The following is a 115,343-nucleotide window of genomic DNA, read 5'->3' as shown; positions in this document are numbered from 1 at the left end:
AAGCCAATTGATTTATTTGCTCCAATTGTGAAAGGCGGTATTAATGGGTTTGTTGCAAGGGCACAAGTCGGACAATTGGTCGTATTGGCGGAAATTACTCAAAACTTAAAAGGAAAAGGCTTTGAAACAATCTTGCTGACACCGGATCATGAAATCATAGGGTTGAGTGACATCGAAGGATTTGTGGACGCAAAGGTGCATTCAATTGAGGATGCATTCGCAGAAGTGTCTTTGAGAGAGGACAAAGAAAAGGTCATATTACAGGTTGACCGCTCATTTGTGGTTTCCGGAGATCTCTATGAATTGAGAGAACGGTTCGAAGCGGGGGGCTACCCTGATATTACAACGATATTATTCGATCCTAGCGGTACGGCAGTGGATGAAGATGATCCTTATGGCCCTCTTGAAACGATGTGCTATTTCGACATCGACTTGGCCAGCCGCGGCATCTATCCGGCTATCCACCCGGTTCAATCCACTTCAATATTAGTGGAAGAGGACAGCCTCGAAGTTCGTCATACTTCTGCGAATCGCAAAGCGAAAAAACTGCTCAGACGTTATAAAGAAATCCGGGTTCTATTAAACTCTCTCGGAAAAGATAAAATACCTGATGCAGATCTTGAACTTTACACCATCGGAGAAAGACTCGAAGCCTATCTCAGTCAGCCGTTTCATGTTGCAGAAGAATTCACACGCATTAAAGGAGAACAGGTTTCTGTACAGGACAGTATTAAAGACATTGAAAAAATCCTTTCAGGGGATTACAACCACCTAAAGCCAGTAGACTTAAAGTTTAAAGGGCGAGTCATGTGAAAGAACTCTGTTGATATTTGACAAATCATTTAAATAGGAGTGAATTTGAAGTGAAAATTCATACTATAAAACCAGAGCGATCTACCTTACATGGCTCATTTTCGAAAGATTTTGAACCGATTATTACCATTGAGTCTGGCGAAACACTTCACATTTCAACACTTGAAGCAGCATGGGGATTAGAGCCGCATCGTAAAGACCGTCAGCGTAAACGGTTCGAACCCCGAGAAAATCCGATAGACCAAGGGCATGCCATGATTGGTCCTATCTCGATTAATGGTGCCGAACCAGGGATGGCGTTGGAGATACAAATTAACGATATTCGCCCTGGAAGCTGGGGGTGGACATCTGCGGGAGGTTTCCCTTCTGAAAATAATAATAGATTAGGACTGGCTGAAGGGGAAGAATACCACCTTAACTGGCAGTTGGATACGGAACAAATGGTTGGTACAAGCAATAAAGGTCATCAAGTAACTATGTCGCCATTTATGGGGATTATGGGGATGCCCCCAGATGAATCAGGAATTCACTCTACATCTCCCCCTAGATATTGCGGTGGAAATATTGATTGTAAAGAATTAGTTGCAGGGAGTACGCTTTATTTGCCGATTTCGGTTTCAGGTGGTTTATTCTCTGTTGGTGACGGACACGCGGTGCAAGGTGATGGAGAAGTAGCTTCACCAGCATTGGAATGCCCCATGGAGCACGTAAGTTTGACGCTCAGTGTTCGCGATGATGTGAAAATTGATTTCCCCAGGGCCAAAACCCCTACTGGCTGGGTTACCATGGGTTTTGATGAAGATTTGAATGAAGCGACTATGATTGCTCTAGATGGGATGCTCTCATTAATGATGGAGCTGTTAGAAATGGAACGAAAGGAAGCGATGGCTTTAGCAAGCTTAGTTGTCAATCTCCGTATCACCCAAACTGTTAATGGTGTTAAAGGGGTCCATGCACACTTGCCGCATGGGGCAATAAGAAAATAAAAGCCATTTTTCTTTTTTATTACCTTAAAAGAGGGACTATTCTTGTGATAAGGATAGTTCTTTTTTGATTGTGGAAACTGGGTGAATGCCTACAATTTAATTACTCCATTTACCGTACATATGTTCCATGATAGGATAGAAGAAATGAATGATGAATCCAAGGGTGCAGGCGACGATGACAGTCCCGATGCCGACTGCTCCATGTACCAGTATGGCAAGGGTGATGGCGATCGCTTCGTTTAGGAGCCGTGCATTGCGAAGGTTGAGGCCGAAGCGCTTGTGAATCGCGATCATAAACATATCCATTGGGCTGGAAGGAAGCTTCGCCTGCATATAGATAGCTATGCCGATGCCGAGAATCAATATCCCTGTGATCACAAAAGAAAGCTTTTGGATAAAGCTGAAAGGCTCGATGTGCGATAGGCCGGTTTCTATCCAAAAGTCCACCAGCATCCCGATGATAAATATAGAAATCGCTGCGAGCCATTGTATCCTTTCTTTTAATAAAAGCGCATTGAGGACGATAAGGATGCAGCCGTTGAGAAATATGCATGTCCCGATACTGAGATGCAATAAGTAAGACTCCCCCACGGCCAGTGCATCCCATGGAGCTGCTCCCAGGTTTCCTTTAATGATGAGAGAGACTCCGAAAGAAAGACAAATGAGTCCGAAGCAGTAAAAGGCGAATCTTACTTTCATTCTATTTCCTCCGTCCAATTCCAAAATTAAAATACTATTCCACTGTATGAGTTGTCCCGGTAAGTTAGAAGTCTTTATAAAAAGAAAGCGAGGTGAGGCATTTGGAAAAGGTGAAGGTGTCAGTCCGGGAGCTGGTCGAATTCGTTTATAAAGAAGGCAGCATCGATTTGAAATTTCAAGCCCGTTCTTCTATGACGATCGGAACGAAACTGCATCAGCTATTACAGAAAGGCTATAGAGAAGGCGATGAAAAAGAGGTATTCCTGAAGGGTGAAATCATTTCAGATGAGATTTCTTACGTACTGGAAGGCCGCTGCGACGGTATTTTATATGATGAAGATAAAGTGAAAATCGATGAAATCAAATCCACTGCTAAAAAACTGTCTGATATAGAAAACGGTGCCCGCGTTCACTGGGCTCAGGCCGAGTGCTACGCCTATCTGCTGGCTAAAGAAAAAAATCTCGAACTCATCGATGTGCAGCTGACTTATATTCAAATAGACACAGAACAAGTCAAAATCCTGGAAAGGACATATACCATTTCAGATCTGGAAGACATCGTCCGGCACACACTTCTTGCTTTTACCCCATTTGCAAAGGTGATTTTGAATAATCGAAAAAAGTATCAAAATAGCATTTCTGAGGTTTCTTTCCCGTATCCGGCATTCAGAAAAGGACAAAAGCAGCTTGCCGGGGCGGTTTATAAATCCATCAGCGAAGAAAAATCTCTTTATGCAAATGCTCCGACTGGCACCGGAAAGACCATTTCCACACTTTTTCCGGCAATTAAAGCAATGAGCGGTCAAGGACCGGAGAGGTGGTTCTACTTAACGGCAAAAACGATTACGCGAACGGTGGCCGAGGATACACTGTCCCTGCTTGAAGAACAAGGGCTTCATTCTACTGCTGTCACGATTACGGCAAAGGACAAAATCTGCTTTAAAGAAGAAACCAAATGCCAAAAAGACTATTGTGAATTTGCAGATGGGTATTACGACCGGATTAACGGTGCCCTCATTGACATCCTCAGTCATGAAACGGTTATGACCCGGGAGGTTATCGAGCAATATTCAGTGAAACATAAGGTCTGTCCGTTCGAGTTCTCGATTGACCTTTCTTATTTAGTCGACGGAGTGATTTGCGATTATAACTATGTCTTTGACCCGAAAGTATCCTTGAAGAGATTAAGCGAGGAAAGCAAGAAAAAGACTGTACTTTTGATTGATGAATCGCATAATCTGGTCAACAGGGGAAGGGAAATGTTTTCGGCTTCTATAACCAAATCCTCTTTTCTTGAGGTGAAGAATCTTCATAGCGGACACGATGCTTTAAAGAAGAGCATTAACGCTGTAAACAAGCATTTTCTTTCATTGAATAAAGAAATGAAAGGCGAGGGGGAATGGAAAACTGAGAGTGATCAAGAGCTTACACCGGAAATTGAAGCTTTTGTAGAAACTGCAGAGAAGTGTTTAGGAGAGCAGGGGAATGAATGGTCACAGAGTTTCTTGCAGCTTTATTTTGATGCCTTGCATTTTGTGCGTATCTCCAGGCTTTACTCAGGTGAACACCGTTTTGTCCTTGATTCTTCCGGTAATGATTTGAAAGTGAAACTCTTTTGCATCGATCCTTCCAGATTGATAGCAGGAGTGACAAAACCCTATCATTCCTCTATCTTCTTTTCAGCTACCCTTCATCCATTTTCGTATTATTATCAGCAGCTGGGAGGAAGGGATGAAGACTATCGCTTCCTGATTCCCTCACCTTTTGAAAAAGAACAATGGAAGGTGGAAATCCATCCGGTTTCCACGCGATACAAGGACAGAAACCGAACCATGCCGCGAATCGCCCAATCGATTGCAGATGCTTTTGTAAATAACAAAGGGAATTTCCTTGTGTTCTTTTCTTCTTATGCCTATATGAGGGAAGCGTATGAGGAATTGAAGAAGCATTCACTGGAAGCAGATTATCTCCTTCAGGAAACGAATATGAATGAAGAGGAAAGAGAAGCATTCCTTCAATGTTTTCAACCCGATACGGAAAGACGCGTGATGGGACTGGCTGTGTTGGGAGGTATCTTCTCAGAAGGAATCGATTTGAAAGGGGACCGCTTGAATGGAGTTGTCATCGTCGGTGTCGGACTCCCGCAGCCTGGATTGGAACAGGAAATTATGAAACAGTTTTTCGGGGAGCAAGGCAAAGATGGGTTTGATAACGCCTTCGTATATCCCGGTTTGAACAAAGTGTTCCAATCAGGGGGGCGGCTGATTCGATCAGAGAAAGACTATGGGGTGCTGCGATTGATTGATGACAGGTATTTAACACCAAAGTATAGAGCGCTTCTGCCTGATGAATGGACACCTTATGAGATCATAAAATAAAACACAAAAAAGACCGCGCCATGGCGGTCTTTTTTTAAAATTAGTTGAAAGAAGGATCCATTAACAGACGGTCGAACTCTTCAAGGTGATGGGTTTCATCGGCGATCATGTCCTCGAGCTTGATGACAAGCTCAGTCAATCCTAATTCTTCAGCCTGCTCCTTACGCTTTTTATAGCGTTCGATTGTATCGGCTTCCGCTTTGCGGCCTTCTTCAAGCATTTCCTTCACATCGTCTGTCTGCTTAACTGGGGCAGGAGTCGTTGTAGGGTCTCCGCCTAATGTTTTGATCTTTTCTGCTAAGTATAATGCATGCCCTTGCTCATCAGGAATTTCCTCTTCAAAGAAAGGCTTTAAGGTCTGGCGATATAAGCCGCTGACTACAGCAGCGTAGTTTGTGTAAAGAATGACTGCCGCATATTCATTTGCTAAATCTTCATTTAATCCATCAATTAATTCTTTTTTCTTTGCATCCATTATGTTACCACCCTTTTGTTAATTGTTTATATAGACTATTTACCCACGTGAGTTTGCAAGTAAACATATTCCAATAAAATTGAACTCCCTTAATTATTTTGTCTATAATGTGCGTTTTTAAACATATATGGTTATTATCTTAGACCGTTCCTTTGCGCTACAGGCATTTGCTTTCCTCGGGGAGGAAGTCGAGCCTCCTCGTTGCGCTCCTGCGGGGTCTCGACCTTTCCTCAATTTCCCGCCGGAGTCAAATGCCTTCCGCTCCAATCCACTCTGGGTTTCAATTAGTGTTTAAGATCAATAAACCATTGTTCGATTTTTCATGAAAAAACAATAGGTATGACCCCAATGGACTTGCAGAAGATAAAAAAACCAGGTTATCAGTGGTTGGGAATTTTCAGCTGTTGATTGGAGTACAAGACGAAGACTCCTGCGGGAAGAGTAGCTTTTATGTGAGACTTGTCCAGTTCTGGGGCTTAGAGGCACATGTCATAAGTCAAACCGTCCAAGAAGGCAAAGAACGCCTTCGTGGCCGCTTCGCTTTATGCCACCCGCCTCTGAACAAAGCCCCTCCGCTTTTCTTCCCGCAGGGAGGTACGACCGAGGAGGCTCACGGGCTACCCGCGGAAAGCGAAGTCTTGTACGGAAATCAACAGCGGTAATAACTGTGCAAAAACTTCATAAGTTTGATGAATATCTTTTTCACGGAAGGAAAATCCTAATGTTAGAAATATGAAAGCGGAGGCGGGTGGCCGCCGGAGCTTGATAAAAATTGGAGGTAACAGATATGGCAAGAAGAATTGGTGTTGAGGAATCTTTACAAAATGTTGTGCAGGCCTTGCGTGAAAAAGGGCATGATGTGGTAGAACTTAAACAGGAATCAGATGCACAAGGCTGCGACTGCTGCGTTGTAACGGGTGGCGACTCTAACGTTATGGGCATTCAGAACGCAGTTACACAAGGATCCGTGATTGAAGCAAGCGGACTAAGTGCCGATGAAGTATGTCAGCAGGTTGAAAGCAGACTTCAATAATTTAACGAAAAACGACAATGCTTAATACAACCAGGACCGCCAACCGGCGGTCCTGGTTTTGGGTTTAAGGAGACGTTACTCGAAGATTGTCCAGCTGCAGGGCTTAGAGGCACATGTCATAAGCCAAACCGGCCAAGAAGGCAAAGAAAGCCTTCTTGGCCAATTCGTCTTATGCCACCCGCCTCTGGGCAAAGCCCTTCCGCTTTTCTATTGGCCAGCTCCGGCGGCTAGCCCCTCGAGACGTTTCGGTCCGCCAATGAAGTCAAAAAGCGACTTCACCGGTCGGCCCTCCAACGCTTGTCGGTGCTGAGCGGGCCGCCTCCGCTTTTCTTATCCAATATGTGCCAAAGGCTGATTACGTATATGTTCCTTTAAAAGATCAGGCGCTGTCAGGTACAACAGTCCGTTTCCTTCCAGTGTTTTTGGAAAGTTTAACGGCACTGTCCGTTTTATGAGCTGCGCGTATATTTCTGTTTCGGATAAGGTCCGTGCAAAGGATGCCTGCTCAAACTGTTTGATGAGGGCCAGGGCACCGGACACGTGCGGCGCAGCCATCGATGTCCCGCTGAGCTTGGCGTATTTGTCACCCGGTATCGTGGATAATATCTTTTCACCTGGTGCAACCAAGTCTACTTCGTTATTCGAATTGGTGAAGTAGGAAGAATTACGTTGAAGGTCGATCGAACCGACTGAGATGACTTCATTATAAGAGGCAGGATAAGAGAATTCGTCTGTAGTGCTGTTGGAATCTCCTTCATTTCCAGCTGCACATACAACTAAGATGTTGGCATCGACAGCTCTTTGAATCACTTCATGAAGAGGATCATAATCGGAAGGGCCTCCGAGTGACATGGAGATGACATCGGCACCTTGGTCGATTGCATACTGGATGCCGTTTACAATCCAGTCATATTTTCCGCTGCCGCGGCTTCCAGCAAGTACTTTTATGACAAGTAAATCAGCGAGTGGAGCGACACCGATCACGCCTTGGCCATCTTCATTCGCGGCAATCGTACCTGCGACATGGGTCCCGTGACCGCTATAGTCTGTCACATTATCCTCGGCACCATCGTCATCGTCCGTGAAATTGCGATAGCCTTTCACTTTTCCTTTCAGGTCCGGATGGTTTACATCACAGCCCGTATCAAGAACCGCAACCGTTATTCCATTTCCTTTATAACCATTTTTCCATAAGCTTGGAGCTTGGATTAAATCAACGCCTTTAGGAATTTCGTTTGCATCAGCCACCATTTCATCCATGAAATATGGAATTAACCTGATTTCACATTGCATAGCAATCCCTCCTGAAAATGGTATTTTACATTGAGGAAAAATCTGAAGTTTCAGAAAATATAACATTTTTCGGACGAGATTGCCAGTGTATTTTGTAATAGGAAAATTAAGCCATTTTATTTTTGGATGGGAAGGCAGCCGGGAGCTGGAAAAGTCTTACCTGTCTCGCTTTTCCCGCAGGAGTCTTCGTCTTGCACTCCAACCAAGAGCTGGAACCGGTTAAAAACAACAATAAACTTTAACACAGCCAAAGATTTAAACAAACGTTTGATTAATTCCAGAATGATTGATAGCAATGCGATTTTAAAGTTTAAACAAACGTTTGATTAAAAAACGAGCACCTCCATCATGGAAGTACTCGTTTTCTTTCTATAGGATTCCCAACACATCAAGCATGACAGCAATGATCAGGATCGGGGCGATAAAACGGATAAGGAAATACCATGTTTCGAATAATCCTTTTTTCAATCCGCTTCCGCGCTTTAACTCTTCATACAGGGCCGTCTTTTTCATCTTGATTGGAATGAACAAGGCGATGAGCAGGGCCCCAATCGGCAGCAGTACATTGCTCACTGTATAGTCAGCCAAATCGAAAATCGTTTTGCCGAAAATAATGACATCGCTTAGTACGCCATAGGATAACGCTGACGGGACGCCGAATGCAAAAATCGCAAGCCCGATAATCCAAGACCATTTTTTGCGAAGCGCCGGATCACCTTTGGAAATGACCGAAACGATAATTTCGAGCATGGAAAAGGCGGACGTCAGTGCAGCAAAAAGGAATAATACCAGAAACGCGATGAAGAACAGCATTCCGAAAGGCAGTTGATTAAAGATGGTCGGCAGTACGTTAAATAACAGGACAGGCCCTGCTCCAGGCTCAAGACCAAATGAGAACACTGCCGGAAAAACAGCCAATCCTGCCAGAAGGACAATAAAGATGTTCATCGCTACAATGGAACCGGCTGAGCGGGGAAGGCTTTGATCCTTCGGCAAGTAGGAGCTGTAGGTCACCATTACTGACACCCCGACGCTCAAGGTGAAGAAGGATTGTCCCATCGCTTCCAGTATCGTTTGTGATGTTACTTTAGAAAAATCAGGCTGAAGCAGGAATGTGATCCCCTCCATGGCGCCATCCAGCGTGACTGCCCGTATGACAAGGATGATGAATAACACAAAAAGTGCCGGCATCATGATTTTACTTGCACGTTCGATTCCATTCTGAACCCCTTTGGCGACGACAAGGATCGTCATCAGGATAAAGAGGAATTGAACAAATACGCTTAACCCCGGGTTAGAAATCGTGGCTCCGAAAAGCTCGCCGTATTGCTCGGAAGTGAGCCCATTCATCCCGCCTGTCACCGCTTTGTATAAATAAACGACGATCCATCCTCCGACAACACTGTAGAAGGATAAAAGAATGAAGGATGTAATCATCCCGAGGATGCCAACCCAGTGCCATTTGGTGCCGGGGGCGATTTTTTTGTACGAATCAACCGCATTGCTTTGTGCTGACCGCCCGATTGAGAACTCTGCAAGCAGTAAAGGAAGGCCGAGTAGTAATGTGAATAGTATGAAGATCAGGAAAAAAGCTCCGCCTCCGTTTTGACCTGCAGTGTAAGGGAATTTCCAGATGGCCCCCAGACCGATTGCAGATCCGGCTGCCGCCAGGATAAATCCAAGCTTTGATGACCATTGTTCACGCTGACTCATGTTCAATCTCCTTTCCGTTAAGAAATATTTTTTAGTATTCCGCTTTGAAAACAAAAAAATCGCCCCTACTGATTGTAGGGACGATTGGATATCGCGGTACCACCCTAGTTATGAGAAAATGTTCTCACCACTCGAATAAAATAACGGCTGTGCCGTCTTTTGATCTCGTCAAAAGAAGCTCCAGAATCGAAATTCGCAAAAGCATTTATGTACCGATTCACACCAGCCACCGGCTCTCTTAAACAGGGAAATGTTCGCTACTAGTTTCCTTCAAAGCTTGTTTAATATTAGGTTATTCAATTTTTATCATGAAACGAAACAACTTGTCAATAAATTTCGAAAATACAAATATTGTATTCTTCTTGTGAAACGGTTACATAACCAACATACTACTTACATTGTTTCCGGCTTATATCTCTTGTAAAATAACTAACAGAATCGATCAGAAAATATGAACGGAAAAGGTGTTTGAAAATGAAAAGAATCATTGTTATCGGCGCTGGAATCCTTGGCGCATCCACTGCCTACCACCTCAGCAAAAAAGGTGCGCAGGTCACGCTCATAGACCGGCAGGATCCCGGCCAGGCAACAGACGCGGCAGCAGGCATCGTTTGTCCGTGGCTGTCTCAAAGGCGTAATAAGGTGTGGTACCGGCTGGTAAAAAGCGGAGCGAAGTACTATCCGCAATTGATAAAAGAACTGGAAGCCTCAGGTGAAACCGAGACCGGTTATAAGCGAGTAGGAGCAATCAGCCTTCACAACGACGATAAGAAGCTCGACAAGATGATTGAACGAGCAGTTAAACGGCGCGGGGATGCACCTGAAATCGGGGACATCCGGAAATTGACTGCAGCGGAAACGAAAGAAAGATTTCCGCTGCTGGCAGAAGATTTTGCTTCCGTATATGTAAGCGGGGCGGCAAGGGTGGACGGAAGGGCACTTCGTCATGCGTTGATACGGGCTGCTGAAAAAAATGGCGCCGACTTCCGTTCCGGAGATGCCAAAATTCTGCTGTCAAACGGCTGTGCAGCAGGTGTGAAAATTGGTCAAGAAACCATTGAAGCTGACTCAGTCATCGTAACAGCAGGAGTTTGGGCGAAAGAATTATTCAGTGAGGTCGGCATTGACTTTCAGGTGTCTTCCCAAAAAGCACAGATTCTTCATTTGCAAGCACCGCAGGCTGACACGAGTCATTGGCCGGTTGTCATGCCGCCCGGCAGTCAATATCTTCTTGGTTTTCCGGAAGGCAAAGTGGTTGCAGGAGCCACTCATGAAGATGAAGCCGGATTTGACTGCAGAGTGACAGCCGGGGGGATGCATGAAGTGCTGTCCAAAGCAATCGAGTCCGCCCCGGGGATCCATGACTGCACGGTAGTCGAAACCAGGGTCGGATTCCGTCCATTCACCCCTGGGTTTCTGCCTGTATTCGGTGCTGTCCCTGGCCTGGATGGGGCATTCACTGCCAACGGCCTGGGGGCTTCCGGTTTAACGGCAGGGCCGTACCTTGGCTCGGAACTTGCCAAGCTGGTGATGGGGGAAGAAACTGAACTTGATCCTGCAGATTACCGTGTAGCGGATGCCATCGGATGATCTGTAAACACATTCTGTAAGTAACGATTTTCCTCTATCTTCTAAGGCTTAGGACCTTTATAATAGAGGGAGTGTGTATTTTTGAAAAAACCATTAGTTTATAAAGAAAAGGTGTAATCATATATGAGTTTATTATCTGTTAAGAATTTAACCCACGGTTTCGGTGACCGTGCGATTTTTAATGATGTATCTTTCCGGTTGTTAAAAGGGGAACACATCGGGTTGATCGGGGCAAATGGAGAAGGTAAATCAACCTTCATGAATATCATCACAGGGAAGCTTGAGCCAGACGAGGGAAAAGTAGAATGGGCAAAGCGCATCCGAATCGGCTATCTCGATCAGCATGCCCAGCTGAAACAGGGTATGTCAATACGCGATGTATTGAAGACAGCTTTCCAGTACCTTTTTGATATGGAAGCGGAAATGAACGAGCTGTTCGGGAAAATGGGGGATGCATCACCTGAAGAGCTTGAAGAATTGCTCGAAGAAACCGGCACCCTTCAAGATGCACTGACGAATAATGACTTCTACATCATTGATGCAAAAGTAGAAGAAATCGGCCGTGGTTTAGGGCTTGATGATATCGGTCTGGATAAAGATGTCCACGACCTGAGCGGAGGACAAAGAACAAAGGTCCTGCTGGCCAAGCTTTTACTTGAGAAACCGGACATTTTACTGCTGGATGAGCCGACCAACTATCTCGATGAGCAGCATATCGAGTGGTTAAAGAGATATCTGCAGGAATATGAAAATGCGTTTATCCTGATTTCCCATGATATCCCGTTTTTGAATAGCGTCATAAACTTGATCTACCATATGGAAAATCAAGAATTGAATCGCTACGCCGGGGATTATCACGAATTCAAGAAAGTTCACGAAATGAAGAAGCAGCAGCTTGAAGCCGCCTATAAAAAGCAGCAGCAGGAAATGAAGGATTTGAAGGACTTCGTTGCACGTAACAAAGCCCGTGTATCAACGCGTAATATGGCGATGTCACGTCAGAAAAAGCTTGATAAAATGGACGTCATCGAATTGGCCGCTGAAAAGCCTAAGCCTGAATTCAACTTCAAGCTGGCAAGAACGGCCGGCCGAGTCATTTTTGAAACGAAGGACCTTGTCATCGGATATGATACTCCGCTGTCAAAACCGCTTAATCTGAAAATGGAGCGCGGGCAGAAGATTGCTTTAGCCGGTGCGAACGGAATCGGTAAGACGACTTTACTAAGAAGTATTTTAGGAGAAATCCGTCCGATCTCGGGTTCTGTCGAACTCGGGGACTACCTGCATATCGGCTACTTTGAACAGGAAATCAAAACGCAAAACTATAACACATGTATTGAAGAAGTGTGGAACGAGTTCCCGTCCTTCAATCAGGCTGAAGTGCGTGCGGCGCTTGCGAAATGCGGATTGACAACGAAGCATATTGAAAGTAAGGTCGAAGTACTGAGCGGAGGGGAAAAAGCGAAAGTCCGCCTATGTAAGCTGATGAACAAAGAAAGCAACGTGCTCGTCTTTGACGAACCGACCAACCATTTGGACGTCGAAGCGAAAGAAGAGCTGAAGCGTGCTTTGAAAGAATATAAAGGCACCGTCCTCCTGATCAGTCACGAACCAGAATTTTATAATGATGTGGCGACTGAAGTGTGGAACTGTGAATCCTGGACGACAAAATTGTTTTAATTAGATAGACAAGAGCCTGGGACAAAAGTGTTTTAGTCTAAGTAAAACCCGAACTAATTTGCATTCTAGGAAGCAAATTAGTTCGGGTTTTTAATTTGTTCAAATGTATATCTAGATTTAGCTCTTCCCAGCGGTTGACTGGAGTGCAAGACGAAGACTCCTGCGGGAAGAGTAGCTTATTAGAAAAGCGGAAGGGCTTTGCTCAGAGGCGGGTGGCATAAGACGAATCGGCCACGAAGGCGCTCTTTGCCTTCTTGGTCGGTTTGGCTTATGACATGTGCCTCTAAGCCCTGCAGCTAGACAAGTGAGACCCCGCAGGCGAGGAGGCTCACGGGCTACCCGCGGAAAGCGAAGTCTTGCACGGAAATCATTAGCGGGATTAAGAGTGCCATCCTCTTATTATTTCCGATGCATGAAGTCGCCCTCTTTGTGTTTTAATTTTCTGAAAATATATTGACAATTCCCAGTAAAGACGTTATCTTTTGAGTAGTTACATATAACACATATTCTAATAAACGAATAAATAACGTTATATAAATATAGATTTATATAATGGCGATGTAAAAGGGAGGCGTAGATATTGATTTTGCATGAGATTGAAACCGCCGGTCGAGATCAAATGGAAAGCCTTCAGCTAGAGCGACTTCAAAAAACAGCCAGCGCAGTTTACCACTCCGTACCTTTTTACCGACATCACTTCGAACAAAGAAACCTGCACCCGGATGATATCCAATCTTTAGAGGACATAAAAATGTTACCGCTTACAACGAAGAGGGACTTGCGTGATCACTATCCTTTCGGCATGTTCGCAGTCAAGCAGGAAGAGATGGTGAGAGTCCATGCTTCATCCGGAACGAGTGGAAAGCCGACGGTTGTCGGCTATACCCAAAATGACATTGATATGTGGGGAAGTATTGTAGCCAGGGCGATTGCGATGGCTGGAGGAAAGCCGGGGAGCGTGCTGCACAATGCATATGGATATGGATTGTTCACGGGGGGTCTGGGCCTTCACTACGGAAGTGAAAAGCTGGGGATGATTACAGTGCCTGTCTCAGGCGGCAATATCGATAGACAAATCACCTTGATTGAGGATTTTAAGCCTTCTGTCATATGCGGAACGCCTTCTTATGTTCTGAACCTGGCAGAGACGGTCGAGGCTAAAGGAAAAGATCCGGCGTCACTTTCACTGGAGGTTGGAATATTCGGGGCTGAGCCGTGGTCAGATAAAATGAGGGATACGCTTGAAGGAATCCTTGGAATCAAAGCCTGTGATATCTACGGACTTAGTGAAGTGATCGGTCCCGGCGTTGCGATGGAATGCCCTGAGGCACAGGACGGCCTTCATATTGCAGAGGATCATTTCCTGGTTGAAGTCATCCACCCTGAAACCTTAGAGCCAATGCCTGAAGGAGAAACAGGTGAACTGGTCTTTACTAGTCTTACGAAAGAAGCGTTCCCGATCGTCCGGTACCGGACAGGTGACATTGCTTCAATTCGGCATGGAAAATGCTTATGCGGAAGAACGACAGTCAAGATGTCGAGAGTGAAAGGGCGGGTAGATGACATGCTGATTATCAGGGGGGTAAATGTCTTTCCTTCTGAAATGGAGCATCACCTCCTTGAATTAAAGGAACTCTCCCCGCATTATCAGCTCCACTTAAAGAAAAAGGGTGCACTTGATACAGTTGAGCTTCATGTTGAAATCAGCAGGGATTATTATGCCGGCATTTCTGAAAACATCCGTCATGACAAAATAGAAGAGTTGACATCAATAGTAAAAAGAGTGATGAAGAACGGATGCCTTGTATCCATGGACGTGATAGTGAGGGCGCCTAAAGAAATACCGCGTTCGGAAGGAAAAGCGATCAGGATTGTTGATCTCCGGAAAGAAACGGTACTTCCATAAATTTTTTTGTCCGACAATCCTATGACATGATAATGAATAAACGTTAAAACAGTGTGATAAAGGAGGCAGTGCAATGAGTCTGCAGATGACAGAAGAAGAACATATGGCACGCTTTATGAAAAAGATCGAAAACGATGAAAAGATCGAGGCTGATGACTGGATGCCCGATGAATATCGGAATGCCTTGATTAAATTGATTTCCATGCACGGTATCAGTGAAATCATGGGAGCCCTTCCTGAGAAGGAATGGGTGCCGAAAGCCCCGTCCCTCCGCAGGAAACTCGGGATCATGGCCAAGGTCCAGGATGAAATGGGTCATGGCCAGCTCCTGCTCCGCGTGGCTGAAGATTTGATGAAGCCTTACGGAAAAACAAGGGAGCATATCATGAGGGACTTATTTTCAGGAGATTTGAAGTTTCATAATGTCTTCCACATGGAAGCTCCGACTTGGGGAGATGCAGGACTGATCGGCTGGCTCGTCGATGGTGCCGCCATTATTTCTCAGACCAATATGCTCGGGGCTTCGTATGGTCCATATGCACGTGCATTGAAGAGGATCTGCGCAGAAGAAGTCTTCCACGCACAGCATGGTGAAGCAATCATCATGGCACTTGCAGAGGGAACAGACGAGCAAAAAGCTCTCGTACAGGATGCAGTGAACCGCTGGTGGGAAGCACTTCTGATGTTTTTCGGGCCGGCTGATGCAAAAACAACCGGTTCTTCAAAACAGGATATCACCATTAAATATAAAATCAGAACCAAAACAAATGAACAGCTCCGTCAGGATTTCTTTACAAAATACGTGCCAAGGATGCTGTCTTTGGGACTTACGCTTCCTGATGAAACGATGTATTACGATGAAGAGCAGAAGCTATGGGTTTACAAGCAGCCTGATTGGAGCAGGTTCAAAGAAATCATCCGCAATAATGGACCGAAATCGAAGGAACGCCTTCGTCTGAGGGAGTTATCCTATGACAATAATGCCTGGGTACGCGAAGCACTGAGTCCAAGCGGGAGAGTCGGTTAGAAAGGAATGAGGGAGATGTCTGACAAGGGGCAGAATTTTTATCAGGAATTTGAAGTGTTCAGCAAACGTTCAGACGGGGCACCGATGCAGCATCAATTTAGTCTGCTTGCCCCTAATCATGAATTGGCGATGGTGATGGCGCAGGAGAATTTCATGAGAAGGGAACCGGTAGCGGACATTTGGGTCGTGAAACGGTCGGATCTCAGAATGATGACGCCTGAAGAAAGAGAAAGTGTCAAGCGCCTGGATAACAAGGATTACCGGAATGCGAAAGGATACGGATACCTTAAGAAGAAGTGGCGGCAATATGAACAGGAAATGCTGGATGAGAAAGAAATCATGTCCTGGGGAGAGTTGGTGAAGAAGAAATGAATGTGAAAAGTCCGGATGAAATCCCGAATAAAGAATATAAAGAGGCACTGCTGAGTCTGCTCTATCAACTTGCTGACGATGACTTCATCCTCGCATACCGCGGTTCGGAGTGGCTTGGTCTTGCGCCTCATATCGAAGAAGATGTGGCATTCTCTTCGATCAACCAAGATACGATGGGCCACGCGACCATGTATTATCAGATGCTTGAAGAGCTTGGAGAAGGCAGCCAGGATTCACTGGCTCATGCGCGTCCTTCGCATGAAAGAAGAAACGCCATCTTGTTGGAGGAAGTGAACGGACAGGGGAATTACTTGGAGGAACCACGATACGATTGGGCATTCACTGTGGTCAGGCATTATTTTTACAGTGTGGCAAAAAAGGTCCGGATCGATTCACTGAAAAATTCATCATATGAACCGTTGGCCCAGCTCGCCATCAAAATCAACACAGAATTATACTATCATCTGCTTCACTGGAAGACATGGTTCATGCAGCTGGTGAACGCTGGCGGAGAGGCGTCAGTGAAAATGAGGGAAGCAGTGAAGAGGGTGATGGATGAATTCCAGGGTGTCCTTACGCTGGGGCCGACAGGCAAAGAAATGGCCGTCATGGGACTGATTGAGGATGAAGAAAATCTCAAGAAACGCTGGGAACTTTCCCTGCAGCCTGTTTTTCAGTCTACGAATCTAGCATTCCCGCCGACCACAGCGATGAAAAAAGGCAATGGCCGCAAAGGGGAACATACAGCTGACCTGGATCAAGCATTGTCTACCCTAAGCGAAGTATATAACTCAGATCCTGCAGCAACCTGGTAAAGGGTGATCAGAAATGACGGAAATGATTTGGAATGTCCTTCACACGGTGAAGGATCCGGAAATTGATTCAATCAGTATTGTGGATTTGGGAATGGTGAACAGGGTCAGCGTGGAAGGGGACATGATTTCAATCGAATTGCTTCCCACCTTCATGGGCTGTCCCGCACTGGATATTATAAAAGCCAATGTGTTGAAAGCATGCAAAGAACAGCTGGGAACGGAAGCGGTGAATGTTGCATTCGTTTATGATCCCCCATGGACCTCCAGTCGATTGACGGAGGAAGGCCGCGAAAGCCTGAAAGAATTCGGCATCGCACCTCCTCCGAAGGATTTCACAGGAGTAGAAGACTGGAAGATTCATTGTCCATATTGTGATTCTCCCTATACATCCATGGAGAACCTCTTCGGACCCACCGCCTGCAGAAGCATCCTCTACTGCAAGCAATGCAAAAACCCGTTCGAAGCCATGAAACCCATTTCGACCATGATGTGACTAGAAAAGCGGAGGCGGCTCGCCCTGGGACGACAAGCATAAGGCGAGCCTGCCGGGAAGGCGTCTTTTGCCTTCATGGCTGGATGACTTATGACCTCGAGTCCCAAGCCGCCGGAGCTGAACGGATAGAAAAGCGGAGGCGCAAGTTTGTTCAAGTTCACCATGTAAGAGGTTTGGTAAACCAAAATGTTTAACCGGTTCCAGCAGTTGATTGGAGTGGGAGACGAAGACTCCTGCGGGAAAAGCGAGACAGGTGAGACCCCACAGGAGCGCAGCGACGAGGAGGCTCACCGTCCGCCCGCGGAAAGCGAAGTCTCCCACGGAAATCAACTGCGGTATTGAAAGTCCAAAAAAACAATATTTAAGGAGAGATTTACAATGGTAAAACTAATCGCACTATACAAACACCCTGAAAACAAGGAACAATTCGACGAGCACTACTTCAACACACATGCCCCAATCACAGCCAAAATCCCAGGCTTAAAAGAAATGAAAGTTACAAGAATCACAGGATCACCCATGGGCGGGGAAGGCAAGTACTACTTAATGTGTGAAATGTACTATGAAAGCCACGAAGCACTGAAAGCAGGATTAAAATCAGACGAAGGAAAAGCTTCAGGAAAAGACCTGATGGGCTTCGCTGCTGAACTGGTCACGCTCATGATCGGTGAAGAAGTGGATGAGTAAGCACGAATACATTGCAGTCAGTGAAAGGGGCGGGCTCGGGTTCATCGAGCTGAACCGTCCCAAGGTGCTGAACGCCATCAACCGTCCCATGGTTTCAGAGATTGTTGAAGCTTTTGAGGAGTTTGACAGGAACGACGATGTTAAAGTGATCATCTTATCCGGTAAAGGGAGGGCCTTCGCCGCAGGTGCGGATATTGATGAAATGTCTGAAGACGGGGCCATCGATCTTGAATTACTCAATCAGTTCACTGAATGGGACCGTCTCGCATGGATCAAAAAGCCGATTATCGGCGCTGTTCAGGGCTTTGCGCTTGGCGGAGGCTTCGAACTCGCATTATGTTGTGACATGTTGTTTGCAGCAGAAGATGCAAGCTTCGGATTCCCGGAAGTGACTCTTGGGGTCATGCCCGGCGCCGGCGGAACTCAGCGCTTAACAAAGCTTATCGGGAAATCAAGGGCGATGGAATGGCTCCTGTCAGGCGACCGTTTCACTGCGGCACAGGCACTTGAATGGGGTGTCATCAACCGTGCGACCGCCCCGGAACTATTAATGGAAGAAACAGAGAAATTTGCGAAGAAACTGGCATCGAACCCGCCGCTCTCCATGCGTTTGATTAAAGAATCCGTCCATAAAGCGGTTGATTATTCTCTTTACGAAGGAATGCAGTATGAACGGAAGAATTTCTATCTTCTTTTTGCCTCAGAAGATCAAAAAGAAGGAATGAAAGCGTTCATAGAGAAACGCAAACCCCATTTCAAAGGAAAGTAAGGAGGCTGCAGCATGTACGAAACCATCAAATACGAAGTGAAAAACCATGTAGCCTGGATCACCTTGAACCGTCCGGATAAATTGAATGCATTCATCCGCCAGCTCAACCTTGAAGTCGGTAAAGCGGTAAAAGAATCTTCCCGTAACCAGGATGTAAGGGCAATCGTCATCACAGGGGAAGGCCGTGCATTTTGCTCAGGTCAGGATTTAGGTGAAGTCGATGAATCGATGGATCACGGTGAAGTATTGAGAAATAACTATGGACCGATGGTGAAGGAAATCGAAAGTTGTGAGAAGCCTGTCATAGCGGCGGTAAACGGGGTGGCGGCAGGAGCAGGCTTTTCCCTGGCGCTTGCATGTGACTTCAGGCTTGTATCGGAAAAAGCAAGCTTCGTTCAGGCATTCGTCCACGTCGGATTGGTCCCTGATTCAGGCAACCTCTACTACTTAACACAGCTGGTAGGCTATGCAAAAGCACTTGAACTCGCCGTTTTTGGTGAAAAGATTTCAGCAGATCAAGCTGAAAAGCTAGGACTGGTGACGAAACTGGTTCCGGTTGACAGCTGGCAGGAAGAAACAACCGCATTTGCTGAACGAATCGCTTCCATGCCGACAAAAGCCATCGGACTGATGAAGAGGCTGCTGAAAGGAAGCCATGATCTATCTTTCAATGAATATTTGGAAAAAGAAGCATACGCCCAGCGGATCGCCGGCCAGACCGAAGACCACCGCGAAGGCGTCACCGCTTTTATGGAGAAAAGAAGACCGGCCTTTTACGGTAAATAGATTATTGTGATTTTTGGCTGTATCCAGCTGTTAATTGAAGTGCAAGACGAAGACTCCTGCGGGAGAAGTGACTAATGTGAGACTTGTCCAGCTCCGGCGGCTAGCCCCTCGAGGTCATAAGCTAAATGGGCCAAGAAGGAAAAGACGCCTTCCCGGCCCATTCACCTTATGCTTGTCGGGGCTGAGCGAGCCGCCTCCGCTTTTCTTTCCGCAGGAGCGGAGCGACGAGGAGGCTCACGGGTCACCCTCGGAAAGCGAAGTCTTGCACGGAAATCAACAGCGGCGTTTAACACAGTAAAACGAAAAAGGAGATGGAACTATGTCTACAGTAAAAGAACAAAGCTTTGAAGTACTTGAGATGAAAAGAGAGCACTATTCATTGGTGATAAACGGACAGCGGATGGAAAGTGAATCCGGGGAAACGTTCACGACTTATAATCCTGCTACAGGTGAACCGATCGCAACGGTTTCGCTTGCTTCCACAGAAGATGCAGAAAAAGCCGTACAGGCTGCCAGGAATGCATTTGATTATGGAAAGTGGAAGAAGTTCCCCATCAACAAACGATCCCGAGTGCTGAACAAGATTGCCGGTATCATGCGTTCACGCTTTAACGAGCTGGTTTCACTAGAGATCATGGACAGCGGAAAATCTTTATCTGCAGCTCAAGGCCAGGTCATGCAGGCAATCGAAGACTTCGAATTCTATGCGGGTGCGATTGTCGGTCACCGCGGCACGGTGAACAATGTACCAGGGCAATTCACGAATACGGCAGAAAAAGAGCCTGTCGGTGTATGTGCCCAGATCATCCCTTGGAACTACCCATTGATGATGGCAGCCTGGAAGATCGCCCCTGCGATTGCGGCAGGATGCTCTGTAGTCGTAAAACCAGCCACACTGACTCCGCTGACAGCCATCGTACTGGGTGAAATCTGTATCGAAGCGGGAGTTCCGGAAGGTGTGGTCAATATCGTACCGGGAGCCGGTTCTTCTGTCGGGAACTATCTGGTTGAGCATGAAAAGGTAGACAAAGTGGCCTTCACAGGTTCGACCCCGATCGGTAAGAACATTATGGAAAAAGCTTCACAGACATTGAAGCGAGTAACGTTGGAGCTCGGAGGCAAGTCACCGAACATCGTATTTGATGATGCGGATGTAGACGCTGCAGTGGACGGTTCGCTGTTCGGAATCTTCTATAATACGGGTCAGTCCTGTGAAGCACGTTCAAGACTTTATGTGCATGAAGATATCTATGATGAGTTCATGGAAAAATTCACAGCGAAAACCAAGAAGCTTTCCCTTGGCGATCCGCATGATAAAGGAACTCATATCGGTGCCATCATTAATCAGGGACAGGTGGATACGATCCACAGCTATGTTGAGTCAGCCAAAGAGGATGGAGCCACAATCGTGACCGGAGGAAAGCCGGCAAAAGTAGAAGGTTTTGAAAAAGGATACTGGTATGAGCCGACGATCATTACGGATGTCAATCATGATATGAAGGCTGTAAAGGAAGAAATCTTTGGACCTGTTGTCGTTGTGATGAAGTTCAAGGATGAAAAAGAAGTCATCAAGATGGCGAACGACAGTGAATACGGACTTGGCTCAGCTGTGTGGACGCAGAACCACGGTCGTGCTACAAGAGTGTCCAAAGCGATTCAAGCAGGTATCGTCATGGTGAATTGTCCATTCTCCGCATTCCCGGGAACACCTTTTGGAGGCTACAAGCAGTCCGGTTTTGGCCGTGAACTATGCGTGGAAACACTGGACTTATACACAGAAACGAAGAGTATCATTTCATACTTTGGTAATCGCCCGCTGAATCCATTCGGCGTATAAACATAACAGCTTGATACAGGGGTTGTCCTTTTACGGGTCAACCCCTTATTGCTATAAGGAGGAATCGACATGACACAGCATATTGTTGTCGTAGGATCAGGAGTAATGGGACGGGGCATCGCCTATGTAAGTGCAGTGGGCGGCTTCAGAACCACTTTGGTGGATATTAAACAGGAACAGCTGGATCAGGCCAAAGAAGATATTCAGCGCATTTTTGAAAAAGGCGTGGAAAGAGGGAAGGTTACGAATCAGGAGTATATCGAAGCACGCGAACGACTTTCGTATTCTACTAATCTATCCATAACGGTCCGTGATGCGGAGGTCGTCATCGAAGCTGTTCCGGAAAAAACGGATATCAAACGCGGTGTGTTCGAGGTGCTGGATGCGCATGCTCCTGATTACTGCTATCTGGCAACCAATACTTCGACGATGAGTCCGACAGAAATCGGTTCTTTCACGAAGCGTCCGGACAAAGTCATAGCGATGCACTTTTTCAATCCCGTACATAAAATGCCTCTCGTCGAAATCGTACGTGGACTGGAAACAAGCGATGAAACGGCGGAAGTAATTGCACAGGTCGCCCGTTTAATGGGAAAAGAAACAGTGGTGATCAATGAATTCCCAGGGTTTGTGACAAGCAGGATCAGCGCGCTCGTCGGAAACGAAGCCTTTTATATGCTGCAAGAAGGCCTCGGGACCCCGGAAGAAATTGATAAAGCGATCAAGCTCGGCCTGAATTATCCGATGGGCCCATTTGAACTTGGGGATCTGGTAGGGCTCGATACACGCCTGAATAACCTGAAATATCTGCATGAAAAGCTTGGGGAGAAATACCGCCCTGCTCCTCTTTTAGAACAGTATGTAAAAGCCGGAAGACTTGGCAGAAAGTCAGGCAAGGGTGTTTATGACTACTCCGAAACGAAGGAAAAGGAGAGCCGCCCATGAAGGAAGTCGTCATTGTTGATGCAGTGCGGACACCGATCGGAAAGTATAAAGGAGCCTTAAAAGACGTGCGTCCGGATGATCTTGGAGCGCTTGTTATCAAAGCGCTTGTCGAACGGAACAGTGAAATGCCTGTTGAAGCGATTGAAGAGGTCGTCCTAGGCAATGCCAATGGGGCAGGGGAAGACAACCGGAATGTAGCGCGTATGTCCACCCTCTTAGCCGGTCTCCCTGTTGAGGTCGGTGCAACCACGATCAACCGTTTATGCGGATCTGGACTGGATGCGGTGAACTATGCCGCCCGCGCGATCCTTGCCGGAGAAGGGGATATATTCATTGCAGGCGGAACCGAGAGTATGACGCGGGCTCCTTTCGTCATGGCAAAACCTGCGAAGGACTTCCCGAGAGGTAACATGGAAATGTTCGATACTACCATTGGATGGCGATTCGTCAATTCCCGGCTCAAGCAGAGATACGGAACGGACTCCATGCCCGAAACCGCTGAAAATGTTGCAAAGCAATATGAAATCACCAGGGAAGAACAGGACAGGTTTGCCCTTGAAAGTCAGATGAAAGCCAAGCGCGCGATGGAAGAAGGGCGGTTCAAAGAGGAAATCGTCCCTGTCGGAGTCAAGGATCGAAAAGGGAATGTCACCGCCGTGACAGTCGATGAACATCCTCGTCCCCAATCGAGCATGGAAAAGCTCGGCAAGCTGTCACCGTTATTTAATGAAGGAACTGTCACAGCAGGGAATGCTTCAGGAGTCAATGACGGTGCCTCCGCTCTGTTATTGATGACCAGGGAGAAAGCGGATGAACTTGGCCTGAAACCCCTGGCCAGATATGTTACTTCTGCAACTGCAGGGCTCGAGCCTTCCGTAATGGGACTTGGTCCGATTTATGCGACACGGAAAGCACTGAAGCGCGCCGGTCTCTCTCTCGATCAGATTGGATTGGTAGAGTTGAACGAAGCATTTGCAGCCCAATCGATTGCATGCATACGGGATCTTGGACTGAACTATGAAATCGTCAATGTCAACGGTGGAGCAATCGCCTTCGGTCATCCGCTTGGAGCAAGCGGTGCGAGGATCCTGACCACACTCGTCCACGAAATGAAAAAGCGCGGCACCCGATACGGTCTGTCAACTATGTGTATCGGAGTGGGCCAGGGGATTGCGACGCTTGTGGAAAATATAGATTAATAACGAAGAAAGAGGTGCTGAAAGCGGGACCTCTTTCTGTCATGCCTTTCTTTTTGTTCGTACAATAATAGATGTGTATTTTAATAATCCCCTTTGAGAGGAAATTTAGGAATAATATTTAATTCTCCAATGAGTTTGTGATAATATATTACTCAAACGTAAAATGAACGTCACAAAAAAGTTTTTTCACAAAAGTGATTGTGCAAAAGGAGAGGCATCGATGAATACCAGATCAATGATCTTTACACTATACGGAGATTACATACGACATTATGGAAATAAAATATGGATTGGCAGCCTCATCCGCCTGTTGAATGAATTTGGCCATAACGACCAGGCAGTGCGCGCGGCGATTTCCAGGATGAATAAACAGGGCTGGGTACAGGCGGAGAAGCAGGGGAATAAAAGCTATTATTCCTTGACCGAACCCGGCGTCGACCGTATGGAAGAAGCGGCAAACCGTATCTTCAAACTCAAGCCTCAGGAGTGGGACGGGAAATGGAGAATCTTCATGTACAGCATTCCTGAAGAAATCCGCAGCATCCGCGATGAGCTTCGCAAAGAATTGGTATGGAGCGGTTTTGGCACGCTTTCCACTTCTACTTGGATTTCTCCCAACAATTTAGAAAAACAGGTTCAGTCGCTGATCAAGAAATATGACATCAAGGAATATGTCGATTTCTTTATTGCAGAATATCAAGGACCGAATGAAAACCAGCGATTGGTCGAAAAGAGCTGGGATTTGAAAGAGATCAATGAACGATACCAGGAATTCATCGCTCACTACAGCCAGCAGTACATGATTGATAAAAACAAAATCAAAAAAGGCGACATGAGCGACGCGGAATGCTTCGTGGAGCGGACTAAGCTCGTACACGAATACCGTAAGTTCCTATTCGTGGATCCAGGCCTTCCTGAAGAACTTCTTCCTGAAAAGTGGCTCGGTGCACACGCAGCCTCCTTGTTTGCCGAATACTACAAAGAGCTTGCGGAACCGGCCTCCAGATTCTTCGAAAGTGTATTCGAAGACGGCAACGAACTGAAAAATAAGGATCGCAGTTACGACATCATGACACACCCTTTATTGCTTGATTGAGGAAACCCCCTGCTGAGATGGCAGGGGGTTTTTGATTGCGAAGATAGAATTTGCTCTGTTAGGATCCTGCTCAATCCCATTATCATTTTCCTGGCATAACGATAAATAGCACTTGTCTAAATTTTCTTGAACGTATAACATGAATTTAACGAAGGGGGATTTTAATGAATAACTTAACGGAGATACTCAATATTAAATATCCTATTCTTCAAGGGGGAATGGGGAACATCAGCAATGCTCCATTGACGGCTGCCGTGTCAGAAGCGGGTGCACTGGGCACCATCGGGGTCGGCACAATGACCGTAGAGGAAGTAGAAAATATGATCATAGAGACAAAGAATCGTACAGCGAAACCTTATGCAGTGAATATACCAATCGTGATCACTCCTCATTTGCAGGAGATGGTTCGTTTAGTGGTTAAACATAAGGTACCAGCCGTATCCTTGTCGGCAGGGAATCCGACGCCGCTCATTCCATATTTCCATGAACACGGCGTGAAAGTGATCTGTGTGACGGCTTCAAAGAAACAAGCCAAGAAAGCGGAAGAAGCAGGGGCGGATATTATTGTCGGAGAAGGATATGAAGCAGCGGGGATCAATTCCAATCTGGAAACGACTACGCTGGCACTGATTCCACAGCTAGTTGACACAGTAAGCATCCCGGTCGTGGCAGCTGGCGGAATCGGTGATGGCAGGGGACTAGCAAGCATGCTCGCACTCGGAGCGAGCGGGGTGCAAATGGGGACCCGTCTCATCGCAACGCAGGAAGCGCCGTTCCATGACAATTATAAAACGGCTCTTTTGGATGCGAAAGACGACAGCACCGTGATCGTAGGCCGTTCGGTCGGCAAAGTGAGAAGAGTCATGAAAACACCTTACTCGGGGAAATTGCTCCAAAAAGAGAAGGAAGGTGTTCCTGGTGAGGAATTCGGGCAGCTTACTTCGGAGGATTATCATCGCATAGGGGCACTGGAAGGAAAGCTGGATCAGGGATTCATCAACGGCGGGCAGATATCGGGATTGGTTTCGGATATCCCGACAGTGAAAGAGCTGCTTGAAAAAATGATGGGTGAAGCAGAAAGCATATTTGCGAGATTGTCGAAGAGCAGTGTGAAATGATAGAGAGAAGGCATGTTCCTTTAATGGGGGGCGTGCTTTTTTATTAGGATTTATTAGCGTGGAGGCTGTAGTGGTTAATCTTCTGTCCGGACTTTTGGGATATCTGCCATTTTATGATTTTATCTGCCAAAATTTCAATATATCTGCCATTCTTCACAAAACGACAAATTTCGCGCTCGCGTCAATTGAACAACACGACCATGAACCACACGACCATGAACCACACCACCACGAACACTACCACTCCTTATGGGGACCCCCGGTCTCACAAAAGTCTGCTGTCAAATGGCTCAACACCTCCCTAATCAGATTTCACTCACGAAAAACCGTAAAAACCTCTAGATATTCCTACCCAAACCGTCTATACTAGTATTAATTTTTAAATTTTCGGAATATTATTGACTATTTTGTGACGGTGATGATAATATAACGTTGTGTTAACGTTGGTCTATATTTTTATCATAAAAAGGGTTTAATAGTCTTTGAGACTACTAATCATAAAATTTTTCAAGAGAAAAAGGGGGATATCAATGAAGAAGAAGAGTTTTTTATACGGTGTCATGTCAATGCTCTTAGGTATGTCGGTGTTATCCGGGTGCGGAGGCAGCGAGCAGGGGTCGGCAGATAATGGTGACAAAAAATATGTCATTGGGGTCACCCAAATTGTTGAACACCCATCTTTGGATGCAGCTTTTGAAGGCTTCAAGAAGGCTTTAGAAGAAAATGGTTTTAAAGAAGGCGATAATGTCGAATATGATGTTCAGATTGCCCAAGGAGACCAAAGTAACTCCCAGACGGCAGCCAAGAACCTTGTAGGTGACGGCGTCGATCTCATCTTCGCAAACTCAACCCCAAGTGCTCAACATGCATTGAATGCGACAAAGGAAATTCCGATCGTGTTCACTTCAGTAACAGATCCCGTCGGTGCTGAATTGGTGAAATCATTCGATGAACCAGGTGAAAATATCACGGGTACTACGGATACTCATCCAGAAGCGATTTCTAAGACGCTTTCTTTCGTTACAGATGAAATGAAAGCGAAAACTATCGGTATCATTTATAACTCTGGTGAACAAAATGCTGTCGTTCAGGCAGAAGAAATTAATAAGATCGCTAAAGAAAAAGGCGTAAAGGTCGTAGAAGCCTCTGTTTCCACGTCAGCTGATGTAAAGCAGGCAGCTGAGTCACTTACCGGCCGTGTGGATGCCATTTATATACCAAAAGATAATACAGTGGTATCTGCACTCGAGTCTGTCATCGGGGTAGCGAACGATAAGGATATCCCTTTATTTGTGGGAGAACTGGATTCACTGAAAAAAGGTGCGATTGCAGCAAGCGGCTTCAGTTATGAAGATCTTGGTTACGAAACTGGCCTAATGGCAGTCAAAATATTAAAAGGTGAGAAGAAACCTTCTGAACTTCCTGTGCAAGCTCCACAAAACTTCGAATTGATGTTTAATAAAAAAGCCGCAGAAGAGCAAGGCGTGGAAGTGAAGGACGCATGGTCCGAAATGGGAGAGTTTATCGAAGCAGAATAAAGGGAGGATGATGATTCGTGCCAACAGCAATATTTGCATCTTTTGAATCTGGAATCATATACGCGATTATGGCCCTTGGAGTCTACTTGTCCTTTCGGATATTGGATTTTCCTGATTTAACGGTGGATGGCAGCTTCGTTACTGGGGCTGCTGTCGCTGCCACCATGATTGTCAGCGGCTACAATCCCGTTGTCGCTACACTCACTGCGATTGTGATTGGATTTGCAGCAGGATGTATAACCGGTTTGCTTCACACATTTGGAAAAATCAATGCATTGCTATCTGGAATTCTCATGATGATTGCGTTGTATTCGATCAATCTGAGGATCATGGGAAGGTCGAATGTACCATTATTGAATCAGGAAACGGCTTTTACAGGAATAGAAGGAATGTGGGTGCCACTTGGGATTGATACGGCATTGAACAATCTTTGGATGGCGGTGGGCTTTGGTGAACCGCTACCGGGGACATGGAGCATTTTATTCATCATGGTGATTATTACGCTTGCTATCAAATTCCTGACGGACGCCTTCCTGAAAACTGAAATCGGTTTGGCTTTGCGTGCCACTGGTGATAATCAGCGCATGATCCGAAGTTTCTCAGCCAATACCAACTTAATGATCATCCTTGGTCTGGGGATTTCAAATGGTATGGTTGCCTTATCAGGGGCATTGATTGCACAGTACAGCCGATTTGCCGATGTCGGGATGGGGATCGGGATGATCATCATCGGTCTTGCATCTGTCATCATCGGGGAAGCGTTATTCGGGACAAAGACGATTGCCCGCACAACGCTCGCTGTTATCGGAGGAGCAATCATCTACCGCCTGGTGGTCAGTATGGCGCTTCGTGTAGAATTCCTTGAAACAGGTGATATGAAGCTGATAACGGCCGTCATCGTTATTCTGGCATTGATCATGCCTAAGGTGATGGATCGATACAAAGATAAGAAACGTAAAGCACAGCGTATGACCGAGAGGCTGAACAAGGTTTCACTGACTACCGAAGGAAAGGGTGATAATGGTGCTGCAATTAAATCGAATTCATAAGGTGTTCAATGAAGGGACACCGGATGAAAAAATCGCCCTTGACGATATTCAGCTGACCATGAAGCCGGGAGATTTCGTCACGGTGATCGGAAGTAATGGCGCAGGGAAATCAACGTTGATGAACATCGTTTCGGGAGTGCTGCTGCCTGATGTCGGGAATGTGCTGATCGATGATCACGAGGTTTCAAAGGTATCTGAATACAAACGCTCGAAGCTGATCGGACGAGTCTTCCAGGATCCGATGGCAGGAACGGCCCCCTCCATGACGATCGAGGAAAATCTGGCCATGGCTTATTCGAGAAACCGGACAAGAACTTTCAGGCTCGGTGTGACGAAGAAGAGGAAAGAGTTTTTCAAAGAAGTACTGGAGTCCCTGCATTTAGGTTTGGAAAATCGACTGAATGCAAAAGTCGGGCTGCTGTCAGGGGGAGAAAGGCAGGCTCTTTCCTTATTGATGGCGACTTTCACGGAGCCATCGATACTTCTGCTCGATGAACATACCGCAGCACTTGATCCGGCCCGAGCCGATCTGATTACAAACCTGACAAAAGAAATCGTTGAGAAATATCATCTGACAACCCTTATGGTGACCCACAATATGCAGCAGGCATTGGACCTAGGTAACCGCCTGATTATGATGGACAAAGGCCAGATCATTCTTGAAGTCAATGAAGACGAAAAGACACACCTGACCGTCGAAGGGCTCCTTAATGAATTTCAACGAATCCGCGGAAGTAAACTCGCAAGCGACCGCGCACTATTATCCTAATAAAATTCTAGGTAAGCCCCGAGCTAATTTGCATTGTAGGAAGCAAGTTAGTTCGGGGTTTTTTGTTTTGTTTAAATGTAGTGGGATGTTTGCTCTTTCCAGCGGTTGATTGGAGTGCAAGACGAAGACTCCTGCGGGAAGAGTAGCTTATGTGAGACCCCGCAGGAGCGCAGCTCCTAGGAGGCTCACGGGCTACCCGCGGAAAGCGAAGTTTTGCACGGAAATCAATAGCGGTATTAAGAGTCTAAAATGAAATTGTAAATGCCAAGCCTCCAAGCAGGGTTTAAAAGAAGTTTAAATTTTAACAATATATTGACTATTTATAATACTGAATGTTATTATATCGTTAAATTAACGTTATATGAATATGTATAATGCGTTGATTTAAAGGGGGAAAGCAATGAAGTCCGGATTAGCTGAAGGGCATTCCGCCACAATCATGACGGAGGTGACCCCTGACATGCATGCCCAATTCGAAGGAGATGTGGTTCATCCCGTCTATTCAACGGTTTCGATGGTGTATCACATGGAATGGGCATCGAGAAAGATCATTCTGCCTTATCTTGAGGATGACGAAGAAGGGATGGGGGCCAACGTGACTGCACGGCATATGTCGCCCGCCGGGAACGGTTCCAGTCTTGAAATTAAAGCAACCGTCATAAAATATGAAAGAAACATCGTCCTGACGGAAGTCATCGTAAGAGATTATAAGAATGATAGGATAATCGGTAAGGGAGAGGTCAAACAGGTTGTCCTGCCCAAAGAGAAAATTAGAGAAAGAATAGAAAGTATATAGTTTTTTTTGTGTTCTAATCTGAAAGCGTTTACAAAAAGTCTGGGGGAAGAGAAATGGATATGTTTGAACAAATCAAGAACCATGAACAAGTAGTTTTTTGTAATGATGAAGATACAGGACTCAAAGCCATAATCGCCATACATAATACAACATTGGGCCCGGCTCTCGGCGGATGCCGGATGAGGCCTTATGCATCAGTGGACGAAGCGTTGAACGATGTACTGCGCCTCTCAAGGGGAATGACCTATAAGTGTGCGGCTGCGGATGTTGATTTTGGAGGCGGGAAGGCCGTCATCATCGGTGATCCCGCGAAAGATAAACATCCAGAGCTGTTCCGTGCTTTCGGACAGTTTGTGGAATCTCTGAACGGGCGCTTCTATACGGGTACAGACATGGGGACGGAACCTGAGGATTTCGTATATGCCCTTAAGGAGACTAATTGCATCGTCGGGGTGGATGAAGTTTACGGCGGAAGCGGAGATTCTTCGATTCCGACTGCGATGGGTGTCATTTACGGACTCCAGGCAACCAACCAGACCATCTGGGGTTCAAGGGACCTGCATGGGAAAAGTTATGCGATCCAGGGACTTGGGAAAGTCGGTTATAAAGTGGCGGAACGCTTGCTTGATGAAGGCGCAGATTTGTATGTGACGGACATCAATCAAAACTCCATCGATCAATTGGTTACGAAAGCAAAAAACATGGGGGCAGCCATTAAAGTGGTTTCAGGAGATGAAATTTACTCAGTGGATGCCGATGTTTTTGTGCCCTGTGCAATCGGCGGGATCATCAATGATGAGACGGTCGATCGTTTAAAGGTAAAAGCAGTCGCGGGTTCTGCCAATAACCAGTTATTAGACCTGTCCCACGGGTTGAAGCTCCATGAAAAAGGAATCCTCTACGCCCCTGACTACATCGTCAACGCCGGAGGGCTGATCCAGGTAGCGGATGAATTATACGAACCGAACAAAGAGCGTGTGCTGCAAAAAACAAGTGCCATTTATAACACCCTTCAGAATATCTATCTTCAAGCAGAGAACCAAAAGATGACCACAATGGAAGCAGCGGACCGGTTCTGCGAAGACCGCATCCACTCCCGCTCAAGACGAAACAGCTTCTTCTCACATATGAAACGCCCTAAGTGGGCAGTAAGGCAATAAGGAATGTGGAAGCGCCTCGATCAGCTCCGACAAGCATAAGATGAATGGGCCGGGAAGGCGTACTTTGCCTTCATGGACAATTTAGCTTATGACCTCGAGGAGCTAGGCGCTGGAACTGGACAATAAGAAAAGCGTAGGCGCCTCGATCAGCTCCGACAAGCATAAGATGAATGGGCCGGGAAGGCGCACTTTGCCTTCATGGACAATTTAGCTTATGACCTCGAGGAGCTAGGCGCTGGAACTGGACAATGAAAATGTGCAGCCACCGGAATAACGGTGACATTTTCGACTTAGTTTTCTCACACAGAAAAAACCAAATAAACCACCACACGAGGTGATGAAATGATCGAGGATTTTCCAATAATCCAGGTGATGGACAATCAGGGAGAACTTATTCGAAACGAGTATGAAAACGAGATTTCTGAAGAAATGACCCGTCATTTTTACAGGCATTTGATCAGGATCCGCACATTTGACCGCAAAGCGGTGAGCCTGCAGCGGCAAGGGCGGATCGGGACGTATGCACCTTTTGAAGGACAGGAGGCTTCCCAAGTGGGGACGGCCCTCGCCTTAGATGAAAAAGACTGGCTGTTCCCGACCTACCGCGACCACGGTGCGACCATGACATTCGGGCATTCTTTGCTGAATATCCTCCTTTTCTGGAAAGGAAGGAATGAAGGGTGTGTACCTCCGGAAGGGAAAAATATCTTCACTCCGGGAATCCCGATTGCCACTCAGCTGCCTCATGCAGTGGGGGCAGCTTATGCTGAAAAAAGGAAAGGCACAAAGAATGCGGCGATCGCTTACTTTGGAGACGGCGCGACTTCCGAAGGGGACTTCCATGAAGGCCTGAATCTTGCCAGTGTGTGGGAAGCGCCGGTTGTCTTTTTCAATCAGAACAATCATTACGCCATTTCAGTGCCGTTATCTAAACAAATGAAGACGAAAACCATTGCCCAGAAAGCACTGGCGTATGATATTCCAGGTGTAAGAATTGACGGCAATGATATTTTTGCTGTGTATTTTGAAACGAAAAAAGCTCTTGAGCGTGCGCGAAACGGGGAAGGTCCTACATTGATCGAGTCTGTTACATGGAGGTATGGAGCTCATACGACTGCAGATGATCCGACTAAATACCGCGATCAGCTCGAAAGTGATTCGAGGCGCAGGGACAATGACCCGGTAGACAGGCTTGTATCGTTCATGAAGAAAAAAGGCTGGATCGATGAAGACTGGGTGGAATCCGTTGAGAAAGAATGCGCGAAGGAAGTGGACCTCGCCGTTGAGGAACTGGAGGCATATCCTGCTGCAGACCCGAGTGTCATTTTTGACTATGTGTTTGAAACACCGACGTGGACGATCCAGGAACAAAAAGAAAAGCTCCTGAAAAGCTTAGGAGGAGTGAGCCGATGAACACGCTAACCAAGACAAAGATGCTGACTATGGTAGGAGCCATCACGGATGGCATGAGAGTGATGCTCGCAGAACACGATGATGTGCTGCTGATGGGGGAAGATATCGGCACCAACGGCGGTGTTTTCCGGGCAACTGACGGACTTCAGGCGGAATTTGGGGAAGACAGAGTCATGGACACTCCATTAAGTGAAGCGGGTTTTATCGGTGCGGCCATCGGATTGGCCGTGAACGGATTCAGGCCGGTGACGGAAATACAGTTCATGGGATTCATTTATCCAGCCTATGAGCAGATCATGACCCATGCCTCACGCCTGCGATCACGTACACTTGGGCATTACACATGCCCGATCGTGATCAGGGCTCCATACGGGGCAGGGGTAAGGGCGCCAGAAATCCATTCTGACAGTACTGAAGCGATCTTCACCCATATGCCTGGGATCAAGGTGGTCTGTCCTTCAAGTGCGTATGATGCGAAAGGACTCATGATTGCTGCGATTGAAGATCCCGACCCGGTCCTGTTCCTAGAGCCGATGAGGTGCTACCGTTCTTCCCGTGAAGAAGTCCCGGAAGAGAAATATACGGTCGAAATCGGAAAGGGAAAGGTAGTAAACGACGGTGAAGACGTCACGATCATTGCCTGGGGCGCCATGGTGAAAGTCGCAGAAGATGCCGCCAGGGAAGCTGCGGAGCAGGGCATTTCCTGTGAAGTGCTTGACCTGCGAACGCTTTATCCGCTCGATAAAGATCTTATTTCAAGCTCTGTCCAGAAGACGGGAAGAACGGTCGTGGTCCATGAAGCACACGCGACTGGCGGAGTCGGGAATGATGTACTCGCGATTATCAATGATACTTCTTTCTTATATCAAAAAGCACCCGTTGAACGTGTGACAGGGTTTGATACTCCTGTTCCGTATTTCGGTTTTGAAGATTTTTATCTGCCTGACCACAAGCGGGTCCTCGAGGCAGTGAAGAAAGTGGCAGAATACTAGATTAGCAGAGGGGGGAGTTTATGGAAGTCAAGCTACACGATATCGGAGAAGGCATGACGGAAGCAAATGTGAATCACTTTCTTGTGAAGGCAGGAGACACCGTCAAAGCGGATCAGCCGCTGGTGGAAGTTCAGACGGACAAGATGACCGCAGAAATCCCCGCTCCTTTTTCCGGAAGAATCAAAGAACTGACGGTCGGGGAAGGAGAAACGATTCCTGTCGGTACGACCGTGCTGCTGATGGAAAAGGAAGAAGGGGCGACGGAAGCAGTGTCAGCTCCTAAAAAGCCTCAGGGAATCCGGGCGAGAAGGGTGCTGGCTTCCCCGTATACAAGAAAAATTGCAAGAGAAAACGGAGTGGATCTGGATCAAATCACCGGCAGCGGGGCAGGCGGAAGAATAATGGATGAAGATGTGTATTCCTTCATTCAAGGAGAAAGTAAACAGGAATCGGCTGAGCCAACTGTAAGCACGAAAGCTGCCACTGAAGTCAGGGAGATGGACCGAGTGGTTTGCGTGAAGGATTCAACCACGATTCCATTCAGGGGAAGGCGCAAACAAATCGCTTCCAAGATGACCCATTCCCTCCGTACGATTGCACACTGCACTCATTTTGAAGAAATAGACGTTACGAATCTATTAGAGTGGAAAGAAACAGTGAGAGACAAAGGACAATCCATTTCGATGGGTGCTTATTTTATCAAGGTCATTTCGATTTGTTTAAAAGAGTTTCCGGTATTCAATGCTGTGCTGGACGAAAAGAAGGAGTGCGTCCACCTTAAACCGGATCACAATATCGGAATCGCGACAGATACAGAAGATGGGCTGATCGTGCCTGTTATCAGGAATGTTGAATCGAAATCGATGAAAGACATTCATGAGGAAATGAAGGAACTGACACTCAAAGCGCAGGAAAATAAGCTGGCTGTCAAAGATATGACCGGAGGCACATTCACGGTCAGCAACGTTGGACCTTTGAACGGATCAATCGGTGCGACACCGATTATCAATGAACCTGAAGTCGGCCTGCTTGCCTTCCATAAAACAAAGAAGCGTCCCATGGTGAATCATGAGGATGAAATCGTAATCCGTTCGATGATGAATGTGTCAATGTCATTCGATCACCGGGTTGTCGACGGCGGCACGGCCGTACGCTTTACCAATCGGCTCCGTGATCTCATCGAAGAGCCTCAAACCTTGCTTCTGGAGTTGATATAAATGGTAGTGGGAGAAATCACGGAAGACAAAGATGTAATCGTCATCGGCGGTGGACCCGGCGGTTATCATGCTGCCATCAGGGCTGCAAGCTTGGGCAGGAAGGTGACGCTCATCGAAAAAGAAGAGCTCGGGGGCACTTGTCTGAACAAGGGATGTATTCCTTCAAAGATCTTTACCCATTTTGCCCAGGAATATAAAAAGCTTGGTCATCTGTCTGATATGGGGATGGAGTTTGTGCAAACGGAGTTGAATATGACCACTCTTCAAGAGTATCGAGAAAAGAAAGTCTCGCAGCTGCGAAAAGGAGTGGAAGCGCTTTGTAAGGCAAATGAGGTCGAAGTTGTAAAAGGGACAGCATCCTTTCTATCTGAGACAAGAATCGGTGTGGAAAACGGTCATGATTTCTCGCTGTTTAATTTTAAACACGCAATAATCGCTGCCGGCGGGGAATTTCATTATCCGCAAGACATTGATTTTGACTCTGAAAGAATACTCAAAGAGCGGGAGATTTTCACGCTGGATGAATTGCCAAGTGAGCTCGCCGTTTATGGAACAGACTATGTTTCCCTTGAGATCGCCTCATCCTTTGCTGTGCTCGGTACTAAGGTGACGCTCATCTTACCGGAAGCGCTGCCGTTCGATTCTTCCATCACAAAAGAGGTCTTGAGGCTTTTCAAAAAACAAAAAGTAACGGTTTTGAAAGAGAGCAAGCTTCAAGAAGTCTCCCGTTCAGGGGACAGGGTGTTTACAGTCCTGAAAAATCAAAACGGTGAAATCATTTCAATTGAAAGCAGTCACTTTGCCATTAGCGGAAAAGTGAAGCCAAACTTAAAAGAACTTGGCCTCGATCGATTGGGGATGAAAGTTACAGAAGGTGGGTACATCCAAACGGATCGCAGGGGACAAACTTCCCTTGGAACACTGTGGGCCATAGGAGATGTGACTGAAGGTCCATCCCTGGCAGTGAAAGCGATCAAACAGGGGAAAGCAGCCGCGGAAGCGATCGCCGGCGGTCAGCCTGAAGTCGATCTCCGGCATATTCCGACTGTCATCCAGCTCACTCCACCCTTGGCATTTGCGGGGTTGAGCGAGGATGAAGCGAAAGAGGCAGGCTACTCGGTGTCTGTGAGCGAGTTCCCCGTTAGAGGGAACGGTTATGGAGGTGTGACGGGTTCTCCGGATGGGCTGGTTAAAATTGTCTGTGACAAGGAAACGGACTTGATTCTTGGAGTTCATATGATTGGGGCTGGAGCAGTAGAGTTGATTCAAACAGGGGTTCTCGGACTTGAAATGGCGGCAAGGGACGAGGATTTCAGCTTTCCGCTCCATGCCCATCCAGGCTTTGGGGAAAGCTTATTGGAAGCGGTGGAAGCGCTGAAAGGAGCAGCTGTTCATCTTCCTCCCCGAAATAAAGAGACGGCTGGGAGATAACATCCTTTATTGCAGAAAAGCGTTCCAGCTTTACCGGCCGCTCTTGAGAAGATAGCGGTAATTATTTACGATATATTCAGAATATACAAAAGATTATCTGGAGGGATTAGCATGCAAGAGAATACCGCAAAGAAAAGAGAAAAAGCAGAAGAACTATTTCCGGTAAGAGACGTTGACTATTTAGAGTACTATGCAGGAAATGCGAAGCAGACGGCTCACTTCTTCTGTACAGCATACGGCTTTAAAACAGTTGCATATTCCGGTCTTGAAACAGGAAATCGCGATACTGTGTCCTATGTATTGCAGCAAAATAAAGTGCGTCTTGTGATCACTGGAAGCCTGCATGAAGGAAGCCGTGTATCACAATTCATCCATAAGCATGGGGATGGAATCAAAGATATCGCCCTAATGGTGGATGATGTTGAAAAGGCTTACGCAGGGGCGGTGGAACGCGGAGCTATCGAAATCATGCCTCCAACTACGCTTGAAGACGATGAAGGCACTTTGAAAAAAGCAGTAATCGGTACATACGGAGATACGGTTCATACGCTGATCGAGCGAAAAGACTACAAAGGAATATTCATGCCGGGCTTTGAAAAATATGATTCTGCGTTAAGCAATGAGGATGCGGGAATCATTGCAGTCGACCACGTGGTTGGAAACGTTGAGAGAATGGAAGAATGGGTGGAATATTACGAGAAGGTCATGGGCTTCAAGGAGATGCGCCACTTTACTAACGAAGATATCACCACTGAATACTCTGCGTTAATGTCAAAGGTCATGCATAACGGAGGAAGAATCAAATTCCCGATCAATGAGCCGGCTGAAGGGAAACGCAAATCCCAAATCGAAGAATACCTTGAGTTCTACGGAGGGCCTGGTGTTCAGCATATCGCGATCCTGACAGAAGACATCGTGAAGACGGTCAGCATTTTAAAAGAAAACGGAGTCGAATTCTTGAATACACCAGACTCTTATTATGAAATGCTTTCTGAACGCGTGGGGGAAATAGATGAGGAAATATCAAAAATCAAAGAATTAAATATATTAGTAGACCGCGATGATGAAGGATACCTCCTTCAAATCTTCACCAAACCGATTGTCGACCGTCCGACGCTGTTCATCGAAGTCATCCAGCGCAAAGGTGCCAGAGGGTTCGGGGAAGGAAACTTCAAAGCACTATTCGAATCAATCGAACGTGAACAGGAACGCCGCGGGAATCTATAAAATAATCACAAATAGAGAGAGATAAAAAGATAAAAAAATAGAGAGATAAAGAGAATAGAGAGATATTGGGGTCAAAAGGGACCGGTCAGGGGGTTAACCCGTCAAGAGGAAAGCTATTACCTTATGAATATAAGCTAAAGGCTATATTCAGCAAGGAAAGGATCTTTCACTCGAAGCGGGTCGGCCCCCTTCATCCATGAGGAAGGCGAGGATCACGTATGGCACTTAAATTTAAAACGAGAGAAGCGGTGACGCATATTGCTCCCTATGTATTGGGGAAGACATTAGCCGATCTGCAAAAGGAGCACGGTTTGAGCACGATCCGAAAGCTCTCGGAAAATGAGAACATTTATGGCTGCTCACCGAATGTGAAGAAATGGTTCAGGGAACATGACGGAGATCTTTTTCTCTACCCGGACGGAGCTGCCATCGAGCTTTCGGACAAAGTAGCAGCTTTTCTGGGAGTGGAAAAGGAAAAGCTGGTATTCGGAAACGGGTCGGATGAGGTCATCAGGCTGCTGACAAGGGCATACTTGACCTGCGGGGACGAAGCAATCATGGCGGATGTGACGTTCCCTAGGTATCAGACGAACGTATTTCTCGAAGGAGGTTCTCCTGTGATCGTTCCGTTGGTTGACGGAACGCATGACCTGAAAGCTATGGCTGCAGCAATCACTTCCAATACAAAGCTCATCTTCGTCTGCAATCCGAACAATCCTACAGGAACCATCGTCGGAAAGAAAGAGCTCCTGGAATTCATCGAAAGCATCCCGTCGCACATATTGGTGGTCGTGGACGAAGCGTATATGGAATACGTCACTACCGATGATTATCTTGAAACACTGCCATTATTATCACAGTTTGATAACTTGATTGTCCTGAGAACCTTTTCGAAGATATACGGCCTCGCAGGACTGCGTGTCGGTTTCGGTGTAATGAACGAAGAAATCACCGAGCAGCTTAGAAAAGTAAAAGATGTATTCAACGTGAACATGATCGCACAGAGATCGGCCGTCATTGCACTTGAAGATCAATCCTTTATCCGCGAATGCACCCATAAAAATCAAAAAGGCCGTGAATACTTAGAAAAAGAGTTTCATCGATTGGGAGTAAGCTTTTTTCCATCACAGGCAAACTTCATCATGGTGGACACGGGGCTGAACGGTGAACTTGTGTCTTCTGAACTGGTGAAAAAAGGGATCGTCGTCCGATCCGGGACACTGCTCGGATATCCAACGACCGTGCGCGTCACCATCGGTACAGAGGAAGACAATAAATTGTTTGTTTCTTCGTTGGAACAAATTTTAAAAGCGAAAGGAGGAGAGTGAATGGATATCAAACCACACACCCTTCCTTGGCAGGATGCGTATAAATTAATGGTCGGCAGCATTTTGCCGCGGCCGATTGCCTTTGTCTCCACTTTAGACGAAGAAGGAAGGGCGAATCTTGCCCCTTTCAGTTTCTTTACAGCCATTTCTGCAGAACCGATGCTCGTCTGTTTCTCGCCGATGAGAAAAGGAAAAGACGGCAGCAAAAAAGATACTCTTTCAAATATTGAAGAGACAAATGAATTTGTCATCAATATTGTAAGTGAAGAGTTTGCAGAAGAAATGAATAACTGTGCGATCGAATTTGATCGGGGGATAGATGAGTTTGAGGAAACAGGCTTAACAAAGAAAGAATCAATCAGCGTAAAGCCGCCGGCTGTCGCAGAGAGCAAGGTGCAGCTCGAATGCACGCTGCATCAAGTACTACACTTCGGTGATCAGCCTGGTGCAGGAAGCCTTGTCATTGGAAAAGTTGGATGCGTAAGAATTGATGACGAGCTTTATTATGACGGGAAAATCGATACAAAGAAATTAAAACCTGTTGGAAGACTGGCAGGCCAGTCGTATACTAAGCCGCTTGCGGATGCTTTTGAAATGATTCGAAAAAGGTGAGCAAAGATGAAACTTGTAAGCTTTCATAATGGAAATGAAGTCAGAACCGGTCTGATACAAAATGATTTGGTAATAGATTTATATGAAGCAACGGCAGGAACATTTCCAAAGGATATGATTTCGCTGATTGGAAGAGGGGAAGAAGCGCTCGAGAAAATGGCGGAGCTCGGACATTTTTCCAAGGGTGACAAAGGAGTCCGTCCTCTAAGTGAAGTCACACTGAAATCTCCCATACCAAGACCTGTCAGTATCCGTGACTTTTATGCATTTGAAGAGCATGTCAAAACTGCCCGTAAAAAAAGGGGTCTGGATGTAGTGCCGGAATGGTATGACTTTCCTGTCTTCTACTTCACCAATCATCTTGCAGTGAAAGGCCCTGATGAAGAAATCCTCAAGCCGTCTGACTGCGAATGGCTCGATTACGAACTGGAAATTGCCTGTGTGATCGGAAAAGAAGGACGGAACATCTCCAGGGGAGATGCCGAAGATCATATTTATGGATACTTCATCATGAATGACTGGAGTGCAAGGGACATTCAGAAGCATGAAATGAAGGTCGGTCTCGGTCCTGCAAAAGGCAAGGATTTTGCTACATCTTTCGGACCGTATTTAGTGTCAAAGGATGAATTGGAAGCCAAGCGGACCGGGGACCGGTTTGATTTGATGATGACCGCTAAAGTGAACGGCAAGCTTCTTTCTAAAGGAAATTACAAAGATATATTTTATACGTTTGCAGATATGATCGAAAGGGCCTCTAAGGACGTTACCCTTTATCCGGGTGAAGTCATTGGTTCCGGGACGGTCGGGACCGGCTGCATCCTGGAGCTCGGTACGGAAACCCACCGCTGGCTGCAGGCGGGGGATGAAGTCGAATTGGAAATTGAAGGACTTGGCGTGCTGCGAAACAAGGTCGCGAGCACAAGAGAGGAGGAAAACCATGTATTACCGCAAAATGGGGGAAATCCCTCACAAACGTCACACCATGTTTAAGAAAGACGACGGCACCCTTTTCCGGGAACAGGTGATGGGGACGAAAGGGTTCTCCGGAACACAATCGATTCTCTATCATCACCATCTGCCGACAGCCGTCACGAAAACAGAATATCTTGGCAGCTATATGCCCCAATTTGAAGAAGAGGGTGCGGTGCGCCACCGTCACTTCATGACGGACGGGGTGGAAAAGAATGGCGATGCCCTTGAAAGCAGGGAATACCTGCTTGGCAACTCAGACCTCTTGATCGGCACTGCTTTTGTCACAAAAGAAATGAAAAGCTTTTACCGTAACGGAGATGGAGATGAAATGCTCTATATCCATTTCGGAAAAGGAAAAGTGGAAACGATGTTCGGCACGATCACGTATGGAAAAGGTGATTATGTCGTGATTCCGATCGGTACGATTTACCGCGTAGTACCTGAAGAAGACACAAAGATGCTGATTGTGGAATCCTTCAGCCAGATCACCACGCCTCGCCGCTACCGGAATGAATATGGCCAACTGCTCGAGCATAGTCCGTTTTGTGAACGTGATTTAAGAGGACCGGAAACACTGGAAACGCATGATGAAAAAGGAGAGTTCGAAGTCATTTTGAAATCAAGGGGCGCCCTGCATTCACATGTGCTGGATCATCATCCGCTTGATGTGGTCGGCTGGGACGGCTACTTATACCCTTGGGTCTTCAACATCGAGGATTTCGAACCGATCACCGGGCGTGTCCACCAGCCGCCGCCGGTCCATCAGACTTTCGAAGGGCATAATTATGTGGTGTGTTCATTCGTGCCGAGACTGTATGACTATCATCCGGAAGCAATCCCGGCCCCTTACAACCACAGCAATGTAAACAGCGATGAGCTGCTCTACTATGTGGAAGGGAACTTCATGAGCCGTAAAGGAATCAAAGAAGGATCCATCACACTCCACCCGAGCGGTATCCCGCACGGCCCGCACCCGGGAACAACCGAAGCAAGCATCGGCAAAAAAGAAACTCTCGAACTCGCCGTCATGATCGACACCTTCAAACCACTGAAAATCGTCAAAAAAGCAAAAGATGTCGAAGATGAGAAGTATATGTTTACTTGGACATAACCAAAAACCAATTTAAAGTGCTGTTGAAGCATTTTAGATTGGTTTTTTATTTGTAGAAATTTTAATTTGAGTTGGGTGAGTGGTGGGATTTTATTGAAATGTCTCCCCTAATTTAAACTTATTGTGTTCAAGGTCAAATATAAGTTTTGAATGAATCCAGCGGTTGATTGGAGTGTAAGGCGAAGACTCCTGCGGGAAGAGTAGCTAATAAGAAAAGCGGAAGGGCTTTGCTAAGAGGCGGGTGGCATAAGACTAATCGGCCACGAAGGCGTTCTTTGCCTTCTTGGTCGGTTTGGCTTATGACATGTGCCTCTAAGCCCTGCAGCTGGACAAGTGAGACCCCGGAGGCGAAGCCGAGGAGGCTCACGGGCTACCCGCGGAAAGCGAAGCCTTACACGGAAATCAATTGCGTGTTGAATGTCCGCAACTCATTCCTTATTATCAATTAATCTACTGAACTGAGAATCACCTAAATCATTATTCATAGGCCCAACTTCCTTCTGCAAAAAATTGACCATCAAAACCTGTCGAATCCCCCAAACCCCCCGCCAAACAACTGAATCATGACTCAATAAAAAAATTCCAAAAAAATTATTTCAAACAAACATGATAAGGACAAAGATGTAAGCGGTTACCATAAATCTGATAAATCTAAATAGTCAAAAAATTTACAAAAATACTGTTGACCTTCCTGGGAAACGGGCGTAATATTGTCCTCAATATAAATTTTCGAGCCGGAACAAACCGGTCATCGGCTGCTCCAAATACACAGTCGAGGCTACTAAAAAAAGGCTCCCATGCAGCATTCAAAAAAGCTGCAAACAAGCAAATATCTCTTAATCTATAAAAAAACAAACTCAACCGGGAAAGGAATGATTAACATGAACGAACAATGGATCTATTTGGACGGTCAATACGTTAAAAAGGAAGACGCAGTCGTATCTGTTTACGACCATGGTTTTCTTTATGGAGATGGAGTGTTCGAAGGGATTCGAATGTACGATGGGAATGTATTCCGCCTCGAAGAACATGTTGATCGCCTTTATGACTCAGCGAAAGCCATCATGCTCAATATCGAAGTATCAAAACAGGAGATGTGCGACATCATCGTAGACACTTTGAAGAAAAACCAGCTGGAAAATGCCTATATCAGAGTAGTCATTTCACGCGGTGTAGGTAACTTGGGGCTGGATCCATTTTCCTGTAAAAGGCCGCAGCTGATCGTCATTGCTGAACAGTTAGCTCTTTTCCCGAAAAAGTTATATGAAACAGGAATCGAGATTGTATCGGTAGCAAGCCGCCGGAATCGTGCCGACGTTCTTTCACCGAAAGTTAAATCACTGAATTACTTAAACAATATTCTGGTTAAAATCGAAGCCAATCTTGCAGGTGTAAGTGAAGCGCTCATGATGAATGATCAAGGCTATGTAGCGGAAGGCTCTGCCGATAATATCTTCATCGTGAAAAACGGAAAAATCCTCACGCCTCCAGGGTATGTCGGAGCTTTAGAAGGAATCACGCGGAATGCAATCATCGAGATTGCTGAGAAATTAGGCTTCAATATTAAAGAAGACGTGTTTACCCGTCACGACGTATATACAGCAGACGAAGTATTCTTAACGGGGACAGCAGCCGAAGTCATCGCGGTCGTCAAGGTGGACGGACGTGTCATCGGTGACGGCACACCAGGATCTTATACAAATCAATTATTGCAGGAATTCAGAAACACTGTCACGCAGGATGGAAGAAAAGTTTACAAACAAAATGCTCAAGTCGGATAAGTTGGAGGTGATAGTGTGCGCAGTGACATGATCAAAAAAGGAATCGACCGTGCCCCTCACCGCAGTTTACTTTATGCGACGGGGGTTAAGCTTGAAGATATGGAGAAACCATTTATCGGGGTCTGTAACTCTTACATCGATATTATTCCCGGCCATATGCACCTGAACGGTTTTGCCCAAGTAGTGAAAGAAGCCATTCGGGAAGCAGGTGGAATACCATTCGAATTCAATACAATCGGAGTAGACGACGGAATCGCGATGGGGCATATCGGAATGAGGTATTCATTACCCAGCCGTGAGCTGATTGCAGATTCTGCAGAAACCGTCATCAATGCCCATTGGTTTGACGGAGTCTTTTACATTCCGAACTGTGACAAGATCACGCCCGGCATGCTGATGGCATCAGTCAGGACGAATGTCCCTTCCGTATTTGTATCGGGAGGTCCGATGGAAGCGGGCGTATCAAGTGAAGGAGATCCATTATCACTTGTATCTGTCTTTGAAGGTGTCGGGGCTCACCAATCAGGAAGGATGACTGCCGAACAGCTTCTCGATATTGAACAGAATGCCTGTCCTACCTGCGGGTCATGTTCAGGGATGTTCACGGCGAATTCGATGAACTCCCTTATGGAAATGCTCGGAATGGCGCCTCCAGGAAACGGGACAATTGTTGCAACGTCAGCAGAACGCCATCAATTAATCAAGGACGCGGCAAAGCATCTGGTCGAAATGGTCAAGAAAGATATTAAACCGCGTGACATTATCACGGAAGATACAATTGATGATGCATTCGCTTTAGATATGGCGATGGGCGGCTCGACGAATACCGTCCTTCATACATTGGCCATCGCGAACGAAGCAGAAATCGATTATGACATTAACCGGATCAATAAGGTAGCAGAACGTGTTCCATATTTATCTAAAATAAGCCCGGCATCCGACTACTCCATGCAGGATGTCCATAATGCGGGCGGGGTCAGCGCCATTATCAAAGAGTTGTGCGAGATGGGTGCTGTCCATAATGACAGGATTACCGTTACAGGAAAATCTCTTTATGAAAATGTAAAAGAGGCTCACATCAAAAATGATGACGTCATTAGACGAAAAGATAAGGCGCACAGTCCAGTCGGGGGATTATCCGTCCTCTTCGGGAATATCGCTCCAAATGGAGGGGTCATCAAAGTTGGCGCCGTCGACCCTTCAATTAAAACCTTCATGGGAGAAGCCATTGTGTATGAATCCCAGGATGATGCACTTGCAGGCATCGAAAGCGGAGAAGTGAAGGAAGGTCATGTCGTGGTCATCCGCTATGAAGGTCCGAAAGGCGGTCCGGGAATGCCTGAGATGCTTGCCCCTACGGCAGCCATTGCAGGAAGAGGGCTTGAAAAGAAAGTCGCACTCATGACAGACGGCAGGTTCTCTGGAGCTTCACGGGGCATTTCAATTGGTCATGTCTCACCGGAAGCAGCCGAAGGGGGACCGATTGGAGTCATTGAAAACGGAGACCCGATTATGATTGATCTGACGAATCGGACCATTTCGTTAATGATCTCCGAAGAAGAGTTCAAGTTCAGGCAGCAGGAGTGGGTGCAGCCTCCTCCTAAAATCAGAAAAGGGTATCTCGCAAGATACGCAAAGCTTGTCACATCAGCAAGCACAGGCGGTATATTGAAAACGGAATAAACGTTAAAGCGTTGAAGAGGTTAAAGGATCGGGACTTGTATTTCCAGAGAGCTGGTGGTGCTGCAAACCAGTAATACAACCGATGCCGACATCCCCTCTGAGTATCGTTCTGAAACTCATTCAGTAGGAACGATCGAGTAGCTGTTACTCGTTACAAAAACAAAGGCTGATGCTCTTTAAGAATCAGCCTGCTGAGGGAGATGGCCCCGGGCCGTCTCTGAACTAGGGTGGTACCGTGGAAAGGAACAAAGCCTTTTCACCCCTGCGAAAGATCAAATTCTGTCGTAGTGGGTGGAAAGGCTTTTTTATATGGAAACTAACTGGAATAGGCTGAACATAACCGTAGTCAAGCGGCTGCAGAAATCAATTAAAAGGAGGAGATCAAAAATGAGAGCTAAGTTAGAGGCAGAACCGGTTTCGAAGCCCCAGGCAGAAAAAGTCAACGGTGCTGACATGCTCATGAAGGCGTTAAGGGAGGAAAAAGTTGATATTCTGTTTGGATATCCTGGTGGAGCCGTCCTGCCGATCTATGATGCTCTATATAAAGCCCCCATCAAACATGTTCTCGCTCGTCATGAACAAGGGGCGATCCACGCTGCTGAAGGATATGCCAGGGTTTCGGGGAAACCCGGCGTAGTCATTGCTACATCAGGCCCGGGTGCTACCAATCTTGTAACCGGGATAGCTGATGCGATGATGGATTCATTGCCGCTCGTTATTTTTACAGGGCAGGTCGCTTCAGGCGTCATCGGGACTGATGCATTTCAGGAGGCGGATGTAGTTGGAATTACGATGCCGATTACAAAGCATAATTATCAGGTGCGCGACATTAAAGACCTGCCGAGGGTTGTGAAAGAAGCATTCCATATCGCTTCAACAGGAAGGCCGGGCCCTGTGCTTGTGGATATTCCAAAGGATCTGACGGTACTGGATGCCCCTCCGGTAAAAGACGTAGAGATGGATCTGCCGGGCTATCAGCCTAATCTTCATCCAAATCCGCTTCAAATCAGGAAGCTGGTGGATGCGATTAAAGTTTCAAAGAAACCGGTTATCTTAGCCGGAGCAGGCGTATTGCACGGAAAAGCGTCAGAAGAATTAAAAAACTTAGCGGAACAGTTTGATCTTCCCGTTGTCCATACCCTTTTAGGACTGGGAGGCTTTCCGGCAGATCACCCGTTGTTTCTGGGGATGGCTGGCATGCATGGGTGTTATGCAAGTAATATGGCTCTCTATGAATGTGATCTCTTAATCAATATCGGAGCACGTTTCGATGACCGTCTAACCGGAAACCTGAAGACATTCGCTCCTAAGGCAAAAGTGGTCCATATCGACATCGACCCTGCCGAGATCGGAAAGAACGTCACCACTCATATTCCGATAGTGGCTGATTCAAAGGAAGCGCTGAAAAAAATTCTTGAGCATGAAGCGGTTAGAGGGGATACAGAAGAGTGGCACCGCCACCTGCAGGCTAATAAGCTTGAAAATCCTTACTGGTACAGCAAGACAAATGACGTGTTGTCTCCTCAGCTTCTCATCGAACAGGTCTACGAAATGACGAATGGAGAAGCCATTGTCACTACTGACGTAGGACAGCATCAAATGTGGGCGGCACAGTATTATTCCTTTAAAAAGCCGAACAACTGGGTGACTTCGGGAGGTCTCGGCACAATGGGCTTCGGTTTTCCGGCAGCGATAGGAGCACAGCTTGCGAATCCATCCAGTAAAGTGGTTGCCTTTGTAGGAGACGGCGGTTTCCAGATGACCCTGCAGGAGCTGATTCTTTTGAAAGAGCTCAACCTGCCGGTAAAAGTGGTGATGCTGAACAACAGCACACTTGGGATGGTGAGACAGTGGCAGGAAACCTTCTATGAAGAGAGATATTCTCAGTCACTATTCTCCCAGCAGCCTGATTTCGTAAAACTGGCTGAATCCTATGGCATCAAAGGGTATCAAGTGAAAACCCAGGAAGAAGCGGACACAGTTTTAAAAGAAGCTTTAACGAGTGATGAACCGGTTCTCATCGACTGCCTGGTGAATCCCAAGGAAAATGTATACCCGATGGTCGCTCCAGGAAAAGGACTACACGAAATGTTAGGGGTGAAACCATGAAACGGATTGTAACGGCTCTCGTTCATAACCGGAGTGGTGTACTGAACCGGGTAACGGGACTATTTACAAAGCGCCAGTTCAACATCGAAAGCATCTCCGTCGGATATACGGAGGTGGAAGGCATCTCAAGAATGACCTTCGTCGTCAACGTGGAAGACGATAGGAAAATTGAACAGCTGATGAAACAGCTTCATAAACAAATCGATGTGCTGAAGGTAACAGACATCACCGACCAAGGAGTCGTCGCACGTGAGCTGGCACTGATCAAAGTGTTGAGCACTGGACAGACAAGGTCAGAAATCAACGGCATCGTCGAACCATTCAGAGCTTCGATCATCGATGTAGCCAGGGACAGCGTGACAGTCCAGGTAACAGGTGAAACCTCCAAGATCGAAGCCATCATCGATCTATTAAGACCATACGGAATCAAAGAAATCGCCCGCACCGGCATCACCGCCTTTGCACGAGGCAATGGCAAACCGGTCACGGAATTGAAACAGTACTCAATCGTAAATTAACGGAAACATCGCTAAACGGCGAAAATTTTATAAAAAAGTGGAGAGGATGAGCGAAATGGTAAAGGTTTATTATAACGGAGATGTGAATGAAGAGGTTTTAAAAGGAAAGAAGGTAGCTGTTGTAGGATACGGTTCCCAAGGTCATGCCCATGCACAGAACTTGAAGGAAAGCGGATTTGATGTAGTAGTCGGACTAAGAAAAGGAAAGTCATGGGACCAGGCGGTAGAAGACGGATTGGACGTCTATTCTGTCCGCGAAGCTTGTGAACAGGCAGATGTGATCATGGTCCTTCTTCCGGATGAACATCAGCCTAAGGTGTATGAAGCAGAGATCAAGCCAGCACTGTCAGCCGGAAAGGCTTTAGCATTCGCTCACGGATTTAACATCCACTTCAGCCAGGTTGTTCCGCCAGAAGACGTCGATGTATTCCTTGTTGCCCCTAAAGGTCCTGGACACCTGGTACGCAGAACATTTGAAGAAGGAGCAGGTGTACCTGCACTATTCGGAGTTTACCAGGACGTATCAGGTCAGGCCCGTGAAGTCGCACTTGCCTACGCAAAAGGAGTCGGGGCAGGTCGTGCCGGTATCCTTGAGACTTCATTCCAGGAAGAAACAGAAACCGATCTTTTCGGAGAACAGGCGGTATTATGCGGGGGACTGACATCCTTAGTGAAAGCAGGATTCGAAACGCTCGTGGAAGCCGGCTACCAAAAAGAAGTTGCATATTTTGAATGTCTGCATGAACTGAAACTGATCGTTGATTTAATGTACGAACAAGGACTCGAAGGCATGCGCTACTCGATATCGGATACTGCACAATGGGGAGATTTCGTATCCGGCCCGCGTGTTGTGAACGAAGAAACGAAAGCCCGAATGAAGGAAGTCCTGTCAGACATTCAAACAGGAAAATTTGCAAAAGGATGGATCCTGGAAAATCAGGCAAACCGTCCGGAGTTCAATGCCATCAATCAGCGTGAAAGCAAGCATGAAATCGAAGTGGTAGGGAAAGAGCTTCGCAAAATGATGCCATTTGTACAGCCGAAAACCTCTAAAAAAGAGAAGGAAGTGGTAGCGAGTGCGAACCATTGATATTTTTGACACAACGCTTCGAGACGGAGAACAATCGGCCGGTGTAAATCTGAACACAGTTGAAAAAATAGAAGTGGCTAAGCAGCTCGAAAGGCTCGGGGTCGATGTCATTGAAGCTGGGTTTCCTGCAGCTTCAAAAGGCGACTTCGATGCAGTGAAACGGATTGGTGAAACGGTTAAAAACATTTCCGTAACCGGATTGGCGAGAGCAAGCATCCGTGATATCGATGCGGTTTGGGAATCACTCAAAACAACTGCCGAGCCGAGACTCCACGTCTTTATCGCCACATCCCCGATCCATATGACGCACAAGTTGAAAATGACACCGGATCAGGTGATTGAAAAAGCAGTGGAGACCGTGAAATACGCAAAGAAACTCTTCCCTGTCGTTCAGTGGTCAGCTGAAGATGCAGGCAGAACGGACTTGAACTTTCTTGTGAAAATCATGGAAAGGGTGATCGAAGCAGGAGCTTCGGTCATCAACCTTCCAGATACGGTCGGATATATGACGCCTCAGAAATACGGTGAAATGTTCCGGTTCGTAAGGGAAAACGTCCCGAATATTGACGGAGTGAAGCTGTCCGCCCACTGCCATGATGACCTTGGAATGGCGACAGCCAACTCTCTCGCTGCCATCGAAAATGGAGCCGATCAAATTGAAGGAACAATCAATGGGATCGGGGAACGGGCTGGAAATGCAGCACTTGAAGAAGTGGCGGTCGCCCTTCGGATCCGCGAAGATTTCTATGGAGCGTCCACCCGTCTGAAACTGGATGAAATCAAGAAAACGAGCGCACTCGTCAGCAAGCTGACTGGAATGAGGGTCCCCGCTAACAAAGCGGTTGTCGGAAACAACGCATTCGCCCATGAATCCGGAATCCATCAGGACGGCATGCTGAAAGAGAAAACGACGTATGAAATCATTACACCAGAACTCATCGGCGTAAACTCCACAAGACTCGTCCTAGGAAAGCATTCAGGACGTCATGCTTTTAAAAACAAAGCACTTGAACTTGGTTTCGATCTCAATGAAGAGAAGCTGAAAGAAGCATTCGATACATTTAAAGATTTAGCGGATAAAAAGAAAGAAATTGTCGATGACGACCTGTTCAGCATCCTGACGAACAAGCAAACCGAAATCGGAGAGGGTACCGGCTTCAATCTGGAGAGGATGCAGGTTCAATACGGCATGGATAATATCCCGACCGCAACCATCGAGCTCCGCGATGAAAATGGAGATCTGAAGCAGCTCGCTTCAACAGGATCGGGAAGCGTGGAAGCCATCTACAATACGATCGAATCTATGCTTCCATCGCCATCCAAGCTTCTTGACTACAAAATCAACTCAGTCGGCGGAGGCCGTGATGCCCTTGCTGAAGTTTACGTCCGCCTCGAATATGACGGAGATAACACAAGCGGCCGCGGCACCGCCCAAGATGTCCTCGAAGCATCTGCCCGTGCTTACCTGAACGCAGTGAACAGATTGCTGCAGCAGAAAGCGACGATGAAAGAGAAAGTGGCTGTGAAGGCTGGAGTATAGTTTTTTAAAAAAATAAAGGGAGGCGCCTGTCACCGGGCGGGTGCTTTATTCAAAGAAATGGTGATGGGAAAATCTAGCTGTTGGTTGGAGTGCAAGACGAAGACTCCTGCGGGAGAAGTGGCCATGTGAGACCCCGGAGGCGAAGCCGAGGAGGCTCACGGGTCACCCGCGGAAAGCGAAGTCTTGCACGGAAATCAACAGCGGTGTTGTAACAGATTTTATAAAAACAGGAGGTAGTTCTAATGAAGAAAAAAATCGCAGTTTTGCCTGGAGACGGTATCGGTCAAGAGATTATGGATGGTGCATTAGAAGTACTGAAAGCGGTGGGTGATTGGTTCGGCCATGAGTTCGAGGTGGAGAAAGGCTACATCGGCGGAGCAGCAGTCGACCGGTTCGGTACACCATTACCTCCTGAAACAGTCAAGCTTTGCAGGGATAGTGACGCCGTGCTGCTAGGTGCAGTCGGCGGCCCGAAGTGGGAGGACCTGCCAAAAGAGCAGCGCCCTGAAAAAGGACTTCTTTCCATCCGTAAAGAGTTTAATCTGTTTGCAAATTTAAGACCGATAAAAGCATTTGAAAGCTTACTGAATGCTTCTCCGTTGAAAAGAGAAATGGTTGAAGACGTCGATTTAGTGATCGTCCGTGAGTTGACGGGAGGCTTATATTTCGGTCAGCCATCAGGCCGCCAGGGGAAAAACGATGAGGTAGCAGTCGATACCCTGGTGTACGAACGAAGCGAAATCGAACGGATCGTCCGTAAAGCGTTTGTCCTGGCTCAGAAACGAAAGAAAAAGTTAACGTCCGTTGACAAGGCCAATGTGTTGGAAACGAGCCGAATGTGGCGTGAAGTCGTGAATGAAGTGGCGGTCGAATATCCGGATGTGGAAGTCGAGCACATGCTTGTCGACGTAGCGGCCATGAAGCTGATGTATCAGCCGAAGCAATTTGATGTACTGGTAACCGAGAATATGTTCGGGGATATCCTGAGCGATGAGGCTTCCATGATTACAGGTTCTCTGGGAATGCTGCCTTCTGCCAGTTTAAGAGAAGACTCGTTCGGACTCTATGAGCCGGTGCACGGCTCGGCTCCAGACATCGCCGGTAAAGGAAAAGCCAATCCGCTTGCTATGATTCTATCGGTTGCAATGATGCTTCGTCACTCTTTCGGACTGAAAGAAGAAGCAGAAATGATCGAAATGGGAGTGCAGGAAGTATTGAACGCCGGCTACCGCACAGGTGACCTGTGGACGGTGGGCCGCGGAACCGTTGTCGGAACAGGGGCGATGAGCCAGCTTGTGGTGGAACGCCTTGAAGCGGATCATGCGTTAAGCTCGATCTTGGCGGCTTACTTGTAAGAATGGAGGCGTCGACATGGTACGTGTCGAAATAATGCGTTTTGCGTCGGGAAATCGGTAGTTCGCACATATATTCAGGATTTCGCACATATATCGAATATTTCGCACATATATTCAGAGCTTCATAGTGAAACGCCAATTCGAGTTCAATTTGCCAGTACAAAAATGAGAGTTAATAAGACTGAAAGCTTCTTTTTAAATCAAAACAATTACGCAAAATCATCCTTTTAACTAAAACCGACAAACTTGGAGCTGCCCCTTAAATGAACAGCTAATCAATCCGGTAGCTCCAATATAGAAAATTACCAAACCAGGAGGGAGATCATGGCAGGGAAGAATATCATTGAAAAGATATGGAAGAAACATGTGGTACAAGAAGAAAAGGGAAAGCCGGATTTACTGTATATCGATTTGCACCTTGTACATGAGGTTACATCTCCCCAAGCCTTTGAGGGACTTCGTCTCAAGGGTAGAAAGGTTAGAAGGCCGGATTTGACCTATGCGACGATGGATCATAATGTTCCGACTCGGGAACGGCATATCGTCCGGGATGAGATTGCAAAACTTCAAATGGATACACTGAAGAAAAATTGCAAAGAGTTCAATGTGGAACTGTCTGACATCCATCATCCGGATCAGGGAATCGTTCATGTCATCGGGCCGGAGCTGGGTCTCACGCAGCCGGGTAAAACCATCGTTTGCGGCGACAGCCATACATCGACTCACGGAGCGTTCGGCGCCCTCGCTTTTGGTATCGGAACGAGTGAAGTGGAGCATGTAATGGCCACCCAGACCCTTTGGCAGTCCAAACCGAAAACACTGCAGGTGGAAGTGACCGGCGAACTTGGATTCGGAGTATCGGCAAAAGATGTCATCCTCCACATCATTTCCGCATACGGAGTCGGATTCGGTACTGGTTATGTCATAGAGTTCACCGGGGACGTCATCCGGAACCTCACAATGGAAGAACGGATGACGGTCTGCAATATGAGTATCGAGGCAGGAGCAAAGGCCGGATTGATCTCTCCTGATGAGGTGACGTTCGAGTATCTTGAAGGCAGGCAGCATCTTCCTAAAAACAAATCGTTTGAAGAACTTAAAACTGAATGGAGAGCACTTCAAAGCGATATCGATGCTGTATATGATGACCACCTCACCATCAAGGGGGAAGACATCGAACCTCATGTGACATGGGGAACGAATCCCGGAATGGGAGCAGGCATCTCAAACTCAGTCCCTCACCCGGGGGATTTCGCGGACCCCTCTGACCAAGAAGGTACGGAGAGAGCGCTCCGCTATATGGGGCTCGAAGCCGGAATGCCGATTGAAGACATCGAAGTCGATTATGTATTCATCGGTTCATGCACGAACTCAAGATTGAGTGATTTGAGAGCGGCAGCCGAAGTGGTAAAAGGCCATAAGGTGAAGGCGGAAGTAACCGCGCTGGTCGTCCCGGGTTCGTTCAAGGTCAAACAAGCGGCTGAAGCAGAAGGGCTTCACGACATTTTTAAAGAAGCAGGGTTTGAATGGAGAGAGGCAGGATGCAGCATGTGCCTTGCGATGAATGATGATATTGTTCCTCCAGGAAAACGCTGTGCATCCACTTCGAACCGGAATTTTGAAGGACGCCAGGGCAACGGATCGCGGACTCATCTTCTCAGCCCTGCGATGGCCGCTGCAGCTGCGGTTACCGGAAAGCTGACAGACGTAAGAAAACTAAAAGCAGCGACAGTATCCTAAGGAGGTGGCTACATGGCAATCAATCATTTGGAGGGAAAGGTATTCCCTCTTCACCGCGACAATGTCGATACAGATCAAATCATTCCGAAGCAATTTTTAAAAAGAATTGAGCGCAAAGGATTCGGTCAGTACCTATTTTATCACTGGCGTTTCGAAGACGATGGAAAAACTCTGAGAGAAGATTTTCAACTGGATACTCCTAAATATAATGACTCGGAAATCCTTCTCGGGGGTAAAAATTTCGGATGCGGTTCATCAAGGGAGCATGCCCCGTGGTCACTTCAGGACTTTGGATTCAAGGTGATCATCGCCAAAAGTTTTGCGGATATTTTTTATAATAACTGCTTGAAAAACGGGATACTGCCGATTTCATTGACTGAAGATACAGTTGATGCCCTATTTAAAAATGAACGAAAGGCAGACGTCTACAAAATTGAGGTTTCACTGGAGTCTCAGATGCTTTGTGATTCTGAAGGGCTCATTGCACCCTTCGAGGTAGATCCATATTGGAAAACGATGCTGATGGAAGGACTCGATGAAATAGATCTGACAATGCATTATGGTGAAAAAATCGAGCAATACGAAAAACAAAATGAGGTGAGTGTCTTGGGAATTTAATGAATAGTGCTGAAGTTGTAGAAGCGATGGAAAGAATCTGTGGTCAAGTGCATCGGACACCGTTGAAACAATCCTCCACATTGAACGCGTTCACGGGTGGAAACATTTTTATGAAAATGGAAAATATGCAGCGGACCGGCTCTTTTAAGGTAAGAGGGGCAATGAATAAGGTGATGTCATTGTCCGAGGAGGAAGCTGCGAGAGGCATCATCTGCGCCTCTGCAGGCAATCACGCCCAGGGAGTAGCACTTGCAGCATCCCAGCGTCAGGCAGCTTCGAAAATCTTTATGCCGAAGCGGACGCCTTCTGCAAAAGTGGAGGCGACAAAGCATTACGGAGCGAACATCGTATTAAAAGGAGAAACCTATCAAGAAGCTTATAGTGCTGCAGTCGGAGAAATGAAGGAAAAAGGCTCGACATTCGTTCATGCATTTGATGACCCGAAAGTGATGGCGGGGCAGGGAACCGTCGCGCTTGAAATGCTTCAGCAGCTCAGCGACCTGGACACGATCCTCGTCCCTGTCGGAGGCGGAGGGCTGCTTGCCGGCATGGCACTTGCAGTTAAATCCTTTAATCCAAAGGTGAACATTATCGGAGTGCAGGCACTCGGAGCGCCGGCAACCTATAATTTTTTTACAGGCAAAAACAAAGGATCACTCAATCATGTGCATACAATCGCAGATGGCATCCTTGTCAAGAAGCCGGGTGAACTGACCTTCCCGATCATCCGCAAATACGTGGACGATATGGTCACCGTGACCGATGAAGAAATCGCGTATGCGATGATGTTCATGCTGCAGAGGGAAAAGACACTGGTCGAAGGGGCAGGTGCTGCATCACTCGCGGCTGCCATGTGCCATAAAGTGAAGGTGCACGGCAAGAAAGTCGGATGTGTCATCTCCGGGGGCAATGCCGACCCAAGCAAAATCCCTGTCTACCGTGATCTATCCAAAATGGTACGTCAGCTTCATTATATCGGATAAAGAAGGACGGCTCCTGATCTTCGATGAGACCAGGGGCGGTCCTCTGTTATTAAAATGGGGATTTTTAAGATGGAGTTGTTTCATTGAATGGAGAAGGTCCTTAGTACGAACGGGAATGGTTATGTTTAGATAATCGTTTATAGTAACCTATCCAGCTTTTGATTGGAGTGGAAGACGAAGACTCCTGCGGGAGAAGTGGCCAATGTGAGACATGTCCAGCTGCGGGGCTTAGAGGCACATGTCATAAGTCAAATCGGCCAAGAAGGCAAAGAACGCCTTCGTGGCCGATTCGCCTTATGCCACAAGCCTCTGAGCAAAGCCCTTCCGCATTTCTAACCCGCAGGAGCGCAGCGACGAGGAGGCTCACGGGTCACCCGCGGAAAGCGAAGTCTTCCACGGAAATCAAAAGCGGTATTCAACAGGACATTTTTTATTCCCAATCTACCAACAAAGAAAGCTCTTACATTCAGAAAATACGAAATTAGGTATTGTAATAGGAAATTATTTCTACTATAATGTCCTCTATATAAACACAAATGTACACCAGAAATAAACAATTGGAGGTTTTCGACTTATGGAATCAATATCAATCGGACTTTTGGGACTCGGAACAGTGGGAGCCGGAGTAGTGAAGATCATCGAGAATCATCAGGATAAACTGTCGCATCAAATCGGCTGTCCTGTGAAAGTGAAAAAAGCCCTTGTTCAGGACTTGGAGAAAGATAGAGGACTTACAATCGGGGATGGGGTATTGACCTTGCATCCAGAAGACGTCCTGACCGACCCTGAAATTGATATTGTGGTCGAAGTAATGGGGGGAATCGAAGCAACGAAGGAGCATCTCCTCCAAGCGTTGAATAATAAGAAGCATGTCGTGACGGCAAACAAAGATCTGATGGCTGTTCACGGACCGGAGCTGTTGAAGGCTGCTTCCGCAAATGAATGTGATTTATTTTACGAAGCAAGTGTGGCAGGCGGTATCCCGATTTTAAGAAGTTTAGTAGACGGGCTTGCATCCGACCGTATCACAAAAATGATGGGAATCGTCAATGGAACGACCAACTTCATCCTTACGAAGATGACGAAAGAAGGACGATCCTTTGAGGATGTACTAAAAGAGGCGCAGGACTTAGGGTTTGCGGAAGCGGATCCCACAGCGGATGTAGGCGGGCTCGATGCGGCGAGAAAGATGGCGATCATGTCAACATTAGGCTTTTCGATGAATGTCGATCTCGCAGATGTGAAGGTAAAGGGAATCACCGAAGTGACGGCAGATGACATTGAATATGCCGAGCAATTCGGTTATACAATGAAGCTTATCGGGTACGCACACCGCGAAGGAGAAAAGGTTGAAGTGAGTGTGGAGCCGACATTATTGTTGAATGACCACCCGCTTTCTTCCGTAAATGACGAGTACAATGCAGTTTATGTATACGGCGAGGCAGTCGGTGAAACGATGTTTTACGGTCCGGGTGCCGGAAGCCTTCCTACAGCTACGGCCGTCGTTTCAGATATGGTCGGTATCATGAAGAATATGAGACTGGGCGTGAATGGGAAGAGCGCCGTAAATCCTCAGTTTCCAAAAAAATTAAAGGAACGCGAAGAAATCTCGTCTCAATACTTTTTACGCCTTCATGTCCAGGATGAAATCGGGGTGCTGGCGAAGCTGACATCAATTTTTTCTAATCATGGGGTTAGCTTTGAGAAAATCCTACAAAATCCATTAAATGGAGCTGGGTATTCTGAAATCGTCCTTGTCACTCATAAAGCGTCGCTTGATCATTATGAAGATATCCTGATGGAACTGAAGGACTATCATGCGATTCATTCGATCGAAAGCTCTTACCGCGTGGAAGGAGGAGAGAAAGGATGAGATGGAAAGGCCTGATAGAACAGTATGGGGAGTTTCTTCCCCTCACGAATGAAACACCCCTTTTAAGCCTGAATGAAGGAAATACTCCATTGATCGAATTGAAGACTCTGTCAGATGAATGGGGAATCGAGCTGTATGCCAAGGTTGAAGGAGCTAATCCGACAGGCTCTTTCAAGGACCGGGGCATGGTGCTCGCAGTTGCCAAGGCGATCGAAGACGGAAGCACTACGGTGATTTGTGCGTCGACGGGCAACACTTCCGCTTCTGCTGCTGCCTATGCAGCAAGGGCAGGCATCAAATGCATCGTCGTCATTCCTGAAGGGAAAATCGCACAAGGAAAACTTGCACAGGCTGTCATGTATGGAGCAGAGATCATCTCGATCGATGGCAATTTTGATGAAGCACTTGAAATCGTCCGGGAACTAAGTAAGACAGAGTCTATGACTCTCGTAAACTCAGTGAATCCATATCGTCTGGAGGGTCAGAAGACCGCGGCGTTTGAAGTGATTGAAGGCTTGGGAGAAGCACCAGATGTTCTGGCAATACCAGTGGGGAATGCAGGGAATATTTCAGCTTACTGGAAAGGCTTCAAGGAATACAGCCAGCGGGAACATTCGAGTCTGCCGCGAATGTTCGGCTTTGAAGCATCGGGGGCTGCGGCACTTGTTCACAACCGGGTGTTTCCACAGCCAGAAACGATTGCGACTGCAATCAGGATCGGTAATCCGGCAAGCTGGGATTATGCAGTGGATGCCCTGAAAGAATCGAACGGCCATATCGATGAAGTGACTGATGAGGAAATTCTCGATGCATACAGACTGCTCGCAAAGAAGGAAGGGATTTTTGCTGAACCTGCTTCTTGCGCATCGATAGCCGGAGTGAAGAAAAGCCTTGATAAAGGGGTGCTTGAAAAAGGCACCAAGGTAGTGGCGGTTCTGACAGGCAATGGCCTGAAGGATCCTGTAACGGCGATGGAGTACAGTCCAGTGCAGCCGGTCAAGCTTCCGAATGATAAAGAAAAGGTGAAGGATTATATTAAAGGGACGATTGGAGTATGAAGAAGCGGGAGGCCCGTTCATGGAAGATAACCGTCCCGGCAAGTACCGCCAATTTAGGAGCAGGGTTTGATTCGCTTGGCTTGGCGCTTGATCTATATTTGACAGTGGAAGCAGAGGAGTCGGATTCCTGGCATGTAACGGCACACTCACCAGAGCTTCAGGAATTTCCTGCTGATGAAACGCATTTTATCGTTGAGGTTGCGAAAGGAGTCGCAGACGCTTACGGGAAAAAGCTTCGGCCATGCCATTTATTTGTAAGCAGTGATATTCCGCTAACAAGAGGTTTAGGGTCGAGCGCTGCGGCAGTGGTTGCAGGCATTGAGCTGGCGGATGTGTCTTGCGGACTGAATTTGTCCTCACAGGAGAAGCTCGAGATGGCGACAAAGTATGAAGGCCACCCGGATAATGTCGGTGCCTCGTTATACGGAGGATTTGTCGTGAGCTGTCAGACGGAAGCCGGGGTGAAGCTTTTGCCCCTGTCCCAATTCCCGATTGAAGTGGTGACGGTGATTCCGAAGACGGAATTAAAGACGTCGGAATCACGGGATGTACTGCCTCGCGAGGTACACTTTCAGGAGTCCGTTCTTGCAGGCGCGGTATCGAATGTACTGGTGGCGGCATTCATCACACAAGATTGGGAGTTGGCAGGGAAGATGATGAAACAGGACCGCTATCATCAGCCTTACCGGAAGAAACTGCTCCCCCACTACCAGGCCGTCGAGGAAGTCGCCGGTAGATTCGGCGCATTCGGAGTGGCACTCAGCGGAGCAGGCCCGACCATCGCCTGCTTTGTTGAAAAGGAAGCGGGAGAATGGCTTCTCAGGCAGCTTCAGCAATCATTCCCGACCATGGACGTCCGCAAACTCTCGATCAGTACAACCGGCAGTAAAGTGGAACTTAAGGAAGCAGACCAATCGAAGGCCCGTCCCTCATCGCTTTAACGCGACGAAGGGCGGGTCTTCGTTTTTAGTGGTCTTTACAGGTTAAGATGAAACAGTTGTGTTCTTCGTTGATGTGAAGGTTGTAAGGGTCTTGCGGGGTGATGCCCATTTCTTCGCGCAGTTCTTTTGGGATGTGGACGGTCCCTTTCTCAGAGATGTAGCGTTTGTTATTGGTTGAGTGCTTACGAGCGGCTTTTATATAGATGGAATCGTTTTGATAAATGAGCTCTGCCATTCTGCCGGGGATGAGTCCGAAACGCTGCCTCCACTTTTTAGGCAAAGTGATCATTCCGCTGTTACTGAAGGTTTTGTTTTCATACAGTTGGCTCAAAATAACGAAACACCTTCTTTCTGAATAGCTCTTTTCTAAAAGATTGTTGCTTTTCGTTCATTTTGAAGAAGACTGAAGGAGTGTGCACACGTGCTCTTTTCGAATTCAAGCTTAAACAAAACTAGGTATAAACACTAGAAAATACCCAAGTTCCGGTATTTTCTAATGGGTAAAGCAACAAAGTTTACGAAAAGAGCTTTCTGCATAATAGTTTCTTATTAACCCGTTAATTGGAGGCTAAACGCAATCTTGTAAAAATAGGAAATAAGGCAGAGTAGTTATTTCATAAGGTGAACAGGGAATACACAAATAAAAACGTGTGCGCCTGGAGGTGCGGATGATCGGACCAATCAACCTTCTGATCCTTCTCATAATCGGATACAGTGTATATACAATTGACAAAAAGAAAAAGAACATTCCCGTTCCCGTTGTGCTGCTGGTCATCGGAATTGGTCTTGGCTTTGTCCCGATGTTTGCAGATGTGGAACTGACCAAGGAAACAATCTTTCATTGGTTCCTGCCTGCCCTTTTATTTATATCGGCCTATCAATATCCTGTGAAGGCTTTGAAAAAGCACGGTGGAGAGATATCGATTTTAAGTACGGTCGGCATTGTCCTTACAGCACTATTAATGAGCTTATTATTTTATTATTCCTTAAAGCCTGTTCTCTCTATTTCTTATATGGAGGCTCTGCTGATTTCAACCATATTGACGCCGACTGATCCGGTTTCAGTGGTCTCCATATTAAAGCAATCGACGAATAGAGAAACTATTGCAGATGTCGTGGAAGGGGAATCGATGATTAACGATGGGACAAGCATCGTATTATTTACGGTTGCTGCAGGGATTTATTTTGGAGAAGGCTCATTTTCACTTGCATCTTTTACTGGAGAATTCTTGTGGGTATCATTCGGCGGAGGATTGACGGGTATCATTCTAGGATGGGGAATCAGCAAGTTGATTCACCTGACTTCGGATTCGCGCTATCAAATCATGCTGAGTATCATCCTGGCTTATGGGAGCTTCTTCATTGGTGAAGAAATCGGGGTCTCCGGTGTATTAGCCACGGTGGCAAGCGGCATCATGCTTTCATATGAATATGGACGGGCCATAAAAGAAAAGCATTTCAGGAAACATCTTGATGGATTCTGGGAAGTCATTGAACCGACCATTTTATCACTTTTATTCCTGTTGATTGGAATAAAAGCAATCGACTACATTTCTTTTTCCCTATTGGGATGGGTTTTCTTATTATTTATCATTTCCTTAGTGGTCCGCTATGTTATTATAATTGGTGTTGTAAAAATAAGAAAAACGTGGAGAAAAGCTTACGGTTGGAAAGAAGTTTTCATCCTGACCTGGTCCGGAATCAAAGGGACCGTGTCGGTGGCCCTGCTTCTTGGAATGCAGGGAAAAGGAGCAGAATCAATTCAATCCATCTCGTTCGGTGTCATCATGTTTTCTCTGATTCTTCAAAGCCTGGCTATTTATCCGCTGTCGAAAAAGCTTTTTTCTGGAAAAAGTTAAGGGGTCATACTGATAAATTGGCAGGATTTGTGAAAGTATAGAAGTAAGACTATAGTGAATTTAGGTGAATCACTTCATATGAAAAAAGCCAAAGAGATCGCCCTGAGGGTGGCTCTCTCTTATGTCCTGCTCGGTACTCTGTGGGTTATTCTGTCAGACTATTTTTCAGTGATCCTTGCGCATGAAAAGCTTAATCTGTATATCTACTTTCAGCGTTTCAAAGGCTGGTTCTTTATTTTTGTCACTGGGGTCATCCTTTATCTGCTGGTATTCCGGAGAACAAAAGATGTAATAGAATCCAATGAGCAGTTAAAAAGGAAAGAAAGGCAATTATACATTCAGCATGAGCATTACCATTCATTGTTCAAACATAATCCTGACGGTGTATTTGAGCTGGATTTACAGGGGAAGATCATGGCTGTCAACCCTGAAGCGGAGTCTCTTCTCGAAGCCTCGTATAAAGAACTGGAAGACATTAATCTAGGAGAGTTCCTGAGTGAAGATGATGTAAAGACAGTTACAGAGCATTTTATTCAAACGCTGACCGGAAGGGGATCCATGTTTGAAACAAGCATTCATCTGGCGGGTAAAAATAGTAAAATACTCCGATGTTCTTTTATTCCAATCATTATAAGCGAAGAAGTGACCGGGGTCTTCGTTATTGCAAGAGATATTACCCAGTTCAGGAAAAATGAAGAAATGATGATCGCTTCAGAAAAAATGTCCGTGATCGGACAGCTTGCTGCAGCGGTGGCTCATGAAATCCGGAATCCACTCACCTCCTTGAAAGGTTTCATCCAGCTGATGCAAGCGACCGGCAGTGTGAATCATGACCATCTGGATATCATGCACTCCGAGGTTGAACGGATTGATTTAATATCGGGTGAAATGTTGATTTTAGGGAAGCAGCAAGACTTGCATTATCAGCCTGAAAACATCGGTTCAATCCTCCGGCAAGTAATCGTGTTAATGGAAGCACAGGCGAACATTGACAATGTTTCGATACACTATAAACCATATGAAATTGATCCGCTTTATGTAATGGCTGAAGCAAACCAATTGAAACAAGTATGTATCAATATCATTAAAAATGCCGTTGAAGCCATTCCTCATGGTCAAAACGGGAAGGTATCCATTTCTCTGAATAGACAAGACGGCGAGGCTCTAGTGATTGTAGCCGATAACGGAATCGGCATGGATCCCGAAAGAATAGAGACAATCGGCGAACCGTTCTATTCAACGAAAGAGAAAGGCACGGGGCTGGGACTGGCCATCTGTAAGAAAATCATCGAAAAACATCAAGGGAAGATTGTCTTTCATAGTGAAAAACAAAAAGGCACCGTCGTGGAAATATCCCTACCTTTAATAGAAGAAAAATAATCTCCCGGCTTATGCCGAAAGGGAAAGGAAATAATAAAATGAATTCAATCTCTACAATGGTTCAAGCACCATTTTTACAAAAAAACTGGGAGGAATCGAATTTCACTGCATTAACTCCTGTACAGGAGCGTGTGCTTCCTCTCATTCTTGACGGAAAAGATGTGGTATGCGAATCACCGACTGGAACTGGGAAAACATTAGCGTATTTACTGCCGATCATTCAAGGAATCGATCCGAAGCGCAAGCAGGCACAAGCAGTCATCCTGGCACCATCACGCGAACTGGTGATGCAAATCCATCAGGAAATTCAAAAATGGGCCAAAGGAAGCGACGTTACAAGTGTAGCATTTATCGGCGGGGCAAACATCAAGAAGCAAGTAGAAAAATTAAAGAAAAAACCTCACATCGTTGTGGGAACAACAGGCCGTTTAATTGAACTGATGAAGCTGAAGAAGCTCAAAATGCATGAAGTCAAAACGATCGTCGTCGATGAGTTTGATTTAATGGTAGGGGCGGAACATATTCGCGAAGTCAAGGACATCATTAAAGCAACTCTTAAAGAACGTCAGGTCCTGTTCTTCTCAGCGACTCTCTCTGACCGCACGGAGGAAGTGGCAGCCGACCTGCTTCAGAACCATGAAATCGTGAAGATGGATGTCAATCTTGATAATCCGAAAGTCGACCACACTTTCGTGTACACCGAACTTCGCGACAAGATCGAAGCATTAAGAAGCATCTCCTATTTTAAGAACATCAAGGCACTTGTTTTCTTCAACCAGCTCGAAAAGCTTTCGGAAGCTGAAGAAAAACTTAAGTATAAAGGTGTGGAACTTGAGGTGCTTGCAGGAGAGTCCAATAAAATGGAACGAAAACAATCGCTGGACCGCTTCCGTGCAGGCAAGGTACCAATGCTTCTCACGACTGACGTGGCAGCACGCGGACTGGACATTACCGACGTTACCCACGTCATTCACTTTGACTTCCCGACAGATACCAAGCAATACATCCACCGTTCAGGAAGAACAGGACGCATGGGAGCAGAAGGAACAGTCATATCACTTGTTTCCAAACGTGAACAAAGCTTCCTTGAGAAGCTGAGCAAAGAACTCAACCTCCCATTCCATGAAAAAACCATTCACGGCGGCGGATTGAAAGATTCCCGCGAATAAGCCGAAGGCCCGTCCCTCGATGCTTTAAAGCATCAAGGGACGGGCCTTTGTTTGGTGATTAATGTTAATCGGCAAAATTATGATGGGTTTTGGCAAGATTATTTCTATTTTCGGCTAGATTAATAGCTGGACGGCTAGTATATCGATGATACCGGCAAGATTATCAGCCAAAACGGCAAGATTCCGTATTTCATTATGTCATTTTCATCAAAAATCTTTCGTTAATCATACCTTCAACAACGAATCTCAATTCCCGTACACAATTTCCCCATCCATAAGAGTCATTACAACCTCGGCTTCGAGAATTTCCTCCGGTTCAACTTCAAACAAGTTCCGATCAAGCACGACGAGATCGGCTTTTTTACCGGCTTCAATCGTACCTAACTCTTTTTCACGGAAATTTCCGTACGCAGAGCTTTTTGTATAATGGATCAGCGCATCGCCGATTGATATCTTCTCACCAGGATTCCACCCGCCCTGAGGTGATCCGTCTGCATGCTTTCGGGTAACAGCACGGTAAACGCCGAGCATCGGGTTCAGATCCACAATAGGAAAATCCGTACCGAATGCAATCGGGGCACCATGCTTTTGAAGTGAGCCGATCGGCCAGGTGTACTTTGAACGCTCACTTCCCAGGCGGTCAACATAAGCATGAGAGTCCATCGAGCCCGCGGTCAAATGTTCAGGCTGGATGGAGGCGATGACCCCAAGCTCCTGAAATCGCTCAAAATCGCTGGGATGACATACTTCAATATGCTCGATTGTATGGCGTGAATCACGCATGCCGTTCACGCCAGCCGCATGCTCGAACAAATCGAGGCCCATTCGGACGGCACCATCACCGCAAGCATGCAGTCTTACTCTAAACCCTTCCCGGTCGGCATCCTCAATCCACTTCTGATATTGCTCAAACTCATAAATCGTCCCTCCTTTTTCAAGAGGCCGGTCGGAATAAGGTTGGAGCAGGAATCCTGTATAGGTCAAGGGGACCCCGTCAAGGAATTGCTTCAAACCTGAAAATTGAAGCCGGTCCGATTGATACGTTTCTTTAAAGGAGAGGCTTCTTTCGAGGTTGCCATCAAGTACATCCAGAAAGTGAATCCTGGTTGTCAGCTTCCCCCGTTCTTCAAAGCTGCGGTAAAAGGCAGGATCTCCGAGCGTATAACCAGGAAGTGGCAGCATATCTGAAACAGAAGTGATACCGAAAGAGGCGGTTTTCTTCAGCATGCTTTCCATCAGCTTATCCTTTAAGCCATCCTCAAATCGAAAGGCTTGCGTCACATATTTTACGGCTGTTTCGTACAGGAACCCTGTGGGATCACCATTTTCATCCTTTTCGATTCTGCCGAAAGGAGGTTCAGGAGTATGACGGTCGATGCCGAGTTTTTGAAGAGCGGCGGTATTAAGCCACGCACTGTGTGCTTCCTCATTTAATAAAATTGCGGGCCTATGAGGCAGATAGCGGTCCAGTGAATGACGGCTCGGAAGCTTCTGGCCGGGCCAGCGGACATGGTGCCAGCCGAAGCCAAGAACCCATTCATCATTGGGATGATTGACAGCATAAATGGCTGCCATCTTGGCCGTTTCCTCTTCCGTGACCCCATATGTCAGCTGACAAAAGCCTTCGAACATCGCCCCGAGAAAAAAGTGAAGATGAAAGTCATGAAATCCTGCCATGACCAGTCGATTTCCCATATCATGAACCGCCGTCGAGGCATCAAGGTAGCTTTCCAATTCAGATGGAGGGCCACACCCAATGAGTTTGTCCTCCCGAATGGCAACAAAACCTGGAGCGGGCAGAGGGGAGGTGCCGGTAAAGACCGCCTCACTCTTTATGATTTTCTGTGCTTTCATTTATCCTCATCCTTTGTTTTATTCGTTATTGCTATTATACAGAACGCTACACAACGAAAAAACTGAAATGGTTCATTTTCAACGTTTTGTAGAGGAAGAAGGTAAATCAGCACGGGAAGTGGAAGTTCTATGAGAAGATACTATTCATAAGGAGATAAAAAGATGAACTTCACAGTTGAATTTCCGGTTTTAACGACAGGACGGTTTATTTTAAGACGGATGGAAGAAAAGGATGCAGGAGAGGTATTTGATTACTTTTCAAAAGATGAAGTAACGAAATACTATGACCTCGAATCTTTTATTGAAGAAAGCCAGGCGGTTGAAATTATTGAACGATGGAATACAAAGTTTGAGAAGAGCGAAGGCATCAGGTGGGGAATCGCTGACAAAGAGTCGGGCAAGATAATCGGAAGCTGCGGATACCACTGCTGGGAGAAGGAACACTACAAAGCAGAAATTGGTTTCGAAGTGCATCCAGATTACTGGAGACAGGGAGTCATGTCGGAAGTGCTGCAGCCGATCATTCAATTTGGATTTGAATCAATGTCATTAAATAGAATAGAAGCTTTCTACGATCCGGAAAATACGGCTTCGAAGGAATGCTTATTCAAAGCGGGCTTCATTTTTGAAGGGGTGTTAAGAAAAGCGGCATTCGAAAAAGGGGTCTTCTGCGACGCGGCAGTCTGCTCGATTTTAAAAGAAGAATATCTATAAACAGTTCAAGACGCTGCTTATGTATACTTCACATAACCAGCGTCTCAACTTAAGTAAACCTTATTCAATTACACGTTCTATCCTTTCTTACTAATACACATACCAAACATTCAATTAATTTACATTAATGGTGTTGCATGTTATATAGTTTATTTTTTATCCTTGCTCTGCATCCCCACATGCCAACATGCTACGAAGATAGTTTTCACGGGCTACCTTCTATATGCAACATGATCCTAGCATGCTTCGCTTACACTCTTCATTGGAATCATCTCCTGAAATAAGATTTGCGCGTTCCCGCATATCCACACATCTTGAAATCAGTTTTCACGGGCCGACTTCAGTTGCGAGATGTGATGTTGACATGCTTTGCTTTCGCTACGTCATTGGAATCACGCCTTCCTTTAAAGATTGTGTAAATCTTTTGTTAAGTTCATATTAGCAAATTCCACTCTTTATTTAAATGTTCAGAAAAGTCCATATATTTCGATTTTGGGCGGTTTTCAAATCTTAATGTGGCTTTATCTTTCTTTATCGCATTCTATCTCACTTTTTTAAAAACTACATTTTTCTTCTGTTTAAATAATATCGTTCATACCCAAGCTCTTTGTTTACCAGAATCTCCATTTCTTCAAGGTGGCGGGTCTCAACTATTGGATCCAGGGAGGACCAGTGCACCTGATAAACAAAATAAAACGACCTTATTTTCCTGAGAATCACCAAAGAGTGCGGGAACAGGTCAAACTCTGCCTTAATCGAATTACGCCGGGTAAAACCCCATTTTGTAATTTTCACGTTCATCACCTATTTGTTACATACCTTTTTTTGGCTTGTTATAATCCTGGAAGGGAGAGTTGTGAGTACTTATTTTTTCACTTAAGTCCGTTTCTTTCCGCTCCAGGCACTTGCTTTCCGAGGGGAGGAATTCAAGCTTCCTCGAGGGGCTAACCGCCGGAGCTGGACAAGCTATTCCCGTCGGAGTCAAATGCCTTCCGCTGAAATCCACTCTGTAGGCTTGTTAAAAATGCCAAATCATTCTTAATGTAAAGAGTTAAGTCTGAAACATCTCTTGATCATTATTTTTCATTCTTCGATGTTACAAATATTGAATGAGTGTCTGTTATAAAACTTATTCTTATTATTAACCCATTCCAGCTGTTGATTGGAGTGGAAGACGAAGACTCCTGCGGGAGAAGCGGTGCTGGTGAGACCCCGCAGGAGCACACAGCGACGAGGAGGCTCACCGCCCGCCCGCGGAAAGCGAAGTCTTCCACGGAAATCAACAGCGGTATATAAAATCCAATCTAAACAAACGTTTGTTTAACATCCATACACCTTGCAGCAGCGGGCTTAAACGATTTAAACAGTTGTTTAACTCCAATCGCATGAAATCAACGTTTCGAGAGAAAAAGTTAAACAAACGTTTGATTAACTTCCAGAAACTCAATGATAACGGCACGCAGAGGATTTAAACAGTTGTTTAAGAGAATTGGCAGAAATTGATTTTCACCAGAATCGATTGCGGGATGCCGTGGATGCTTGTTATGATGGAAAGGTTATCTATTTCGGAAATGAACTTTTGCTATAGAGCAAGGAGAATGTGCGTTGAATAAAGTACAGACGAACTACTCGATTTATCCATTTGAGGCCGAGAAGACCGACATCCCCTCTGCCTCATTACATAAAGGACAAACGTCAAAGGAATTGGTAGCTTCAGGTGAGGAGGATGCATTCTTTTTCAGGAAAATAGAAGAGGCGGGCATCCTTCTGAATGAAGCTCAGATAGCAGCGGTGCGTCATGGGAGCGGACCGTGCCTGACACTCGCAGGTGCCGGAACCGGTAAGACGACGGTCCTTGTATGCCGTGCCGGATATTTGATGAATGTGAAGGACATCATGCCGCAGAACATACTGCTCGTCACGTTCACGAAAAAAGCGGCGGAGGAAATGAAGCAGCGCATCAACTCACTTCCGGGCATAGAAGGAAGGGGACGCAGTATCCAGGCCAGCACCTTTCATGCACTGTTCCTCTATTTGCTGCGTTCGAGGCATTACACCCAGGAAATTATCGGGAATGACCGATACAAGCAAATCATCCTGAAGCAGCTCCAGCGGGAAATGAATATCTATGACCCTTATGATGCCGAAACACTGCTTGCGAAGCTGTCGCACTATAAATTAAATAAAATAAACATCAAAGAAATGCCCCAATCCTCAAAATCGGATAAGGAAATCCGCAATATCCTGATTCGTTACGAAGAATGGAAGCGCAGGAATCACAAGATGGACTTCGATGATATCCTGACCGAGGCATACGACTTGCTCGACATGAATCCGAATCTCCTGCAAAACCTGCAGCACCGCTTTCAGTACGTCATGGTCGATGAGTTTCAGGATACGAATCTCATACAATACGAATTGATCAAGATGATCGCAGCCCACGGAAACCTGTTCGTGGTCGGCGATGATGATCAGACGATCTACTCCTTCAACGGGGCGCGGAACGAGTTCATCCTGGACTTTGACGAGGAGTTCCCGGAAGCACGGATCGTCACGTTGAAAGAAAACTATCGTTCAGACGCATGCATCATCGGGCTGGGGAATGAGGTCATCGACCGCAATGTCCACAGACGGAATAAGAGATTGATAGCCACCAAAGAAGAAAAAGAGAAGCCTCTGTATGCAAGGCCGGCGACTGCGGATGAAGAAGCGGTCTGGGTGACAGAAGAGATTGATAGACTGGTAGAAGAGGGTTATGCCTACCGTGACATCACCATCCTGCACAGGACGATGAGCAGCGGACGGGCGGTCTTTGAACAGCTTTTGATGAAGGAAATCCCTTTTCAGCCATACAATCAGAAAGACTCTCTTTTTTATGAAAACTGGACGGTCAAACCAGTCATAGACTACTTGAGATTGTGCATCGTGCCGCGCAACTTTGACGCGATCGGAAACATCCTCCCGACCATGTTCATCAGAAGGGAACAGGGGATGGCCCATATTTTACAGGAAGACAGCAAGGCAAGAAAAAAATATCCGCTCATCCACCTGACCACCATGAATGGATTGAAACCTTTTCAGGTGAAAAACATTAAGTCACGTATGAAATTCATCAAATCCCTTCAGGAAGATTCACCCGAGGCGGCCATCAAGAAAATCCGCAAAGAATTCTATCATCAGTACCTTGATGCCCAGGAATCACATGTTGTGACGGAGCAGAAGGAACTGATCAAAGAAATGCTGACTGAACTCGAAGGCTCGGCAAAGAGATTTGAAACGATATCGAGCTTCATCACCTTCATCGATGAAATGAAAGCGAAGTACGAAGATGTGTATCAAAATAAGAACCGCGAGACAGACAGCGTCTCCCTCATGACGATTCATCGTTCGAAAGGGCTCGAATTCCCGGTTGTCTTCCTGATCGGAGCGATCGAAGGCAATCTTCCGCACAGCTCCGCTTTGAATGCCGGAAAACTTGAAGACAAGATCTACAAGGAATCTGCCCACAAAGAGAAAGGGGCCCTTGAAGAAGAAAGAAGGCTCGCCTATGTGGCGATCACCCGAGCCAAAGAGAAGCTCTTTATCTCATCCCCAGCCTATTATCAGGGAGAGGGACGGAAGTGTTCGCGCTTCATCAGTGATATCTTCAGCAAAGAACCCCACAAGGACGAGGTGAAAAGCGGCGGATCCCGTGAAAAACGAACTGGCAAGCTTCACCGCGTCAAAGCCTGGCTTTGCACAAAAGGGAACTGCATCGCCTGGCAAAGGCGGGAAGCCGGTGAAACGGAAGCGGATATGAAGAAATGCCCGATGTGCTCGAGCCCGATGGAGCTTGGGGAGAAAGAAGTATACAGTTAGAAATGAGCCCCTGGATGCAGGGGCTTTTTGTGGATTGAAAATAAGTTTGCCGAAGTTGAAAATAATCGCCTCCTACTTGAAAATAAAAGTATCAAAGTCGGTTGAAAATAAACGATCCGGGGATATCCAAACTGGAAATGACCGGACACAAAAAAACGTTTTCATTGGAAGAAATCTCTCTTCCAATGAAAACGCCGCACTTACTGCGAAAAGTTGTCATGGTCTTTATGTGAATCAATCCGCGTCGAATCATTCGAGTCCAGGGCTTGTCTTAAGAAATAAATGAGGACACCTAAAATCACGCCAAGAAATACGATGAATCCCACAGCCGTCAATATACCCATTCATCTTCCTCCTTTCACCTTACTAGTTATGAGGATTTTTTCAGGAATTTAAACCTTTATACGTTAAGTCTATGAACATTGGGTGAAATTTATATCTGTTGGGGGTAATTAAGTGCGGGGGACGGGTGGGGAGGATAGGTTGTACCAGGTACACTTGGAGTGGATTGTACCTGGTACACAGACACCGGAATGTACCTGGTACAAAGATAGGCGTTTGTACCAGGTACAGGGGGGAAATCGAGCCTGGCTCAAATCCGCGGTAACGAGCCTGGCTCAAACCAGCTAATTTGAGCCAGGCACAGAACGGCTAATTTGTGCCAGCCTCAGAGACCTCAGATGGTGCCAGGCACAGAACGGCTAATTTGTGCCAGGCACAGAGACCGCAAATGGTGCCAGGCACAAAACCACCCGATTGTGCCTGGCACCATCAGCCTCCATTCCCCCCACAAAAAAAGAAGCAGCACCACCACACACAATCCTCGATGCAAAATGAAACTATACAAAAAAGAAGCAGCCATAAAGCTGCTTCCAACAAACAAATTTATTTTGCCTCGCGGTCAATCAAAACCGCACGGACCGGGGAGCCGTCCCCGTCCCTGAGGGCGAGCGGCATGGCATACAAATCATAATAACCCGGCTCTACATCATTCAATACGATGCCTTCCAAGATTAAAATATCATTTTCTGTCAGAGCATGATGGGCTTCCATTTCCTTACTGTCCAGCTCATCCACGGAAGGGAGGTCAACCCCGATCAGGTGGATGCCTTTATCTTTTAAAAATGGTGCAAGTTCCGGCCGGATCGGAGGGATGGATTCAGGGAAAGCATTGAGATCTTTCCACGCCCCAGTCTTGAAAAGTACTTTTTTAACCCCGTTTAAGTCAGTGTCTGAAAGGTGTTCAGGACCGATGCTCTCAGCATTTTCAGCCGATACGACGACGGCCGGTCCGATATAGCGGTCCAGCGGCAGATCCAATATTCGCTTGCCCTCATTTTTGAAATGAAACGGGGCATCCACGTGGGTTCCGGTATGGGCGCTCATGGTGAGCTGACCAACATTGACCGAGCCCGTATCTTCCATTGCCCAATTGAGGGAAAAGGAAAAGGGGGTGTCCCCCGGCCATACTGGTATATCGTTGTGCAACGGCTGTGTAATATCGATGATTTTCATAATGACCTCCTCAGGCTACAACGTCACGGACGTTTTCAAATTGTTTATATTCTTCGTTTTCCATGATTTTCTTCAAAATCTGGACCGTGTTCCAAACGTCTTCAAAAGACGAATACATGGCGACCGGAGCCAGACGGATATTATTGGGTGCACGGAAGTCAGGAGTCACTTTATTTGCTTTCAGAGCTTTGCAAATCCTTGCAGCCTCGTCATGCTGCATGCTTATATGGCCGCCGCGCCGTTCATCTTCCTGCGGATTGCAAATGGTGAATCCGCATCCTGTAAGTTCCTGAGTAACCAGATCCATCATGAACCTCGTCAGGGAAAGGGATTTTTTCCGCAGCTCCTCGATTCCTGCTTCCTCAAAAAGTTCAAGCGATCCCAGTAAAGGCGCACTGCTCAAAATATGCGGCGTCCCAATCTGAAATGCACCCGCAGATTCCGCGGGGGTGAGCACATGCTCCATATCAAACTGCTTGTCTTTCTTAGAACCGAACCAGCCCGCCAGACCCGGCTTCTTCCCGAAGTGCCGTTCATGGACAAATAATCCACCGACTCCGCCGGGACCGCTGTTCAAATATTTGTAGTTGCACCAGACCGCAAAATCCACGCCGTCTTCATGAAGCTGGTGGGGAAGGGCCCCGATCGAATGTGCCAGGTCGAATCCGATGACGATCCCGCGCTTATGGGCTTCCTCCGTCAACCGTTTCATATCCAGGAGTTGTCCGCTCCGGTATAGGACGGAAGGAAGGAGAATCAGGGCAATATCATCTTCCATTGCTTCGATGATATCTTCTTCCAATAATGTATAGCCGTCTCGGCTCTTCACCTGTACAAGATGTTCTTCGTGATTGTACCCCTTCAATTCCAGCTGACTTTGAATCGCATAAATGTCTGAAGGAAAAGTCAATTCATCAGCCAGGATTTTTGTACGGTTTCCTTCAGGCGAATAAAATGTCGAGATCAGCTGGTGAAGGTTTGTCGTGATCGACCCCGTTACGATGACTTCTTCATTTTTGGCTCCGACCAGGGGAGCCGTTTTCGCACCGAGTTTTTCAGAATAATAATACCAGGGCTCCTCACCGTTCATCCAGCCATCGATTCCATGTTCTTTCCAGTCTTCCAATGAAGTATAAAGCGCTTTCTCCGCTCGCTTCGATAATAATCCGAGAGAGTTGCCATCCATATAGAAGTGGTCGTCTTTTATGTAAAATTCGTCCCTGAAACGAGCAAGACTATCGCTCTTATCAAGTTCCTTCGCATGGTCCAGTGTAAGATTTTCTTTCTTAGTCATCCTCATCCCGCCTTTCTATAAAAATCATAATCCAAATGGTTTGAATAGTAAAATAATTAATCGATTTAAAAAGAAAGAGGAGCACCCCGCAAAAGGTCTCCTCTTCATCATCAAATCCTCTTTACCGAAATTGCGCTCCGCATCTTCTTCAATGCTTCCTGCCCGGTCGCTTCCCGCCTCATCATAATATTCACATACAACGTATCGATCAGGGTCAGCTGGGCGATACGGGAGGAAAGGGCTTCTGAACGGTAGTCCGTTTCTTCTGACACCGTATATAGGGGGATTTCGACTGCCTGACTTAATGGAGATTTGGCAAAGTTTGTTATACAAATGGTCTTCGCCCCTGTTTCTTTTACGACCTCCAAAACTTGCAGAATATCCTTTGTAGAGCCGCTGTGAGAAATGAATACCGCACAATCCTTTTCGGTCATCTGAGAAGCGGTCATCAGCTGGATATGGCTGTCTGAAGTCGCCCTGACCCTCAGCCCTGTGCGGATCAGTTTATGATAGGCATCAAGTGCTATCACGCCAGAGCCGCCGCTCCCGAAGAATTCGATCGATTCGGATCCCGTCAAGGCATCCACGGCCTCCTGAAGTTTCGTCTCGTCAACGACCATCAATGTGTCTTCGATCGTTTTGATGTTGGATCGGAAGACCTTGGAAGCGATCGTTTGAGGAGTATCTCCTTCATCGACTCGTTCATGGATGTCTTTAAGCCCTGTTACGATTTCAGAGGCAAGTGCTATTTTCATAGCCTGATAGCCTTTAAAGCCGATTCTCTTGCAGAATCTGAAGACGGTTGAATCGGCAACACCTAAATCTTCGGCGAGGCCATTGATGGTGGAATGGATAATGTGGGTGGGGTTTTCCAGTATATAATCGGCAATTTTCCGCTCGGTCTCACTAAACTGGGGATAATGAGAGCGGATGCTTGCCAGGCAATGCTGATGCTCTTTCATCATGGACAACACTCCTGTAAGGGTTTTCATACTTTATTATACTAAAATAAGAGAAAAAGAAAAATATTTTTTGTAAACGGTTGCAAAATGAAAAATATTTTTTATAATAGAGATATCAAAAAAAATAATTTTTCCGACCGGTCACTTTTCCGAAAAATATTTTCCGAGGATGATAGATTGGGAGTGTCAGCTACATAAAGGTTTAATGTAAACGCTTTAAAGGTACGGGTCGGAATAAGGAAATATGTATATTTAGAAAAGAAGGGCAGGGATCATTATGTCAGATCAAATGCTGATATTGGTTGCGTTAGCAGGAATTTTTCTTTTGTTATTTTTAGTCATTAAAACAAAGCTTCATGCCTTTGTTGCGCTGCTGCTGGTTAGTTTAATCGTTGGGATTGCAGCAGGAATGCCGCTTGGCGAGGTTGTCACCTCGATTCAAGATGGTATGGGAGGAACGCTCGGGTTCGTCGCGGTTGTCGTTGGTTTAGGCGCGATGTTCGGCCGTATGCTTGAAGTTTCAGGAGGAGCAGAACGACTTGCTCAAACATTGATCAATAAATTTGGTGAAGATAAAGCACAGTGGTCTCTTGGAATTACCGGATTCCTGGTTGCGATCCCCGTCTTCTTCGATGTCGGGTTCATCATTCTTGTCCCGATTGTTTATGGACTTGCAAAGAAAACAGGAAAATCATTATTGTACTACGGTATTCCGCTGCTTGCGGGTCTTGCTGTAACACACAGTTTCATACCGCCTACACCTGGGCCGATTGCGGTAGCTGACTTGATCGGTGCAGATCTTGGCTGGGTCATCTTGTTCGGTACGCTTGCCGGTATCCCGTCCATGATCATTGCAGGCCCTCTTTTTGCAAAATTCATTTCGAAAAAAATTCATGCCGTTGTGCCTGAGTATATGCAAGTGGAAGAAATCGAATATGACAAAGAGCTTCCAAGCTTTGCTCTAATTGCATCATTGATTTCCATCCCGTTAGTTTTAATCTTACTGAATACACTGTCAGGCGTTCTGTTAGATGAAGGAAATGCAGTGCGTTCAGTCTTGACGTTCCTGGGTCATCCATTTGTGGCATTGACGATTGCGACTCTGCTCACATTCGTCCTACTTGGAACAAAACGCGGATACACAAGACAGGAAGTACAGGAAATTGCTACAAAGGCACTTGAACCTGCAGGGATCATCATCCTTGTAACCGGTGCAGGGGGAGTCTTCAAACAAGTATTGATCGACTCTGGTGTCGGGGAAGTCCTCGGCGAAATGATGGCCGGGTCAAGTCTGCCGCCGATCGCTCTTGCATTCCTGATCGCCATGGTTGTCCGTGTGGCACAAGGTTCTGCGACAGTTTCGATGGTAACAGCAGCAGGTCTGATGAGTCCGTTGATTTCCACATTGGGGCTTGAAGGTCCTGTGCTTGGATTGATGGTTATTTCGATTGCAGCGGGTGCGACAGTATTCTCACATGTTAATGACAGCGGGTTCTGGCTGGTTAACCGTTACTTCGGTTTAGACGTGAAAGATACACTGAAATCATGGACAGTGATGGAAACACTCATCGGATTTGTTGGATTCGCGGTAGTATTCATCATAGGTATGTTTATCTCGTAAAGGTTTCATACTAAATGAAATGGAAAGGAAGGGCAGAAATGCTTCTTCCTTTTCTCTATTTCATATCGCAATGGATGACTTTTACTCATCCGCGTTTTATACTTGTCACAGCAATGATTGGCTTTACATAGGAGGAATGAACGTGTCACAGATGATAGGCGTAGATATCGGAACAACCAGTACGAAAGCGGTACTTTTTAATGAAAAAGGAGAAGCCATCTGCCGTCATGGAGTGGAATATCCGTTACATACACCTGCACCGGGAACGGCAGAGCAGGACCCTGAAGAAATCTTCCGTGCGGTCATAAAAGCAATTAAGGAAGTGACGCTGCAAACGAAAGAAACGGTTTCATTTGTCTCTTTCAGTTCGGCGATGCACAGTCTGATCCTGATCGATGAAAATGACCAGCCGCTCACACAATCGATTACGTGGGCAGATAACCGCAGTGCCGACTGGGCTGTCAAAATCAAGAACGAATTCAATGGAATGGAGATATACCGCAGGACGGGAACACCGATTCATCCCATGTCCCCTCTTGTGAAATTGGCCTGGCTGAAAGCTGAACATAAGGAATTATTTGTACACGCAAAGAAATTCATTTCCATTAAAGAATTCATCTTTCACCGTTTGTTCGGCGAGTATGTGGTCGATTATTCGATTGCTTCAGCAACCGGTATGTTTAACCTGGAAAACCTGGCCTGGGATGAAGAAGCATTAAAAGTAGCAGGCGTTACCGGCGATCAATTGTCCAAGCCTGTTTCAACGACTGAAAGCTTAACCGGTTTAAAAGCAGAATACACAGACATGCTGGGATTGCCTGCAGATATTCCTTTTATCATCGGTGCGAGTGACGGAGTTCTTTCCAACCTTGGGGTGAACGCGATTGAACCCGGCGTCGTGGCTGTCACCATCGGAACAAGCGGAGCGATCCGCGCCGTAACCGACCGGCCTGTAACTGATCCAAAAGGACGGATCTTCTGTTATGCATTGACGGATAAACATTGGGTTATCGGAGGTCCGGTAAATAACGGCGGAATGATCTTCAGATGGGTACGCGACGAACTGGCTTCAGCAGAAGTGGAAGTGGCAAAACGATTAGGGAAAGATCCTTATGAAGTGCTGACTGACATTGCCGGAAAGGTAGAGCCTGGATCGGAGGGCTTGATTTTCCACCCTTATATGGCGGGTGAAAGAGCTCCCCTCTGGAATGCGAAAGCGCGCGGATCGTTCTTCGGACTTGGTATGCATCACAGGAAAGAGCATATGATCCGGGCGGTGCTTGAAGGGATCGTCATGAATTTATACAGCGTGCTGCTTGCTCTGGAAGAGCTGATTGGGTCGCCGACTCGTGTCCAGGCGACGGGAGGGTTTGCACGATCGGAACTTTGGCGCCAGATGCTGGCGGATATCTTCGATCAGGAGGTTGAAGTGCCTGAGAGTTTCGAAAGCTCATGTCTTGGAGCGGTTGTACTGGGGATGTACGGACAAGGGACTTTGGGTTCGCTTGAAGAAGTGAAGACGATGGTCGGCTCCGTTCACGCCCATCAGCCTGACGAGAAAGCGACAGAAGCTTATCGGAGATTGATGCCGATTTTCATTCGTTTGCCAAGGCTTCTGGAAAGCGAATATGAAGAAATCAGTGCATATCAGGAACAAAGCCGGCTTTAGGGCCGGTTTTTCTTTTTGAGCGAGGCTTTAATTAATCGAGTGGCACGGCAGGTGGCGAAGAGTAAGAGGCAAGGATGGAAGGAGGTATTTTGAAGTTAGAAGTTAGAAGGCAGAATTTTAATTAGAATAATTCTTGAAAGATCATATATTTATAAATAGGATCATAAATTGACATTTAGGAACATATTTCCCCGGAAAAGATCATAAATCGACAGACAGGATCATATTTTTCTAGACAAGATCATAAATTCACAAAATGGATCATTGAGCCGTACAATTTTGCTGTAGCGATGATGTTTTTACCATCCGCAAGTCGATGTACAAGCCCTTTTGAACATAAGGCTTTCCGTTTAGATAGTTTTCCCGGGCAAAAAGAGCTTATTTTGAAAAAGCAGTATGACGTGATCCATAATGAAGCAATGGTTCCAACACATAGCCAACTTTCGCCTTTTTCATGTATAATGAAATGGACAACCAACACGAAACTAGTGATTAATTTTATACACTGAAAGAGAGTGAAACAAAATGGGACGTAAGTGGAACAACATTAAAGAAAAGAAAGCGTCTAAAGACGCCAATACGAGTCGTATTTATGCAAAATTCGGACGTGAAATCTATGTGGCTGCAAAATCGGGCGAACCGGACCCTGAATTGAATCAAACCCTTAAGTTTGTTTTGGAACGTGCAAAAACATACAACGTTCCTAAACATATCATTGACCGTGCAATCGAAAAAGCAAAGGGCGGTTCTGAAGAGAATTATGATGAGCTGAGATACGAAGGTTTCGGACCGAATGGATCAATGGTTATCGTGGATGCACTGACAAATAACGTAAACCGCACAGCATCGGAAGTGCGTGCCGCTTTCGGTAAAAATGGCGGCAATATGGGTGTGAGCGGATCGGTCGCTTACATGTTCGATGCGACAGCGGTTATCGGTGTGGAAGGAAAGTCTGAAGAAGAGGTCCTCGAGATCCTGATGGAAGCAGATGTGGATGCACGCGACATCCTTGAAGAAGATGAAGCAGTCATCGTCTATGCCGAGCCGGATCAATTCCATGCCGTACAGGAAGCGTTCAAAGGTGCCGGTGTAGAAGAATTTACGGTTGCTGAACTGACGATGCTTGCACAAAATGACGTCGAGCTCCCTGAAGATGCAAAAGCACAATTCGAAAAAATGATCGATGCCATCGAAGACCTGGAAGATGTCCAGCAGGTTTATCATAATGTGGACTTAGGCTAGTAAGTTAGTTTTATACAAGAAGCGTATCCTAAAGTGGGTACGCTTTTTTAATGTCCTGCTGTCCAATTACACCCACTTCTGAATGATTTTACAGGGACAAGTCATACTAAATAATGGAGGTGGTACTGGTGGATAGAGAGAAGAAAACCCCTGAGCTTAACGTCAATACCGCGCTTAACCCGGGAATCACGATGCAGAATGTTAAAGATAATGAGCTGTATACATCAGTTGAGATGAATGAAAACTCTCATGGAGAGTCCGTGGGTGAGCTTCGGGCAGTGGAAGAAGGAAATGAATATTTTGCCGCAAAAGAAATCGGGCAGCAAATCGAAAATGGATAAGGAGGATCGACATGGACAACAAAGATTATGGAGTCGCTCAATTATCAGAAGAAACCCTTGGCAAGCTGCAGCATATTGAAAATGAGCTTCGTCAGGAAACGCATGAAGACATCATCCTGATTGCGTATAAAAAAGACGAAGCAGCACATTAACACGAGGAGGGTGACCGTTTTGGAAAAAGGAAAAAAAGAACTGCCGGATTTTAAACAGCTTGATGACCGCATCATTGCAGAACCGCCTCAAGGTCCTTTTTTTGAAATGAAAACGAACCTGGATACTCCAGAATCAAGCGACAATCCCTACATTTCATCTGAAACAAGCGATGATGAAGTGGAGAAGATCAAGCGTTTTTTTCATGAAGAATAGAAATAGGCCGATTCAACTGAATCGGCCTATTTAATGAGTGAATTAGAAGTAAAGTACATAAATCACAAGTACTAAAATAATCCGGTAAATGGCAAACGGAATCAATTTAACTTTGTTGATCAGCTTCAAGAAGAATTTGATGGATACGAGCGCAAAGATAAAGGCGCTGATAAACCCTGCCGACATAAATGGAAGTGCATCAATCGTGAAGTATTGCCAATTTTTTATCAGCGACAATACGCTCGCGCCAAGCATGATCGGGACGGCCATGATGAAGGTGAAATCAGCGGCTGCTCTATGGGTCATCCCCAGCAGCACTCCGCCTGAAATAGTTGAACCGGATCGGGAAAAACCGGGCCACAGTGCAAGACATTGAACAAGTCCTACGATAAAAGCCTGCTTATGGGTGATTCCATCAACCGATTCGATTACCGGTCCTTTCTTTTTTGAACCCGCCACATCTGCAACTATCATGAAGATAGATCCTAGGAATAAACCGATCAATACCGTATTGATCGAAAATAAATTCTCATCGATATAATCTTCAAACACTACTCCCAGTACGCCGGCCGGAAGTAACCCCACAATCACATGTGAGAGCTTCAATTTAGGCTCGGATGATTTGTTCGATGACCCCCTGGGTGCAAAATCCAGCATCCCGACGAACCGTTCTCTGAAAATCACCACAACAGCCAGTATCGAACCAAGCTGTATGACCACCTTAAACGTATTGGCTGCGTATTTGCCCAGGAATTCCCTGGATTTCAGCCATACATCGTCCACAATGATCATGTGACCTGTCGATGAAATGGGTGCAAATTCCGTCGCACCTTCTACAAAGCCTAAAACAATTGCTTTTAATAATGTGTATATATCCATCAGTGTCCCCTTTGAGGTAATATAATCTATATAGTTGGCGGAGGTGCTTTACCCTGCTAAAAGCCCGTCCCTCGTTGCTTTAATGCGGTGCTAGGATGATTTGATGCTGAAGATTTCAGCGATTTTTTCCCAGTTCATCAGTTGGGACGATGGGACATCAGGAAATGATGAGCCCAGGCTGTGACCAGTCATGATGGAGGATAAAAAAATCATTCCTAAAAAGGCTGTTAATCCGATCATGCAGGTGATAAAGCACATGAGCGTCTCTTTTTCATAACTGTTTTCTTTCAATTGAACTCTCTCCTATACTCGTTTATTTAGTTTTCTGGTGAATTTAAGCAATTCAAATAAACCTCAGATGTCACTGAAGTAAAAATTTATACATTTTGAGTATGAGAGTTAGATGGAGAGGTAGTTGGAGCAGTGCATGACCATATGAATGAATCCACCTGAATCAGGGGAGATGTCCATGCCAAAGAAGTTCACGTATGAAGGTGAAATGAGGTTGGCCTGTTTGAAGGAAGCAGGCTTTTGCGGCGGCAAAATGTCGGGAAGCTGAGGAAGGGCAGACACAGAAGTAAGAATCACATCCACTCCAGAGATATAGGAGTTATCAGAAATACTCTGTTCATCGTCTGTCATAAGTACATAGCGGTCTGTATCCTGGATAGGAAGAAAAAATACGATCGAGCTTACCAGAAACAATAAAACAAACTTCTTCACCGTCACAACCTCCTTTTCATACGAGACTAAATTTTATTATAACTTTATTTTATAAAGTGTCTAGAAAATCTTGGAGACAGATGAAAAAATAAAATAAAGAAAGAAGGAAACATGATGGTAAAGGAAAGAGTGGCAGTACTCGCAGGAGCAACCGGATTAGTCGGATCTCATTTAATACAGCTTTTATTAAAAAGCAGCCAATACAAAAAAGTCATTTCCTTCGTAAGAACAAGCAGTGGCATTCACCATGAAAAACTGGACGAACGGATCATTTCGTTTAATACATTGAAACTGCTTCCTCATGAAGTAGTGGATGACGTTTTCTGCTGCCTTGGGACAACGATAAAAAAAGCGGGAACGAAGGAAAAGTTTAAAATGGTTGATTTCAATTACCCGGTAGAGCTTGCCAAGGTATGCAAAGCGCATGGAGCGGCACAGTATCTAGTCATATCGGCTATAGGAGCCAGTGCGGACTCACGCATTTTTTACAGCAGGGTAAAAGGGGAATTGGAAGAAGAATTAAAAAAACTTCACTATGAACGTCTTCATGTCTTTCGTCCATCTTTGCTGGCAGGTAACCGGAAAGAGTTTCGGTTAGGTGAAAAAACAGGTGAGATTCTATCGCGGGTGATCCGTCCTGCCATGATCGGGAAATGGAGGAAGTACCGCAGTATTTCTGCAGATCAGGTAGCTTACGGGATGTACACATCAGCGCTTAGTTTCCCACCGGAAAACGTGAAAATCTACGAGTCGGATGAGATTCAAAGATTATAAGGAGGGGCAGGATGAAAAAAATACTGCGAGGGCATCATCTTCTGTGCACTCACGGATTTAAGGGAATGGGGTACAGCCCTGAGTTTGTCGATGTTATGACTGAGATTGTTGAAGGAATCCGTAATGACGAGACGGACTTTCCAATTCAAGTGGTACAAGGATTTGATGATGCGTGTCAGGCATGCCCGCACAGAGGGAAAACAGAATGTGTCAAAAGCGCGGATTCAAATGAACATGTTCTTTCGATGGATGAAAAAGTGATCAGCCATCTAGGGTTGAGCGCCGGTGCTATCTATCTGAAGTCGGAGCTGGTACAGAAAACAGCCGAAAAGGTGAGTCCTGATGACCTGGACTATCTGTGCGAAGGATGCTCGTGGCTTGAGTATGGGGTTTGTAAGGATGGGATTAAGGATTTGGGTGAAAAGATGAGTATGATCGAGGAGTGGAAGTAATCACTCAAAGAGTTCAAATACCTATGCCTCATTCGCTGATAGTTAAAAAAGTATTATCAAGCTCCATTTTTTTTTAAGGAATTGAACAGTAAGAATGTTGAATTTTTAATAAATCCTGTTTGTTTTTACTGAATGGGACCTAATTTTGGAGCTTGTATCAGAAGTGATAGAAAAAATATGATCCATCCTGTGAATTTATGATCCATTCTCGAAAAATATGATCCGTTTTACAGATTTATGATCCATTCCAAGAAAATACGATCCTAAATCGAAATATATGATCCTTTAAGAATTATTCTAAATAGCAGCCGGAAGCCTGAGCGTTTCCAATAATACACGCCCCATGCCAGATCACCTGAAAAAACCGGGTATCATCTACCCGGTTTCAAATCTGATAATACTCCCGTATCTTTTCTGCCAATCCGCTAAGGGAAGGGTCATTCTCTATATTGACAATCATTCCCTTGATGACGATTGGACGTGTTTCGTCTTTCAATATCTCTTCTTTTATTACTTCCAGGGAAACTTTTCCGTTTTCGTCTTGAACATTCGTCAGGTGTTCATCAATCATCCTCAGCAGCCTCTCTTCATTTAAAGAAGCCGATTCCATCGACTGCAGCAGCGGCTCCATTTTGTCAGGAGAAAGCACAGGCTCATCTCCGCTTTTCAAGAGTCCGCGAACCAGGTCATCCATGCGTTTAAGGATAAACTCCGACAAATAGTTAAAATCCATCTCAATTTTATCAAGCATGACGACTTCCAGGTAGGACTTGAGAATCCCTTGGATGAACAATGAGAGGTCCCAGAAATACGGTTCGATCTCTTTCCCGTAGATGGCGGTCAGTCGGCGTCTGTAAAACTCAAATGTGTGGACTTTCATTTCGTGAAGCAGGGAATGGATGTCTTCGTTGAACGGCATCGCATTTTCCCGTATCTGCATGATGATGAATTCTTTATGCTTCCAGACTTCCACAAGCTGAAACTCCAGCTGCTTGCGGAACTTTTCGTAAGGAGGCAATTCTTCTTTTTCAATGATATCCACTTTTTCTCTGATCATCTCAAAATAGTATTTCATGATCGCCAGCAGCAGGGCTTCCTTTGATTTGAAATATAAGTAAAAGGCTCCTTTGGAAATCTCGCACTCATTGACGATTTCCTGGACTGAGGTAGCGTTGAATCCTTTAGTGGCAAATAGTTTTATGGATGTTTCAATAATTAACTTTTCTTTTTCCTTCATGCTTTCCTCTCCTTGATAAACTCCTTATCACTATTATGACCGATTGGTCAGTGAAAATAAACCTCTATTTTCTTACAAGTATTGACTAATGACTGTACGGTCAGTTATATTAGGTTGTGTTATGACTAGTCAGTCAGATAGAGAAGGGATGAATAGAGAGTGAACAGTATAATCAATTTTGTGCTCAAGAATAAGTTTGCCGTTTGGCTGATGACACTTATCGTCGTTGTGGCAGGCTTATATTCAGGATTTAATATGAAGCTTGAAACGCTTCCGAATATCAATGTACCCGTTGTCAGCGTGACGACAGTTTATCCGGGGGCAACTCCTGAAGATGTCGCAGATAAAGTATCAGAACCGATTGAAAAACGTCTGCAGAACTTGGACGGTGTGAATGTTGTGAGTTCAACATCATATCAAAATGCTTCTGCCGTTCAAATTGAATATAAATTTTCCAAAGATATGGATGAAGCCAAAACAGAAGTAGAAGAGGCTTTGTCCGAGGTTTCATTTCCCGAGGGAGTAAATGAACCTGATGTGACGAGAATCAGTATGAATGCATTCCCTGTCATTGCCTTGAGTGTGGCGAATGATGAACAAACCCTAGCTCAATTGACTTCGACAGTGGAAGACACGATCATCCCTGGACTGGAAGGACTTGACGGTGTGGCTTCCGTTCAGGTGTCCGGTCAGGAGATACAGGAAGCGACGCTTGTATTCGATCAGGAAAAGCTGGCTCAGTACGGGCTTAGTGAAGAGACTGTGAAAAATATGATCAAAGGTTCTGACGTGACGGCTCCACTGGGTCTGTACACACTTGGCGACACTCAGAAATCCGTATTGATCGATGGAAACATTTCCACTATGGAAGATTTAAAAGAAATAAAGATTCCTGTGATTCCGTCAGGCGGAGAAGCAATGAATCCGGCTCAAGGCGGTCAAGGCGCACAGGCTCCACAGACTTCCCCTCCACAGAATATGCCGGCTGATGTGAAAATCCCGACGGTTGAGTTAGGTGAGATTGCAGAGATCGAGATGACGGGTAAAGCAGAATCGGTTTCAAGAACAAATGGAAAAGAATCCATCGGACTTCAAATCGTTAAAGCGGCTGATGCCAATACAGTCGATGTCGTAAACTCAGTAAAAGATGAAGTGAAAACGTTCGAAGATGATTTGGATAATATCGAAATCATTTCTACTTTCGACCAGGGTGAACCGATTGAAGAGTCAGTCAGCACGATGCTGAATAAAGCGTTGTTCGGTGCTGTGTTTGCGGTCATCATCATCCTTCTGTTCTTGCGTGATATTAAATCAACCATTATCTCGGTCATTTCGATTCCATTATCGCTTTTAATTGCGATTTTATTGCTGAATCAAATGGATATCACGCTGAATATCATGACGCTTGGTGCCATGACCGTGGCCATCGGACGCGTCATCGATGATTCGATCGTAGTAGTGGAGAATATTTATCGAAGAATGTCGCTGAAGGGTGAATTGTTGAGAGGTAAAGAATTAATCCGTGAAGCGACGAAGGAAATGTTCCGTCCAATCTTGTCTTCAACAATCGTTACAATTGCAGTATTCCTTCCGTTAGGATTGGTCCAGGGCATGGTCGGAGAATTGTTCCTTCCATTTGCCTTGACGATTGTTTTCGCACTATTGGCTTCACTCCTTGTGGCAGTGACGATTGTGCCGATGCTTGCCCACTCAATGTTTAAAAAAGGTGGCGGCAAAAAGCATGAGGAAAAGCCAAGCAGATTGGCGCATTGGTATAAAAGCATACTGAACTGGACGTTGAACCATAAAATCATTACCTCACTCCTTGCAGTCGCGATGCTGGTAGGGAGCTTGTTCCTCGTTCCACTTATCGGTGTAAGTTTCATCCCATCCGATGAAGAGAAAATGATGATGGCAACGTATAAGCCGGAGCCTGGTCAAACGAAGGAAGAAGTCATCCAGATCGCTGGTGACGCTGAAGAATATTTAGAAGGACGCAATGGAACGGAAACCATCCAGTATTCAGTCGGCGGAGAAAATCCAATGAATCCCGGCAGCACCAGTGATGCGATTTTCTTTATTGAATACAACGATGATACGGAAAATTTTGCTGAAGAAAAAGAACAGGTCATAAAAGACCTGCAAGAACAAACAGGAATAGGCGAGTGGACACAGCAGGATTTCTCTGCAAGTGCAGGCAGCAACGAAATCGTTGTGTATGTATACGGTGAAACGCTCGAAGAAATAGAACCTGTCGTAAATGATGTACAGGATAAGATGAAAGACATCAAAGATGTGAAAAAAGTGGATTCAAGTATCTCTGAATCGTATGATGAATATTCACTAGTTGCCGATCAGGAAAAATTGAGCCAGTACGGATTGACTGCTGGCCAAATCGCGATGGAACTTGGCCAGACACGCCAGCGCCCTGTCCTGACGACGATCGAGAAGGACGGGGAAGACGTAAATGTCTACCTTGATGTGGAAAAAGAGGAATACGAAAGCATCGAAGACTTAACCGGCAAAACGATTCGATCCCCGCTCGGCAAGGAAGTGAAGATCGAGGATGTTGTGAAGGTTGAGGAAGGGAAAACATCGGATACCGTTTCAAGACGTGACGGCAAGGTGTTTGCTCAAGTAAGTGGTGAATTAAGCTCCAGTGATGTATCCAAGGCATCTGCTGCCATCCAAAAGGATATCGAAGAACTCGACCTGCCATCAGGCATCGAAGTAAATATGGGCGGTGTAACGGAGGATATCCAGGAATCGTTCACGCAGCTTGGTCTTGCGATGCTCGCAGCGATCGCGATCGTTTATTTGATACTCGTGATTACATTCGGCGGCGGTCTTGCACCGTTTGCAATCCTTTTCTCGCTTCCGTTTACGATTACGGGTGCACTTGTTGCTTTACTGATCGCTGGAGAAACCATCAGTATTTCTTCTATGATCGGAGCGCTGATGCTGATCGGTATCGTTGTAACGAACGCGATCGTCTTGATCGACCGCGTGATTCATAAGGAAAATGAAGGTCTATCCACACGTGAGGCGCTACTGGAAGCAGGTGTGACAAGATTACGTCCAATTCTAATGACAGCAATCGCGACAATCGGAGCACTGTTCCCGCTTGCCCTTGGTCTTGAAGGCGGCGGCTTGATCTCGAAAGGATTGGGTGTGACGGTTATCGGCGGACTGACAAGTTCTACGTTATTGACACTTGTAGTGGTGCCGATCGTATACGAAGTCATGATGAAGATCAAAGCGAAGTTGTCACGCCGGAAAGTAAAAGAAGAGATTTAAAATAGAGGCAGCCCTTATTTCGGGGCTGCTTTTTATATGGAGGGAACGGCGGGGTGCGGTGGGAGCTGTGCCAGGCACGATATGGCGGATTGGTACCTGGCACAAATCTGGTGTTTTGTACCAGGTACCAAATGGAGGAATTGTACCAGGCACAAACCTGGTCTATTGTACCAGGTACAATTCGTTCTCGGTGTTACCAGGTACACAAAACTTACCCGATATAAATCGAGCCAGGCTAAAAGTGACCGTTCTGAGCCAGGCTCAAATCACCGCAATCGAGCCAGGCTCAAATCACCGCAATCGAAATCGAGCCAGGCTCAAAATGCCTATTCTGAGCCTGGCTCAAATCCCTGCATCTGAGCCTGGCACCATCTAAAAGGCACCAATCTAAACCAAACAACCAACGCATATGAGGTATCTACTAGATCCATCACCTTCCAAAAAAACATAATCCATGGACAACCATCATAGAATTAAACATCTCATTTGAAGGTGGTCCGGGATCTATGAGTTTGTTTTTAAGAGGCACATTGGTGCTTGTGATAACAGCTTTTTTTGGTGAGCTGGTCGAGTTTATGATCAATATGATTTTGGCCCGTGAACTTGGGGAAGCGGGTCTTGGTACATATATGTCGATTTTGCCGACGGTTTTTTTAGTGGTGATCCTTTCGAGTATGGAACTGCCGATCAGTTTATCGAAGTTCATTGCGGAAAAAGATGAAAAGCACCATAGGGCGATGCTTCAGTATGTGTTCAGATTTGCCCTGCTGACGACGATTATCCTCCTTGTGGCGATGGTGCTTGTATATATGTGGACACCGTTATTCGAAGGGATTCACCCCGGGATCCGCTGGTTGATTCTTGCCGTGATTCCTGTAGTTGCCTTTACCTCGATTACAAGAGGGTATTTTATGGGGGTTCAGCAAATGCGGAAGATAGCTGCCGCTAATTTTTTGCGCAAGGGAATTCAGCTGGTACTGCTGGTTTCGATTTATCAATTCCTGTCTTTCACAAGTGATACGTCCATCTTTATTGCCTTATGTACGCTCGTCGCAAGTGAGGCTGTTGTTTTTATTTATTTGATACAGGCTTATATTCTTAATCGTAAGGGTAAAAGGAAGGAAGGCACGGATCATGTTTCTTTATCGAAGAGTGAAATGAGGAAATCAATTTTATCCGTCTCCCTTCCGACCACCGTTCTGAGGATCTTTCATGCTTTCACCCATGCCGTCCAGCCTTTTCTGATAAAGCTGGCCCTGGTTCACGCAGGGATGGGAGCGGTCGAAGCGAATGAACACTTCGGGATGATGGCCGGAATAGCGCTTACCATCGGTTTCTTTCCGTCCTTTATCGCATTTTCGTTATTGATTGTCCTTATACCTACGATTTCTGAGAAGGCTTCTGCAAACGATGTGGAGGGAATACTGCAGCACTTGAAACAGGTGATGTGGATAACACTAGGATATGGTGTGCCGGCAGTTGTGATTTATTATCTGCTTGGGGATTACATCACTACGACGTTTTTTCACTCTGTTACTTCAGCCTATTATCTCAAGTTATTATGGCCGTATTTTTTCTTTCATTTTCTAGTACTGCCGCTGCAGGCTTTTTTGATTGGGCTCGGGCTTGTGAAGGATGCACTGATTCATACGGTGTGGGCAAGTATTTTCTCGTTCAGCCTGATTTACATACTTGGATCAAATCCTGAGTTTGGGATGAACGGTGTGATCATTGGGTTGAATGCGGGTGCCGTGTTAAGTGCGCTGCTCCACTATATTACGGTGTGCAGGGAATTGGAAACGACTATTTGGTTAAAATCGCTCGTGAAAATGTAAACTAAAACAGATTGAGGTCCCTTATCTTTTGCAACCATCGTCCTTTCCGATTATCATGTTCCATAAGCATAATGCAATTATATAAGCAGAGTATATTACTTTTACATCAAAGGAGAACGCGATGATTGATTCAATATTATTTAATTTAATGCTGGTAGGCGTGCTGGGTATTGCTTCACAATGGGTGGCCTGGAGGTTTAAGATGCCAGCTATCGTCGTCATGTCCCTCGCAGGCCTGTTGGTGGGCCCGATATTAGGGGTGATCGATCCAAAAGACGATTTCGGTGAAATGTTTAAACCAATTGTTTCACTGGCAGTTGCCATTATTTTATTCGAGGGGAGCTTGAACCTGGATTTCCGCGAAGTGAGAGGACTTGGTAAGCCAGTCTTCAGGATTGTCACCATAGGTGCTTTCCTTGCCTGGATTCTCGGTTCGCTTGGTGCTCACTTCGTTGCCGGTCTGTCCTGGGCGGTTGCTTTTGTCATCGGAGGGCTGTTCATTGTAACAGGTCCTACCGTTATTTTGCCGCTACTTAGACAGGCAAAGCTTAAACCTCGACCGGCCGCCATACTGAAGTGGGAAGGTATTGTAGTTGACCCGTTTGGGGCGCTTCTTGCTTTATTCGCTTTTGAAATCATAAATTTCCTAATGAGTGAAGATGTGAATGCGATGTCGCTTCTGTTGTTTTTCGCAGCATCCATTTTTGCTGGTGTATTAGGATGGCTGTTTGGCCGATTTACCGGTTTTATTTTTGAAAAGGGACACGTTCCTGAATTTTTAAAATCACCTGTCGTATTTGTACTGGTACTCGCCAGCTTTGCCATATCAGATCAGATCATGCATGAGACCGGTCTGCTTGCCGTTACCGTGATGGGGATGACCCTGGCGAATATGCATATTTCCTCAATTGATGATATGCGTCACTTTAAAGAAAATATTTCAGTCCTTTTGATTTCGGCTATCTTCGTGATGTTGACAGCATCGTTATCACTAGAAGTGTTATTCAAGATATTCAACTGGAATATTATCGCTTTTGTTTTGCTAATGTTATTCATTGTCAGACCATTATCGATCTGGCTGTCGACAATCGGGACAGATCTTTCGAATAAGGAAAAACTTCTCGTCGGGTGGATCGCCCCTCGGGGAATTGTTGCGTTGACGGTATCGAGTTACTTTGCATCAGTGCTTCTGGAAAAAGGATTCGAAGACGCTTCGATTCTCACATCGCTGACCTTTGCGCTTGTGTTCTCTACGGTAGTAGCACATGGTTTCTCGATCAAATGGCTGGCGAAGAAGCTGGATCTTGCAATCGATGAGCGTCCGGGTGTCGTCATTGTCGGCGGCAGCAGCTTCAGCACAGAGTTGGCGAAAACACTTCAGGAATTGAAAATAACAGTACTGATTGCTGATTCATCCTGGCAGCGGCTGATTCAGGCGCGGAAGGCTGGGGTTCCTTTTTACAAAGGAGAAATTCTTTCGGAGCAGACAGAGTACTATCTGGATTTGACGCCTTATGAATACATGATTGCTGCAACCGAACTGGATTCATATAATGCTCTTGTCTGTACAACGTTCGTTCCTGAAATCGGAAGGAATAACCTCTTCCAGTTAAGCCTGCGCAGCCAGGGTGAAGTGGACCTGGAAGATATGGTCCATACGATAGGCGGACGGATTCTCTTCCAGGAAAATGTGACTTGGGAAGAATTGAATAAAAGGGTTGAAAGAGGAGATGTGTTCAGGAAGACAAACATCACCGAAAAATACAGCTTCGAGTCCTATATCAAAGAACGTGATGAACATACCCTGTTATTATTCGCCCTCAAGCCTTCAGGCAGAATCGAATTCTTCACGGAAGGTGCTTCTCCTAAAATAGAACAAGGAGATGTCGTGGTAAGTCTTAGCCAGCGCTGCAAGGAATTGAAAAAAATAAATAAAAAGCTTGCGGTGCAGCGTGAAAAGAGTGAGGAAGGGAAAGAAAAATAAGAGGATAGGAATACATCCACAGAAAAAGCGTCGACTTTTCAGGTCGGCGCTTTTATTCGTTATAAAACAGCATTTGTCGGTCAGTTGAAAAATAGGAACCAGGACTTCCATCATTTTTTATTGAAGTACTGCTTGCCAAGAAGCTGCTTCACCTGATTATAGGTCAAGCCGGACTCACTGTTCAGCTTCTTCACCTCATCAATGTCGGTTCCAGAAGCCGCCTGATTCTTACCACGGCTTTGATCATTTCTCATATAAAAACACCCCCTCCAACTTAATGTCAGTCAGAAGCGGTGATTCTATACCTCTCGTAAGGCTCGCCCTGTTATCGCTTTAACGCACTGAGGGACGGGCCTTCCGGTAAAAGAGGGCGGCGAGCAGGATGATGAGGGCAAGGATGTAAGCTGTGTAAGCGAATGTCTGGTGTTCTCCTGCATTTTTTATGCCGATTCCGATAAAAGCCCAAACAAAGACAAGCGGGTACAGCCAATCTTTTTGGGCGATTCTTACCCCGATGGCAAGAACAGCCGCGAACAGCAAACCGGCGAGTGACCAGTAAAACCCTGCACTTCCTTCACCGATCAAGCCGATGTCTGTGAAGTAATAGAGGACATTGACGATCATCGCGATGGAGATCCATCCCATGTAAATTGAAAATGGTGCGATATCCAGAAGAGTGGGCCCTGTATGTTTAACTGCCCTATAAAGAGCGACGAGGGTCAGAAACAAACCGATCATGACAAAGACCGAAACCAGAAAGAAATTGTAATGCCAGACAAGAATCCAGCCGGAATTCAGCAGACAGCTCAGTATAAACAGCCCGCTTGTATTTAGATAAAGGGGGAGATTTCGGCGGCTTTTCGGAAACTGCCGAATAATCCACATTGCCAGCAGCAGATAAATCAAACTCCAAATCGAGAAGACATAACCGGCCGGTGTCAATAGAATGTCCAATCTATTGCTGATCTCCGAAGTCGATTGATCATTAAGTGGCAATGTGACAGCAAGTGTGTTCATAAGAATCACCAGTGCAAAAGCTGAAATGTTTAGTAATAATCTCTTCAAAGGGAATCCTCCTGACTTGAATATTTGGGGTTAGAGAATAAAAGGAATTTTTATAATGGCCTTCAAGTCCTTTTTTTAAAGCTCTGTTAAAGCTAGTTGTTGTATAAAACTTTTCTAGCAGTTGATTGGAGTGCAAGACGAAGACTCCTGCGGGAAAAGTAGCTAATGTGAGACTTGTCCAGCTCTGGGGCTTAGAGGCACATGTCATAAGTCAAACCGTCCAAGAAGGCAAAGAACGCCTTCGTGGCCGCTTCGCCTTATGCCACCCGCCTCTGAACAAAGCCCCTCCGCTTTTCTTCCCGCAGGGAGGAACGACTGAGGAGGCTCACGGGCTACCCGCGGAAAGCGAAGTCTTGCACGGAAATCAACTGCGGTATTAGAAGATCATTTTAAATACTATTCCACCAAATACAGGAAGGTAATCTTTTCTTAGAGAGTCGAAATATCTGTAAAATTGTAGAAGGATTCAACAGGTAAATCGAGAATTATACTAAGATAGGTATATAGATAAACATTAGGGGGCAATTATGAACACTACATATTCAGATGTATGGGATTTAGATGTATTTTTCCAAGGCGGAAGTGAGTCCAAGGAATTCCGGGAACACCTTGAAACACTGAAAGAAAAGAAAACACACTTTGAAGAGAATGCATTCGCATTTCACCCGCCGCAATCAGGCAGAGATGCGGATCTGGTATGGGATTTGATTGAACAGGCCAAAGAAGTAATGCTGTATCTGCGGCAAGCGGGAGCATTTGTCAGCTGTCTGGAAGCGCAGAATATGCACGACCGGAAAGCGGATGAGCTGAGAGGGGAAATTACGAGCATCAGTGCGGACTTCTCGTCCGTATTTACCAGATTTCAACAGCAGCTCTCTGACAGCTCGGAAGAAGTATGGGATGAACTGCTTCAGCACGAACAGTTAAATGAAATCAGCTTTGTACTGAATGAGTGGAGACAAAAGGCGAAAGACAAATTATCAAGCACGGAAGAGGCATTGATCGGTGCGCTTGCAGTTGATGGTTACCACGGCTGGGGCCAGATGTATGATACGATCGTCGGCTCCATGGAGATTTCACATGACGGCAAAAAGCTGTCAGTAGGACAGGCGAACAATCTGTTGTCAAGCCCGGATAAGAAAACCCGAAAAGAAATCTTCGATAAATTAGAAAATGCTTGGAAGCAGAACGAAGAACTATTTGCAAAAACGCTTAATCATTTAGCCGGCTTCCGTTTGAGTGTCTATAAAAAGCGCGGCTGGGATGACATCATGAAAGAACCCCTCGAGTACAACCGCATGAAGCAGGAAACACTCGATGCGATGTGGGGGGCCATTTCGCAAAACAAAGATCCTTTTGTGAAGTACCTTAATCGGAAAGCCGAGCTGCTGGGAAAAGAGAAGCTCGATTGGTTCGACCAGGATGCACCTGTTGCCGAGTCGACGAGCACAATGACTTACGATGAAGGAGCCCGTTTCATTTTAAAGCAATTTTCACGCTTCGGAGAGGAAATGGCCGGCTTTGCCGAAAAAGCATTCGAAGACAATTGGATTGAAGCTGAAGACCGTGCCGGCAAACGTCCTGGAGGGTTCTGTACGTCATTCCCGATGAGTGACCAATCACGGATATTCATGACGTATTCAGGCAGCATGTCAAATGTATCAACGCTTGCACATGAATTAGGACACGCGTTCCACTCCTACGCATTGCGTCCGATGCACACGCTCAACCGCAATTATGCAATGAACGTGGCGGAAACGGCATCCACTTTCGCTGAAATGATCGTTGCAGATGCAGCGGTTAAGGAAGCACAAACGAAGGAAGAAAAAATCGCCCTTGTCGAAGACAAACTGCAGCGAAGCGTGGCGTTCTTCATGAATATCCATGCCCGTTTCCTATTTGAGACCCGTTTTTATGAAGAGCGTAAAAAAGGAATCGTTTCCGCTGATAAGCTGAACGAATTAATGGTCGAAGCGCAGAAAGAAGCATTCTCCGACTCGCTCGGAGAAGGCCATCCGCGTTTCTGGGCATCCAAGCTGCATTTTTATATCACGGGTGTACCATTCTATAACTTCCCGTACACCTTCGGCTATCTTTTCTCTTTAAGTATTTACGCCAAGGCCCTCGAGTCTGGTGAGAATTATGAAGAAAAGTACATGGCCCTGCTTCGCGACACAGCCATCATGAACGTCGAAGATCTCGCCATGAAGCACCTCGGGGAAGACATCACCCAGGAAGCATTCTGGGAAAAAGGCATCAAGCTCTGCATCGCGGATGTAGATGAATTCCTTGAACTGACAAACTAAGTCGAAGGCCCGTCCCTCACTGCATTAATGCAGTAGGGACGGGCTTTTTTGTGTAGACTTACTCCCGCTAAGCCTCAGGTCTTAGTTAAAAATAAAGCCAGAGCTCGTTATGGGAAATCCGGAAAATAGATAGGATAGAGACATGAAGAAGAAAGGAGGCAACACCATATGAAAAAATTTGGACTGCTCTTAGCGGGAGGGATCGCAGCGATCGTGCTGCTTGCCAATTTAGGACCAATCGTGGGGCTCGCGATCTCCCTGGTAATCATGTATTACAGCGTCAAGGCGTTCCTAAAAACAGACTCGACATTCAAAAAGGTCATCTGGGCCCTGATCGGCCTGGCGGCATTCAACGCCACCGTATCAAACTTTCCAGCCATCATCGGTCTAGTCGCACTGTACGTCCTCTACGTAATCTATAAAAACTGGAAAAAAGAAGACATCATCATCGAACAAAAATCAAACGACCCATTCACCAACTTCGAAAGAGAATGGTCACAGTTGAAGAACTAGGTTTCAGAGTGAATTTTTATCTTTAGACAAAAAGTGTTGAATGTCTTAAGGATTTTAAGGTCTATCCAGCGTTGATTGGAGTGCAAGACGAAGACTCCTGCGGGAAAAGTAGCTAATGTGAGACCCCGCAGGCTTGCCGAGGAGGCTCACGAGCTACCCGCGGAAAGCGAAGTCTTGCACGGAAATCAAAAGCGGTATTCAAAGTTATTCACAACAATCAAAAGGAGAGAAAATAAAATGACAAACTTATTCCAAAGAATCAAAAACACAGTCATGTCCGACCTGCACGAAGCATTAGATAAAAAAGAGAAGAAAAACCCAATCGCAGTCCTGAACCATTACCTGAGACAATGCGAGCAAGAAGTAGAAAAAGTAAGAAAGCTGGTAGAAAGACAATACCTTCTAAAAGAAGAATTTACAAAAGAATACCAGCAGGCAGCAAAACTTGCCGAAAAAAGAAAATCCCAGGCAGAAGTGGCTTCAAAGGCAAACGAAACAGAGCTTTATGAATTTGCCCTTCAGGAACAGAAATACTACGAAGAGCGCTCAGAACGCATCGCGGACCTCAAGGGGAAAGCGGTGAAAGAGCTTGATGAACTGGAAAGAAAGTACGAAGAAATGAAGCACAAGCTGAAGGATATGTACATCAAGAGAATGGAGCTCATGGGAAGAGAAAACATTGCACGGGCACATAATAAGATGAACAGCGTCCTGGAATCTTCAACAGGCTACAACAACGAATCATTCTCCAAGTTTGATGAAATCGAAACATACTTAGATCAGCTGGAGCACGGCGTCAATTCATCTTACTACCGCAACACAATCGACGCGAAAATCGCAACATTAGAAAAAGAAATGAAAAAAGAACAAACAGAAGCCATTCCTTCCTAAAACATGGTATTCTATTAACAGTAAAAAGGGGGAGCCTGATCAAGGGCTCACCCTCTTTCATACTGCCAGGGGAACGATGAATACATAACTCACGAAAGGAGGAACCCCCTTTGCTTAATCGATTGCGTTCAGACGGAATCAGCTGGATCATACTCATCGGAACATTACTTATCCTTTTGGAAGTCTCCTTTTATGACGGGGGGGTTCTGGTCTTTCTTTTTATCGCGGCTTTCGCTATTTATTTCGGCCGCAAGAATATTCATAAGAAATCAGGAAAGATCCTGTTCTGGTTCGGGGTCATCAGTTTAGGAATCAATATTTTTAATACAGTGGCCTTCAAATTTTTGCTTTTTGCCATCTTAATTTTTATTATCATGCGCTTTGCCGATTCGAAAAAACATCCTAAATATATAGCACCGTCCATCAAGGAAACGTTCACTCAATCACAGGAACCGCTGATCATGAAAAAATCAGCCCTTCAAAATGAATGGTTCGGTACTAAGCGCACACCTGAGGATGTATTTGAATGGAATGACATCAACATTCAGGGGATCATCGGTGATTCGGTCATTGATATGGGGAATACGGTCCTTCCGAAAGGAACCTCGGTCGTATCGGTCCGCAATATCCTAGGGAATGTGGAAATCCTTGTCCCGTATGATGTGGAAGTAAGCATACACCACTCAGTGCTGGCGGGTTCCATTGGCATTTTTGAAAAAGTGGAACCGAAAGCGATCAACCAATCCCTCTACTATCAGACACCCGGCTACGAGACAGCCGTCCAGCGGGTGAAAATAGTGACTTCCCTCTGGATTGGAGATTTAGAGGTGAAGAGAATATGAGTACAGTCGGGAAGCAGCTTGCAGCTGGATTGCTTTTTTCACTCAGCGTTCTGATTGTGTTGTCTGTCTCATTCTTCTACCTGTATCCCCTTGATGACTGGTCATTGCTGTGGGAAGTTGAAGTAATGGATATTCCGGGCATCGGATTCATCGTGCTGGTCAGCATTATTTTAGGAATGGTCTTCGGATTCAGGTCTGGCTGGATTCACAAAAAGCAGCTCCATGAAATTGAAGATGCACTCCTGCATGTGGAACAGGGCAGGACGTTCACACCCGCAGAGTCATCGGTTACAGAACTTCAGCACATCTGGAAAAAGGTAGACACATTAGGAAAGCACCTTGCCGACCAGGCGAGATACTCACAGAAGCTGGCCAATGAAAAAGCGGAAGAACAGGAAAAAAGGATTCAGGAAATCGTGTCCCAGGAGCGTAACCGTTTAGCCAGGGAGCTTCACGATTCCGTCAGTCAGCAGCTGTTCGCGGCATCCATGCTCATGTCAGCCATCACCGAAACGCCGTCATCGACACGAACGCCGCAGGAAGAGAAACAGCTCAAGATGGTGGAGCAGATGATTCATCAGTCACAGCTCGAAATGAGAGCGCTCCTGCTTCATTTGCGCCCGGTTGCGTTAAAAGGGAAAAACCTTCAAGAAGGAATGAAGGAGCTCCTGGTCGAATTATCACAAAAGGTCCCTCTGGAAATTCAGTGGAAGATCGAAGACATGAAGCTCGACAAGGGAGTCGAAGATCACCTCTTCAGAATCCTGCAGGAATCTGTGTCAAATACACTCAGGCATGCAAAAGCCTCGTCACTTGAAGTGCTGCTGATCAAAAGGGAATCGATCATTATTTTGCGTGTAGTCGACGACGGGCAGGGCTTTGATGTCAACGAGTCGAAAGCAACGAGTTCATACGGACTTCAGAATATGAAAGAAAGAGCCATTGAAATAGGCGGAACATGTAAAGTTATCAGTATCCCGAATAAAGGCACACGCCTAGAGGTAAAAGTGCCGGTTGTAGAGAATGTAGGTGAAGAAAATGATTAAAGTCGTATTTGTAGATGATCATGAAATGGTGCGGATCGGAGTATCGTCTTATCTGTCAGCGCAGTCTGATATCGAAGTGGTGGGGGAAGCGTCTGATGGGAAAGAAGGCGTGAAGCTGGCGCTCGAACTGCGTCCGGATATCATCCTCATGGACCTTGTAATGAAGGAAATGGACGGGATCCAGGCGACGAAGGAGATCGTGGAAAAGTGGCCTGAGGCAAAGATCATCATCGTCACCAGCTTCCTGGATGACGACAAAGTCTACCCTGCCCTCGAAGCGGGTGCGGTCAGCTATATGCTGAAAACCTCCAAAGCCAGTGAAATAGCCGACGCCGTCAGAAAAACCCATCACGGTCAATCCATCCTCGAGCCTGAAGTGACAGGAAAGATGATGACCAGGATGAGGCAGCGGAATGTTTCCGAGCCTCACGAAGAGCTGACCAACCGCGAGCTTGAAATCCTGCTGCTGATGACTCAGGGGAAGACAAATCAGGAAATAGCGGATGAACTGTTCATCGCGTTGAAGACAGTGAAGACTCATGTAAGCAATATTTTATCCAAGCTTGGTGTGCAGGACCGCACGCAGGCTGTGATCTATGCATTTAAACACGATTTAGTGAAATGACGACCCGGGAGCTGATGCTTTTGGGTTTTTTTATGTGCGATGGGAGTTTTGTGAAATGAGGGTGCAGTCACTAGGAAATAGTCAAATAAAAATCACACCCAGCTTGTGCAGGTGGTGTTGTCTTTTGTCGAATAATCGGTGGTTCGCACATATATCTGAGATTTCGCACATATATTCGAAATATCGCACATATAATCACGTTTATCTCCTCTCTCCCTTCTCGAAACTCTCTTTAACAGATAATTTCTCCCCTTACGATCTCCATATCCCATTCAAAGGTGGTAAAATCTCCTGCTGTTAACCACGTGCACACGAATAAATTTTTATTTTTTGATTAAAACGAGACTTTATTCCTGAAGGCACATTGGTTGGTCTCATGCCATTGAGTAATATTATCTATGAAATATAAGGAAATACCCTGGGAGTATAGTAATATCAATTTACAAACTCAATACTGCATTTACAAAATAGTAAGAATAATAACACCCTTCAGCCTATTACTCTACAAAATAAGACAAAATATACTTGTACTGTAATCTATTTTTTATATTTGTCATTTAATTTTGAAAGGGGAAAGGGTATGAGCATGAAAAAGGTTTCTTTGTCAGTATTCAGTACAGTGTTATTGCTTGTGGGAGGACTTGTTCCACAAAGCGGCATGAATGGTAAGGAAGTTACGGCAGCCTCTAATACCGCCGTTATCAATGAAGTGGCCTGGATGGGGACGACTGCTTCATATAACGATGAGTGGATTGAATTGTATAACGGATCTTCATCCAGCTTGTCGCTTGATGGATGGACCCTTGAAGCTCAGGACGGGTCACCGGCTATTCAGTTAAGCGGATCGGTGGCGGCAAACGGCTATTTTCTTTTAGAAAGAACAAGTGACAGCACGATTTCAGGCGTGACAGCGGACCAGATTTATACAGGCAGCCTTGGTAATTCGAATGAAGTGCTCTACTTGAAGGATGCTTCCGGCGCGATCGTTGATGAAGTGGACAGCTGGTATGCGGGTGACAATGCGACAAAGGCGACGATGGAGAGAAGTGACAGTGCAGCTGCCGGTACGAGCGCAGCCAGCTGGGGTACGGCAACTGCTGCCTACGAAGGCGGATACGGGACACCGAAAGCCACTAATTCCCAGTCGGCCCCTCCTTCCGGCAGCGGCAGTGAATCTCTTACGAATGTAAGCGAGGCACCTGGCGCAATCAATGTCTTTTTTAACAAAAGTGCTTCGACTCAATATGCTTCTGCAGGTAATGAAGCAAACTACAATGTGAACCTGGAAAACCAGTTGATTGAACGTTTGAATGAAGCAACGACGTCGATTGATTTTGCTACATATGAAATCAATTTGCCGCGTGTGGTTGATACGCTGATGGAAAAAGCGGCTCAAGGAGTGGATGTACGGATCCTTGCCGATGCGAAAGACGGGGCCGACCCGCATTATGCTGAACGCTACGAAACAATGAGACTCTATTTAGAGAAGCTTGTCCGCGGAAAAGATACCATTGCAGGGACGGCAGACGATGCTCATATTCTATCAGATTCCCCGATGTTTGCCGTCGAGGACGCAGCGAAGCGTTCAACATACAATCTGCCTGCAAGCTTCACTGATTTCCCGCAGCGTACAGTGATGGTGGGGAACACGGAGACGACAGGTCACCTTTTCGTTGAAGGCGAAGAGAAAGCACCAGGCAGCTACTACTCACCAGGAAATCAGATGCACAATAAATTTGCAGTGGTGGATGATACCTGGGTATTCACAGGCAGTTGGAATTTTACCGTTACAGGGCTTTACGGATCTGAAGAGAACATGAACCAGGGAGTTCTTGACGGAAATCAGCAGCATGTCGTCGAAGTTCATTCACCTGAGCTTGCTTCCATCTATGAGACGGAGTTTGAAGAAATGTGGGGTAGTGAAACGACAACACCTGATAATACGGTTTCGAACTTCAGTACGCGCAAGATCGATAACACTCCTCACTCGGTGACGATTGGCGGGAAAGAGGTCGAGGTCTATTTTTCATCAGGTGATGATGCAGTCGGACGCATGGCTGAACTTGTGAGAACAGAAGCGGATGAGAATGCTTATTTCACGATTTTCGCCTGGAGCGATCAGACGTTGGTTGATGAGTTGAAGAACAAGTGGGAAGGGAGCTATGCCGATAATCAGGGAAGTTTGACAGGCTTTGATGTAAAAGGATTATTCGATGCAAGCTTCTGGAATCAATGGTGGTCTGCAAGTATCGAGATGACCGGCAGAACGGCATCCCAGACGAGCGAAAACAACCCGAATATCCGCTGGGCGAACCCGGCTCCGGTCTATCAGGCTAATGAAAGCAGAAAGCTCCATGCCAAAACGATGATCATCGATGCGGACACGGCCAGTGATCCGACCGTCATCGTGGGTTCCACGAACTGGAGCGAAAATGGGAACAACATCAATGATGAAAACATGCTGATCATCCATGACGCTGCGGTAACAAATCAGTTTCTGCAGGAATTCAATGCTAGATATGTAAATGCTGGCGGGGTCCTTCAGTAGTGAATATACGAAAAAAGCAGTTCGACCTGGGGAATGAGTCCCGGGCCGGACTGCTTTTTTGTCTGATTCGAAAAGGTTAATCATTCATTTTGTTGAATTATATTCATAGACTGTGTTTCAGCGGAAGGAGCGTGAATATGGGGAGGATCGATAAGAGAAACCGTCTGGGTGAACCCCCGTTTCAGTATTCTGTCACAAAAAGCGGCGTTGTGTGTATAGATTATGAAAACAGGCAAGTGAAAGTCCTGAAGGGGAAGGACGCTGACCGATTTTTGGAGAAAGTGAAAACGGCTGAAAGCGAAAAAGAGCGGCAATTAGTGATGGCAAAGATTACAGGCAATTTTAAAAGAGGCACTGAACGCCTTTAAAATGATTTTGATGACGGGGGAAAAAGCGATGAGAGTAGAGCGCTTAACAGAAGAAACGAGGAAAGACTTCCTGGAGTATTGCCGTAAACACCGGCAAGAAGTGGATGATTCTTATCTATATGAGGACCAGCTGGAGGATTTTAAGGTCGATGAAGGAGAGAATCCAACCTATCTTCTGATAGAAGAAGACAGGATTGCCGGTGCGGTTTCACTTTATCGAAGTGAATATTTCCTCAAAGGAAACAGGGCACGCTTCAGGATATTCCACAGTACGATCCTTACGTTAGAGGCGTATAATCTTCTGTGGGAAAAGATAAAAGGTCATGGGGAAGATGTAGATAAAGTCTTTACATTTATCGACGAAAAGAATACGGCTGTAAGAAAAATAATGGAGGAATTAGGTTTTGATATTGAGAGAATATCTTATTTACTTGAACGGCAGGCACAGGATGTACCTCGAGTGGATGTTCCAGCGGGATACAGGCTGGAAGACCTTGTCTTCGACCGTGATGAAGAAATATGGTGTGAAGTGAGGAATGCTGCGTTCTCTCAATTAGCAGGTGCCGAAACACCGATTACTGCCGGGCAGGTCAGGGAAATGAAGGATCATGAGGGGCATCTACCCGGGGGAATGAAAATTCTCTTCCGCAATGATGTTCCGGCAGCGATATTGAACGTTGAGAAGGAGTGGGATGAAGGGGAATGGAAAACCTTCATCGGCCTATTGGCAGTCAAACCGGATCAGCAGGGGAAAGGGCTCGGAAGGCTGCTGTTAAGGGAAGGGCTGCGTTTCGGGAAGGAGGACGGCATGGAAAAAGCCATGATTTCTGTGAATGGAGAAAATGATAAAGCAGTGAAGCTCTACACCCAGGAAGGGTTCGAGAAGAAGGTTGTCATGGTTTGTTATAAATATGATATGAAATAAATAAAAAGGATGCTCCGGGGGAAAGGAGCATCCTTTTCGCTGTGGGAGAACTGATCATTCCATCCCGGGAGCTTTCTGAATTTCAAAAATAAGTACAATGGCAGTAATCGCGTGAGCAATCAACCGGATGATCGGGAAGAAATTGAGGAATGAGGCAAGTATTCCAAGCGCACTTCCGAGAATCGGCTGATCTTCTGATTTTGAAACATACAACACACAAGCATGCCAGACCGCCACTAGACAAAGGAGAAACGGAATTGCGTCACCCGCAATATTTCCAAAGACCGGGACCGCGAGAAATAATTCAATCGAAAAGGACAACCATTTTATACGTGAAAGCACGGCACACACCTCCTGTTTACAAGGTATGCAAAGAGCGGAGGGTGGTGCTTGTAAGAATGAGAGGAGAGAAAAAACCCCCCGGTTTAGGCTCCCGTTTTTCCTTTGGTGGTTCTTTTTTTACTTAGATCATGCCGTTTTACAAAAAGAAATTAGATCAATTAAATCCGTTTTGATGAGGTGAACTTTCTCACTCGGACTGCTTCACACTAAGCACGGTGATCGTAACCAGGATGACCGCAATGCCAAAGATTTGAATGGCTGTCAAGTGATCCCCGATAACCAAAACCCCAAATAATGAAGCTGTTACCGGCTCTACCATAGCGACCATAGAAGCATTTGACGGAGTAGTCCAACGTATTCCAATCACGTACAATGTAAATGATAGTCCGGCCCCGAGTATCCCCAGAAGTAAAAACAATCCTATATCATTTGATACCAATACATCTGCTGCTTCGCCTTTATCCGAAAAGAGAAAAAGGAGGAGACAAAATGAAAAAAAAGCAATGGTTAACGTGATTGGCGGCTTTCCGATAGAAGACGCATTTTTAAACCCGAATATAAACAAAGCATAAGAAAGACCGGCAGCAAGCCCTGCGGCCATCCCCCAAAAACTCACTGAAATTGACTCAGTGTTGTAGGCACCTGTAAGCAGAATAATCCCCAATAGAACACCGGCAATGCAGCCCCACTTAAACCAGGTAGAATGTTCTATCCGTAATAAAAAAGAGATTAAAAGAACGAATACAGGTGCGGTGTACATTAACGTAGCGGCCACAGCAACGCTAGAGGCCTCGATACTTAGAAAATAAAAAGTGAAATTCCCGGCAACGCCCACACCCGCAATCAGAGCCCATATAAATAAACGGGGAGAGGTGACCCTATTTTGTCTAAACCGAAGGAGAAACCACACAAAAAAACATATAAAGCCAACGGCCCCCCGGTAAAATGAAATCACAATCGGATCCCAGCCCTTGTTCATTAAAACATCGGCAATCCCCCCGCTAATGCCCCAGCATATAGCGGCTAACACTACTAAACCAATACCTGCATATTTCATCATGTACCTCCTAACCGAACATATGTTAATAGATAAAGGTGTTATGGGTAATTCCTTTAATTATTCTTCCTTAAACCTGACTAAAATGAATTGGCGTGATTTCTTCAAAAAAGGTAGATATTGTCTAGGATCAATTGAATTGCGGATTCAAGGGGTATAACAATCTATGTATAAAAATGATTAATATGACTGGCATGGGTTAGAGGGGATTCAACAACAAGGCGTTAGGGAATATGAAGTTCCTAAACAATAAGGAGGCTGGGACCAAAACTAAATCAACAACATTATTAATCATAACTTAATTGAAAAGTGAAAACGGTATACTAGAATAATAAGATAAGGAGGGGAAAATTTATGAAAATGACACAGCAGTGGGTACAGGAAGACAGTGATTACATAAGGAAAAAGTTGATCGAGTATAATATGAGTTCAATTGATGAGAAGGTGAAGACTCCTTTGGAGAAGGTCAGTTTTGTGATACGGGATGACCATGATGAAATTGTCGGAGGAGTGGTGGGGGAGACTTTTTGGCATCATCTTCACATCGATTATCTCTGGGTAGCCGAGGAATATCGAAAAGAAGGATACGGTGTCAAGCTGATTGAACGGCTAGAAGACTATGCAAGAGGAAAGGGCTGTTATTTGGCTGTTTTGGACACATTTAGCTTCCAGGCGCCTGATTTTTACAAAAAGCTGGGTTACCGCGAATTCGGGGTGCTTGAAGGTTTTCCTAAGGGTTCACGTCAGCACTTTATGGAAAAGAGATTATAAATTAAACCAACCAGCCTTATGCTGCTTAAGGCTGGTTGGTTATTAAATCAGTGAAGCGGCTCCATCTCATCAGGCTTTGCATGCGTCACATATGTTCCCGCGATAAAATCATGGATCGCCCGTTTATCTTCACGCAAACCGACCATGAAGGCACTGACGATAAGGCCGATACCCAAGGTGAGGGCATAAGCGATTCCTGACACGATGGTCCTCATCAGCATGTTTCCGATATGCACGTTACTGCCGTCCTTCTTTACTATCCGGATACCGGCGATGCGTTTGCCCACTACATATCCCTTCCAAAGAATTGGAGTAATCAGGACATAAAGAAAAGTGATGGATGAAACAAAGGTATTTTCTTCTGAAAATTCACCTGTAATCAGTCCGGTTATGATGATCAATGGAAGGTTGATGATTATCCAATCCAATATATTTGCTCCGAACCGCAACCAAAATCCTGCTGGATGGGTCATGAACTCCACTCCTTCTCTCTGTCTTGTAAAAATTGTAACATAATGACTACTACTATATGAAAAAGTTTCCTGGAATAAGACAAACTCCCTAAAATAATGTGCTTAAAGACTGAGTTTTTTTAGAAAAAAAGATTAAAAATGTTTTACAGACGTAACACCGGGTATATATGTACTAAATCAAACTTGACGGGAGAGAATATAAAGTGAGCTACATTAATCGAGGAAGAGAACGTATTCAATTTGATCGTAAAGGTAACGACCAGGATCTACATATCTTGGAGTGTAATCACTGTGAAACTGAATTCCGTACTCCGATGAATATACAGAAGATAAAATGTTCCCACTGCTCGGCAGCCGCCAATTCGAAAGTTGATCTATCAGACTTCAAAGTCATTGGATTCATCGAAAATCATCAAGGGAGTGAAATGGCATGTTAAAAAATGATAAGGTTACAGAAATGAAAATGGACTTCAGTGATATTCTTTGGATGAGCTCCGGTATTGTCATCATCCTTCTTCTCATCGCTATGGCTAATTTCTTTATTGTATCTTAATAACTCAAACGAACGGTTTTAAAAGAGTCCTGTCTGGTGATGGGGCTTTTTTTAGTGCGATGACTTTTTAAAGGCCCGTCCCCCGATGCTTATCACATCGGGGGACGGGCCTATTTGTTTATCCTTTATAGTCTTCATCATATTCCAAGTATACTACGTGAGTTTCCAGGTATTCATTCAGACCGTGCTTACCATCTGCTCCGCCGATGCCTGATTGGGCGCGTCCGGCATGGAAACCATTGATGGCTTCGAAGTTCTCGCGGTTGACGAAGGTCTCTCCATATCGCAGCTCATTGGCAGCCCTCATGATTTCGTGAAGATTTTCACTGAAGATGGAGGAGGAGAGGCCGTACTCTGTGTCGTTTGCAAGCTCAATCACTTCATCAAAGTCTTTATACGTCATGATCGGCAGGACCGGTCCGAAAATTTCCTCTTGTATGATTTCCATGTCCTGCTTGACGTCTACAAGAATGGCAGGCTCATAGTAAAATCCTTGTTCGGCGTCGAGCGGTTTGCCTCCTGTGAGGATTTTTGCTCCATTTTCAACAGCATTATCGACCATCTCCGTGACTGTCTCAAGCCGGTCTTTATTGACAAGGGGACCAATTTCATTGTCCTTGTTGGTTGGATCTCCGACACTCGTGTTCTTGAAGGCTTCCGTGATTTTACCGATAAATTCTACTGCCACGCTTTCATGGACATAGACCCTTTCCGCATTCGTACAGGCCTGGCCTGAATTCGTGATTCGGGAAGTTTTGATCTTTTCGACTGCAAGGTCAATGTCTGCATGCTTCGTTACGATGGCAGGTGCTTTGCCGCCGAGTTCCAGGTTTACTTTGGTGATCGACTTTGAAGCAGCTTCCATTACCTTTGAACCGGCAGGGTAGCTGCCTGTCATGGAGACCATACGGACTTTTGGATGGCCGGATAATGGATTTCCGATATCAGACCCTTTTCCTGTCACAAGGTTAAAGACTCCTTTAGGAAGCTTCACTTCTTCTATAATCTTTGCAAACTCGCACGCTGTGTTCGGGGTATACTGGCTGGGCTTCAATACGACAGTGCAGCCTGTTACGATGGCAGGTGCAAGCTTTCTTGCCAAAATGAACATCGGGAAATTCCATGGAACGATCCCGGTGACGACCCCGATCGGCTTTTTATAAACAAGGATATTTTCATTTGAACGTTCGCTTTCAAGAATTTCTCCTTCATAGCGGAGTGCCCAGCCTGCCATGTAGCGGAAGTACTCGATGGCAACATCGATTTCTCCTTCTGAGGCTTCAAGCGTCTTCCCATTTTCCTCGGTCAGCATCTGAACAAAACGGTCTTTACGCTCTTCAAGCTTATCCGCAATTTTATATAGATAAGAGGCTCTTTCTTTAGAAGGAACCTTTTCCCATGAAAGAAATGCGGAGTGGGCAGCTTCCACTGCTGAATTCACATCCTCTTCGGAAGCCTTCTGGATGGTCGAAATGACTTCTTCCGTAGCAGGATTGATTACATCTATTGTTTCACCGGATGCTCCATTGGTGAATTGTCCATTTATATATAATTGATAGTTCTTCATGTACATTCCTCCTTGGTGAATCGTATATCCGTTCAATTCCCGATGAGAGATAAGAAAAAACATGTCAATGTGCCATAAAAAAAGACAGCCCCATTTGGACTGTCCTTCATTCAAATCATTTTGACGGCTCTGCCACTTTCACGAGCTGCTTACCGAGGTTTTTACCTTGGAACAAGCCGAGGAAAGCGTCTGTGACATTCCCGAAGCCTTCGGTAATGGTTTCTTCGTATTGAAGTTTGCCTTCTGAGAGCCACTGCCCGAGCTGCGTCGCACCTTCTTTGAATCGGTCGTTATAATCATTGACGACGAATCCTTTCATGAGGGCGCTTGATTTGATCAGTTTCGTCTGGACGCGCGGGCCGAGGTCTCTGTCGGTTTTATTATAGGAAGAAATAGCCCCGCATACCGGTACGCGTCCGTGTTTATTCAGCAGGCTGATGGCAGCATCGCCGATTTCACCGCCGACATTTTCAAAATAGACGTCGATCCCGTTTGGACATGCTTCCTTCAGTGTGCTGTAGAGCTCATCGGTTTCTTTGTAATTGATGGCTTCATCAAATCCAAGGGTTTCTTTCAAGTAATGCACTTTTTCCTCAGACCCTGCGATGCCCACCACGCGCGCACCTTTGATTTTGGCGATCTGGCCCACAACGGATCCTACCGCTCCGGCTGCACCTGAAACGACTACGGTTTCGTCTTTCTTGGGCTGACCGATGTCGAGCAGCCCGAAGTAGGCAGTGAGGCCGGTTAACCCCAGTACACTCAGATGAGTGGAAAGAGGAGCGATATCCGGATTGACTGAACGTACTTCTTTTTCGTTTGCCAGTGAATATTCCTGCCATGGAAGCATGCCTACGACGAAATCACCTTTCTTGAATTGCGCCGATTTTGAATCCATGACTTCGCCTACGACACCGCCGGAGAGTGCTTCATTTAATGCAAATGGTTCTACATAGGATTTAGCAACGGACATTCTGCCCCGCATGTAGGGGTCGACTGAAAGGTATAACGTTTTAATGAGAACCTCGCCTTGAGACGGCTGAGGGACCTCGACCTCTTTATAAAGAAAATCACTATCAGCGGGCATTCCCTCAGGGCGGGAAACGAGTTGGATTTGCTGCTGGGTTTTAGGGAGCATATACTAGTTCCTCCTTTGATAAGTTGGTGTTTATTGAAACTTATCACAAACGGACAGAGGGGACAAAGAATCGGCTTCCGCAATATGTAAAAAACCGCTTTGATTCTTGCGTCAAAGCGGTTTTATCATGAAGGTTATTTCACGTTCTTCTTAATATATTTTACGGTTCTGAGAAGTTCATCAGGATGAGGCCGTCCGAATGGGCCGGTCTGCTGCTGCTGATACATCAGTTCCCCTTTTTCGTTTACAAGGAAGTAGGCAGGCTCGCCGTGCTCACCGTGATCTTCATACGGGGCATCCTCCCCATGGTAGTAAACATCGAACGCTTTAATGGCTTCCAGTTCCCTGTCCGCCATGATCGGGAATGTGATGTTTTCTTTGTTTGCATATTCCTGCAGGTCTTCTAAATCATCGTTCGCTACCGCCAGGATATGGACACCCTGTTCTTCGAATTTCTCTTTATTCGCTTGAAACTCCCGAAGCTCTTCCTGACAGACCGGGCACCATGCTCCCCTGAAGAAAACAATCAGATGCCAGCTGTCATGTTCCTTTTGATGCTCCTTAAATGAGAATTTCTCACCTGCGACTGTTGGGAGTGTGAAATCAGGTACCGTATCTTTTAATTGAAAGTTTGCCATATTTCATTCCTCCTTATAAGCATCTATGTCAGTGAGGATAAACCTTACTGAATAGACATGCATACAATATAGTCATTAACTTTTATTTCTTACATTGAGTGTATTTCCCTTTGTGTGAGAAATGAAACGTCATGTGTGTTCCAGCGAGAAAGGAGGAAGAGGATGCGAGAGAAGTATAGTCCTGAGTTTTGTATTTTTCCGGAATACAAATGGTGCGGTCCCGGCTGCAGCGGACCGGGAGAACCCATCAATGAGGTTGACGCAGCCTGCAGGGAGCATGATTATTGCTATGAACGATACGGACCGTCCTGTCATTGTGACCGGAAATTCCTTGCGCAGGTTAAACCGCATGTGGACTTCCACACCAAGGAAGGAAGAGACGCGCTGATTTTCTATCACTATATGAAATTGCAGACCGCGATTAAATGTGGACATGAAAGAAGGGGAGCCAACAGGAGGTCAAACGGAGTACGATGGATATAAAAGAAAGCCCGTCCCTCAGAAAAAAGCCAGTTCATCCTGACATGATGATCCTGGCTTTTTTCCATTTCGACATGGCCCGCCCCTCAAAGAGGCAGTGTATAATGATATACCAGATCTTCCCGTTCATACCCGTTTTTCTCATATAAATGCTGGGCATGCTTGTTGTCCCAATCGGTTTCAAGGATGACATTCTTAGATTCAGTCCGGAGGGCATGCTCCCTGACAGCTTCCAGGAGTTTTTGCCCAATCCCCTTATTTCTGGCATGCTCTGCGATATACAAGTCATTCAGCTTCCAGATGGGCTTAAGGTAAACAGAAGAGAATGAAGGGTAGAGCTGTGTGAAGCCGAGGCAGGTATCATTCTCGACGGCAATAAAAATGATGGATTCATCCTTTGACAAGCGTTGAGCTAAATAATGATGTGCCGCTTCGAGGTCTGAAGGCTGCTTGTAAAACATGCGATAATTATTAAAGAGTACAGCCACCCGGTCCACGTCATCAAGTTTCGCCTGAAGTATTTTCATGTTTTCCGCCTCCTGTGAAGGAAAGTCTTTGCAATGATTATGTTTATGGGGGAAATGGAAAGAACATTCCTGAGAAGCGAAAGGCAGTAGTTGCCTTATAACTGCAAAATCCAATGCTTACCGATACATGCCTCGTCCTATGAATGATATAATAAAGGTGTTCAAACAGATTACCAGAGAGAGGTTTTCATATATGCTTAAAACAGCGTTAGGACGTTTCCGGTTGAGTGGATTTATTGAAGGCGCCTCTTTATTGATTCTATTATTCATTGCCATGCCCTTGAAATACATGGCGGGTTTTCCGGAAGCCGTTACGGTCGCCGGCTCATTGCACGGTTTCTTTTTTGTTGTCTATGTGCTGGTCATCGGTTATACAACTTTAAAAATCAGATGGCACTCCAAATGGGTATTCAGTGCCCTCGCCGTCGCTTTCATTCCCTTTGGCAACTTGATTCTTGATCGGTACATCAAGCGGTCTTTTCCGACTCAATAGGAACGGATATTTATAAAAAGGATGTCTTACCAGTGAAATTTATCAATCAACTATTCTCTAAACGAAAAAATGTCACAATCGAATTTTGCGAAAAGAACCTGGACCGTTTTTTAGCAAGTGAGAATATGTCCGAGTATAATCAGTTCTTGAGTAAGAAGAACGTCATATATAAGGAATACGAATGTCAGAGCAGATGCAAGGAATGCAAACAGTCGCCTTATGCCCTGGTGGATGGGGAGTTCACGGCCGCGGAAGATTCGCAGGAATTGTTGGAAAAGATGAAGAAGCATGCTGATCATAAGTAAAACCGCACAGATTCTGTGCGGTTTTGCTTGAATTTCACACCAATTTTGTCTAGATAGTTACGAATTCTACACGAATGCCAGGAGGAGAGCGATGAGAACAAAGGATGAAATCCGTCATAAAGTATGGAACTCTTTGACCGTAAAGAAGCTGGGGCGTTTTCCATTCCCGCTGATCAACCGGATACCGAATTTCAAAGGAGCAGAAGCGGCAGCGAAACATGTGCAGGAAATGGATTTTTACAAAGAAGCGAAAGTGGTTAAAGTAAACCCGGACGCGCCGCAGCTGCCCCTCAGAACGTCCATTATAAAAGATAAGAAAACCCTTCTTATTCCGACGCCTCGTTTGAAAGATGGGTTTGTGATGATCAAGCCTGAATGGGTTCCGCATGGTGAGGAGCGGAAGGCTGCCAGCATCAAACATATGAACTCCTACGGAAAGGTGGTTCCCCTCACGGATATTCCTCAAATCGACCTGATCGTTGTGGGATCGGTTGCGATTCACAGTGATGGCAGAAGGCTTGGAAAAGGGGAGGGATATGCCGATCGTGAATATGCGATCCTGCGTGAAATCGGCAATAAACCGGTTCCAGTCATCACCACGATCAACAGCGAGCAGCTGGTAGATGACGATATTCCCAGAGATTCCTATGACCTGGCGGTTGATTGGATCTTCACAGAGAAGGGCGGAGTGGAAACACATACACCGTATGAAAAACCTGAAGGAATTGAATGGGATCATGTGAGCGTGGAAGATATGGATAAGATGCCTATTCTCCGGGAGTTGACGAATTTTTCTAAGAAATAAAAGAAAGCCGGTCCTTTAGATATCTAAAGGACCGGCTTTCTTTGTAATCAATACCCTTCAACAACCAAATCAAGTTTTCCTGTCTCAGGAGAAATGACAAGGCCGTGAACGGGGATGTTCTTGTCCATAAGCGGGTGATGCCTGATCATATCCACGCTGTGGGCAACACTTTCTTCAACAGAGCTGAAGCCCTTCAGCCAATCGTGAAGGTCGATGCCCGAGTAGTTCAGGGTATTGAAGGTATCCTCATCAATTCCGCGATCTTTCATTTTGCCGATGATCTGTTCGCTGTTGATTGCACTCATGCCGCAATCGTGGTGGCCGATCACCAGTACTTCGTCTGCCTGAAGCTCATATACTGCAACCAAAAGGCTGCGCATGATGCTTCCGTATGGATGCGCTACAACCGCACCGGCATTTTTGACAACTTTCACGTCGCCGTTTTTCATATTCATTGATTTAGGAAGAAGTTCGACCAAGCGAGTATCCATGCATGTTAGAATAACAAGGCGTTTGTCTGGAAACTTCGTCGTTTTGTACTCTTCATATGATTTTTCTTCAACAAATTTCTGATTGTACTCAAGCAAATTTCCAAGTAAAGTCATATTTGATTCTCCCAACTCTGAAATGATATACACATCTATTGTACATTCTTCATAAGCAGAATTTCAATTTCTTTCACTTTATCCATCACTTCTTCTTTATTCCAATCACTTGTATTTGAAAGTTTCATATAAAGTGAAGACACGCTCGCCAGTACTTCTCTGTGGTTCGTATCTTTTCTGATGATATTGGATTCTCCCAGCCGGTCAAACAGGCCATTCATCTGGTGCGACACTTTTTGATATTCATTGTCTTTCGAAATGACAGCCATATGAAAACGCTGCTGAACATCTGAAAATTGATAGAAGAGATCCACAAGTTCAAAGGAAGATTCGTTCTTCAGGTTCACTTCCATCTTGCCGGATAACTCTTTATGGATGATCCGGGCAAACTTTGGAGAGCTTTCTTCTTCAAGAATCGAAAAGAAACTCTCTCCCCGCTGCAGAAGTGAATACCCTGATTCAGATGCATCCATTACATTTAAATTCCTATCTAAGACAAGATAGGGGATCGGGCAGAAATCGAGATTTTCCACAGTATCCCTCCTTATGGAAGGTTAACGGACACCATTGCCCTTTCATATCCGAGTGCATCGGAGAATTGGGGTAATTGTGAGAGAAACCTTTAGTTTGATATTTTTTCCTCCATTAGCTCGAGGAATTTCCCAGTGTGCTCTTCTAAATAATCATTCAACTCTCTTAAATCATGAAACGTGGTGATGGACTCTTTTTTCAAAAAGTCCAGACCGTAATGGGAAATGAGCCGGCCGCCAATCAAAATCTTGATGTCGGGCTGCACTTTCTCGATTTCCTCGAGACATTTCTTAAGCAAGGAGATAGATGTTGTCATGCCGATTGAAATTGCGACAGCCTGTGGTTTCCAGGCTTGGACGAATGTAACGGCATCCTTCACGGGAACATTCGCTCCGAGATAACGGGTATTCCAATGCTGTTCTTTGAAAATTTCGTTCGTGAGTTCCAGTCCCAAACTGTGCTGCTCGCCTTCGATACAAAACAAAAGTCCTTTCGGATGGCGTTCAGACACTTCATATGGGGTGAACATACTGGCAAGAAAATATTTAAGGGAAGCAGTAGCCAAATGCTCATCTGCCACCGTGATTTGATTTTTTTCCCAAAGATCACCAATACGATACATTGCTGGTTTCACAACCGATTCATAAAAAGTAAGCGAGTCTACTTTGGATTGAATCGAAGAGGTGTAGAGCTTCGTAACTGATTGAACATCGCCCTTCAGTAAAGCCTTGGTAAAAATGGGGACAAGCTGTTTCATTTATTAAAACCCCCTATAAAAGATGAGGAAAGACAACTACATTAAATATTCCATATATAATGTGAAAAATCCTCTAAGGATTCACTCTGTTAATTGATAATATTGAAACGGATGGAAGAGGGCAAATAGCCTCTCGTTCACTCATTTAAAACAATGAAATTGGGTAACAGAGCCAAGGAAATGATCCATGGTAGAATGTTGACTTTCTCTTCATTCTTATTTATGATAACGACTGTACTACAATAAGAAGCTCACATATATTGAGAGAGGTTCATAGCATTAACCCTCTATAAAAAAACTATGTTTCTATGAAGCGGATGGTTTCTGAAAAACCATCATCCATTAAGCGTAACAGTCGCTAACAATAATTGCAAAATTGCTGATTGTTAACGTTCATCATAGGCTAATGCTATGTCCTCCTTTGATTTCTGTGTACTAGTAAAGGGAGGATTTATATATGTCAGGAAGAAAAGATGAAGAATTAACAGATATTACCTTGCTGGGAAATCAAGGAACAAACTACCTGTTCGAATATGCACCGGAGATTCTCGAATCCTTCGATAATAAGCATCCGAACCGGGATTACTTTGTAAAGTTCAACTGCCCTGAGTTCACAAGCCTCTGCCCGAAAACAGGCCAGCCGGATTTCGCAGCCATTTATATCAGCTACATCCCAGATCAAAAAATGGTGGAAAGCAAATCACTGAAGCTGTACTTGTTCAGCTTCCGGAATCATGGTGATTTCCATGAAGACTGCATGAACATCATCATGAACGATCTGATCGAACTCATGGATCCGCGCTACATCGAAGTGTGGGGCAAATTCACCCCGCGCGGAGGAATTTCAATCGATCCGTATTGCAACTACGGGAAACCAGGGACAAAATATGAAACAATGGCGGACCACCGCTTAATGAACCATGACTTGTACCCCGAGAAGATTGATAATCGATAAGCACGTATGAAGGCCCGTCCCTCGCTGCTTTAACGCAGTGAGGGACGGGCCTTCTTTTTCTGGGTCAATATTTCTATTGCCGAAATAATCCCCGCGGTATTATACTTGCTTGAGACATAGATGAAGAGGAGGGGGCAGGGTGAAACCAATAAACGCATCTCTAAGTGTGCTAGTAGGCGCAAGCAGCTATGGCATCCATGCTTCTATAGTGAAACTTGGTTTCGCGGAGGGCTACACCGTCACGGAGGTAACAGGCATTCAGTACTTATTCGGGTTATTGATGCTGCTCACGGCCTTTCTTTTTACTAAAAAAGTAAAGCTGTCATTTAAGCAGGTGCTGTCTTTACTTGGGATCGGAATATTACTGGCGATGACGGGTATCTTTTATGGTTTGAGCCTCAGCAAGGTACCGGCGACAATTGCCGTTGTCATGCTGTTTCAGTTTACTTGGCTCGGTCTTTTAATCGAAGCGCTTCATTTGAAAAAATGGCCATCAAATAAAAAACTGGTATCGGTTGTGTTCCTTTGGATGGGGACACTGCTGGCCGGAGGATTGGCTTCTTCCGGAGGCTTTAATTGGACAGGGAATATTGCCGGGATTCTATATGGATTTGCCGCAGCCTTCACATTTGCTCTCTTCCTATTTCTGAGCGGAAAGGTAGCGCGAGGGGTGCCGATCATCCAAAAGAGTTTAATGATCACATTTGGCGGGCTATTGGTTGTGTTTTTAGCTTTTCAGCCTTCTTTTATAAGAGAGCCTGTACGATTGATTGAAATGGGTGAGTTCGGATTGGCGGTGGCAATCGTCGGAACCATCTTTCCGGTTGTGTTCCTGGCGATCGGTTCGCCGCATCTGGATTCGAGCATCACGACGATTCTCGGAGCTGCAGAATTGCCGGCAGCGATCGTTTCTGCCATGCTGATCCTGAACGAGCATGTCACTGCAATGCAAATGGCAGGGATGATCCTGATTCTGATCGGGATTGCCATACCGCAGATACATATGAAGCCGCTGCATCCGAGAAAACAGTATAGTTAGATTTGCAGGCTCTCTTCAATGGAAGAGGGTCTTTTGTTTGGTTTGTTCTGATGGTTAATGTAAGGGGTGATAAGTTCGTTAGACGCGGGGATTGCTCTTTAGTAAAGACTAATTAAACAAATAAAATATCCTCGACTTTAAGTAAATCAACAGAGGTGTTCAAATTTCCCCTATATAAAACCACATATCAAATAAACCCTCGACCCTATCAGATAGGCATATGTAAACCCTTGCAATTGTCACAATTATTAAACCTTATTTTTTTGACCGTATTCCCTTTACAAAGGGTGTTCGTGGGCTTTATAATCCCGTTGTTCCATTATTTACGGAAAACCAATACATTTTAAAAATAAAGGAGGTTGCGGTGATGCGACAAAGAATATTTTCCTTCTTAATGATGAATCTCGGTGCATTCCTTGTTTCAGTCAATGTGCACTTTTTCTTATCGCCTAATAAATTAGCGACAGGGGGAGTCAGTGGATTGTCAATCATCATGAACGACTTGTTTCCGGGATTATCCCTTGGACTGTTCATGATTATCATTAATGTTCTGTTGTTTATTGTCGGGGTTATTTTCCTTGGCTTTAATTTTGGCGCGAAAACAATCTATGCGAGCTTTGCACTATCGTTCTATGTATGGCTATTGGAAATTGTTGCGCCTATGGGTCAGCCTTTAAGCGACGACATCCTGATTCAGCTGATCATTGGTCAATGCATCGCCGCAACCGGCATGGCGATCGTGTTCCACCAGCAGGCATCAACAGGCGGGACCGATATCCTTGCATTGATCTTTAATAAATTTTTCAATATAGAAGTAGGCAGAGGAGTCTTGCTGGCTGATCTATCCATTGCGCTATCCTCCGCTATACTTTTCGGCCCGCAGGTTGGAATGTACGCGTTCTTCGGTGTCATTCTGAACGGACTCGTTATTGACTATACCCTGCAGCAGTTTAACTCAAACAAGGAAATTGTGATTATCAGCAAATACAGCGATGAAATCAAATCCTTCATCGTTCACGAACTTGGTAAAGGGGCAACGATCCACACGGCAAAAGGGGCCTTCACTTCTGATGAGAAAGAAGTGATAACCACGATTCTCGGCCGTAAAGATTTCTCTAAATTGAGAGGGTTCATCACGCAAATTGATAACCATGCCTTTATCACGGTTCATACGATGAATGAAATACTCGGACAGAATTTTAAGCGATTGGCTTAATATCATGGAGCTCCACCCCTGGTTTTTGGGGTGGGGCTTTTTTTGTTTTGCTGTCAGTTTGGAAAGCATAAGCAGCGGGGGTGGTTTTTGAGAGCTGAGGCCGCTGTCGCTGCTGTTGTATGGGGGTATAAGGAGGCAGGGTGTGTCGTTTTATGTCGATAAATCGACAGTCCGCGCATATATTTTAAAATTCGCACATAAAATCGAGATTTCGCGCACATATCTGGAATTTCGGTTTGACCCCCTAATTCCTGACGAATTCTTTAAAAAACTAAACGATTCTTAGTTTTTCATTTTTCATCATTTCCTTCTTCACTTTTACC

108 protein-coding genes and 1 other annotated feature (1 of these 109 running past the window's edge) are annotated in these 115,343 nt (G+C 45.7%); of the genes, 81 read left to right on the top strand and 27 right to left on the bottom strand.

Annotated elements, in window-relative coordinates; translation table 11 throughout:
• Both AAEO50_RS04945 and AAEO50_RS04940 read left to right on the top strand, forming a co-directional pair.
• On the top strand, window positions 1-813 hold the 3' portion of the coding sequence (locus AAEO50_RS04945; RefSeq protein WP_341981103.1) for a hypothetical protein. 237 nt of this gene lie to the left of the window's left edge; 813 of the gene's 1,050 nt are visible here — the last part of the coding sequence; its start codon lies beyond the left edge, outside the window; its stop codon occupies window positions 811-813.
• A gap of 17 nt (window positions 814-830) precedes the next feature.
• The gene (locus tag AAEO50_RS04940; RefSeq protein WP_425383154.1) at window positions 831-1,799 is read left to right on the top strand and encodes an acetamidase/formamidase family protein; all 969 of its coding nucleotides are present in this window, start codon (window positions 831-833) and stop codon (window positions 1,797-1,799) included.
• Between the two features lie 96 nt (window positions 1,800-1,895).
• Here the strand turns inward: AAEO50_RS04940 and AAEO50_RS04935 are convergent, their stop codons facing one another.
• On the bottom strand, window positions 1,896-2,498 hold the full coding sequence (locus AAEO50_RS04935; protein WP_341981101.1) for a YczE/YyaS/YitT family protein: 603 nt from the start codon (window positions 2,496-2,498) through the stop codon (window positions 1,896-1,898).
• A gap of 110 nt (window positions 2,499-2,608) precedes the next feature.
• Here AAEO50_RS04935 and AAEO50_RS04930 point away from each other — a divergent pair, with 110 nt between their 5' ends.
• Window positions 2,609-4,876: an ATP-dependent DNA helicase gene (locus tag AAEO50_RS04930; protein WP_341981133.1), complete on the top strand. Its 2,268-nt coding sequence runs from the start codon at window positions 2,609-2,611 to the stop codon at window positions 4,874-4,876.
• Window positions 4,877-4,916: 40 nt separating this feature from the next.
• Here AAEO50_RS04930 and AAEO50_RS04925 read toward each other — a convergent pair whose 3' ends face one another.
• Window positions 4,917-5,351: a ferritin-like domain-containing protein gene (locus AAEO50_RS04925; RefSeq protein WP_341981098.1), complete on the bottom strand. Its 435-nt coding sequence runs from the start codon at window positions 5,349-5,351 to the stop codon at window positions 4,917-4,919.
• Window positions 5,352-6,138: 787 nt separating this feature from the next.
• Here AAEO50_RS04925 and AAEO50_RS04920 point away from each other — a divergent pair.
• On the top strand, window positions 6,139-6,384 hold the full coding sequence (locus tag AAEO50_RS04920) for a YkuS family protein (RefSeq protein ID WP_341981097.1): 246 nt from the start codon (window positions 6,139-6,141) through the stop codon (window positions 6,382-6,384).
• A 330-nt stretch (window positions 6,385-6,714) separates the two neighbouring features.
• On the opposite strand, the gene AAEO50_RS04915 is transcribed toward AAEO50_RS04920, so the two are convergent.
• A complete protein-coding gene (locus AAEO50_RS04915; protein WP_341981095.1) occupies window positions 6,715-7,677 on the bottom strand; it encodes a S8 family peptidase in 963 nt (320 codons plus the stop codon).
• Between the two features lie 369 nt (window positions 7,678-8,046).
• On the bottom strand, window positions 8,047-9,390 hold the full coding sequence (locus AAEO50_RS04910; RefSeq protein ID WP_341981093.1) for a sodium-dependent transporter: 1,344 nt from the start codon (window positions 9,388-9,390) through the stop codon (window positions 8,047-8,049).
• Between the two features lie 73 nt (window positions 9,391-9,463).
• Window positions 9,464-9,673: a binding site (T-box leader), on the bottom strand.
• Between the two features lie 191 nt (window positions 9,674-9,864).
• On the opposite strand from AAEO50_RS04910, the gene AAEO50_RS04905 reads away from it, so the two are divergent.
• The 42 genes from AAEO50_RS04905 (at window position 9,865) to thrB (ending at window position 58,614) form a co-directional block, all read left to right on the top strand.
• Complete coding sequence (locus AAEO50_RS04905) at window positions 9,865-10,980, top strand: FAD-dependent oxidoreductase (RefSeq protein ID WP_341981090.1); 1,116 nt, start codon at window positions 9,865-9,867, stop codon at window positions 10,978-10,980.
• Between the two features lie 123 nt (window positions 10,981-11,103).
• Window positions 11,104-12,660: an ABC-F family ATP-binding cassette domain-containing protein gene (locus AAEO50_RS04900; RefSeq protein ID WP_341981087.1), complete on the top strand. Its 1,557-nt coding sequence runs from the start codon at window positions 11,104-11,106 to the stop codon at window positions 12,658-12,660.
• 580 nt (window positions 12,661-13,240) lie between these two features.
• Window positions 13,241-14,566: a phenylacetate--CoA ligase family protein gene (locus AAEO50_RS04895; RefSeq protein ID WP_341981086.1), complete on the top strand. Its 1,326-nt coding sequence runs from the start codon at window positions 13,241-13,243 to the stop codon at window positions 14,564-14,566.
• Window positions 14,567-14,639: 73 nt separating this feature from the next.
• On the top strand, window positions 14,640-15,593 hold the full coding sequence (gene paaA, locus AAEO50_RS04890; protein WP_341981084.1) for a 1,2-phenylacetyl-CoA epoxidase subunit PaaA: 954 nt from the start codon (window positions 14,640-14,642) through the stop codon (window positions 15,591-15,593).
• Window positions 15,594-15,608: 15 nt separating this feature from the next.
• Window positions 15,609-15,965, top strand: a complete 357-nt coding sequence (paaB, locus tag AAEO50_RS04885; RefSeq protein ID WP_341981131.1) for a 1,2-phenylacetyl-CoA epoxidase subunit PaaB — start codon at window positions 15,609-15,611, stop codon at window positions 15,963-15,965.
• Complete coding sequence (gene paaC / locus AAEO50_RS04880; RefSeq protein ID WP_341981082.1) at window positions 15,962-16,780, top strand: 1,2-phenylacetyl-CoA epoxidase subunit PaaC; 819 nt, start codon at window positions 15,962-15,964, stop codon at window positions 16,778-16,780. Before paaB ends, paaC begins: the two co-directional genes overlap by 4 nt.
• A 13-nt stretch (window positions 16,781-16,793) precedes the next feature.
• Window positions 16,794-17,273 (top strand): 1,2-phenylacetyl-CoA epoxidase subunit PaaD, encoded by a 480-nt coding sequence (gene paaD, locus AAEO50_RS04875; RefSeq protein ID WP_341981080.1) that lies wholly within the window; start codon window positions 16,794-16,796, stop codon window positions 17,271-17,273.
• A gap of 378 nt (window positions 17,274-17,651) precedes the next feature.
• Window positions 17,652-17,960, top strand: coding sequence for an EthD family reductase (locus AAEO50_RS04870; RefSeq protein ID WP_341981078.1), 309 nt, complete (start codon window positions 17,652-17,654; stop codon window positions 17,958-17,960).
• Window positions 17,953-18,729, top strand: a complete 777-nt coding sequence (locus AAEO50_RS04865) for an enoyl-CoA hydratase/isomerase family protein (RefSeq protein ID WP_341981075.1) — start codon at window positions 17,953-17,955, stop codon at window positions 18,727-18,729. Before AAEO50_RS04870 ends, AAEO50_RS04865 begins: the two co-directional genes overlap by 8 nt.
• Before the next feature lie 12 nt (window positions 18,730-18,741).
• Window positions 18,742-19,515, top strand: coding sequence for an enoyl-CoA hydratase-related protein (locus AAEO50_RS04860; protein ID WP_341981073.1), 774 nt, complete (start codon window positions 18,742-18,744; stop codon window positions 19,513-19,515).
• 319 nt (window positions 19,516-19,834) lie between these two features.
• Window positions 19,835-21,352, top strand: a complete 1,518-nt coding sequence (locus AAEO50_RS04855; protein ID WP_341981072.1) for an aldehyde dehydrogenase family protein — start codon at window positions 19,835-19,837, stop codon at window positions 21,350-21,352.
• Between the two features lie 69 nt (window positions 21,353-21,421).
• Window positions 21,422-22,297, top strand: coding sequence for a 3-hydroxyacyl-CoA dehydrogenase (locus AAEO50_RS04850; protein WP_341981070.1), 876 nt, complete (start codon window positions 21,422-21,424; stop codon window positions 22,295-22,297).
• Window positions 22,294-23,496: an acetyl-CoA C-acyltransferase gene (locus AAEO50_RS04845; protein WP_341981068.1), complete on the top strand. Its 1,203-nt coding sequence runs from the start codon at window positions 22,294-22,296 to the stop codon at window positions 23,494-23,496. Before AAEO50_RS04850 ends, AAEO50_RS04845 begins: the two co-directional genes overlap by 4 nt.
• A gap of 220 nt (window positions 23,497-23,716) precedes the next feature.
• Window positions 23,717-24,592, top strand: coding sequence for a phenylacetic acid degradation operon negative regulatory protein PaaX (gene paaX, locus AAEO50_RS04840; RefSeq protein ID WP_341981066.1), 876 nt, complete (start codon window positions 23,717-23,719; stop codon window positions 24,590-24,592).
• A 164-nt stretch (window positions 24,593-24,756) separates the two neighbouring features.
• Window positions 24,757-25,710: an NAD(P)H-dependent flavin oxidoreductase gene (locus tag AAEO50_RS04835; RefSeq protein ID WP_341981064.1), complete on the top strand. Its 954-nt coding sequence runs from the start codon at window positions 24,757-24,759 to the stop codon at window positions 25,708-25,710.
• 530 nt (window positions 25,711-26,240) lie between these two features.
• Entirely contained in the window at window positions 26,241-27,248 is a 1,008-nt protein-coding gene (locus AAEO50_RS04830) for an ABC transporter substrate-binding protein (protein WP_341981061.1), read from the top strand.
• A gap of 17 nt (window positions 27,249-27,265) precedes the next feature.
• Window positions 27,266-28,297 (top strand): ABC transporter permease, encoded by a 1,032-nt coding sequence (locus tag AAEO50_RS04825; RefSeq protein ID WP_341981060.1) that lies wholly within the window; start codon window positions 27,266-27,268, stop codon window positions 28,295-28,297.
• Window positions 28,272-29,066: an ABC transporter ATP-binding protein gene (locus AAEO50_RS04820; protein WP_341981059.1), complete on the top strand. Its 795-nt coding sequence runs from the start codon at window positions 28,272-28,274 to the stop codon at window positions 29,064-29,066. Before AAEO50_RS04825 ends, AAEO50_RS04820 begins: the two co-directional genes overlap by 26 nt.
• Before the next feature lie 400 nt (window positions 29,067-29,466).
• Complete coding sequence (locus AAEO50_RS04815; protein ID WP_341981058.1) at window positions 29,467-29,862, top strand: thioesterase family protein; 396 nt, start codon at window positions 29,467-29,469, stop codon at window positions 29,860-29,862.
• A 53-nt stretch (window positions 29,863-29,915) separates the two neighbouring features.
• Window positions 29,916-31,022, top strand: a complete 1,107-nt coding sequence (locus tag AAEO50_RS04810; protein WP_341981057.1) for a Glu/Leu/Phe/Val dehydrogenase — start codon at window positions 29,916-29,918, stop codon at window positions 31,020-31,022.
• A 342-nt stretch (window positions 31,023-31,364) separates the two neighbouring features.
• A complete protein-coding gene (gene pdhA, locus AAEO50_RS04805; RefSeq protein ID WP_341981056.1) occupies window positions 31,365-32,435 on the top strand; it encodes a pyruvate dehydrogenase (acetyl-transferring) E1 component subunit alpha in 1,071 nt (356 codons plus the stop codon).
• Window positions 32,432-33,427, top strand: a complete 996-nt coding sequence (locus AAEO50_RS04800; RefSeq protein ID WP_341981053.1) for an alpha-ketoacid dehydrogenase subunit beta — start codon at window positions 32,432-32,434, stop codon at window positions 33,425-33,427. The genes pdhA and AAEO50_RS04800 overlap by 4 nt, the downstream gene beginning before the upstream one ends.
• 20 nt (window positions 33,428-33,447) lie before the next feature.
• A complete protein-coding gene (locus AAEO50_RS04795) occupies window positions 33,448-34,644 on the top strand; it encodes a dihydrolipoamide acetyltransferase family protein (protein WP_341981048.1) in 1,197 nt (398 codons plus the stop codon).
• The gene (locus tag AAEO50_RS04790; RefSeq protein WP_341981046.1) at window positions 34,645-36,075 is read left to right on the top strand and encodes a dihydrolipoyl dehydrogenase family protein; all 1,431 of its coding nucleotides are present in this window, start codon (window positions 34,645-34,647) and stop codon (window positions 36,073-36,075) included.
• 111 nt (window positions 36,076-36,186) lie between these two features.
• Window positions 36,187-37,302 (top strand): 4-hydroxyphenylpyruvate dioxygenase, encoded by a 1,116-nt coding sequence (gene hppD / locus AAEO50_RS04785; protein ID WP_341981043.1) that lies wholly within the window; start codon window positions 36,187-36,189, stop codon window positions 37,300-37,302.
• Window positions 37,303-37,520: 218 nt separating this feature from the next.
• Window positions 37,521-38,630 (top strand): histidinol-phosphate transaminase, encoded by a 1,110-nt coding sequence (gene hisC, locus AAEO50_RS04780; protein ID WP_341981041.1) that lies wholly within the window; start codon window positions 37,521-37,523, stop codon window positions 38,628-38,630.
• Complete coding sequence (locus AAEO50_RS04775) at window positions 38,631-39,242, top strand: flavin reductase family protein (protein ID WP_341981038.1); 612 nt, start codon at window positions 38,631-38,633, stop codon at window positions 39,240-39,242.
• 6 nt (window positions 39,243-39,248) lie between these two features.
• Entirely contained in the window at window positions 39,249-40,232 is a 984-nt protein-coding gene (locus AAEO50_RS04770; RefSeq protein WP_341981036.1) for a fumarylacetoacetate hydrolase family protein, read from the top strand.
• Window positions 40,180-41,325: a homogentisate 1,2-dioxygenase gene (locus tag AAEO50_RS04765; protein WP_341981034.1), complete on the top strand. Its 1,146-nt coding sequence runs from the start codon at window positions 40,180-40,182 to the stop codon at window positions 41,323-41,325. Before AAEO50_RS04770 ends, AAEO50_RS04765 begins: the two co-directional genes overlap by 53 nt.
• A gap of 881 nt (window positions 41,326-42,206) precedes the next feature.
• Window positions 42,207-43,106, top strand: coding sequence for a branched-chain-amino-acid transaminase (gene ilvE / locus AAEO50_RS04760; protein WP_341981032.1), 900 nt, complete (start codon window positions 42,207-42,209; stop codon window positions 43,104-43,106).
• 15 nt (window positions 43,107-43,121) lie between these two features.
• Window positions 43,122-44,789 (top strand): dihydroxy-acid dehydratase, encoded by a 1,668-nt coding sequence (gene ilvD, locus AAEO50_RS04755; protein WP_341981031.1) that lies wholly within the window; start codon window positions 43,122-43,124, stop codon window positions 44,787-44,789.
• Window positions 44,790-45,176: 387 nt separating this feature from the next.
• The gene (gene ilvB, locus AAEO50_RS04750; protein WP_341981029.1) at window positions 45,177-46,898 is read left to right on the top strand and encodes an acetolactate synthase large subunit; all 1,722 of its coding nucleotides are present in this window, start codon (window positions 45,177-45,179) and stop codon (window positions 46,896-46,898) included.
• Window positions 46,895-47,416 carry an acetolactate synthase small subunit gene (gene ilvN / locus AAEO50_RS04745; protein WP_032085549.1) on the top strand — a complete coding sequence of 174 codons (522 nt, stop codon included), beginning with the start codon at window positions 46,895-46,897 and terminating at the stop codon, window positions 47,414-47,416. The genes ilvB and ilvN overlap by 4 nt, the downstream gene beginning before the upstream one ends.
• A 55-nt stretch (window positions 47,417-47,471) precedes the next feature.
• On the top strand, window positions 47,472-48,506 hold the full coding sequence (ilvC, locus tag AAEO50_RS04740) for a ketol-acid reductoisomerase (RefSeq protein WP_341981015.1): 1,035 nt from the start codon (window positions 47,472-47,474) through the stop codon (window positions 48,504-48,506).
• On the top strand, window positions 48,493-50,046 hold the full coding sequence (locus AAEO50_RS04735) for a 2-isopropylmalate synthase (RefSeq protein WP_341981013.1): 1,554 nt from the start codon (window positions 48,493-48,495) through the stop codon (window positions 50,044-50,046). Before ilvC ends, AAEO50_RS04735 begins: the two co-directional genes overlap by 14 nt.
• Window positions 50,047-50,288: 242 nt before the next feature.
• A complete protein-coding gene (gene leuB, locus AAEO50_RS04730) occupies window positions 50,289-51,401 on the top strand; it encodes a 3-isopropylmalate dehydrogenase (protein ID WP_341981011.1) in 1,113 nt (370 codons plus the stop codon).
• 324 nt (window positions 51,402-51,725) lie between these two features.
• A complete protein-coding gene (gene leuC / locus AAEO50_RS04725) occupies window positions 51,726-53,141 on the top strand; it encodes a 3-isopropylmalate dehydratase large subunit (protein WP_341981009.1) in 1,416 nt (471 codons plus the stop codon).
• Window positions 53,142-53,153: 12 nt separating this feature from the next.
• Window positions 53,154-53,759, top strand: a complete 606-nt coding sequence (leuD, locus tag AAEO50_RS04720) for a 3-isopropylmalate dehydratase small subunit (RefSeq protein ID WP_341981008.1) — start codon at window positions 53,154-53,156, stop codon at window positions 53,757-53,759.
• On the top strand, window positions 53,759-54,742 hold the full coding sequence (gene ilvA / locus AAEO50_RS04715) for a threonine ammonia-lyase (protein WP_341981006.1): 984 nt from the start codon (window positions 53,759-53,761) through the stop codon (window positions 54,740-54,742). Before leuD ends, ilvA begins: the two co-directional genes overlap by 1 nt.
• 574 nt (window positions 54,743-55,316) lie before the next feature.
• A complete protein-coding gene (locus AAEO50_RS04710) occupies window positions 55,317-56,615 on the top strand; it encodes a homoserine dehydrogenase (protein ID WP_341981003.1) in 1,299 nt (432 codons plus the stop codon).
• Complete coding sequence (gene thrC / locus AAEO50_RS04705; protein ID WP_341981001.1) at window positions 56,612-57,673, top strand: threonine synthase; 1,062 nt, start codon at window positions 56,612-56,614, stop codon at window positions 57,671-57,673. The genes AAEO50_RS04710 and thrC overlap by 4 nt, the downstream gene beginning before the upstream one ends.
• Window positions 57,670-58,614, top strand: a complete 945-nt coding sequence (gene thrB / locus AAEO50_RS04700) for a homoserine kinase (protein ID WP_341980999.1) — start codon at window positions 57,670-57,672, stop codon at window positions 58,612-58,614. Before thrC ends, thrB begins: the two co-directional genes overlap by 4 nt.
• A 25-nt stretch (window positions 58,615-58,639) precedes the next feature.
• Here the strand turns inward: thrB and AAEO50_RS04695 are convergent, their stop codons facing one another.
• Complete coding sequence (locus tag AAEO50_RS04695; RefSeq protein WP_341980996.1) at window positions 58,640-58,945, bottom strand: AbrB/MazE/SpoVT family DNA-binding domain-containing protein; 306 nt, start codon at window positions 58,943-58,945, stop codon at window positions 58,640-58,642.
• 337 nt (window positions 58,946-59,282) lie between these two features.
• Here AAEO50_RS04695 and AAEO50_RS04690 point away from each other — a divergent pair, with 337 nt between their 5' ends.
• The 3 genes from AAEO50_RS04690 to AAEO50_RS04680 all read left to right on the top strand — a co-directional run bounded on the left by AAEO50_RS04690 (window position 59,283) and on the right by AAEO50_RS04680 (window position 63,022).
• The gene (locus tag AAEO50_RS04690; RefSeq protein WP_341980994.1) at window positions 59,283-60,473 is read left to right on the top strand and encodes a sodium:proton antiporter; all 1,191 of its coding nucleotides are present in this window, start codon (window positions 59,283-59,285) and stop codon (window positions 60,471-60,473) included.
• Window positions 60,474-60,551: 78 nt separating this feature from the next.
• Complete coding sequence (locus tag AAEO50_RS04685) at window positions 60,552-61,853, top strand: ATP-binding protein (RefSeq protein WP_341980992.1); 1,302 nt, start codon at window positions 60,552-60,554, stop codon at window positions 61,851-61,853.
• 38 nt (window positions 61,854-61,891) lie between these two features.
• Window positions 61,892-63,022 carry a DEAD/DEAH box helicase gene (locus AAEO50_RS04680; protein WP_341980990.1) on the top strand — a complete coding sequence of 377 codons (1,131 nt, stop codon included), beginning with the start codon at window positions 61,892-61,894 and terminating at the stop codon, window positions 63,020-63,022.
• Between the two features lie 246 nt (window positions 63,023-63,268).
• Here AAEO50_RS04680 and AAEO50_RS04675 read toward each other — a convergent pair whose 3' ends face one another.
• A complete protein-coding gene (locus AAEO50_RS04675) occupies window positions 63,269-64,876 on the bottom strand; it encodes an amidohydrolase (protein WP_341980989.1) in 1,608 nt (535 codons plus the stop codon).
• A gap of 162 nt (window positions 64,877-65,038) precedes the next feature.
• Between AAEO50_RS04675 and AAEO50_RS04670 the strand changes: the two genes are divergently transcribed.
• Window positions 65,039-65,590 carry a GNAT family N-acetyltransferase gene (locus tag AAEO50_RS04670; protein ID WP_341980985.1) on the top strand — a complete coding sequence of 184 codons (552 nt, stop codon included), beginning with the start codon at window positions 65,039-65,041 and terminating at the stop codon, window positions 65,588-65,590.
• Between the two features lie 561 nt (window positions 65,591-66,151).
• Here AAEO50_RS04670 and AAEO50_RS04665 read toward each other — a convergent pair.
• A complete protein-coding gene (locus AAEO50_RS04665) occupies window positions 66,152-66,385 on the bottom strand; it encodes a hypothetical protein (protein WP_341980982.1) in 234 nt (77 codons plus the stop codon).
• An 810-nt stretch (window positions 66,386-67,195) separates the two neighbouring features.
• On the opposite strand from AAEO50_RS04665, the gene AAEO50_RS04660 reads away from it, so the two are divergent.
• On the top strand, window positions 67,196-69,448 hold the full coding sequence (locus AAEO50_RS04660; RefSeq protein ID WP_341980979.1) for a UvrD-helicase domain-containing protein: 2,253 nt from the start codon (window positions 67,196-67,198) through the stop codon (window positions 69,446-69,448).
• 200 nt (window positions 69,449-69,648) lie between these two features.
• On the opposite strand, the gene AAEO50_RS04655 is transcribed toward AAEO50_RS04660, so the two are convergent.
• The 4 genes from AAEO50_RS04655 to AAEO50_RS04640 all read right to left on the bottom strand — a co-directional run bounded on the left by AAEO50_RS04655 (window position 69,649) and on the right by AAEO50_RS04640 (window position 73,222).
• Window positions 69,649-69,792, bottom strand: a complete 144-nt coding sequence (locus tag AAEO50_RS04655; RefSeq protein ID WP_341980978.1) for a hypothetical protein — start codon at window positions 69,790-69,792, stop codon at window positions 69,649-69,651.
• 541 nt (window positions 69,793-70,333) lie between these two features.
• On the bottom strand, window positions 70,334-70,963 hold the full coding sequence (gene kynB / locus AAEO50_RS04650) for an arylformamidase (protein WP_341980975.1): 630 nt from the start codon (window positions 70,961-70,963) through the stop codon (window positions 70,334-70,336).
• Between the two features lie 10 nt (window positions 70,964-70,973).
• Entirely contained in the window at window positions 70,974-72,257 is a 1,284-nt protein-coding gene (gene kynU / locus AAEO50_RS04645) for a kynureninase (protein ID WP_341980972.1), read from the bottom strand.
• A gap of 110 nt (window positions 72,258-72,367) precedes the next feature.
• Window positions 72,368-73,222, bottom strand: a complete 855-nt coding sequence (locus tag AAEO50_RS04640; RefSeq protein WP_341980970.1) for a MurR/RpiR family transcriptional regulator — start codon at window positions 73,220-73,222, stop codon at window positions 72,368-72,370.
• A gap of 274 nt (window positions 73,223-73,496) precedes the next feature.
• Between AAEO50_RS04640 and AAEO50_RS04635 the strand changes: the two genes are divergently transcribed.
• The 6 genes from AAEO50_RS04635 (at window position 73,497) to AAEO50_RS04610 (ending at window position 78,458) form a co-directional block, all read left to right on the top strand.
• Window positions 73,497-74,840: a GntP family permease gene (locus tag AAEO50_RS04635; RefSeq protein WP_341980968.1), complete on the top strand. Its 1,344-nt coding sequence runs from the start codon at window positions 73,497-73,499 to the stop codon at window positions 74,838-74,840.
• Between the two features lie 151 nt (window positions 74,841-74,991).
• A complete protein-coding gene (gntK, locus tag AAEO50_RS04630; protein ID WP_341981129.1) occupies window positions 74,992-76,509 on the top strand; it encodes a gluconokinase in 1,518 nt (505 codons plus the stop codon).
• Between the two features lie 525 nt (window positions 76,510-77,034).
• Window positions 77,035-77,751, top strand: coding sequence for a YebC/PmpR family DNA-binding transcriptional regulator (locus AAEO50_RS04625; protein ID WP_341980966.1), 717 nt, complete (start codon window positions 77,035-77,037; stop codon window positions 77,749-77,751).
• A 128-nt stretch (window positions 77,752-77,879) separates the two neighbouring features.
• Window positions 77,880-78,092 (top strand): hypothetical protein, encoded by a 213-nt coding sequence (locus tag AAEO50_RS04620; protein WP_341981141.1) that lies wholly within the window; start codon window positions 77,880-77,882, stop codon window positions 78,090-78,092.
• Between the two features lie 11 nt (window positions 78,093-78,103).
• Window positions 78,104-78,244, top strand: coding sequence for a hypothetical protein (locus AAEO50_RS04615; RefSeq protein ID WP_341980963.1), 141 nt, complete (start codon window positions 78,104-78,106; stop codon window positions 78,242-78,244).
• 19 nt (window positions 78,245-78,263) lie between these two features.
• A complete protein-coding gene (locus AAEO50_RS04610; RefSeq protein ID WP_425383152.1) occupies window positions 78,264-78,458 on the top strand; it encodes a hypothetical protein in 195 nt (64 codons plus the stop codon).
• A 42-nt stretch (window positions 78,459-78,500) separates the two neighbouring features.
• On the opposite strand, the gene AAEO50_RS04605 is transcribed toward AAEO50_RS04610, so the two are convergent.
• The 3 genes from AAEO50_RS04605 to AAEO50_RS04595 all read right to left on the bottom strand — a co-directional run bounded on the left by AAEO50_RS04605 (window position 78,501) and on the right by AAEO50_RS04595 (window position 80,060).
• Window positions 78,501-79,337, bottom strand: coding sequence for an undecaprenyl-diphosphate phosphatase (locus tag AAEO50_RS04605; protein ID WP_341980959.1), 837 nt, complete (start codon window positions 79,335-79,337; stop codon window positions 78,501-78,503).
• A gap of 90 nt (window positions 79,338-79,427) precedes the next feature.
• Window positions 79,428-79,628: a hypothetical protein gene (locus AAEO50_RS04600; protein WP_341980957.1), complete on the bottom strand. Its 201-nt coding sequence runs from the start codon at window positions 79,626-79,628 to the stop codon at window positions 79,428-79,430.
• Window positions 79,629-79,736: 108 nt separating this feature from the next.
• Window positions 79,737-80,060, bottom strand: coding sequence for a hypothetical protein (locus tag AAEO50_RS04595; RefSeq protein ID WP_341980954.1), 324 nt, complete (start codon window positions 80,058-80,060; stop codon window positions 79,737-79,739).
• Window positions 80,061-80,174: 114 nt separating this feature from the next.
• Between AAEO50_RS04595 and AAEO50_RS04590 the strand changes: the two genes are divergently transcribed.
• Together AAEO50_RS04590 and AAEO50_RS04585 are read left to right on the top strand one after the other, a co-directional pair.
• Entirely contained in the window at window positions 80,175-80,834 is a 660-nt protein-coding gene (locus AAEO50_RS04590) for an NAD(P)H-binding protein (protein ID WP_341980952.1), read from the top strand.
• 11 nt (window positions 80,835-80,845) lie between these two features.
• Window positions 80,846-81,286 (top strand): DUF1284 domain-containing protein, encoded by a 441-nt coding sequence (locus AAEO50_RS04585; protein ID WP_341980950.1) that lies wholly within the window; start codon window positions 80,846-80,848, stop codon window positions 81,284-81,286.
• Between the two features lie 385 nt (window positions 81,287-81,671).
• Here the strand turns inward: AAEO50_RS04585 and AAEO50_RS04580 are convergent, their stop codons facing one another.
• Window positions 81,672-82,523, bottom strand: a complete 852-nt coding sequence (locus AAEO50_RS04580) for a TetR/AcrR family transcriptional regulator (protein WP_341980948.1) — start codon at window positions 82,521-82,523, stop codon at window positions 81,672-81,674.
• 159 nt (window positions 82,524-82,682) lie between these two features.
• Between AAEO50_RS04580 and AAEO50_RS04575 the strand changes: the two genes are divergently transcribed.
• The 3 genes from AAEO50_RS04575 to AAEO50_RS04565 all read left to right on the top strand — a co-directional run bounded on the left by AAEO50_RS04575 (window position 82,683) and on the right by AAEO50_RS04565 (window position 89,639).
• Window positions 82,683-85,820 (top strand): efflux RND transporter permease subunit, encoded by a 3,138-nt coding sequence (locus tag AAEO50_RS04575; protein WP_341980946.1) that lies wholly within the window; start codon window positions 82,683-82,685, stop codon window positions 85,818-85,820.
• Window positions 85,821-86,326: 506 nt separating this feature from the next.
• Window positions 86,327-87,655, top strand: a complete 1,329-nt coding sequence (locus AAEO50_RS04570) for an oligosaccharide flippase family protein (RefSeq protein ID WP_341980944.1) — start codon at window positions 86,327-86,329, stop codon at window positions 87,653-87,655.
• Window positions 87,656-87,776: 121 nt separating this feature from the next.
• Entirely contained in the window at window positions 87,777-89,639 is a 1,863-nt protein-coding gene (locus AAEO50_RS04565; protein WP_341980942.1) for a sodium:proton antiporter, read from the top strand.
• Between the two features lie 110 nt (window positions 89,640-89,749).
• Here AAEO50_RS04565 and AAEO50_RS04560 read toward each other — a convergent pair whose 3' ends face one another.
• Both AAEO50_RS04560 and AAEO50_RS04555 read right to left on the bottom strand, forming a co-directional pair.
• A complete protein-coding gene (locus AAEO50_RS04560) occupies window positions 89,750-89,893 on the bottom strand; it encodes a hypothetical protein (RefSeq protein WP_341980941.1) in 144 nt (47 codons plus the stop codon).
• Window positions 89,894-89,972: 79 nt separating this feature from the next.
• The gene (locus AAEO50_RS04555) at window positions 89,973-90,704 is read right to left on the bottom strand and encodes a TspO/MBR family protein (RefSeq protein WP_341980939.1); all 732 of its coding nucleotides are present in this window, start codon (window positions 90,702-90,704) and stop codon (window positions 89,973-89,975) included.
• Between the two features lie 524 nt (window positions 90,705-91,228).
• Here AAEO50_RS04555 and AAEO50_RS04550 point away from each other — a divergent pair.
• From AAEO50_RS04550 to AAEO50_RS04510, 9 genes are all read left to right on the top strand, one after another.
• Window positions 91,229-93,010 (top strand): M3 family oligoendopeptidase, encoded by a 1,782-nt coding sequence (locus tag AAEO50_RS04550; RefSeq protein WP_425383156.1) that lies wholly within the window; start codon window positions 91,229-91,231, stop codon window positions 93,008-93,010.
• A gap of 168 nt (window positions 93,011-93,178) precedes the next feature.
• Window positions 93,179-93,523 (top strand): flagellar basal body rod protein, encoded by a 345-nt coding sequence (locus AAEO50_RS04545; RefSeq protein WP_341980934.1) that lies wholly within the window; start codon window positions 93,179-93,181, stop codon window positions 93,521-93,523.
• A 237-nt stretch (window positions 93,524-93,760) separates the two neighbouring features.
• A complete protein-coding gene (locus AAEO50_RS04540; protein WP_341980932.1) occupies window positions 93,761-94,414 on the top strand; it encodes a PspA/IM30 family protein in 654 nt (217 codons plus the stop codon).
• 110 nt (window positions 94,415-94,524) lie between these two features.
• Window positions 94,525-95,256: a cell wall-active antibiotics response protein LiaF gene (gene liaF / locus AAEO50_RS04535; protein ID WP_341980930.1), complete on the top strand. Its 732-nt coding sequence runs from the start codon at window positions 94,525-94,527 to the stop codon at window positions 95,254-95,256.
• Complete coding sequence (locus AAEO50_RS04530) at window positions 95,253-96,302, top strand: sensor histidine kinase (protein WP_341980928.1); 1,050 nt, start codon at window positions 95,253-95,255, stop codon at window positions 96,300-96,302. Before liaF ends, AAEO50_RS04530 begins: the two co-directional genes overlap by 4 nt.
• Window positions 96,295-96,927, top strand: coding sequence for a response regulator transcription factor (locus tag AAEO50_RS04525; protein ID WP_341980926.1), 633 nt, complete (start codon window positions 96,295-96,297; stop codon window positions 96,925-96,927). Before AAEO50_RS04530 ends, AAEO50_RS04525 begins: the two co-directional genes overlap by 8 nt.
• Before the next feature lie 580 nt (window positions 96,928-97,507).
• The gene (locus AAEO50_RS04520) at window positions 97,508-99,475 is read left to right on the top strand and encodes a phospholipase D-like domain-containing protein (RefSeq protein ID WP_341980924.1); all 1,968 of its coding nucleotides are present in this window, start codon (window positions 97,508-97,510) and stop codon (window positions 99,473-99,475) included.
• Window positions 99,476-99,612: 137 nt separating this feature from the next.
• Window positions 99,613-99,843, top strand: a complete 231-nt coding sequence (locus AAEO50_RS04515; protein WP_341980922.1) for a hypothetical protein — start codon at window positions 99,613-99,615, stop codon at window positions 99,841-99,843.
• A gap of 1 nt (window position 99,844) precedes the next feature.
• On the top strand, window positions 99,845-100,768 hold the full coding sequence (locus AAEO50_RS04510) for a GNAT family N-acetyltransferase (protein ID WP_341980920.1): 924 nt from the start codon (window positions 99,845-99,847) through the stop codon (window positions 100,766-100,768).
• 54 nt (window positions 100,769-100,822) lie between these two features.
• On the opposite strand, the gene AAEO50_RS04505 is transcribed toward AAEO50_RS04510, so the two are convergent.
• Together AAEO50_RS04505 and AAEO50_RS04500 are read right to left on the bottom strand one after the other, a co-directional pair.
• Window positions 100,823-101,110 carry a hypothetical protein gene (locus tag AAEO50_RS04505; protein WP_341980917.1) on the bottom strand — a complete coding sequence of 96 codons (288 nt, stop codon included), beginning with the start codon at window positions 101,108-101,110 and terminating at the stop codon, window positions 100,823-100,825.
• A gap of 187 nt (window positions 101,111-101,297) precedes the next feature.
• Window positions 101,298-102,167 (bottom strand): DMT family transporter, encoded by an 870-nt coding sequence (locus tag AAEO50_RS04500; protein WP_341980915.1) that lies wholly within the window; start codon window positions 102,165-102,167, stop codon window positions 101,298-101,300.
• A 354-nt stretch (window positions 102,168-102,521) separates the two neighbouring features.
• Between AAEO50_RS04500 and AAEO50_RS04495 the strand changes: the two genes are divergently transcribed.
• Window positions 102,522-102,938 (top strand): GNAT family N-acetyltransferase, encoded by a 417-nt coding sequence (locus AAEO50_RS04495; RefSeq protein WP_341980912.1) that lies wholly within the window; start codon window positions 102,522-102,524, stop codon window positions 102,936-102,938.
• A gap of 47 nt (window positions 102,939-102,985) precedes the next feature.
• Here the strand turns inward: AAEO50_RS04495 and AAEO50_RS04490 are convergent, their stop codons facing one another.
• On the bottom strand, window positions 102,986-103,411 hold the full coding sequence (locus AAEO50_RS04490; RefSeq protein ID WP_341980909.1) for an RDD family protein: 426 nt from the start codon (window positions 103,409-103,411) through the stop codon (window positions 102,986-102,988).
• Between the two features lie 203 nt (window positions 103,412-103,614).
• Between AAEO50_RS04490 and AAEO50_RS04485 the strand changes: the two genes are divergently transcribed.
• Both AAEO50_RS04485 and AAEO50_RS04480 read left to right on the top strand, forming a co-directional pair.
• Window positions 103,615-103,848 carry a hypothetical protein gene (locus tag AAEO50_RS04485; RefSeq protein ID WP_341980906.1) on the top strand — a complete coding sequence of 78 codons (234 nt, stop codon included), beginning with the start codon at window positions 103,615-103,617 and terminating at the stop codon, window positions 103,846-103,848.
• Window positions 103,842-103,964 carry a hypothetical protein gene (locus tag AAEO50_RS04480; protein WP_341980905.1) on the top strand — a complete coding sequence of 41 codons (123 nt, stop codon included), beginning with the start codon at window positions 103,842-103,844 and terminating at the stop codon, window positions 103,962-103,964. Before AAEO50_RS04485 ends, AAEO50_RS04480 begins: the two co-directional genes overlap by 7 nt.
• A 118-nt stretch (window positions 103,965-104,082) precedes the next feature.
• On the opposite strand, the gene aldA is transcribed toward AAEO50_RS04480, so the two are convergent.
• From aldA to AAEO50_RS04465, 3 genes are all read right to left on the bottom strand, one after another.
• Window positions 104,083-105,531: an aldehyde dehydrogenase gene (aldA, locus tag AAEO50_RS04475; protein ID WP_341980902.1), complete on the bottom strand. Its 1,449-nt coding sequence runs from the start codon at window positions 105,529-105,531 to the stop codon at window positions 104,083-104,085.
• A 115-nt stretch (window positions 105,532-105,646) separates the two neighbouring features.
• The gene (locus AAEO50_RS04470) at window positions 105,647-106,669 is read right to left on the bottom strand and encodes an NADP-dependent oxidoreductase (protein ID WP_341980901.1); all 1,023 of its coding nucleotides are present in this window, start codon (window positions 106,667-106,669) and stop codon (window positions 105,647-105,649) included.
• Window positions 106,670-106,803: 134 nt separating this feature from the next.
• Window positions 106,804-107,307 (bottom strand): peroxiredoxin family protein, encoded by a 504-nt coding sequence (locus AAEO50_RS04465; protein WP_341980900.1) that lies wholly within the window; start codon window positions 107,305-107,307, stop codon window positions 106,804-106,806.
• Between the two features lie 162 nt (window positions 107,308-107,469).
• Here AAEO50_RS04465 and AAEO50_RS04460 point away from each other — a divergent pair, with 162 nt between their 5' ends.
• Complete coding sequence (locus tag AAEO50_RS04460) at window positions 107,470-107,790, top strand: phospholipase (RefSeq protein WP_341980897.1); 321 nt, start codon at window positions 107,470-107,472, stop codon at window positions 107,788-107,790.
• Window positions 107,791-107,873: 83 nt separating this feature from the next.
• Here the strand turns inward: AAEO50_RS04460 and AAEO50_RS04455 are convergent, their stop codons facing one another.
• Window positions 107,874-108,314, bottom strand: a complete 441-nt coding sequence (locus AAEO50_RS04455) for a GNAT family N-acetyltransferase (RefSeq protein WP_341980893.1) — start codon at window positions 108,312-108,314, stop codon at window positions 107,874-107,876.
• 193 nt (window positions 108,315-108,507) lie between these two features.
• Between AAEO50_RS04455 and AAEO50_RS04450 the strand changes: the two genes are divergently transcribed.
• From AAEO50_RS04450 to AAEO50_RS04440, 3 genes are all read left to right on the top strand, one after another.
• Entirely contained in the window at window positions 108,508-108,807 is a 300-nt protein-coding gene (locus AAEO50_RS04450; protein WP_341980891.1) for a DUF3817 domain-containing protein, read from the top strand.
• Window positions 108,808-108,839: 32 nt separating this feature from the next.
• Complete coding sequence (locus AAEO50_RS04445) at window positions 108,840-109,112, top strand: DUF1450 domain-containing protein (protein WP_341980889.1); 273 nt, start codon at window positions 108,840-108,842, stop codon at window positions 109,110-109,112.
• Window positions 109,113-109,203: 91 nt separating this feature from the next.
• A complete protein-coding gene (locus tag AAEO50_RS04440; RefSeq protein ID WP_341980887.1) occupies window positions 109,204-109,917 on the top strand; it encodes a 5-formyltetrahydrofolate cyclo-ligase in 714 nt (237 codons plus the stop codon).
• A 47-nt stretch (window positions 109,918-109,964) separates the two neighbouring features.
• Here the strand turns inward: AAEO50_RS04440 and AAEO50_RS04435 are convergent, their stop codons facing one another.
• From AAEO50_RS04435 to AAEO50_RS04425, 3 genes are all read right to left on the bottom strand, one after another.
• Entirely contained in the window at window positions 109,965-110,522 is a 558-nt protein-coding gene (locus AAEO50_RS04435) for a carbonic anhydrase (RefSeq protein WP_341980885.1), read from the bottom strand.
• Between the two features lie 35 nt (window positions 110,523-110,557).
• Entirely contained in the window at window positions 110,558-111,055 is a 498-nt protein-coding gene (locus AAEO50_RS04430; protein ID WP_341980883.1) for a hypothetical protein, read from the bottom strand.
• 89 nt (window positions 111,056-111,144) lie between these two features.
• Entirely contained in the window at window positions 111,145-111,810 is a 666-nt protein-coding gene (locus AAEO50_RS04425) for a cobalamin B12-binding domain-containing protein (RefSeq protein ID WP_341980882.1), read from the bottom strand.
• 457 nt (window positions 111,811-112,267) lie between these two features.
• Between AAEO50_RS04425 and queF the strand changes: the two genes are divergently transcribed.
• The 3 genes from queF (at window position 112,268) to AAEO50_RS04410 (ending at window position 115,020) form a co-directional block, all read left to right on the top strand.
• Window positions 112,268-112,765, top strand: coding sequence for a preQ(1) synthase (gene queF, locus AAEO50_RS04420; RefSeq protein WP_341980880.1), 498 nt, complete (start codon window positions 112,268-112,270; stop codon window positions 112,763-112,765).
• Window positions 112,766-112,904: 139 nt separating this feature from the next.
• A complete protein-coding gene (locus AAEO50_RS04415) occupies window positions 112,905-113,804 on the top strand; it encodes a DMT family transporter (protein ID WP_341980877.1) in 900 nt (299 codons plus the stop codon).
• Window positions 113,805-114,171: 367 nt separating this feature from the next.
• Window positions 114,172-115,020, top strand: coding sequence for a YitT family protein (locus tag AAEO50_RS04410; RefSeq protein ID WP_341980876.1), 849 nt, complete (start codon window positions 114,172-114,174; stop codon window positions 115,018-115,020).
• Window positions 115,021-115,343 lie beyond the last annotated feature (323 nt).

Origin of the sequence: Rossellomorea oryzaecorticis (genome assembly GCF_038405515.1) — a bacterium.
In the GTDB taxonomy this organism is placed as follows: domain Bacteria; phylum Bacillota; class Bacilli; order Bacillales; family Bacillaceae_B; genus Rossellomorea; species Rossellomorea oryzaecorticis_A.
This window is presented reverse-complemented; position numbering and strand designations above follow the sequence as displayed.

Coding starts and splice junctions, on each gene's coding strand:
- AAEO50_RS04935 (WP_341981101.1), bottom strand. CDS start 2,498: ATGAAAGTAAGATTCGCCTTTTACTGCTTCGGACTCATTTGTCTTTCT.
- AAEO50_RS04925 (WP_341981098.1), bottom strand. CDS start 5,351: ATGGATGCAAAGAAAAAAGAATTAATTGATGGATTAAATGAAGATTTA.
- AAEO50_RS04920 (WP_341981097.1), top strand. CDS start 6,139: ATGGCAAGAAGAATTGGTGTTGAGGAATCTTTACAAAATGTTGTGCAG.
- AAEO50_RS04915 (WP_341981095.1), bottom strand. CDS start 7,677: ATGCAATGTGAAATCAGGTTAATTCCATATTTCATGGATGAAATGGTG.
- AAEO50_RS04910 (WP_341981093.1), bottom strand. CDS start 9,390: ATGAGTCAGCGTGAACAATGGTCATCAAAGCTTGGATTTATCCTGGCG.
- AAEO50_RS04905 (WP_341981090.1), top strand. CDS start 9,865: ATGAAAAGAATCATTGTTATCGGCGCTGGAATCCTTGGCGCATCCACT.
- AAEO50_RS04900 (WP_341981087.1), top strand. CDS start 11,104: ATGAGTTTATTATCTGTTAAGAATTTAACCCACGGTTTCGGTGACCGT.
- paaA (WP_341981084.1), top strand. CDS start 14,640: ATGAGTCTGCAGATGACAGAAGAAGAACATATGGCACGCTTTATGAAA.
- paaB (WP_341981131.1), top strand. CDS start 15,609: ATGTCTGACAAGGGGCAGAATTTTTATCAGGAATTTGAAGTGTTCAGC.
- paaC (WP_341981082.1), top strand. CDS start 15,962: ATGAATGTGAAAAGTCCGGATGAAATCCCGAATAAAGAATATAAAGAG.
- paaD (WP_341981080.1), top strand. CDS start 16,794: ATGACGGAAATGATTTGGAATGTCCTTCACACGGTGAAGGATCCGGAA.
- AAEO50_RS04870 (WP_341981078.1), top strand. CDS start 17,652: ATGGTAAAACTAATCGCACTATACAAACACCCTGAAAACAAGGAACAA.
- AAEO50_RS04865 (WP_341981075.1), top strand. CDS start 17,953: ATGAGTAAGCACGAATACATTGCAGTCAGTGAAAGGGGCGGGCTCGGG.
- AAEO50_RS04860 (WP_341981073.1), top strand. CDS start 18,742: ATGTACGAAACCATCAAATACGAAGTGAAAAACCATGTAGCCTGGATC.
- AAEO50_RS04855 (WP_341981072.1), top strand. CDS start 19,835: ATGTCTACAGTAAAAGAACAAAGCTTTGAAGTACTTGAGATGAAAAGA.
- AAEO50_RS04850 (WP_341981070.1), top strand. CDS start 21,422: ATGACACAGCATATTGTTGTCGTAGGATCAGGAGTAATGGGACGGGGC.
- AAEO50_RS04845 (WP_341981068.1), top strand. CDS start 22,294: ATGAAGGAAGTCGTCATTGTTGATGCAGTGCGGACACCGATCGGAAAG.
- paaX (WP_341981066.1), top strand. CDS start 23,717: ATGAATACCAGATCAATGATCTTTACACTATACGGAGATTACATACGA.
- AAEO50_RS04835 (WP_341981064.1), top strand. CDS start 24,757: ATGAATAACTTAACGGAGATACTCAATATTAAATATCCTATTCTTCAA.
- AAEO50_RS04830 (WP_341981061.1), top strand. CDS start 26,241: ATGAAGAAGAAGAGTTTTTTATACGGTGTCATGTCAATGCTCTTAGGT.
- AAEO50_RS04815 (WP_341981058.1), top strand. CDS start 29,467: ATGAAGTCCGGATTAGCTGAAGGGCATTCCGCCACAATCATGACGGAG.
- AAEO50_RS04810 (WP_341981057.1), top strand. CDS start 29,916: ATGGATATGTTTGAACAAATCAAGAACCATGAACAAGTAGTTTTTTGT.
- pdhA (WP_341981056.1), top strand. CDS start 31,365: ATGATCGAGGATTTTCCAATAATCCAGGTGATGGACAATCAGGGAGAA.
- AAEO50_RS04800 (WP_341981053.1), top strand. CDS start 32,432: ATGAACACGCTAACCAAGACAAAGATGCTGACTATGGTAGGAGCCATC.
- AAEO50_RS04795 (WP_341981048.1), top strand. CDS start 33,448: ATGGAAGTCAAGCTACACGATATCGGAGAAGGCATGACGGAAGCAAAT.
- AAEO50_RS04790 (WP_341981046.1), top strand. CDS start 34,645: ATGGTAGTGGGAGAAATCACGGAAGACAAAGATGTAATCGTCATCGGC.
- hppD (WP_341981043.1), top strand. CDS start 36,187: ATGCAAGAGAATACCGCAAAGAAAAGAGAAAAAGCAGAAGAACTATTT.
- hisC (WP_341981041.1), top strand. CDS start 37,521: ATGGCACTTAAATTTAAAACGAGAGAAGCGGTGACGCATATTGCTCCC.
- AAEO50_RS04775 (WP_341981038.1), top strand. CDS start 38,631: ATGGATATCAAACCACACACCCTTCCTTGGCAGGATGCGTATAAATTA.
- AAEO50_RS04770 (WP_341981036.1), top strand. CDS start 39,249: ATGAAACTTGTAAGCTTTCATAATGGAAATGAAGTCAGAACCGGTCTG.
- AAEO50_RS04765 (WP_341981034.1), top strand. CDS start 40,180: ATGTATTACCGCAAAATGGGGGAAATCCCTCACAAACGTCACACCATG.
- ilvE (WP_341981032.1), top strand. CDS start 42,207: ATGAACGAACAATGGATCTATTTGGACGGTCAATACGTTAAAAAGGAA.
- ilvB (WP_341981029.1), top strand. CDS start 45,177: ATGAGAGCTAAGTTAGAGGCAGAACCGGTTTCGAAGCCCCAGGCAGAA.
- ilvN (WP_032085549.1), top strand. CDS start 46,895: ATGAAACGGATTGTAACGGCTCTCGTTCATAACCGGAGTGGTGTACTG.
- ilvC (WP_341981015.1), top strand. CDS start 47,472: ATGGTAAAGGTTTATTATAACGGAGATGTGAATGAAGAGGTTTTAAAA.
- leuB (WP_341981011.1), top strand. CDS start 50,289: ATGAAGAAAAAAATCGCAGTTTTGCCTGGAGACGGTATCGGTCAAGAG.
- leuC (WP_341981009.1), top strand. CDS start 51,726: ATGGCAGGGAAGAATATCATTGAAAAGATATGGAAGAAACATGTGGTA.
- leuD (WP_341981008.1), top strand. CDS start 53,154: ATGGCAATCAATCATTTGGAGGGAAAGGTATTCCCTCTTCACCGCGAC.
- ilvA (WP_341981006.1), top strand. CDS start 53,759: ATGAATAGTGCTGAAGTTGTAGAAGCGATGGAAAGAATCTGTGGTCAA.
- AAEO50_RS04710 (WP_341981003.1), top strand. CDS start 55,317: ATGGAATCAATATCAATCGGACTTTTGGGACTCGGAACAGTGGGAGCC.
- thrC (WP_341981001.1), top strand. CDS start 56,612: ATGAGATGGAAAGGCCTGATAGAACAGTATGGGGAGTTTCTTCCCCTC.
- thrB (WP_341980999.1), top strand. CDS start 57,670: ATGAAGAAGCGGGAGGCCCGTTCATGGAAGATAACCGTCCCGGCAAGT.
- AAEO50_RS04690 (WP_341980994.1), top strand. CDS start 59,283: ATGATCGGACCAATCAACCTTCTGATCCTTCTCATAATCGGATACAGT.
- AAEO50_RS04685 (WP_341980992.1), top strand. CDS start 60,552: ATGAAAAAAGCCAAAGAGATCGCCCTGAGGGTGGCTCTCTCTTATGTC.
- AAEO50_RS04680 (WP_341980990.1), top strand. CDS start 61,892: ATGAATTCAATCTCTACAATGGTTCAAGCACCATTTTTACAAAAAAAC.
- AAEO50_RS04675 (WP_341980989.1), bottom strand. CDS start 64,876: ATGAAAGCACAGAAAATCATAAAGAGTGAGGCGGTCTTTACCGGCACC.
- AAEO50_RS04670 (WP_341980985.1), top strand. CDS start 65,039: ATGAACTTCACAGTTGAATTTCCGGTTTTAACGACAGGACGGTTTATT.
- AAEO50_RS04655 (WP_341980978.1), bottom strand. CDS start 69,792: ATGGGTATATTGACGGCTGTGGGATTCATCGTATTTCTTGGCGTGATT.
- kynB (WP_341980975.1), bottom strand. CDS start 70,963: ATGAAAATCATCGATATTACACAGCCGTTGCACAACGATATACCAGTA.
- kynU (WP_341980972.1), bottom strand. CDS start 72,257: ATGACTAAGAAAGAAAATCTTACACTGGACCATGCGAAGGAACTTGAT.
- AAEO50_RS04640 (WP_341980970.1), bottom strand. CDS start 73,222: ATGATGAAAGAGCATCAGCATTGCCTGGCAAGCATCCGCTCTCATTAT.
- AAEO50_RS04635 (WP_341980968.1), top strand. CDS start 73,497: ATGTCAGATCAAATGCTGATATTGGTTGCGTTAGCAGGAATTTTTCTT.
- gntK (WP_341981129.1), top strand. CDS start 74,992: ATGATAGGCGTAGATATCGGAACAACCAGTACGAAAGCGGTACTTTTT.
- AAEO50_RS04625 (WP_341980966.1), top strand. CDS start 77,035: ATGGGACGTAAGTGGAACAACATTAAAGAAAAGAAAGCGTCTAAAGAC.
- AAEO50_RS04615 (WP_341980963.1), top strand. CDS start 78,104: ATGGACAACAAAGATTATGGAGTCGCTCAATTATCAGAAGAAACCCTT.
- AAEO50_RS04605 (WP_341980959.1), bottom strand. CDS start 79,337: ATGGATATATACACATTATTAAAAGCAATTGTTTTAGGCTTTGTAGAA.
- AAEO50_RS04590 (WP_341980952.1), top strand. CDS start 80,175: ATGGTAAAGGAAAGAGTGGCAGTACTCGCAGGAGCAACCGGATTAGTC.
- AAEO50_RS04585 (WP_341980950.1), top strand. CDS start 80,846: ATGAAAAAAATACTGCGAGGGCATCATCTTCTGTGCACTCACGGATTT.
- AAEO50_RS04580 (WP_341980948.1), bottom strand. CDS start 82,523: ATGAAGGAAAAAGAAAAGTTAATTATTGAAACATCCATAAAACTATTT.
- AAEO50_RS04570 (WP_341980944.1), top strand. CDS start 86,327: ATGAGTTTGTTTTTAAGAGGCACATTGGTGCTTGTGATAACAGCTTTT.
- AAEO50_RS04565 (WP_341980942.1), top strand. CDS start 87,777: ATGATTGATTCAATATTATTTAATTTAATGCTGGTAGGCGTGCTGGGT.
- AAEO50_RS04560 (WP_341980941.1), bottom strand. CDS start 89,893: ATGAGAAATGATCAAAGCCGTGGTAAGAATCAGGCGGCTTCTGGAACC.
- AAEO50_RS04545 (WP_341980934.1), top strand. CDS start 93,179: ATGAAAAAATTTGGACTGCTCTTAGCGGGAGGGATCGCAGCGATCGTG.
- AAEO50_RS04540 (WP_341980932.1), top strand. CDS start 93,761: ATGACAAACTTATTCCAAAGAATCAAAAACACAGTCATGTCCGACCTG.
- AAEO50_RS04530 (WP_341980928.1), top strand. CDS start 95,253: ATGAGTACAGTCGGGAAGCAGCTTGCAGCTGGATTGCTTTTTTCACTC.
- AAEO50_RS04525 (WP_341980926.1), top strand. CDS start 96,295: ATGATTAAAGTCGTATTTGTAGATGATCATGAAATGGTGCGGATCGGA.
- AAEO50_RS04520 (WP_341980924.1), top strand. CDS start 97,508: ATGAGCATGAAAAAGGTTTCTTTGTCAGTATTCAGTACAGTGTTATTG.
- AAEO50_RS04515 (WP_341980922.1), top strand. CDS start 99,613: ATGGGGAGGATCGATAAGAGAAACCGTCTGGGTGAACCCCCGTTTCAG.
- AAEO50_RS04510 (WP_341980920.1), top strand. CDS start 99,845: ATGATTTTGATGACGGGGGAAAAAGCGATGAGAGTAGAGCGCTTAACA.
- AAEO50_RS04500 (WP_341980915.1), bottom strand. CDS start 102,167: ATGAAATATGCAGGTATTGGTTTAGTAGTGTTAGCCGCTATATGCTGG.
- AAEO50_RS04495 (WP_341980912.1), top strand. CDS start 102,522: ATGAAAATGACACAGCAGTGGGTACAGGAAGACAGTGATTACATAAGG.
- AAEO50_RS04490 (WP_341980909.1), bottom strand. CDS start 103,411: ATGACCCATCCAGCAGGATTTTGGTTGCGGTTCGGAGCAAATATATTG.
- AAEO50_RS04480 (WP_341980905.1), top strand. CDS start 103,842: ATGTTAAAAAATGATAAGGTTACAGAAATGAAAATGGACTTCAGTGAT.
- aldA (WP_341980902.1), bottom strand. CDS start 105,531: ATGAAGAACTATCAATTATATATAAATGGACAATTCACCAATGGAGCA.
- AAEO50_RS04470 (WP_341980901.1), bottom strand. CDS start 106,669: ATGCTCCCTAAAACCCAGCAGCAAATCCAACTCGTTTCCCGCCCTGAG.
- AAEO50_RS04465 (WP_341980900.1), bottom strand. CDS start 107,307: ATGGCAAACTTTCAATTAAAAGATACGGTACCTGATTTCACACTCCCA.
- AAEO50_RS04460 (WP_341980897.1), top strand. CDS start 107,470: ATGCGAGAGAAGTATAGTCCTGAGTTTTGTATTTTTCCGGAATACAAA.
- AAEO50_RS04455 (WP_341980893.1), bottom strand. CDS start 108,314: ATGAAAATACTTCAGGCGAAACTTGATGACGTGGACCGGGTGGCTGTA.
- AAEO50_RS04450 (WP_341980891.1), top strand. CDS start 108,508: ATGCTTAAAACAGCGTTAGGACGTTTCCGGTTGAGTGGATTTATTGAA.
- AAEO50_RS04440 (WP_341980887.1), top strand. CDS start 109,204: ATGAGAACAAAGGATGAAATCCGTCATAAAGTATGGAACTCTTTGACC.
- AAEO50_RS04435 (WP_341980885.1), bottom strand. CDS start 110,522: ATGACTTTACTTGGAAATTTGCTTGAGTACAATCAGAAATTTGTTGAA.
- AAEO50_RS04425 (WP_341980882.1), bottom strand. CDS start 111,810: ATGAAACAGCTTGTCCCCATTTTTACCAAGGCTTTACTGAAGGGCGAT.
- queF (WP_341980880.1), top strand. CDS start 112,268: ATGTCAGGAAGAAAAGATGAAGAATTAACAGATATTACCTTGCTGGGA.
- AAEO50_RS04410 (WP_341980876.1), top strand. CDS start 114,172: ATGCGACAAAGAATATTTTCCTTCTTAATGATGAATCTCGGTGCATTC.